The organism is Citrobacter sp. RHB21-C05, assembly GCF_013889015.1.
In the GTDB taxonomy this organism is placed as follows: Bacteria; Pseudomonadota; Gammaproteobacteria; order Enterobacterales; family Enterobacteriaceae; genus Citrobacter_A; species Citrobacter_A sedlakii.
Window position 1 is genome coordinate 1 of record NZ_CP057611.1, and the last position, 115,343, is coordinate 115,343.

Below are 115,343 nucleotides of genomic sequence, written 5' to 3' on the forward strand. Positions count from 1 at the left end.
GTGTCACTTTCGCTTTGGCAGCAGTGTCTTGCCCGATTGCAGGATGAGTTACCAGCCACAGAATTCAGTATGTGGATACGCCCGTTGCAGGCGGAACTGAGCGATAACACGCTGGCTTTGTATGCGCCAAACCGTTTTGTGCTCGATTGGGTAAGAGACAAGTATCTCAATAATATCAATGGGCTGCTGAATAATTTTTGCGGCGCTGACGCCCCGCAGCTACGCTTTGAGGTCGGCACGAAGCCGGTCACCCAGACGCTGAAGACGCCGGTCAATAACAATGTTGCCGCGCCCGCTCAGGTGGCTCAGGTACAACCACAACGTCAGGAACCCGCGGCGGCGCGTCCCGGCTGGGACAACGTACCGGCGCCCGCTGAGCCTACCTACCGTTCTAACGTTAACGTGAAACACACGTTTGATAACTTCGTCGAAGGTAAATCTAACCAGCTGGCGCGCGCGGCGGCGCGTCAGGTGGCGGACAACCCTGGCGGCGCCTATAACCCGTTATTTCTGTATGGCGGCACCGGTCTGGGGAAAACCCACCTGTTGCACGCGGTAGGAAACGGTATTATGGCGCGCAAGCCCAACGCGAAAGTCGTGTATATGCACTCCGAACGCTTTGTGCAGGACATGGTGAAGGCCCTGCAAAACAACGCGATCGAAGAGTTCAAACGCTACTACCGTTCCGTTGACGCGCTGCTGATCGATGACATTCAGTTCTTTGCCAATAAAGAACGATCCCAGGAAGAATTTTTCCACACCTTTAACGCCTTGCTCGAAGGTAATCAGCAGATCATTTTGACGTCGGATCGTTATCCTAAAGAGATCAACGGCGTCGAGGATCGTTTGAAATCCCGCTTTGGTTGGGGGTTGACGGTGGCGATCGAACCACCTGAACTGGAAACCCGCGTGGCGATCCTGATGAAAAAGGCTGATGAAAACGACATTCGTCTGCCTGGCGAAGTGGCGTTCTTTATCGCCAAGCGACTGCGCTCTAACGTGCGTGAGCTGGAAGGGGCGCTGAACCGCGTGATTGCTAACGCCAACTTTACCGGTCGGGCGATCACCATCGACTTCGTTCGCGAAGCGCTGCGCGATCTGCTGGCGTTGCAGGAAAAACTGGTCACTATCGACAATATTCAGAAGACAGTGGCGGAGTATTACAAAATCAAGATTGCGGATCTGCTGTCCAAGCGTCGTTCTCGCTCGGTAGCGCGTCCGCGTCAGATGGCGATGGCGCTGGCCAAAGAGCTTACCAACCACAGTCTGCCGGAAATTGGCGACGCGTTTGGCGGGCGTGACCACACCACCGTACTCCACGCCTGCCGCAAGATTGAGCAGTTGCGTGAAGAAAGCCATGATATTAAAGAAGATTTCTCCAATTTAATCAGAACATTATCTTCGTGACGCTATGAAATTTACCGTTGAACGTGAACATTTATTAAAACCGCTTCAGCAGGTCAGCGGCCCGCTGGGTGGTCGTCCTACGCTGCCGATTCTCGGTAACCTGTTGCTGCAGGTGGCTGACGGTACGCTTTCGCTGACCGGTACCGATCTTGAAATGGAAATGGTGGCGCGCGTTGCGTTGATTCAGCCGCATGAGCCTGGCGCGACCACAGTCCCGGCACGCAAATTCTTTGATATTTGCCGTGGCCTGCCGGAAGGCGCTGAAATCGCCGTTCAACTGGAAGGCGATCGCATGCTGGTGCGCTCTGGTCGCAGCCGATTTTCGCTTTCCACCCTGCCTGCCGCCGACTTCCCGAATCTGGACGACTGGCAAAGCGAGGTCGAATTCACGTTGCCGCAGGCGACGATGAAACGTCTGATTGAGGCCACGCAATTCTCCATGGCGCATCAGGATGTGCGTTACTATTTAAACGGTATGCTGTTCGAAACGGAAGGTGAAGAGCTGCGTACGGTGGCGACCGATGGTCACCGTCTGGCGGTCTGCTCCATGCCGATCGGCCAGTCGCTGCCGAGTCATTCAGTGATCGTGCCGCGTAAAGGCGTGATTGAACTGATGCGTATGCTCGACGGCGGCGAAAACCCGCTGCATGTGCAGATCGGCAGCAACAACATCCGCGCTCATGTGGGCGACTTTATCTTTACGTCCAAGCTGGTGGATGGCCGCTTCCCTGACTACCGTCGCGTGTTGCCGAAAAATCCGGATAAACATCTGGAAGCCGGCTGCGATATTCTTAAGCAGGCGTTTGCCCGTGCGGCGATCCTCTCGAACGAAAAGTTCCGCGGCGTGCGCCTGTACGTGAGTGAAAACCAGCTCAAAATTACCGCCAATAACCCGGAACAGGAAGAAGCAGAAGAAATTCTGGATGTGACTTATCCGGGAACGGAAATGGAGATCGGCTTTAACGTCAGCTACGTGCTGGATGTGCTGAATGCGCTGAAGTGTGAAACCGTGCGCATTATGCTGACCGACTCCGTCTCCAGCGTACAGATTGAAGATGCCGCATCACAAAGCGCGGCATACGTCGTCATGCCTATGAGACTTTAGTGAAAAATATCGGGCTATCTTGCTTGCCATTATCAACCTGGGCTGTGCTCGCCCCTGTCACGTACTTCGTGTACGCTTCAGGGTTTGTGCGCAGTCCGCGTTGAAACTGGCTGCGCCGATTACGCCCTGGCCCGAAGAAACCCTGATATGTCACTGACGCGCCTTTTAATCAAAGACTTCCGCAATATCGAAAGCGCGGATCTCGCTTTATCCCCCGGCTTTAACTTCCTGGTTGGCGCCAACGGCAGCGGCAAAACCAGCGTGCTCGAAGCCATCTATACGCTCGGCCATGGCCGGGCGTTTCGCAGTTTGCAGCCAGGCCGCGTGATTCGCCATGAACAGGACGCGTTTGTTCTGCATGGACGTTTGCAGGGCGCAGAGCGGGAAACCGCCATCGGCCTGACCAAAGACAAACAGGGCGACAGCAAAGTGCGCATCGATGGCACCGACGGTCACAAGGTCGCGGAGCTGGCGCACCTGATGCCAATGCAACTGATTACCCCCGAGGGGTTTACTTTGCTCAATGGCGGCCCCAAATACAGAAGAGCGTTCCTCGATTGGGGATGCTTTCACAACGAAACCGGATTCTTTACCGCCTGGAGCAACCTGAAGCGGCTGCTGAAACAGCGTAACGCCGCGCTGCGCCAGGTGAGTCGTTACGAACAACTGCGTCCGTGGGATAAAGAACTCATTCCGCTGGCGGAACAAATCAGCACCTGGCGCGCTGCGTACAGCGCCGGTATCGCGCAGGATATGGCGGACACCTGCCAGCAGTTCCTTCCTGAATTCACGCTCTCGTTCTCTTTCCAGCGCGGCTGGGAGAAAGAGACGGAGTATGCCGAGGTGCTGGAGCGCGGTTTCGAACGCGACCGCATGTTGACTTACACCGCGCACGGTCCGCACAAAGCGGATTTTCGCATTCGCGCCGATGGCGCGCCGGTGGAAGATACCTTGTCGCGTGGGCAGCTTAAGCTGCTAATGTGCGCCTTACGTCTGGCGCAAGGCGAATACCTCACCCGCGAGAGCGGGCGGCGGTGTTTGTACCTGATAGATGATTTTGCCTCTGAACTTGATGATGCGCGTCGCGGGCTGCTGGCCAGCCGCTTAAAAGCGACGCAATCGCAGGTCTTCGTCAGCGCAATCAGCGCTGAACACGTTCTGGACATGTCGGATGAAAATTCGAAGATGTTTACCGTGGAAAAGGGTAAAATAACGGATTAACCCAAGATTAAATGAGCGAGAAACGTTGATGTCGAATTCTTATGACTCCTCCAGTATCAAAGTCCTGAAAGGACTCGATGCGGTGCGTAAGCGCCCGGGTATGTATATCGGCGACACGGATGACGGCACCGGTCTGCACCACATGGTATTTGAGGTGGTAGATAACGCTATCGACGAAGCGCTCGCGGGTCACTGTAAAGACATTATCGTCACGATCCATGCTGACAACTCCGTTTCCGTACAGGATGACGGGCGTGGCATCCCGACCGGTATCCATCCGGAAGAGGGCGTCTCGGCGGCGGAAGTGATCATGACCGTCCTGCACGCAGGCGGTAAATTCGATGATAACTCCTATAAAGTGTCCGGCGGTCTGCACGGCGTTGGTGTTTCCGTGGTAAACGCCCTGTCCCAGAAACTGGAACTGGTTATCCAGCGCGATAACAAAATCCACCGTCAGATTTATGAGCACGGCGTACCGCAGGCTCCGCTGGCGGTGACCGGCGATACCGATAAAACCGGTACGATGGTCCGTTTCTGGCCAAGCCTGGAAACCTTCACCAACGTCACTGAGTTCGAATACGAGATCCTGGCGAAACGTCTGCGTGAGCTGTCCTTCCTCAACTCTGGCGTCTCTATTCGCTTGAAAGACAAGCGCGACGGTAAAGAAGACCACTTCCACTATGAAGGCGGCATCAAGGCGTTCGTTGAGTATCTGAACAAAAACAAAACGCCGATTCACCCGAATATCTTCTATTTTTCTACAGAAAAAGACGGTATCGGCGTGGAAGTGGCATTGCAGTGGAACGACGGTTTCCAGGAAAACATTTACTGCTTTACCAATAACATTCCACAGCGTGACGGCGGTACACACCTTGCGGGCTTCCGGGCGGCGATGACCCGTACCCTGAACGCCTACATGGACAAAGAAGGTTACAGCAAAAAAGCCAAAGTCAGCGCCACCGGCGACGACGCCCGTGAAGGCCTGATTGCCGTGGTGTCCGTGAAGGTGCCGGATCCGAAGTTCTCCTCCCAGACCAAAGACAAGCTGGTGTCGTCTGAGGTGAAATCGGCGGTGGAACAGCAGATGAACGAACTGCTGAGCGAATACCTGCTGGAAAATCCGTCTGACGCGAAAATCGTTGTCGGTAAGATTATCGACGCGGCGCGCGCCCGTGAAGCGGCGCGCCGCGCCCGTGAAATGACTCGCCGTAAAGGCGCGCTGGACTTAGCCGGTCTGCCGGGCAAGCTGGCGGACTGTCAGGAACGCGACCCGGCGCTGTCCGAACTGTACCTCGTGGAAGGGGACTCCGCGGGCGGCTCTGCGAAGCAGGGGCGTAACCGCAAGAACCAGGCGATTCTGCCGCTGAAGGGGAAAATCCTTAACGTCGAGAAAGCGCGCTTCGACAAGATGCTCTCTTCTCAGGAAGTGGCCACGCTTATCACCGCGCTGGGCTGCGGCATTGGTCGCGACGAGTACAACCCGGACAAACTGCGCTATCACAGCATCATCATCATGACCGATGCGGACGTCGACGGCTCGCACATCCGTACGCTGCTGTTGACCTTCTTCTACCGTCAGATGCCGGAAATCGTCGAGCGCGGGCACGTCTACATTGCTCAGCCGCCGCTGTACAAAGTGAAGAAAGGCAAGCAGGAACAGTACATTAAAGACGATGAGGCGATGGATCAGTACCAGATCTCCATCGCGCTGGACGGTGCGACGCTGCATGCCAACGCCAGCGCGCCGGCGCTGTCCGGTGAAGCGTTAGAAAAACTGGTGTCTGAGTACAATGCGACGCAAAAAATGATTGGTCGTATGGAGCGTCGTTTCCCGAAAGCACTGCTGAAAGAGCTGGTTTATCAGCCGACGCTGGTGGAAGCCGATCTTTCTGACGAGCAGAAAGTGACTCGTTGGGTGAACGCGCTGATCACCGAGCTGAACGAGAAAGAGCAGCACGGCAGCATGTGGAAGTTCGACATTCAGCACAATGCGGAACAGAACCTCTACGAGCCGATCGTCCGGGTACGTACTCACGGCGTGGATACCGACTATCCGCTGGATCACGAGTTTGTGACCGGTGCGGAATACCGTCGCATCTGCACGCTTGGCGAGAAACTGCGTGGCCTGATCGAAGACGACGCATTTATCGAACGTGGCGAACGTCGTCAGCCGGTCGCCAGCTTCGAGCAGGCGCTGGACTGGTTGGTGAAAGAGTCTCGTCGTGGCCTCGCTATTCAGCGTTATAAAGGTCTGGGCGAGATGAACCCGGAACAGCTGTGGGAAACTACCATGGACCCGGAAAGCCGTCGTATGCTGCGCGTTACCGTGAAAGATGCGATTGCCGCCGACCAGCTGTTTACCACGCTGATGGGCGATGCCGTCGAACCGCGTCGCGCCTTTATCGAAGAAAACGCCCTGAAAGCGGCGAACATCGATATTTAATCGGACCACAAAAGGGGAAATCCGTTTCCCCTTTCAATCCTCCTTTTGATAGCTGTTTTTTGAGCGGAATCGCGTTAGCATGAGTCAGGACTCATTTAATGCGGGGAATTCATGTCTATCAAACTCATTGCTATCGATATGGATGGCACCCTTCTGCTGCCCGATCACACCATTTCGCCTGCGGTAAAAAACGCGATTGCCGCTGCCCGGGAAAAGGGGGTCAACGTAGTGTTAACCACCGGTCGTCCCTATGCTGGTGTGCACAGCTACCTGAAAGAACTCCATATGGAACAGCCTGGCGACTACTGCATCACGTATAATGGCGCGCTGGTGCAGAAAGCAGGCGATGGCAGTACCGTTGCGCAAACAGCGCTAAGCTACGACGATTACCGTTACCTGGAAAAACTCTCCCGCGAAGTGGGTTCACACTTTCACGCCCTGGATCGCAACACGTTATATACCGCCAACCGTGACATAAGTTATTACACCGTGCATGAGTCCTACGTTGCGACCATTCCGCTGGTGTTCTGTGAAGCGGAAAAAATGGACCCGGCAACCCAGTTCCTGAAAGTGATGATGATTGACGAGCCCGCGATCCTCGATAAAGCCATTTCCCGCATTCCGGCAGAGGTGAAAGAGAAGTACACGGTACTGAAAAGTGCGCCGTACTTCCTCGAAATCCTGGATAAACGCGTCAATAAAGGCACCGGCGTGAAGTCGCTGGCCGATGCGCTGGAGATCAAGCCGGAAGAGATTATGGCGATTGGCGATCAGGAAAATGATATCGCCATGATTGAATACGCTGGTATGGGCGTGGCGATGGACAACGCTATACCGTCGGTGAAAGAGATCGCCAACTTTGTCACCAAATCTAATCTGGAAGACGGCGTGGCATACGCAATTGAAAAGTTTGTGCTGAATTAATGCCTGATCGTTAACACGCGAGCCGTTATTCGGCAAACAACCCCACCCGCATTTATTGCGGGTTTTTTTATGTCTTTCGTTTCTCTCTCATAACATTTTTATTACCGATTGTCGTTTTTGTGATCTAAATTGTAGTACAACACAATGGTGTTGTACTACATTGCGCGCATGGCAATGACGAATGACGTCACGTTAGTACTACAAAATTGAGGCGAATTTCAGCGGTAACGGTAAAGTAGAGCGGTACATTCAGAGCAGAAGGACTTTTCATGACTCTCAATAAAACCGATCGCATCGTTATCACGCTGGGCAAACAGATTGTTAGCGGTAAGTACGTACCTGGTTCAGCGCTTCCGGCAGAAGCGGAGCTGTGTGAGGAATTTGAAACCTCACGCAACATCATCCGCGAAGTGTTCCGTTCGCTGATGGCGAAACGCCTTATTGAAATGAAGCGTTATCGCGGGGCGTTTGTTACGCCACGTAATCAGTGGAATTACCTTGATACTGACGTCCTGCAATGGGTACTGGAAAACGACTACGACCCGCGCCTGATTAGCGCAATGAGTGAAGTGCGTAACCTGGTCGAACCGGCTATAGCACGCTGGGCAGCGGAACGCGCGACCTCAAGCGATCTGGCGGAAATCGAGTCGGCGCTCAATGACATGATCGCCAACAACCAGGATCGGGATGCCTTCAATGAAGCGGATATTCGCTACCACGAGGCGGTGTTGCAGTCGGTACATAACCCGGTTTTACAGCAGCTTAGCGTGGCGATTAGCTCGCTACAGCGGGCAGTTTTTGAACGGACCTGGATGGGCGATGAGGCCAACATGCCAAAAACGCTCCAGGAACATAAGGCGCTATTCGATGCAATACGGCATCAGGATAGCGATGCGGCAGAGCAGGCGGCCTTAACCATGATCGCCAGCTCGACACGAAGGCTCAAGGAAATCACATGACAGCACGCTACATCGCAATTGACTGGGGATCGACCAATCTGCGCGCCTGGCTATATCAGGGCGAGCAGTGCCTGGAGAGCAGGCAATCCGAAGCGGGCGTAACGCGTCTGAACGGTAAATCCCCGGAGGCGGTGTTAGCAGAAGTGACCGATGCCTGGCGCGACGGCGCTACGCCGATAGTGATGGCGGGAATGATCGGCAGTAACGTGGGCTGGAAAATCGCCCCTTATTTACCGGTTCCCGCCAGTTTCTCGGCCATTGGCGAGCATGTAACGTCTGTTGGCGACAATATCTGGATTATTCCCGGGCTTAGCGTTTCGCGCGAGGATAATCATAACGTGATGCGTGGCGAAGAAACCCAACTGCTGGGCGCCCGTACGCTCTCCCCTTCCGCTGTCTATGTCATGCCCGGAACCCACTGCAAATGGGTGCTGACCGATGCTGAGCAAATCCACGATTTTCGCACTGTGATGACAGGAGAACTGCATCACCTGCTGCTGCGTCATTCGCTGGTGGGCGCTGGTTTGCCTGATCAGGTTCCGTCTCCGGAGGCGTTCGCCGCCGGTCTGGAGCGCGGTCTCACCTCGCCTGACGTTCTGCCAAAACTCTTTGAAGTTCGCGCTTCCTACGTGCTGGGAAGCCTGCCGCGAGAGCAGGTCAGCGAATTTTTATCCGGCCTGCTGATTGGCGCGGAAGTCGCCAGTATGGGCGATTTTATCCCAGGCGAGCAGGCCATCACCCTTGTTGCTGGCTCATCGCTGACCGCGCGCTATCAGCAGGCATTTCACGCTGTCGGGCGCGAGGTGGCGACGGTAGCCGGCGATACGGCATTTCAGGCAGGCATAAGGAGCATCGCACATGCAGTGGCAAACTGACCTTCCGCTAATCGCAATTCTGCGCGGCATTACGCCCGACGAAGCGCTGGCACACGTCGGCGCGGTCATCGACGCCGGTTTCGATGCGGTTGAAATTCCGCTTAACTCTCCGCAATGGGAAAAAAGCATTCCGACAGTCGTCGATGCGTTTGGTAACAGGGCGCTGATCGGGGCCGGAACGGTACTTAAACCCGAACAGGTAGACCAGCTCGCACAGTTGGGATGCAGGCTGATTGTTACGCCAAATATCAATCCAGACGTGATTCGCCGCGCGGTGGGTTACGGCATGACCGTCTGCCCGGGATGCGCTACGGCCACAGAAGCCTTTACCGCTCTCGATGCGGGCGCGCAGTCTCTCAAAATTTTCCCGTCGTCGGCCTTTGGCCCGGATTACATCAAAGCGCTGAAAGCGGTCTTACCTCCCAGCGTGCCGGTCTTTGCCGTGGGCGGCGTAACGCCGGAAAACCTGACGCAGTGGATAAACGCAGGCTGTGTGGGGGCGGGGCTGGGCAGCGATCTCTATCGTGCGGGTCAGTCAGTGGAACGAACCGCGCAGCAGGCGGCAGCATTTGTTAAAGCGTATCGAGAGGCAGTGAAATGAAGATAACGAAAATCACCACGTACCGTTTACCTCCGCGGTGGATGTTCCTGAAAATCGAAACCGATGAAGGCGTAGTTGGCTGGGGCGAACCGGTCATTGAAGGACGCGCGCGCACGGTGGAAGCGGCAGTCCATGAATTTGGCGATTACCTGATTGGTCAGGATCCAGCGCGTATCAACGATTTGTGGCAGGTCATGTACCGGGCCGGGTTTTACCGCGGCGGCCCGATCATGATGAGCGCCATCGCCGGTATTGACCAGGCGTTATGGGATATCAAAGGGAAAGTGCTGAACGCGCCGGTATGGCAACTGATGGGCGGTCTGGTGCGGGATAAAATCAAAGCCTACAGCTGGGTCGGCGGTGACCGTCCTGCAGAGGTGATTGATGGCATCAATAAGCTGCGTGGGATTGGTTTTGACACCTTCAAACTCAATGGCTGCGAAGAGCTGGGCGTTATCGACAATTCTCGGGCGATAGACCGCGCCGTCAATACCGTGGCGCAAATCCGTGAAGCCTTTGGCAGCGAAATTGAGTTTGGCCTGGACTTCCACGGTCGCGTCAGCGCGCCGATGGCAAAAGTGCTAATTAAAGAGCTGGAGCCGTATCGCCCGCTGTTTATTGAGGAGCCGGTACTGGCCGAGCAGGCGGAATACTATCCGAAACTGGCAGAACAGACGCACATTCCGATCGCGGCGGGTGAACGTATGTTCTCGCGCTTTGAGTTCAAACGCGTGCTGGAAGCCGGCGGCATTGCGATATTACAGCCCGATCTCTCCCACGCGGGCGGCATCACTGAATGCTACAAGATTGCCGGGATGGCGGAAGCGTACGATGTGGCCCTGGCGCCGCACTGCCCGCTTGGACCCATCGCACTGGCGGCCTGTCTGCATGTGGATTTTGTCTCCCGCAACGCGGTATTCCAGGAGCAAAGCATGGGTATTCACTACAACCAGGGCGCGGAGCTGCTCGACTTTGTGAAGAATAAAGAAGACTTCAACATGGAAGGCGGTTTCTTCAGGCCATTAATGAAACCGGGTCTGGGCGTAGAAATTGATGAAGCGAAGGTCATCGAGCTGAGCAAAAATGCGCCGGACTGGCGTAATCCTTTATGGCGTCATGAAGACGGCAGCGTAGCGGAGTGGTAATACGCGCCATACTTCGCGCATTCCGGTTACGTTTTTAATTAAAAAAATTAAACACACCCTCTGTAAATTACAGGGCATGGTGAGCGGCTTCGCTATGCCCAAAATCTGGAGACAGATTGCGATGGATATTCCAGTTACTGCTGCAAAAACCGGGCGTCGTCGTTATGTGACGCTGATTATGATCTTTATTACCGTGGTGATTTGCTATGTTGACCGCGCCAACCTTGCCGTGGCTTCAGCGCATATCCAGGAGGAGTTTGGCATCAGCAAAGCGGAAATGGGCTATGTTTTCTCGGCGTTTGCCTGGCTGTATACGCTGTGCCAAATCCCCGGCGGCTGGTTCCTTGACCGCGTGGGGTCGCGCCTGACTTACTTTATTGCCATTCTCGGCTGGTCGGTGGCGACCCTGTTCCAGGGATTCGCGACCGGGTTGCTGTCGCTGATTAGCCTGCGTGCGATTACCGGGATTTTCGAAGCGCCCGCTTTCCCTACCAACAACCGGATGGTGACCAGTTGGTTCCCGGAGCATGAACGCGCTTCCGCTGTGGGTTTTTACACCTCAGGGCAGTTTGTCGGCCTGGCATTCCTCACTCCACTACTTATCTGGATCCAGGAGCTGCTGAGCTGGCACTGGGTGTTTATCGTCACTGGCGGGATTGGCATTATCTGGTCGCTGATCTGGTTTAAGGTCTACCAGCCGCCGCGCCTGACCAAAAGTATCAGCAAAGCGGAACTGGACTATATTCGTGACGGCGGCGGCCTGGTGGACGGCGACGCGCCGGTGAAAAAAGAGGCGCGCCAGCCGCTGAGCAAAGCCGACTGGAAATTGGTGTTTCACCGCAAGCTGGTGGGCGTCTATCTGGGGCAGTTTGCGGTAACCTCGACGCTGTGGTTCTTTTTGACCTGGTTTCCGAACTACCTGACGCAGGAAAAAGGCATCACTGCCCTGAAAGCCGGTTTTATGACGACGGTGCCTTTCCTCGCCGCGTTCTTCGGTGTCCTGCTTTCCGGATGGCTGGCAGACAAACTGGTGAAAAAAGGCTTCTCCCTCGGCGTGGCGCGTAAAACGCCGATTATCTGCGGCCTGTTAATCTCAACCTGTATTATGGGGGCGAACTACACCAACGATCCGGTCTGGATTATGACTCTGATGGCGCTGGCCTTCTTTGGCAATGGGTTTGCCTCTATCACCTGGTCGCTGGTTTCATCGCTTGCCCCGATGCGACTGATCGGCCTGACCGGCGGCGTGTTTAACTTTGTCGGTGGGCTCGGCGGGATCACCGTACCGCTGGTTATTGGTTACCTGGCGCAGGATTACGGCTTTGGCCCGGCGCTGGTCTATATTTCAGCCGTTGCCCTGGTGGGCGCCCTTTCTTATATCCTGCTGGTGGGGGATGTAAAACGCGTCGGTTAAGGCGTGTTTACCAGCCTGCCAGCGTTAACGGTGGGCTGGTCATCCTGCGTTACGGGAATATGCGCCATGCCGCTTTGCATGATCCACCTACGGGTCATCGCCGAGGTTAATACCCGACTCTTCAGGATTTTGCCATACAGCTTAAGGCGTAATTTGCGGGTCGCTTTTTGGTAAGCGTTATTTTTGTCCGCTGTTTCCTGCCCGAAAATACCGTGAAGGATCTCCGCGCTGTCCAGCGCATAGCTGATGCCTTCCAGCGAGCTGGCGCTGATAAATCCTGCCGCTTCGCCAATCAGAAAGGCATTCTCTTTACCGCAGACGAAGTCCGCCCAGCGCGACGGGAACAGAACCGTGCATTTCTCGCTTTTTACCGGTTTGCCGAAGCGGAACTGAAATGCCTCCATCCTGGCTTTTAATGCTTCAAATCGGGCTTGTCCGTCCTTCATCGGATACGCCCCGCCAAAGATAAAATAGCCATCCTTACTGATGCTCCAGGAATAACAGTCCGTGGCGGCGTTATCGAAAATACAGGAATAAAACGGCACCGGATGGCTTTCCGCAAACCACTGCTGGATAGCGACGTATTTGCGAATCCGATGTTGTGGATAAAGAGCACGGCGTACCAGTGAGTTTGCGCCATCGGCACCGACCAGATAGCGGGCGCTAATCTGCTGCTCCCAGCCGTCGGCGCGAAAAATAACGTGCCATTTGCCCTCTTCCCGCCAGACTTTACGGCACAGGCTGTCATGGTAAACCTGCACATCGTCAGGGATCAGCGACTTCATCCATAAATCAAAGGCATGGCGATTAATGTTGATGTAACTGCGCGGGTAGTTACGCGTGAGGGCTGCGTCAACGTCTACCGTCTTAACGCTGAATATTTGCGGATTAGCGATCACGTCCACAGGGAGCGTCATTCCGTCGCGAATAAATGAACGTTGTGCATCTGGCGCCAGCAGGCCGCCGCAAGGTTTAGTAAAGCCTTCGTTTCCGCACTGACGCTTTTTATCCAGCGCGATGACCCGCATCTTACCGCTTAACTTACGCGCCAGGGCTGCGCCCGCCGGGCCAAGGCCAATAATCGCAACGTCGAAATGTTCCATCTTTCTGTCCGCAAAAATAAAGATGACGCTACGCTAAAGCCTGAAAGTGAAGTCCTTGTGAAGTATGATGAGCAAAATCGTTTTGCAACGGGCTAACTCATGAAGCAAGTCACCTTTACGCCGCGTCATCATCAGCTGACCAATATCAATACCTGGACGCCGGACAGCAGCTGGCTGGTTTTTGATGTTCGCCCGTCCGGCGCGTCGTTTACGGGAGATACCATTGAGCGGGTCAATATACATACCGCTGAGCGGGAGGTGATTTACCGTGCCGATCGGGGGGCGCACGTTGGCGTCGTGACCGTTCATCCGCAGGTTGAAAAATATGTGTTCATTCACGGACCGGAGCATCCGGATGCGCACTGGCAGTACGATTTTCATCACCGTCGCGGAGTCATCGCTGAAGCGGGAAGCGTGTCGACTCTTGATGCGATGGACATCACCGCGCCCTGGACGCCTGGCGCGTTGCGTGGCGGCAGTCATGTCCATGTGTTTAGCCCGAACGGGAAATTTGTCAGCTTTACCTATAACGATCATGTGCTTCATGAGCGCGACCTGGCGCTGGATTTACGCAACGTTGGCGTCGCGACGCCGTATGGTCCGGTTACTGTTTCCGCAGAGCATCCCCGTGAGTACAGCGGCAGCCACTGGTGTGTACTGGTCAGTCAGACCACGCCTTCGCCACAGCCGGGTAGCGATGAAATCAACCGCGCCTACGAAGAAGGCTGGGTGGGTAACGCTGCGTTGGCGTTTATTGGCGACACGCTTTCCGTGACGGGCGAAAAGGTGCCGGAACTGTTTCTGGTCGATCTCCCTCAGGATGAGGCGGGCTGGAAAACCCCCGGCGACGCGCCGCTGGAAGGTACGGCGTCAACCTTGCCCGCGCCGCCGCGCGGCGTGAATCAGCGTCGCCTGACGTTCACCCACTCGCGTCGTTTCCCGGGGCTGGTCAACGTGCCGCGCCACTGGGTACGTAGCAATCCACAGGGAAGCGATATTGCCTTTTTGATGCGCGATGATAAAGGGATTGTGCAGCTCTGGCTTATTCCGGCGCAGGGTGGTGAACCGCGGCAGTTGACGCGCCATGCTACGGGCATACAGTCTGCGTTTAACTGGCATCCGTCGGGAAAATGGCTGGGATTTGTGCTGGATAACCGCATCGCCTGCTGCGATGCGCAAAACGGGGTGACGACGTTTCTGACCCAGCAACACGGGAATCCGCCGTCTGCGGATGCCGTCGTGTTCTCACCGGATGGCAAGTGGGTGGCATGGATGGAAGACGTTGACGGTTTCCGGCAGCTTTGGGTGACAGAAACCAGTCTGTAATTATTGTACGGGCATTCTGGCTGGCGGGATCACGGCATTGGTGGCCTGAGTGCTCTCCTCGCTTTTTTCAACGCGCGACCTGACCGAGCTGTCTTTGCGGAACAAATCCCACGGCAAAAGAATCGTGTCCATTACCGCGGTAAAAGGCATATCCAGAACCGCCAGCGATTTGGTGCCCCAGTTGGTTTCATCGTCGCCAATCATCGCGGCGCTGGCGCGCGTGCCTGGGTAAGTTCCCTCTTTACCGCCAGTATGTGACATTACGCTGGAGCAACCGCTCAGTATAACCATCCCACTGCACATCATCAGCGTTAACAACACATTTCTTATCATGATTTATTCATCTATTGATTATGGGTGTTTGCATGATGAGTTATAGCTGTCCCTTGCCAGAAAAACATCCTCATCATGTCGCTCTGTGGCGGTTATCGCACTTTACCATTACGTGCCTTACCCACCCAGTCTATGCAATAGACACCAAACTGCAAAAAAAAGTCCGCCGGACGCGCTTGAAAAGTTCGCAATCAGACCCATTTTGATGTTGTAGACGAATGAAGGACACGCCTGATGGGTGTTCTGACTACCAGACCTGTCCATGATGGAAGGTCATATATTCTCGCTGATTTCAGGAGCTATTGATTATGCGTAACTTTGATTTATCCCCGCTGTACCGTTCTGCAATTGGTTTTGACCGCCTGTTTAACCTGCTAGAGAACAACCAGAGCCAGAGCAATGGCGGCTACCCTCCGTATAACGTTGAGCTGGTAGACGAAAACCACTACCGCATTGCGATTGCCGTTGCCGGTTTCGCAGAAAGCGAACTGGAAATTACCGCGCAGGATAACCTGCTGGTGGTGAAAGGCGCCCATGCGGATGAGCAAAAAGAACGTACTTACCTTTACCAGGGCATTGCGGAACGCAACTTTGAGCGCAAGTTCCAGTTAGCCGAGAACATTCATGTTCGTGGCGCGAATCTGGTAAACGGACTGCTGTATATCGAGCTTGAGCGCGTGATTCCGGAAGCGAACAAACCGCGCCGTATCGAGATCAACTAATTCCGCGGGCCGCGCTGCGCGGCCTGTTAAACAGTGCTTGCCGTCAGGGAGCACAGGCGAATCTGCGGATTCGCAAGCTTAACTCGCTTCTTAGAAGGAGAAACAACGATGCGTAACTACGATTTATCCCCTCTGCTGCGTCAATGGATCGGTTTCGACAAACTGGCCAGCGCGTTGCAAAATGCCGGTGAAAGCCAGAGCTTCCCGCCCTATAACATTGAAAAAAGCGACGATAACCACTACCGCATTACCCTTGCGCTGGCCGGTTTTCGTCAGGAAGATCTGGACATTCAACTGGAAGGCACACGGTTAACGGTAAAAGGCACCCCCGTACAGCCTGAAAAAGAGACCAAATGGTTACATCAGGGGCTGGTCAGCCAGGCGTTCAGCCTGAGCTTCACCCTGGCTGAAAATATGGAAGTCTCCGGCGCCACTTTCGTTAACGGGTTGCTGCATATCGATTTAACCCGCAATGTGCCGGAAACCCTTGCTCCGCAACGTATCGCCATTAGCGAACGTCCCGCGTTAAACAGCTAATAAAATAGCTCCTTGCCATTGCCCCGCCAGAAATGACGGGGCTTTTTTGTGTGAAGCGTACAACACGCCCGTCTTAAGCGCCTTTCCGGTTTTTTGTAACATCATAATGTGCGCCAGTCTGCATATATGCCTGAACGATTCAGTCATAATCCTTATAAATTCAAATGTTATTCACAGGGAATAAAAATGAGTGATATAGCATTGACGGTCAGCGTTCTGGCGTTGGTGGCAGTTGTCGGATTATGGATCGGCAATATCAAGGTGCGGGGTGTCGGCTTCGGCATTGGGGGCGTGCTGTTCGGCGGGATTATCGTCGGCCACTTTGTCGACCAGGCAGGCGTGACGCTGAGCGGCGATATGCTGCACTTCATCCAGGAGTTTGGCCTGATCCTCTTTGTCTACACCATTGGCATTCAGGTGGGGCCAGGCTTCTTCGCCTCGCTGCGCGTTTCAGGCTTACGCCTCAACCTGTTTGCGATTCTGATAGTCATCATGGGCGGCCTGGTCACCGCAATCCTGCATAAAATCTTCGCCATCCCGCTGCCGGTGGTGCTGGGGATATTTTCTGGCGCGGTGACCAATACCCCGGCGCTGGGGGCAGGGCAGCAAATTCTGCGCGATCTGGGTACGCCCATGGAGGTGGTGGATCAGATGGGGATGAGCTACGCGATGGCTTATCCGTTTGGCATTTGCGGCATTTTGCTGACCATGTGGCTGATGCGGCTGATTTTCCGCGTCAATGTCGATGCGGAAGCGCGACAGCATGAATCGACGCTCACTAATGGTCATTCACTGATACAGACCATCAATATCCGCGTTGAAAACCCTAACCTCAACAATATGGCGATCCAGGATGTGCCCATCCTGAACAGTGACAAAATTATCTGCTCGCGTCTGAAGCGTGAGGAGACGCTAATGGTGCCGTCGCCGACCACCGTCATTCAGATTGGCGATCTGTTGCACCTGGTTGGGCAGCCCGGCGATCTGCATAACGCCCAGCTGGTTATCGGTCAGGAAGTGGATACCTCGCTTTCAACGCGGGGCACCGATCTGCGCGTTGAGCGGGTGGTGGTGACTAACGAAAAAGTGCTCGGCAAGCGCATCCGCGATCTGCATTTTAAGGAACGTTACGATGTGGTGATCTCCCGACTCAACCGCGCAGGCGTTGAGCTGGTCGCCAGTAGCGATGCCAGCTTGCAGTTTGGCGACATTCTCAATCTGGTGGGCCGTCCAGCCTCGATTGATGCCGTGGCCAATGTCGTTGGAAACGCCCAGCAGAAGCTGCAGCAGGTACAGATGTTGCCGGTATTTATTGGTATCGGTTTGGGGGTATTGCTGGGCTCCATTCCGCTGTTCATTCCTGGCTTCCCGGTGGCCTTAAAACTGGGGCTGGCGGGTGGGCCGCTGATTATGGCGTTGATCCTCGGTCGTATCGGCAGCGTCGGTAAGCTGTACTGGTTTATGCCGCCGAGCGCCAACCTGGCGTTGCGGGAACTGGGTATTGTGCTTTTCCTGGCGGTTGTCGGCCTGAAATCAGGCGGTGACTTTATCGATACCCTGACCCAGGGCGAAGGCTTAAGCTGGATTGGCTACGGCATATTTATCACCGCGATCCCGCTGATTACCGTTGGTCTGCTGGCGCGAATTTTCGCCAAAATGAACTACCTGACGCTGTGCGGAATGCTGGCCGGTTCAATGACCGATCCGCCCGCGCTGGCGTTTGCGAATAACCTGCATGCCACCAGCGGCGCGGCGGCGCTCTCTTATGCCACGGTGTATCCGCTGGTGATGTTCCTGCGAATTATCACGCCGCAACTGCTGGCGGTGATTTTTTGGGGGTTAGGATAACGTTGGCTGCCGGATAGCGCTGTGAATTGCGCTTATCCGGCATACTCATTTTTACGTTTCAGCACTGCCGATGGCGCATAGCCAAATTTCTGTTTAAACGCCTTGCTGAAGTGAAACGAATCAAAAAAGTTGAGCCTGTCCGCCACCTGCCCGACGGTATTTCCCTCTTGCTTTAACAGCGACAACGCCAGTTCCAGCCGGGCATCCAGTACATATTCCTTCGGCGTCTTGCCGGTATAGCGTAAAAAGAGCCGACGTAGCCAGGCTTCGCTACAGGGAAGCGTTGCCGCCATATCAGCGACGCTCCAGCGCTGTTGCAAACTGGCATGGAGAGTGGCAATAAGTTTTTCAATTTGCAGACGTTGCGGATCTTTTTTACCTTCTGCGTCAATAAGACAAATCCACTGATAAATTATTTTGGTGAGAAACGCGACGGCAAGGTTATTTTTGATCGGCTCTGGCGACGTGATTAATTGTGAGACATATTCCAGTTCATTATTATAATCCTCACCCTGATAAATAACGCTTTGTTGACGAACAGGAATATCCATAACGCTGGTGGGCGTAAACTCCATCCAGTATTGTTCCCACAGCAATCCGTCACAATGATAAGACTGAATATCCGTCGGTTTTAAAAAAATGATGCAATTGCCATTAAGTGTAATTTGTTCGCCGTCTTTTAAGCGTATTTTCCCGCACCCCTGAACGGTATACACAGCGACCCAGGCGTTGGCGATTAGCGGTTTTTTCTTATCGCGTGGCCAAATAACCCGATACTGTTCATCGGCGAAGGTGTGCCACAGCGATATCAATGAAATGCCGCTGGAGATCACATTTTCATTAATCAACAGCGGAATATTGTACGTCGTTTCGTTTTTTACATGCGAACTTTGCAAATTTCCATTCATTTTAATTTCTCGCCGGAGAATTATGCTCACAACCTGAACATAACAGAAAAGGATCCGTTCAGGGATATGACGTATGTACTTTAAGAAATCTGACTGCCTGAACCGGCCTGTTATTGCTCCTCCCTACACCGAGCGCGCCGGGACATAAACACTAAAAGGGCTAAGAGATGAATACGCTACAAATTATGAGCTTTGTCGGCTTTACGCTGTTGGTGGCGGCGATCACCTGGTGGAAAGTACGCAAAACGGATACCGGTTCGCAACAGGGATATTTTCTGGCGGGGCGTTCACTGAAAGCGCCGGTTATCGCCGCGTCGTTAATGCTGACCAACCTGTCCACCGAACAGTTGGTGGGCCTTTCTGGCCAGGCGTACAAGAGCGGGATGTCGGTCATGGGATGGGAAGTGACGTCCGCTGTTACCTTAATTTTCCTCGCGCTGATCTTCCTGCCGCGTTATCTCCAGCGTGGAATTGCTACCATTCCTGATTTTCTTGAAGAGCGCTATGACAAAACGACGCGCATTATTATTGACTTCTGCTTTCTGATTGCGACTGGCGTCTGTTTTCTGCCGATCGTGTTGTATTCCGGCGCGCTGGCGTTAAACAGCCTGTTTCATATCAGCGAATCGCTGCAAATATCCCACGGCGCGGCGATCTGGCTGTTGGTTATTTTACTCGGGCTGGCGGGGATTATTTACGCGGTTATCGGCGGTCTGCGGGCAATGGCGGTGGCCGACTCTATCAACGGTATCGGTCTGGTGATTGGCGGTCTGTTAGTGCCCATATTTGGCTTAATGGCCATGGGGAAAGGCAGTTTTTTACAGGGTATTGAACAGCTCACTACCGTGCATGCGGAAAAATTAAACTCCATTGGCGGGGCGAACGATCCGTTGCCCATTGGCGCGGCGTTTACCGGCCTGATTCTGGTAAACACTTTTTACTGGTGCACAAATCAGGGCATTGTGCAGCGCACGCTGGCGTCGAAAAGCCTGGCGGAAGGGCAAAAAGGGGCGCTATTAACCGCCGTACTGAAAATGCTCGACCCGCTGGTGCTGGTATTGCCGGGATTGATTGCGTTTCACCTGTATCAGGATTTACCTAAAGCGGATATGGCGTACCCGACGCTGGTGAATAATGTGCTGCCGGTTCCGCTGGTGGGCTTTTTTGGCGCGGTATTATTTGGTGCGGTGATCAGCACCTTCAACGGTTTTCTTAATAGCGCCAGCACGTTATTCAGCATGGGCATTTATCGCCGCATCATCAACCCGCAGGCGCAACCAGACCAGCTTGTGCGCGTCGGACGTAAATTCGGCTTCTTCATCGCCATTATTTCCGTTCTGGTGGCGCCGTGGATCGCCAACGCGCCGGAAGGGCTTTACAGCTGGATGAAACAGCTTAACGGCATCTATAACGTACCGCTGGTGACGATTATTATCATGGGCTTTTTCTTCCCGCGGATTCCTGCCCTGGCGGCAAAAGTGGCGATGGCGCTGGGAATTGTCAGTTATATCACCATCAACTATCTGGTGAAGTTTGATTTTCACTTCCTCTATGTCCTGGCCTGTACCTTCTGCATCAATGTTTTCGTCATGCTCATCATCGGCGCGATCAAACCGCGCGCCACGCCGTTCAGGTTTCAGGACGCGTTTGCGGTGGACATGCAGCCGTGGAAAAACGCGAAGATCGCCTCCGTTGGCATCCTGTCCGCCATGATTGGCGTCTATTCCGGCCTCGCGCAGTTTGGTGGTTATTCTACCCGCTGGCTGACCATTCTCAGTTACGGCATAACAGCGCTGGTCATTTTTTATTTGATCTACAGCAGTTGGCAGACCCGCCGTTCTGCCGCTGCGACCTGTGTCCCTGACGCTAAGGAAAACGCATGACCCGGCCTAACTTTCTGTTCATCATGACCGACACTCAGGCAACCAATATGGTTGGGTGTTACAGCGGTAAGCCGCTGAACACGCATCATATTGACCAGTTGGCCGCCGAAGGCATCCGCTTCAATTCCGCCTTTACCTGTTCGCCGGTGTGCACGCCCGCCCGCGCGGGACTGTTTACCGGCATCTACGCCAATCAGTCCGGACCGTGGACGAACAATGTCGCGCCGGGGAAAAATATCTCCACGATGGGGCGTTATTTTAAAGATGCGGGCTACCACACCTGTTATATCGGGAAATGGCATCTTGACGGGCACGACTATTTTGGGACTGGCGAATGCCCGCCTGAATGGGACGCTGACTACTGGTACGACGGGGCGAATTACCTGGCGGAACTGAGTGAGAAAGAGATCGCCTTGTGGCGTAACGGCCTGAACAGCATAGACGATTTACAGGCCAACAACATTGATGAGACGTTTACCTGGGCGTATCGCATCAGCAACCGGGCGGTGGATTTTCTTCACCAGCCCGCCCGCGCTGACGAGCCATTTTTGATGGTTGTCTCCTACGACGAACCGCACCATCCGTTTACCTGCCCGGTTGCGTATTTGCAGAAATATCAGGATTTTTATTACGAACTGGGGGCGAAAGCGCGCGATACGCTGGCAAACAAGCCTGAACATCATCGCTTGTGGTCCCAGGCGATGCCCTCGCCGGTGGGCGAAGACGGGCGCTATTACCACCCGCTCTACTTCGCCTGCAATGATTTTGTTGACGATCAGATCGGACGGGTCATTAATGCTTTAACGCCGGAGCAACGGGAAAATACCTGGGTGATCTACACGTCCGATCATGGCGAAATGATGGGCGCGCATCGGCTGATCAGTAAAGGGGCGGCGATGTACGATGACATCACGCGCATACCGCTGATCATCCGTTCGCCACAGGGCGAGCGCCGCCAGGTGGATACGCCGGTCAGCCATATCGATCTGCTGCCGACCCTGATGGCGCTGGCGGGTATGGATAAGCCGGATATTCTGCCGGGTGAAAATATTCTGGCCGCGCATTCGCCGCGCGGCGTGATGGTGGAGTTCAACCGCTACGAGATTGAACACGACAGCTTTGGCGGATTTATTCCGGTGCGCTGCTGGGTGACGGAGGAATACAAGCTGGTGCTTAACCTGTTCACTACTGATGAACTCTATGACCGGAAAAACGATGCGGATGAGTTAAATAACCTGATCGATGACCCCGGTTTCACCGAGGTTCGCAACGCGATGCACGATGCGCTACTGGATTATATGGACAAAATCCGCGATCCGTTTCGAACGTACCAGTGGAGTCTGCGCCCGTGGCGCAAAGACGCGCAGCCGCGCTGGATGGGCGCTTTCCGCCCGCGTCCTGAAGACGGTTATTCGCCGGTTGTGCGTGATTACGATACCGGTTTGCCCACTCAGGGCGTGAAAGTGGAGGAGAAAAAACAGAAGTTCTGACTACAATGTTTGCTTGCCCGGCCTGCGTTTACGCATAACCGTAGGCCGAATAAGGCGTCAGCCGCCCCGGCGCCAGGCAATATTGATGAAAAGGAGTCCTGATGAAGATTTCCCGCCTTGGAGAAGCGCCGGACTACCGCTTCTCGCTGGCAAACGAGCGTACATTTCTGGCGTGGATCCGCACCGCGCTGGGTTTTCTGGCGGCAGGCGTCGGTCTCGACCAGCTCGCGCCGGATTTCGCCACGCCGGTGATTCGTGAACTGTTGGCGCTACTGCTGTGCCTGTTTTCGGGCGGTCTGGCGATTTACGGCTATCTTCGCTGGCTGCGTAACGAAAAGGCGATGCGCCTGAAAGAAGATTTACCCTACACGCATAGCTTGCTGATTATCAGCCTGATTTTGATGGTTGTGGCGGCGATCGTCATCGCGCTGGTGCTGTATGCCGGATAGCCGGAAAGCGCGGCGGATTGCCGACCCCGGGTTACAGCCTGAACGCACATCGCTGGCCTGGTTTCGCACACTGCTGGGCTATGGCGCGTTGATGGCGCTGGCGGTCAAACACAACTGGCATCAGGCCGGATTTCTGTTCTGGGTCTCCATCGCGGTGCTGGCGGTGGTCGCGATTATCCTCTGGCGCTATACCCTGAATCGTAACCTGATGGACGTGACGCACCCGGATTTTTCGCAATCCAGAGCAGTGCGTGACAAATTTATGATCTCCCTCGCGGTGTTATCCCTCGCAATACTGTTTGCTGTTACGCACATTCGCCAACTTATTGCCTTTATCGGGAATTTCGCATGACAGGATGTCAGGTCATGGCCAAGCCGGCCAGTTCACGTTGTAACCTTGATTGTCGTTACTGTTTTTATATCGATAAACCCACCCAGCCAGTGATGGATGACGCCACGCTCACGGCGTTTATCCAGCAACATATTGCTGCGCAGCCAGGGCCGGAGGTGCTGTTTGCCTGGCAGGGCGGCGAACCGACCCTTTGTGGCCTGGATTTTTTCCACCGCGTCGTTGCCTTACAAAAACAGTACGGCGAGGGGAAACAGATCCGCAACGCCTTCCAGACAAATGGCATAGTACTTAATGACGACTGGTGTCGTTTTCTGCATGACAACGGCTGGCTGGTTGGACTGTCGCTGGATGGTCCGGCGGCGCTGCACGACGCGTATCGCGTGAGCCGAAGCGGGCGTCCAACCCATCATAACGTCATCAACGCACTGGAGAAGCTTGTCGCGCATCGCGTCGCGTTCAACCTGTTGGTGGTGATCAATCGGCTGAACAGCCAGCAGCCGGAGGAAATGTATCGCTATCTTCGTCAGCTCGGCACGCCGTTTTTGCAGTTTATTCCGTTGGTGGAATATGACGAAACCGGCGCGTTGAGCGCAGAGTCCGTCGAGCCGCGGGCGTGGGGGGATTTTTTGAGCTGCGTGTTTGACCTCTGGGTGTGGGAAGATATTGGCCGCGTCTATATCCAGCTTTTCGATTCGACGCTGGGCGTATGGTGCGGCTACCCGTCTCAGATGTGTGCGTTAAGTAAAACCTGCGGTCATGCGTTTGCGCTGGAGGCGAATGGCGATCTGTATCAGTGCGACCATTACGTTTATCCGCAGTATCTGTTAGGTAATATTCATCACACGTTATTGAAAGTCATCAATGAGATGCCGCAGGTGGAGGCATTTGGTCGCAGTAAAAACACCACCCTGACCGCAACCTGTCAGCGCTGCGTCTGGCTAAAATTCTGCCATGGCGACTGCCCTAAACATCGGGATGCCTCAGGAAAAAGCCCGCTGTGCGCGGGCTACAGAGCCTTTTTTTCCCATACTGCGCCATATATGCGGGTGATGCGCGACCTCATTAAAATGCATCGCTCACCGATGGAACTGATGGCGATGCTGCGCTAAGTGGCGGCAGACCGGTTACGCACTGCGCCATCCTGCCTGTTTCAACAGGAAACTAACGCCCTTTCGCAAGGTATTGCGCCATTTCCGCTTCCGGCACCATGCCGCCGCCGGTTGCCCAGACCACATGCGTCGCGCTGGCGAGCTGAGACGGCGTAAAACGGTGCATTCGCAAGTAGTCTGCCGAGGCGCAAACGCGCTGCGGCCCGGCCATACCCGCCAGTGCTGACGGTTCCAGACGGATATTTTCTTCCTGCGCCAGCCAGCCCAGCATGTCGTACATGGTCTGATCGTCGAGGGTATATAGCCCGTCCAGCAGGCGCTCCATGGCCCGGCCAACAAATCCTGAGGCGCGTCCCACGGCCAGCCCGTCAGCGGCGGTCACGTTATCAATCCCAATGTCCTGCACCGAGAGCGCGTCATGCAGGCCGGTATACACGCCGAGCAGCATACACGGCGAATGGGTTGGTTCGGCGAAAAAGCAGTGAACATGGTCGCCGAAGGCCAGTTTAAGACCAAACGCCACCCCGCCAGGACCGCCGCCCACGCCGCACGGCAGATAGACAAACAGCGGATGCGCGGCGTCCACCACCCGCCCCTGTTTTTCAAACTGCGCCTTCAGACGCTGCCCGGCCACCGCATAGCCTAAAAACAGCGTGCGCGAGTTTTCATCGTCGATAAAGAAGCAGTTCGGGTCGGCCTCCGCCGCCTTGCGCCCCTGCTCCACCGCCACGCCGTAATCCTCTTCATACTCAACCACGGTAACGCCGTGGCTGCGCAGTTTAGCCTTTTTCCACGCGCGGGCGTCAGCGGACATATGCACGGTGACCTTAAAGCCGATGCGGGCGCTCATAATACCGATCGACAGCCCGAGATTGCCTGTTGAACCTACCGCAATACTGTACTGGCTGAAAAAGGCTTTGAACTCCGGACGGAGAAGCGCGCTGTAATCATCTTCGGTGGTCAACAGACCGGCTTCCAGCGCCAGTTTCTCTGCGTGAGCCAGCACTTCATAAATGCCGCCACGGGCTTTAATGGAGCCGGAGATTGGCAGATGACTGTCTTTTTTGAGCAGGATTTCGCCGCTGATGGCCTGTCCATACTCTTTTTCCAGCCGTTGTTGCATTGCCGGAATCGCCACCACGTCAGATTCAATAATCCCGCCGCTAACAGCGGTTTCCGGAAAGGCTTTAGCGAGATACGGCGCAAAGCGGGCCAGCCGGGCGTGCGCACCTTTAACGTCGGCTTCCGTTAACCCCACGTAGGGTAAACCTTCTGCAAGAGAGGTCGTGGCAGGGTTAAACCAGGTGGTTTCTTTCAGCGCCACCAGATCCTCTACCAGGGGATAACGGGTCATGAGTTGTTGAATGTTTTCCATAGTACGTCTCTTTGCATTCAGATGATAAAGGAAAGCAGGAATGTGCAGGCCAGCGCAATGACCGAGGCGATAAATGTCGCAGTCGTATAGTATTTGAACGTTTCATTCAGCGTTGCGCCACAATACTGCTTCACCAGCCAGAAGAGGGAATCGGTCACGATCGTGCAGCCAATGGCGCCGGAACCGATGGCAATGGCGATGATCTCAGGACTTACGTTGGGATAGAGCGGCAGCATCGGGGCGACAATCGCCGTTGCCCCCATCATCGCGACAGTGGCGGAACCGACCGCGGCATGAAGAATCAACGCCACCAGCCAGGCCAGCAGGATCGGATGCATATCCATGTTCGAGAGGATCACCGCCAGCGTATCCGCCAGTCCGCTACTTTTAAGGATCGCGTTAAACGCGCCGCCAGCACCGATAATCAGCAGGATATTGGCAATCGAACCGAAGCCGTTTTCGGTGTGGGTCAACATCGTGCCCATGTTCATCTGCTGGCGCAGGCCAAGAATGTAATAAGCCACAAAGACGGCGATGAACATGGCGGTAATTGGGTTGCCGATAAACTCCAGCAGCGTATACAACGTGCTGCCTTTGGCCATGTTTAACTCTGCGACGGTTTTCAGCAGCATCAGGCCAATGGGCAGCAGCACGGTAAACAGCGTTGCGCCTAAAGACGGCAGCGTACTTTCTTCGCGCACCTTAAGATCGGAAAACTCGGCCGGTACTGCCTTAAACGGCAGGCGGTTGCCGAGAAACTTCAGGAACAGCGGCCCGCCAACCAGCGACGCCATCAACCCTACCAGCAGGCCGTAAACGATCACCGAACCGATATCCGCGCCCAGTTTATTCGCCACAAACAGGGCAGCCGGGTGCGGCGGCACCACGCAGTGGACGGCCATCAGCGCGGTACAAAGAGGAATGGCGAGCTTAAGCAGCGAGGTATTGGTTTTCTTCGCAATAGAGAACGCCAGCGGAATGAGCAGCACCACGCCCACTTCCACAAACAGGGTGATCCCGCAGATCAGCCCCACCAGCACCATAATGACGTCGGCGGAGAGCCAGCGGCAACGCTGGAGCGTCAACCCGATGCGTTCCGCCGCGCCGGAAACTTCCATCATTTTGCCAAGAATGGTGCCAAGCCCGATAACTGCGGCGAGGAAGCCCAGCGTACCGCCGATCCCGCTTTCAACGGCATTGACCATGTCCAGCGGTCCCATGCCCATCATGGTTCCCACGAAGAAGCTGGCGAGCAACAGCGCCAGAAACGGGTGGAATTTGAATTTCACGATGGTCAATACAATTAACACGATGCTTACCAGCAGCGTGCTCACAACCCAGATTTGAGAGTGCATATCTCACCTTGCCCTGTGATTTACCTGCTTCCATTGGACGAAAAAACAGCACGCGCTGACAAACGATATAAATACGCTTTCACATGAACCAGATTGAACCAAACAGGTGATATATGTCGAAAAAAGAGGCGTAATTGCGATCTGATTCACTGTAGTTCATCTTAGTGCTGAATTTTTGCGCGCGATTTTTTACACTTTGTCAGGGATTGTTTTTACTGAGGCATCGATGGAACCTGTTCGCGACGTACGCAACCAGCTACTGAACGGCTGGCAGCTCTCTAAACTCTACACTTTCGAAGTGGCGGCCCGGCATCAATCGTTTGCCCTGGCGGCCGACGAACTCTCGCTCACGCCGAGCGCCATCAGCCATCGCATTAACCAACTGGAAGAGGAACTGGGGATTCAGCTGTTCGTGCGGTCGCACCGTAAGGTTGAGCTGACCCATGAAGGCAAGCGGGTATTCTGGGCGCTGAAGTCATCACTGGATACGCTGAACCAGGAAATACTCGATATTAAGAATCAGGAACTGTCCGGGACCCTTACCGTCTATTCGCGACCATCCATTGCGCAATGCTGGCTGGTACCTGCGCTGGGCGACTTTACCCGACGTTATCCCTCCATTTCCCTGACAATCCTGACCGGAAACGACAACGTCAATTTACAGCGGGCCGGGGTTGACCTGGCGATCTACTTCGACGACGCACCGTCTGCACAGTTGGCGCACCATTTTTTAATGGATGAGGCCATTCTGCCGGTCTGCAGCCCGGACTATGCGCGCCGTTTCGCGTTGGAGGGACGGCTGGCAAATCTGCGTCACTGTACGCTGCTGCACGATCGTCAGGCGTGGAGCAACGATTCGGGAACCGACGAGTGGTACAGCTGGGCGCAGCATTTTGAGGTGAATTTGCCGCAATCGTCAGGGATTGGCTTCGATCGTTCGGATTTAGCGGTGATTGCCGCAATGAATCATATTGGCGTGGCGATGGGGCGTAAGCGGTTGGTGCAGAAACGTCTGGAGAGTGGTGAGCTGGTCGCCCCATTCGGTGAAATGGCCTTAACCTGTCATCAACATTATTACATGACAACGCTGCCCGGCAGGCAGTGGCCGAAAATCGAGGCGTTTATCGGCTGGTTACACGAACAGGCCGGACGCTAAACCCGGCCTGCCAGGGTTAAATGGCCTGTCCCTGATGCGACAGGCGGGACGCCAGCGGCAACCAGCAAAGTAAAATCAGCAGTCCCATCAAAGACATTAACAGACCGAGACTGCCCTGGCCGGTTTGCGGCAGCATCGCCGAAAGCCAGGCCAGCACGCCGGAGCCGATATTTTGCAGGCCGCCGACCAGTGCGCCCGCCGTCCCGGCGAGAAACGGAAACGGCTCCATTGCGCCGCTGGTCGCCAGCGGGAACAGCATTCCTGCGCCAAAGAAAAACAGCGCAGCGGGGATCAACAGCGTCCAGACATTCATCACGCCGAACCAGCCGGGGACCCACATCATCAGTCCCGCCATCAGACAGCTAATCACTGACTGCCACATCAGTGTGGAAAAGCGCTTATTCGGCCGACCGGCAAACCACGCGCCGAAAAACGCCGCCGGAATCGGCAGGATAAACAGAATGCTGACCACCATGCTGTTCAGGCCGAGTACGGCGCCCATCAGCACGCCGGAACAGGCTTCAAATACCGCAATCCCGGCCAGACCGCCAATCAGCATCAGCAGATAACAGTTAAATGCGCCGTTGCCGAACAGGGTTTTATAGCTGACGATAAGTCGCGTGCGTGGCGCACCCACCGGGCGCGTTTCCGGCATCCAGCGCGCCATGCTGAAGGTGACGCCCGCGCAAAGCACCAGCAGGAAAACGTAACAGGCGCGCCAGTTCCACATTGTATCCAGCAGGCCGCCGAGCAGGGGAGCCAGCAGCGGGCTGACCAGAATCCCCATATTCAGCAGACTGTTGGCGTGGCGCAGTTGCGTGCCTTCGTACAGGTCACGCGGCAGGGTACGCGCCATCACGCCGCCGACGCCGGTACCCATCCCCTGTAGCGCGCTGGCGGCAATGAGTACCGTCAGGCTATGGGTGGTAATGGCAACAAGGGTGGCGAGCATAAAAATGGACATCCCGACGAGGATCACCGGGCGACGGCCCACACGGTCAGACAGGGGACCATAGATCAGTTGCGACACGCCGTAAGTCAGAAGATAGGCCGCCATTACGCTCTGAACGGCCCCTTCCCGGACGTTCAGATCTCGCGCCATATCGGCGATGGCGGGGATATAAATGGTTTGCGCCATCTGACCTACCGCCACAAGTAGTACCAACATCAACAACAAATTGACGCTTCTCTGCCTTTTCATTTCGCTGATTACTTTTCAAAAAGAGAAAAAATAAGAATAAGGTGCTGTGCATTCCCATAAATGCGAGTGAAATCTACCACACAAAACGCAGAAGGCCAGTGAGCAGGCAGTAATGAAAAACAGCTGAACGGCAGGAAATGTAAACAAATAGCGGCAATAAATGTTGCCGGAATGAATCAGGTTACATCGCTGTCGGATAAGGCGTAAGCGCCGCCACGCGACTGTCACGCCTCACGACAGACGCAGTAAAATCGCCCCGGCGGCAATGCCTCCGGCGGCTACCAGCCGCAGTCCGGCGACTCGCTCTTTCAGCAGAAGCCAGGCGATCAGCGCGCCAAACAGAATGGAGGTTTCCCGCAGCGCGGCGACCACCGCCAGCGGCGCCAGGGTCATTGCCCACAGCGCCAGGCCATAGGAGCCCATGGTGCCGATACCGCCAAAAATCCCTTTTTTCCAGTGCTGTGCCAGATAGCGCGACGCTTCGCGACGCCGGGCAAGCATTGCCCAGCCGAGCAGACACGAACCGTTGAGGAAAAAGGTCCACAGCGTATAGCCCAGCGCGGTTTCCGACAGCCTGACGCCGGTACCGTCTACCAGCGTGTATCCGGCAATGAAACAGGCGTTAATCAGTGCGAGCACAATGCCCTGCTGCGAGCTGGCGCGACCGTTAAAAGCCATGCCGAGGATTGCCAGGCAGATCACCGCAATACCCGTCCACGCCAGTGACGACAGACTGTCCCCCAGAAACAACACGCTGATAACCGCGACCAGTAACGGCGCAGTGCCGCGCATCAGCGGGTAGGTTTGGCTCATGTCCGAAACCTGATACGTCCGCGCGACCAGCACGGTGTAAATGACCTGCAGGGCGGTTGAGGCGGCTAAAAACGGGATGCTGGCGCTTGAGGGCTGCGGCGAGAAAGGCAGGAAGATTAACGCCATGATGGCGGCCGATCCGCTGACGCTGATAGCGGCATACAGCTTATCGTTTCCGGCTTTCACGATGGCGTTCCAGCTGGCATGCAGCAGTGCGGCGAACAGCAAAATACAGAAAACGGAAAGGGTCATGGCTCAGGCATCGTCAGGGAGTGTCATAAAAACGTAACATAACCAGCGGACGCACGCATCCGGGGAAAGCGCCATGTGAAAGGGGAGCGGTTGCCCGCTCCCCTTTGGTGCGACTTGAATCTGAATTACTTGTAATATTTCAGAACAGCATCAAGCAGTTGCATAACTGCAACAATGAGTTTCAGGATAAGAATGGTGATATCCACGAGGCTCATACGCGTCTCCTTATGGTAAAAGGAGCACGGTGCTGACGTGCCTTTCCGCCGCCTGTTGCCAGCACCTTCGTTGACATAACACAGTGTGCTCTCTGGGGGGGTTAAGGCGCTGACGGCACCACCCGTTTCAGCCAGGACTTCATTGCGCCGGTTAACGATGCGGCCCCACCTGACACACTGTGTACTGAGTTATTATAGATAAATACTGTATGGATGAACAGTAATTTATGGACAGATTTAATCTTCTGATCCATACTCAAAAACGTCAAAATTCGCGCCGAAATTGCGTGTTCCTCACAGAACGCGTATACTTTTGCTGTTGACATAACACAGTGTGCTTTGCGGTCACCAACCGCATTACGCTGAAAAAACCTCGCTCCGGCGGGGTTTTTTGTTTTTAGCGTTTTTTTCCTGAAACGTGATCGTTGACGCATTTTCAAGTAGATGAAATTTTTTCCATTGTCTCGCTTAAAAAGCTGTGCTTGTATAAATCCAGTTAATGAATAAACAGACAAGGCCCCTAATGACCCCTTTCATGCTGACTGCGACCCTACTAAACACTGCGCCATCTCGCGCAGCGGTCGTCGTGCGTGTGGTGGTGGTCGTCGGCAATGCGCCGTAGGGTCCGGAACAACACACGATTCCAAAACCCCGCCGGCGCAAACCGGGCGGGGTTTTTCGTTTAGAGACCTGCCCGGCGCCCCGGCCAAGAAAAAAGGACTGGAGCATGGCAAGTTCGGGCACAACAGCAACATCCACGCGTAAGCGCTTTACCGGCGCGGAATTTATCGTTCATTTTCTGGAGCGACAGGGTATTCAGATTGTCACCGGTATTCCAGGCGGGTCGATACTCCCCGTCTACGACGCCTTAAGCCAGAGCACGCAAATTCGTCATATTCTGGCGCGTCATGAGCAGGGAGCCGGTTTTATCGCCCAGGGCATGGCGCGCACCGACGGCAAACCCGCCGTTTGTATGGCCTGTAGCGGGCCTGGCGCAACCAACCTGGTGACCGCTATCGCCGATGCGCGTCTGGACTCTATCCCGCTGGTTTGCATCACCGGCCAGGTTCCGGCGTCGATGATTGGCACCGACGCCTTCCAGGAAGTCGACACCTACGGCATTTCTATCCCCATCACTAAACACAACTATCTGGTCAGGCATATCGATGAATTACCGCAGGTGATGAGCGACGCCTTTCGCCTTGCTCAGTCAGGTCGTCCTGGCCCGGTGTGGATAGACATACCTAAGGACGTCCAGACCGCAGTTTTTGAGATCGACGCGATGCCGGTTCCGGCGGAGAAAATGGCGGCGCCAGCCTTTAGCGAGCAGAGCGTGCGCGACGCGGCGGCAATGATTAACGCGGCGAAGCGTCCGGTGCTGTATCTCGGCGGCGGCGTGATTAACGCCCCTGAGCGGGTACGCCAACTGGCGGAAAAAGCGCAGTTGCCGACCACCATGACGCTGATGGCGCTGGGCATGTTGCCGAAGGCGCATCCGTTGTCGCTGGGTATGCTGGGGATGCACGGCGCGCGCAGTACCAACTACATCCTGCAGGAGGCCGATCTGCTGGTGGTGCTGGGCGCGCGTTTTGATGACCGGGCGATTGGCAAAACCGAACAGTTCTGCCCGAACGCCAGAATTATTCACGTGGATATCGACCGCGCCGAGCTGGGCAAAATCAAGCAGCCGCACGTGGCTATTCAGGCGGACGTGGACGAAGTGCTGACACAGTTAATTCCGCAGATTGAGGCGCAGCCGCGCACGGAGTGGCATCAGTTGGTGCGCGATCTGCAGCGCGAGTTCCCGTGTACCATTCCGCAGGAAAGCGATCCGCTCAGCCACTACGGGTTGATTAACGCCGTAGCCGCCTGCGTGGATGACAACGCGATTATTACCACCGATGTGGGGCAGCACCAGATGTGGGCGGCGCAGGCGTATCCGCTGAACCGTCCGCGCCAGTGGCTGACCTCCGGCGGTCTGGGCACCATGGGCTTTGGCCTGCCCGCGGCGATTGGCGCGGCGCTGGCGAACCCGGACAAAAAAGTGCTGTGCTTCTCCGGCGACGGTAGCCTGATGATGAACATTCAGGAGATGGCGACCGCCAGCGAAAACCAACTGGATGTGAAAATCATCCTGATGAATAACGAAGCGCTGGGGCTGGTGCATCAGCAGCAGAGCCTGTTTTACAAGCAGGGTGTGTTTGCCGCCACTTATCCGGGAATGATTAACTTTATGCAAATTGCCGCCGGGTTTGGTCTGGAAACCTGCGATTTAAATAACGAAGCCGACCCGCAGGCGGCGCTGCAGGCAATCATCAGCCGTCCGGGTCCGGCGCTGATCCACGTGCGTATTGATGCAGAAGAAAAAGTGTATCCGATGGTACCGCCGGGCGCGGCCAATACTGAGATGGTGGGGGAATAAGCCATGCAGAAACAATCACATGAAAACGTTATTCTGGAACTCACCGTCCGTAACCATCCCGGCGTCATGACGCACGTCTGTGGGTTGTTCGCCCGTCGCGCGTTTAACGTGGAAGGGATCCTCTGCCTGCCGATTCAGGGCAGCGACCAAAGCCGCATCTGGCTACTGGTGAACGATGATCAACGTCTTGAGCAGATGATCGCCCAGATCGACAAGCTAGAAGATGTGGCGAAAGTGGTGCGCAACCAGTCCGATCCCACCATGTTTAACAAAATTGCGGTATTCTTCGAATAAATCGCTCATTGCTTGAACACCCGCGCGCTTATCGTTAAGGTAAGCGCGTTTTTTTATCCGCCCGCCAGGAACGCGCTATGACCACCATCGCCCTTATCGACGACCATCTTATCGTCCGCTCTGGATTCGCCCAGCTTCTGAACCTTGAGCCTGATTTTCAGGTGGTGGCTGAGTTTGGTTCCGGGCGTGAGGCGCTTGCTGGCCTGCCGGGGCGCGGCGTGCAGGTGTGTATCTGCGACATCTCAATGCCCGACGTTTCCGGGCTGGCGTTGCTGAGTCAACTGCCAAAAGGCATGGCGACCATCATGCTTTCGGTACATGACAGCCCGGCGTTGGTGGAGCAGGCGCTAAACGCCGGCGCACGGGGATTTCTTTCCAAACGTTGCAGCCCGGACGAGCTGATTGCCGCTGTGCATACGGTTGCGACCGGCGGCTGCTATCTGACCCCGGATATCGCCATCAAGCTGGCAGCGGGCAGGCAGGATCCGCTGACAAAACGCGAGCGTCAGGTGGCGGAAAAACTGGCGCAAGGGATGGCGGTCAAAGAGATTGCCGCCGAGCTGGGCCTCTCGCCTAAAACGGTGCACGTGCATCGCGCGAATCTGATGGAAAAACTGGGCGTCAACAATGACGTTGAGCTGGCGCGCAGAATGTTTGACGGCTGGCAATGAACACGCTTCTTTCCCGATTTATCACCGTAATTGCCTGCTTTTTTATCTTCTCCGCCGCCTGGTTTTGCCTGTGGAGCATCAGCCTGCATCTGGTGGAGCGCCCTGAGCTGGCGGTGCTGCTGTTCCCCTTCGGCCTGCGCCTGGGGTTGATGTTGCAATGCCCGCGCGGCTACTGGCCGGTGCTGCTTGGCGCGGAGTGGCTGCTGGTTCTCTGGCTGGCGCAGGAAGTGGCGCTGGCGCACCCGATATTATTGATAATCGGCAGTGCGCTAACGCTGATACCGGTGGCGCTGATCTCCCGTTACCGTCACCAGCGCGACTGGCGCACATTGTTGCTACAGGGGGCCGCTCTCACCGCAGCGGCGCTGTTGCAGTCCTTGCCCTGGCTTGGGCAGGGAGAGCAGGCGTGGAACGCCCTGCTGCTGACGCTCACCGGCGGCTTAACGCTGGCCCCCATCTGTCTGGTGTTCTGGCATTATCTCACCAGCGCCATCTGGCTGCCGCTTGGTCCGGCGCTGGTTTCGCAGCCGGTAAACTGGCGCGCCCGGCATCTCATCTGGTATCTGCTGCTGTTTGTGGTCAGCCTGTGGCTACAGCTTGGTCTGCCCGCTGAATTATCGCGCTTCACGCCGTTTTGTCTGGCGCTGCCGATCATCGCGCTCGCCTGGCACTACGGCTGGCAGGGAGCATTGATTGCGACGCTGATGAACGCCATCGCGCTGATCGCCAGCCAGACCTGGCACGATCATCCGGTGGATTTACTGCTTTCACTGCTGGCGCAAAGCCTCACCGGACTGCTGCTTGGCGCAGGGATCCAACGCTTGCGCGAGCTGAACCAGTCGCTGCAAAACGAACTGGCGCGCAACCACCGACTGGCGGAACGGCTGCTGGAAACTGAAGAGAGCGTACGCCGGGAGGTGGCGCGCGAGCTGCATGATGACATCGGTCAGACCGTTACCGCCATCCGCACCCAGGCCGGTATCGTTCAGCGACTGGCGGGAGATAACGGCGGCGCGAAGCAGAGCGGGCAGTTGATCGAACAGCTGTCGCTCGGCGTGTACGATTCGGTACGTTGTCTGCTGGGGCGCCTGCGCCCACGTCAGTTGGACGATCTTACGCTTGAACAGGCCATACGTTCTTTGATGCGTGAAATGGAGCTGGAAAGCCGCGGCATCATCAGCCATCTCGACTGGCGGATAGACGAGTCTGCGCTCAGCGAAAGCCAGCGGGTGACGCTGTTCCGCGTCTGTCAGGAAGGGCTGAACAATATCGTCAAACATGCCAGCGCCAGCGCGGTCACGATACAGGGCTGGCAGCAGGACGAGCGCCTGATGCTGGTGATTGAAGATGACGGCTGCGGCCTGCCGCCGGGCTCCGGTCAGCAGGGATTTGGCCTGACTGGTATGCGGGAACGCGTGACGGCGCTCGGCGGTTCGCTCTCTATTTCCTGTACTCACGGCACGCGCGTCAGCGTTTCGTTGCCGCAGCGTTATGCCTAAGGAGCGGCGATGTTTCAGTTTTTAAAGGCCCCGGCCAGCGCGCCGTTGATGACCGATAAACAGGAAATTGATGCCCACTACCGCTACTGGCGACGGCATATTCTGTTAACCATCTGGCTTGGCTATGCGCTGTTTTATTTTACCCGTAAGAGCTTCAATGCCGCCGTGCCGGAGATCCTCGCCAGCGGCGTGCTGACCCGCAGCGATATCGGTCTGCTGGCGACGCTGTTTTATATCACCTACGGTCTGTCGAAGTTTGTGTCGGGTGTCGTCAGCGACCACTCGAACGCGAGATACTTTATGGGGGCAGGACTTATCGCCACTGGCATGGTGAATATTCTTTTCGGCTTTTCCTCCTCGCTGTGGGCGTTTGCGCTACTGTGGGCGCTGAACGCCTTTTTCCAGGGATGGGGCGCGCCGGTGTGCGCGCGTTTGCTCACCGCCTGGTACTCGCGCAACGAGCGCGGCGGCTGGTGGGCTATCTGGAATACTGCACACAACGTCGGCGGCGCGCTGATCCCCATCGTGATGGCCGCCACCGCGCTGCACTACGGTTGGCGGGCGGGGATGATGATTGCCGGAACGTTGGCGATTGCCGTCGGCATTGTGCTGTGCTGGCGGCTGCGCGACCGCCCCCAGGCCGTGGGTCTACCGCCCGTGGGCGACTGGCGGCACGATGCGCTGGAGATTGCCCAGCAACAGGAGGGCGCAGGCCTTAACCGTAAAGCGATCCTCACCAAATACGTGCTGCTTAACCCGTACATCTGGCTGCTGTCGCTCTGTTATGTGCTGGTGTACGTGGTGCGCGCGGCCATCAACGACTGGGGCAACCTGTATATGTCCGAGACGCTGGATGTGGATCTGGTGACCGCCAACTCGGCGGTGACCATGTTCGAGCTGGGCGGATTTATCGGCGCGCTGGTGGCGGGCTGGGGCTCGGACAAACTGTTCAACGGCAACCGCGGCCCGATGAACCTCATTTTTGCCGCCGGGATCCTGCTTTCCGTCGGCTCGCTGTGGCTGATGCCGTTCGCCAGCTACGTCATGCAGGCGGCGTGCTTCTTCACCACAGGCTTCTTCGTGTTCGGCCCGCAGATGCTGATCGGCATGGCGGCGGCGGAGTGTTCGCACAAAGAGGCGGCGGGCGCGGCCACCGGCTTTGTCGGGCTGTTTGCCTATCTTGGCGCCTCGCTCTCCGGCTGGCCGCTGGCGCAGGTGCTGGAGATCTGGCACTGGACGGGATTCTTTGTGGTGATTAGCGTGGCATCGGGCATTTCTGCACTCTTGCTGCTGCCATTTTTAAACGCACAGGCGCCGCGCATGGTCAGCGAAGCGTGATGTACCTCACCTTTTCGCCGCAAACGGGACAAAACTAAGACATTTTCCCGGTTTTACCTGGACGCTGTCTCAGGCATCTCTCCCGGCTGATTTTTACAATGCCTGCCATTCGCAGGTAAAAAATTAGCTCGGGAGAGATCTATGCTGGCCTTTCTGAATCAGGTGCGCAAGCCGACCCTGGATCTGCCGCTCGATGTGCGGCGTAAGATGTGGTTCAAACCGTTCATGCAGTCTTATCTGGTGGTCTTTATCGGCTACCTGACCATGTACCTGATCCGCAAAAACTTTAACATCGCCCAGAACGACATGATCTCGACCTACGGGCTGAGCATGACGCAACTGGGGATGATTGGCCTTGGCTTCTCCATCACCTATGGGGTGGGGAAAACGCTGGTTTCTTATTATGCTGACGGTAAGAATACCAAGCAGTTCCTGCCGTTTATGCTGATCCTCTCGGCGATCTGTATGCTCGGCTTCAGCGCCAGCATGGGCAGTGGCTCTGTCAGCCTGTTCCTGATGATCGCCTTCTACGCCCTGAGCGGTTTCTTCCAGAGTACCGGCGGGTCGTGCAGCTACTCCACCATCACCAAATGGACCCCGCGGCGCAAGCGCGGCACCTTCCTTGGCTTCTGGAACATCTCTCATAACCTCGGCGGCGCGGGCGCGGCTGGCGTGGCGCTGTTCGGCGCGAACGTCCTGTTCGACGGCCACGTGATCGGTATGTTTATCTTTCCGTCGGTTATCGCCCTGATTGTCGGCTTTATCGGCCTGCGCTTCGGCAGCGATTCCCCGGAATCTTACGGTCTCGGCAAAGCCGAAGAGTTGTTCGGTGAGGAGATCAGCGAAGAGGACAAAGAGACCGAAGAGAACGAGATGTCCAAATGGCAGATCTTTGTTGAATACGTGCTGAAAAACAAAGTGATCTGGCTGCTGTGCTTCTCGAATATCTTCCTGTACGTCGTGCGCATCGGCATCGACCAGTGGTCAACCGTGTATGCTTTCCAGGAGCTGAAGCTCTCGAAAGAGGTGGCGATTCAGGGCTTTACCCTGTTCGAAGTGGGCGCGCTGGTCGGCACGCTGCTGTGGGGCTGGCTCTCGGATCTCGCCAACGGCCGTCGCGCGCTGGTGGCGTGTATCGCGCTGGCGCTGATTATCGCCACGCTCGGCGTATACCAGCACGCCAGCAACCAGTATGTCTACCTGGCGTCCCTGTTTGCGCTCGGCTTCCTCGTCTTTGGCCCGCAGCTGCTGATCGGCGTGGCGGCGGTCGGCTTCGTGCCGAAAAAAGCGATCGGCGCCGCCGATGGGATCAAAGGCACCTTCGCCTACCTGATCGGCGACAGCTTCGCCAAGCTGGGCCTGGGGATGATCGCCGACGGCACGCCGATTTTCGGCCTCACCGGCTGGGCGGGCACCTTCGCGGCGCTGGATGCGGCAGCGATTGGCTGTATCGTCCTGATGGCGATGGTGGCGGTGCTGGAAGAACGTAAGATCCGCCGTGAAAATCGTGCCCAGAAATTAAAAGTAGCCTGAGTGTGCAGGTAACTTCTTTGCCCGGTGTGTGATGCCGGGCTTTTTTGTTCTGAACTCCACTTTTTACCCCGCTTTACACACCCGCTCCGTCTGATGCTCTACAGTGTTATTTTGCTGCCGCCTTTCGCGCAGCCTTTGACCTTTATTTCCTGGAGAGCTTGCATGATGTCCCGACGATTATCCTGTCTGGCGCTGTTGATGGCGCTGGCAACCCCCGCAATGGCTGCGGATGCCCCCACATACGGCGAGAAGCTGGAAGGTTTCGACTACGGCTGGCCGGTTCAGCACTTTACCTTTACCTCGCAGCAACAATCTCTGGATATGGCTTATCTGGACGTGAAGCCGGAAAAACCCAATGGCCGCACCGTGGTGCTGATGCACGGCAAAAACTTCTGTGCCGGAACGTGGGATGGCACGATCCGCGCGCTTTCAGCCAGCGGGTATCGCGTGGTGGCACCTGACCAGGTTGGCTTCTGTAAATCCACCAAGCCGGAGAGCTATCAGTTCACCTTCCAGCAGCTGGCGGATAATACCCATGCGCTACTGGAGAAGCTGGGCGTTGAACGGGCGACGGTGATCGGGCATTCCACCGGCGGCATGCTGGCGACCCGCTACGCGCTGATGTGGCCGCAGCAGGTGGAGCAGCTGGTGATGGTCAACCCGATTGGCCTGGAGGACTGGAAAGCGCGCGGCGTGCCGCACATTACGGTCGACCAGTGGTATCAGCGCGAGCTGAAGGTCAGCGCCGACGGCATTCGTCAGTACGAGAAAAATACCTACTACGCCGGAGAGTGGAAGCCGGAGTACGAGCGTTGGGTCACCATGCTCGCCGGGCTGAACAACGGGCCGGGAAAAGAACGTGTGGCCTGGAACTCGGCGCTGCTCTACGACATGATCTACACCCAGCCGGTGATCTACGAATTTAGCGAACTCAACATGCCGGTATTATTGATGATCGGAACGAAGGACAATACCGCCATCGGGAAAGATCTCGCCCCGCCGGAGATCCGCAAGACGCTCGGCAACTATGCGGTGCTGGGAAAGGAGACGGCGAAGCGCATCCCGCACGCGACGCTGGTGGAATTTAACGACATGGGCCATGCGCCGCAGATGCAGGACCCCGCGCGCTTCCACGAGGCGCTGCTTAAGGGGCTTCAGGCTCGCTGACTGGTTTGCAGTAACAGCCCGCGCAGCCACGCCTGCGCGGGATTGCGGTGCGTTCTGCCGTGCCAGGCCATGCTTTTGGTAAAGCCAGGCACGGGAACTGGCGTCTCGCAGACGAACATCCCCGTCTGATTTTCCGCGATGCGTGACGGCACGACGGCAATCATATCGCTGAGGGCCAGCACGTCCGGCAGGACTAAAAAGTGGCTCACCGAGAGTCCTACGTGCCGCGTCCGGCCAATTTTCTCCAGCGCGCTATCGGTTACCCCGCGAAAGCCGTCTCCCTCGTAAGAGACCAGCACATGCTCCAGGGCGCAAAATCGGTCTACCGTCATTGGTTCTCCGGCGTTTGGATGATCGGCGCGCATCATGCATACGTACCGTTCATCATAAAGCGCACGGCTGTGAAGCTCCTCGGGCGTGGTATGGGGGGTGATCAACGCCACGTCAATATCGCCCTGCTCAAGCTGGCTGACAAGGCTGCCGGGGGTAACGGGCACCACGCGCACGCGGATGCCAGGCGCCTGTGCCTTAAGGGCGGCGATAAACGGCACAACAACCGCTCGAAGTGCATAATCCGTAGCGGCAAGAGTGAAGGTGAGGCGAGCGGTATTAGGGTCAAAGGCAACGGGCTGAAGCAGCACGTCAATATCCGCGAGAATACGCTTCACCGGAGCGGCCAGCGCTTCCGCACGCGTGGTTGGCACCATGCCGTGCGGGGCGCGGATAAAGAGCGGATCGTCGAAGTAGTCCCGCAGGCGGTTGAGCATGCCGCTGACCGCAGGTTGGGTCAGAGCAAGACGCGCCGCCGCGCGGGTGACGCTGCGCTCGTCCAGCAGAGCGTCGAGCGTTTTCAGCAGGTTAAGATCCAGCGTGCGCAGATCCGCTTTCATGACGATTTTCCACCTCTTTTCCGTTCACTATTATGGCGCTGCCCGCTGTCGACGCATTGCGTTTCCCGCTATGATGGGCGGCTAGTCTAAGGAGAACGCATGGTCTGGATAATGCTGGCAACGCTTGCCGTGGTGTTTGTGGTTGGGTTTCGCGTCCTGACTTCCGATTCCCGCCGCGCCATCAAACGTTTAAGCGAGCGTCTGGGAGTCACCCCGATGCCGGTCGAGTCGATGATTGACCAGTTCGGCAAAACGCCGGGCAATGAGTTTATTCGCTACCTCGAGCGCCCCGACGAGGCGCACCTGCAAAATGCCGCCCAGGTGCTGCTGATCTGGCAGGTCTGCGTTGTCGACGGGAGCGAAGAGAATCTGCATACCTGGCACCGCATGCTGCGTAAAGCCCGTCTGGCCGCGCCAATCACCGATGCGCAAATCCGCCTCGCGCTCGGCTTCATGCGCGAGATAGAACCCGATCCGCAGGAGCTTAACGCCTTCCAGCTGCGCTATAACCAGCTTTTCCTCCCCGAAGAGGGCGTGTTTTATCTTCACTGATATCACGAAACGTGATGAAGAGTATAAAGCATCGTCATTAGATTTATATCTGCCACAGGCGCACCATCACCTCATCCACTCGCTGATGAGGTGAACCATGAAACAATCCGCCATTATCTGGCCGAACGACTACCTGCCAGGCACCACCGATAACTTTGCATCCAACGAAATCATCGTCGCCGGGCTGAGCGCAAAAGAGATTTGGGCGCAGCTTAACGACACAACCCTGTGGCCGAACTACTACAGCAACGCCGAAGATATCCGTTTTCACGACGGCAGCGGTCCGGAACTGAGCGCCAACGCTCGCTTTCGCTTCACGACCTTTGGCTTCCCGGTTGAGGCGCAGGTCACGGAGTATGTTCCACCCGTGGACGGTGAAGCCGCACGGATCGCATGGCACGGCTGGGTGGAAGGGGATGAGATGGCGCGTCTGGATGTGATCCACGCCTGGCTGTTTGAAGACTTGCCGGGAAACCGCGTCCGTATTCTGACTCAGGAGTCGCAAAAAGGCGTTCCTGCCCAGGAACTTGCTCGCACCGTGCCGAATCCGATGATTAACGGGCACCAGGAATGGATCGTCGGGCTGGCGAATGCGGCGATGCAAGAAAAGTTGTCGAAACGTTAAATCCGTCACACTTTTGATGATAAACTGCGCGACTTTTCCGCACGTTTTTATCTCAGGTGATGCCATGACAGAACATATCCAGCCCACAATTCCACCGCAGGCCAAAGCGGTTTCGCGCCCAAACTGGTCGGCGGTCTTTGCCGTGGCGTTTTGTGTAGCCTGCCTGATTACCGTTGAGTTTCTGCCGGTTAGCCTGCTGACGCCGATGGCGCAGGATTTGGGCATCACCGAAGGCGTAGCCGGGCAGTCGGTGACGGTGACGGCGTTTGTCGCGATGTTCGCCAGCCTGTTTATCACCCAGATCATTCAGGCCACCGATCGCCGTTACGTGGTGATCCTGTTTTCCGTGCTGTTGACGCTCTCCTGCCTGCTGGTCTCTTTTGCGCATTCCTTTACGCTGCTGCTGGTGGGGCGTGCCTGCCTTGGGCTGGCGCTCGGTGGATTCTGGGCGATGTCGGCGTCTCTGACGATGCGGTTGGTGCCGCCGAGAACGGTGCCGAAGGCGTTGTCGGTAATTTTTGGCGCGGTCTCCATCGCGCTGGTGATCGCCGCTCCGTTGGGCAGCTTTTTGGGTGGGATTATCGGTTGGCGCAACGTCTTTAACGCCGCGGCGGTGATGGGCCTGCTGTGCATCGTCTGGATTGTAAAATCGCTGCCGTCGCTGCCCGGCGAGCCGTCACATCAAAAGCAGAACATGTTCAGCTTGCTCAATCGCCCAGGGGTGACGGCCGGGATGATCGCCATTTTTATGTCCTTTGCCGGACAGTTCGCGTTCTTCACCTATATTCGCCCGGTGTATATGAATCTGGCGGGATTTGATGTCGATGGCCTGACGCTGGTCTTGCTGAGCTTCGGGATTGCCAGCTTTGTCGGCACTTCGCTCTCGTCCGTTATCCTTAAACGCTCGGTGAAACTGGCGCTGGCCGGTGCGCCGCTGGTACTGGCGGTGAGCGCGCTGGTGCTGACACTGTGGGGGGACGATAAGACGGTGGCGGCAGTCATTGCGGTTATCTGGGGACTGGCGTTTGCGCTGGTGCCGGTGGGCTGGTCGACATGGATCACCCGTTCGCTTGCCGATCAGGCAGAAAAGGCTGGATCCGTTCAGGTCGCCGTGATCCAGCTTGCCAATACCTGCGGGGCTGCGGTGGGAGGCTATGCACTCGATAACCTCGGCCTGCTGTCGCCCCTGATGCTTTCCGGCAGCCTGATGCTGCTGACGGCGCTTCTGGTGGCAGCGAAAGTGCGCATAAAGGATATGCAATGATCGCCTGAGCCGTTTTCTGAAAAGAGCTGGCCTACCTGCAGGTAGGCCAGCTACATCCACATACTGCCGTCAGAACCACGCTTCCCACATCGCGCCAATGTTGAAATCATCCAGGGTTTCGTCATCCGTACCGTTCACTCGCGCGGTGCGGTCGTTTTCCACCTTGCCGCCCGTCACATAGAAGCGCAGCATCGGACGGAACTCCGGCCCCATCGCGATCGACATGTTCTGTGACAGAGTCAGCTTCCAGCCTGAGTTATCGCCGCCGGTGTCATAATCGACACGCTGATAACCCGCCTCCAGCCAGGTAGAGTGGACGTCGTTCCAGAAGTACATTGGACGCACGATCGCGCCATAGTTCTTACGGTTTTCACTCTGATCGGAACTGTTGTCGTAGTCATGGAACGCCAGCAGATACTCCACCTGCGCCTGCCGCGTGAATTTGTGGCTACCTTCGAAGCTGGCGTAAACGGTGGTCAGATCGTCGGTTTTGTTGTAAACGCTGTTATCTGAGTTGTCGGAATAGCGGGCGATCACTTTGTTCACACCGCTGTCGTTAGTATGGCTGACCACAAACGCGCCTTGCCAGGCTTTCAGGCGCTCTTCGCTGTCGACGGCTTTCGAGTCAAAGCCGTAGTTGGCGTAGATTTCCAGATCCAGCGGGCCGAGCTTCATACCGTGAATTTTCGAGGTCACTGCATAATTGCCCTTATCGCCAGTGCCGGAGCCGCCGGTACAGGTAATGCGCGACGGGTTCGCTTCGTCTTCCATGACTTCCGGGCTGCACGACTCCACCGCGGCCACGGTCGCCACGTCAAACTGGACGCCGCCAATGTCGACGTTTTTCACCCCGGCGCCCTGACCGTCGTGGTTCATCCAGAAATAGTCGTTGATACCCTGTTGAGGACGCTGGTGGAAGTCGCGGCCCGCCCAAATGTAAGCGTTCGGGTTAGAGGCCAGCACGTTCGTCACGCCCGCGTAGGCTTTTTTGAGGTTTACCTCATCGCCCCAATGGTCGATCATTACGTTAATATCCCAGATGGCGCCGTTATCGCTTTTGAAGGCTTTCGACAGTTGGAATTCCCCGCCGTTGCTTTCATTACCCAGACGACCAATCGCCGACGCGCCGTTATAGGAACCGTCGACGCCGACATATTTCTGATCGCCGCTCTGGAAGTGCGCCCCGTAGCGCGCGTAGCCGCTAAATTTCACGCCAAAGGGGATGGCCATATCCGGAGACTGGGCGGCGCTTTGCGGTTCGTTAATGACATCGGCTTTCTGCGCTATCGCGGCGTCCATTTTCGCCTGCCGCTCCGCCAGCGCTTTATCCACGGCTTTAGCGACGATAGCGTCGATCTGTTCCTGAGTAAATTCCTGTGCGAGCGCAGACATGGGACACAGCGCGGCAATGACCGCCAGCGTTACTGGAAGTTTTTTTATCATGTTCATGGTTATCTCATCGGCACTTTATCCTTCAGGCTGCTTTCGCATTCTGAACAGATGTGACCATTAATTTATTTTAAGATAATAACCATCCCGTCTCGGTTTAATTGCTATCACCAAAACAAGTTGATCTGTTTTTTATATAAAGGGTACAGAAAACGTTTATTTAATCGTGGTGTCGTCTCCGTGTATTATTTAAATGAATTTAGCGTTGATAGAGATGAATAATTTCCTCTGATAGCTCGCGGGCTAGCAGCGACGTCATTAAATGATCCTGCGCATGCACCATAATTAATGTCATCGGATGCCGGGCTTCCCCGGCATCCTGTTCGATCAATTTGGTTTGCATGTGGTGAGCCTGACGCGCATAGCCATCAGCCTCACGAAGCAGGCTTTTCGCTTCGTCAATGTTGCCAGCACGCGCGGCGTGCAACGCCTCAAAGCAGAGGCTGCGTGACTGTCCGGCATTGACGATGATTTCCATTACCGCTTCTTCTAATGCAATCATGATGTTCTCGTATTAATCGAATCCATTACTGGCGGCAGTTTTCGCAAACCACTCGCCGCTCTTTTTCACCGTACGCTGTTGCGTGTCTAAATCTAACTGCACAAAGCCGTAGCGGTTTTTATAACCATTGAGCCATGACCAGTTATCAATAAAGGTCCACATATGGTAGCCAAGGCAATTGCAGCCTTCGCTTATTCCTTTATGCAGCCATTTAAGATGTTCTGTGACAAACTCAATACGGTAGCTGTCGTTAATTTTCCCGTCCTGAATAAAGCGCTGTTCGTTTTCCACACCCATGCCGTTTTCGGAAATAAAACAGCGCGGATTGCCGTAATTATCCCGCAGGTTGGTAATAATATCGTAAATACCCGGCTCATAAATTTCCCAGCCGCGATACGGATTCATTTTACGCCCCGGCATTTCGTAATAATCAAATAACCACTCCGGCATAAACGGCGCGTCCGGATTGACGGCGCTGTCCCGGCACTTCACCCGGCGAGGCTGGTAGTAGTTGATCCCCAGCAGATCGATTTTGCCGTCGGCGATCAGCTGCGCGTCGCCGGGCTGGCAGGCCGGAAGCTGGTCGTACTCTTTCAGCAGCGTCACCAGGTCCGCCGGATATTCCCCTTTCAGCACCGGGTCGAGGAAGCTACGGTTAAACAGCAGGTCCGCATGGTGCGCGGCCTTCACATCCGCCGGGTTTTGCGAGCGCGGATAGGAGGGCGTCAGGTTGAGGACGACGCCGATCTCACCGTCATAATTTCCGGCGCGATACGCGCGCACCGCAACCGCATGAGCCAGGACGGTGTGATACGCCACGGTAGCTGCGCGTCTGAAATCCACCACGTTCGGGTAATGGAAGTCATACAGATAGCCGCCTTCAACCGGTACAATCGGCTCGTTGAAGGTGAACCAGTGCTTCACCCGGTTGCCGAACAGGTCGAAACACGTTTGCGCGTAGCGGCCAAACGCGTCCACCACATCGCGGTTTTCCCAGCCGCCTTTTTCCTGCATCACCATCGGCATATCGAAGTGGAACAGGGTAATAAACGGCGTGATGCCCTGCGCCAGCAGCGCGTCGATAACATTGTTATAGAAGGCCACCGCCTCGGGATTCACCTCGCCGGTGCCGTCCGGGATAAGACGTGTCCAGCTGATCGAAGTGCGAAAGCTGTTATGGTTTAACTGCTTAAGCAGTGCGATATCCTCTTTCCAGCGCTGATAAAAGGTCGAGGTGTTCGTCGGGCCAACCCCCTGATGGAAACGGCCAGGCTGGCGATCGAACCACACATCCCATGTGGTCTGGCTTTTGCCGCCGTTCAGGCTATCCCCTTCGGTTTGCAGCGCTGAGCAGGCGCTGCCCCACCAGAAGTTTTCAGGAAAAAGGTATCTCATTGTTCTGACTCCTTGATTCATTATGAGTTGCTACGGGCTGCATTCGCCACGGAGACGGCATCCTGCGCTTTTTGTTCTTCTGTTTTCATCAGCGAACGTTCGTAGGCGCGCAGGAACGGCAGGTATATCAGCGCCGACATCACCATACAGATGAGACACATTACCACCGGGCTAAAGGCCCAGTTCGCCGCCCAGGAGGCGCCGATCGGCGCGGGCGTGGTCCACGGCGTCAAAGAAACCACCTGTTCCAGCCAGCCCAGACGGGTCGCGGTGTAAGCCAGTACGGCGTTGATCATCGGTACAAAAACAAACGGAATAAACAGCATCGGGTTCATGATGATCGGCGCGCCGAACAGAATAGGCTCATTGATGTTGAAGAAACTAGGCACAATTCCCATTTTGCCGATAGTTCGCAGGTGCGTGACGCGGCTGCGCAGGAGCAGGAAGGCCAGCGGTAAGGTAGACCCTACGCCGCCAATCAGCAGGTAATGGTCCCAGAACCCTTGCAAATAAACGTGCGGCAGCGCGGCGCCAGCCGCCAATGCGGCCTGATTGGCAGAGAGGTTAGCCATCCAGAACGGGTTCATGATGCCAGTGACAATCAGCGCGCCGTGGATCCCGGCGAACCAGAAAATCTGACACAGCAGGACAGAAAGTAAAATCGCGGGCAGCGAATCCGATGCCGACACCAGCGGCTCCAGCAAATGCATAATCGCCTGCGGAATAATCATCCCGGTCTGCGCTTCAATAAACAGATTCAGCGGATGCAGGGTGGCGATCACTACCAGAACCGGAATCAGGATTTCAAACGAACGGGCGACACCGGTCGGCACTTCTTTTGGCAGGCGGATCGTCACGTTGTGCTGCTTTAGCCAGGCGTAGACGCGGGTAGAATAAATGGCGGTGATTAACGCGGTGAAGATCCCCTGACCGGAAAGGTACTGAGTGGAAATGTTACCGTCGGCATACGGGGCGGCGACCAGCAAAAACGCCATAAACGCCAGCAGGCCGGACATGATCGGATCGAGGTTAAACTGACGGCCCAGGCTTGCGCCGATGCCGACGGAGATAAAGAACGTCATAACGCCCATGCTGAGGTTAAACGGCAGCATCAACTGTTCACGATACGTGGCGGAGAAATCAAGCCAGCCACGGGCAAAGCTGTTGGTGGTTTCGGCAGAAAACGGCGGGAAGATAAACACCAGCATAAACGAGCCGATGATCATAAACGGCAGCGCCGCGGTAAAACCGTCACGAATCGCAATCACATACTTTTGCTGGCCCAGTTTCCCGGCAAGAGGAGTGATGGATTGTTCTATGACAGCAACCATTGACTGATATAACGAACTCATAATGACACCTTCTAGTGTGTCGCTTCAATCAGCGACAGAGCATAGTCCAGCACCTTGTCACCGCGTTGCATTCCGTAATCCAGCATATCGATTGCTTGTACGGGTATACCCTGGGTGGCAGCCTTCTCAGAGAGCGTGTTAAGCATGTACTTTACCTGGGGGCCAAGCAGCACCACCTGGTAATTTGGAAACTGAATGTCAAATTCGGAAACGCCGTAGGCGTCAATTTGTACCGGTAGTTTCCGTTCTTCCGCTGCTTCGACCATTTTACGAACCAGCAGACTGGTAGACATCCCTGCGGAACAACACAACATAATCCTGAACATTGTTAACCATCCTCAAAATGTAAAAACTTATTGCGAGTCTGATTTGATATCATACGGAAACCGGTTTCCATTTGAAGCAAACAGAACTGTGACACTCATCAAGAACTTATTCTTATAAGGCTAATTATTTGGATTCAGCTCACGATTTTGGCTGCAAAAATGTCTTTTTGAGTGAAAATGGAAAATCGGTTTCCATGAAAAACGGAAACAGCTATACTGCCTTTGGCGATAAAGTGAGCCAATGTTAACTTCAGGATTTGAGGAGCCAGGCGGGCTCTGTCAGGGGAGAATGATGTCTACTATCAACGATGTATCGCGTTTGGCTGGCGTGTCGAAAGCCACGGTGTCGCGCGTGTTGAGCGGATCGCGTGGGGTAAAGGAAGCCAGCCGTCTTGCCGTACTGAAAGCGGTGGATGAGCTAAATTACCGCCCGAATGTGATTGCCCAGTCGCTGCTAAGCCAGACCACGGGCTGTATCGGCGTGATATGCGCCCAGGACAACATCAACCAGACGACGGGCTATCTTTATGCGCTGGAAAAGCATCTGAGCCAGCACCAGAAACATCTGCTGCTTCGCTTCGCCAATACCAAAGCGGAAGTGCTGAGCGCACTCGACGAGCTGAGCTGCGGTTTGTGTGACGATGTGCTGATCATTGGCGCGCGTTTTCCACTGAACATTAACCAGGAGAACGTCATTCTGGTGGACTGTCTGGAAGTGGGGGACGACGTTAACAGCATCCAGTTCGATCACGCTTTCGCGACCGAAACCGCCTGTAACTATCTCATCAGCCAGAATCGCCGACAGATTGCGCTGATTCATCCTCACGGGATGGGTTTTTCCGATCAGGTTTTACTGGGCTATAAACTTGCACTGGAGAAAAACTTCCTGCCGTTTAACCGTAACCTGGTCTTTATGGACGCGACGTCGTCTTCCGTGGCCCTGCAGGAGCTGCTGAATAACGCCTCGACGCTCAACTTTAACGCGCTGTTGGTGGCGGACGAACAGCAGGCGCAGCGGGTTATTCCGCAACTGCAGGCGTTCAATAAGTCCGTTCCGGAAGACATTATGGTTTTCAGCCTGGCGGGATCTCTGCATCTGCCGGGTATTCCCACCATTCCGGCAATTGAATATTCTATGGACGCCATGGCGGCGCGTATTGTCGGTTGGCTCAATGAAAAAACGCAGAATATGCTGGGATCGTATACCCTGCGCGGCGACCTCATTATTCCGGACGTGCGTCAGCGATAATTATGATGACCGGGCGTGGGGCTGCGGCTTCACGCTTACATATCCGGGCATTCAACCTTACCTAACGCTTCCCAATAGTTGTTCTGGTTATTTCTCTCCATCGCCACAATCGCTTCGCGAATATGCAACTGATTCCCTTCTGTAGACATAATGGTTTTTTCCCATGCGTCGTCAGAAGGCGATCCCTTCGGCGAGCAGAGCTTTCGTAGATCCTTCAGAATGGTATTTTTCTCGTGTACTGTCTGGAGCGCGCCATAAGGCGAGTCGGCCCGGGCGAATCCCGATAGGGTAAAAAGTACGGCAACCATCGTCATAACGGCGAGTTTCATGGTAATAATCCTTTTGTCGATGCGCATCTCGTTAAGAATAAGTGTAGACGGTAGGCGGCTCACTCGGCATTCCGTGTGAATGCTGAAAATAAAGTAAGCCAGAAGCGGTATGTTTCAGGAGGATAATATGCAGATACAGGTTACAGAGACGGTTACCGAAGACGATCAGAACGCACTGCTCACCGGGTTACGCGCTTATAATCTTCAGTTCCTGAAAACGACCTATTTTGGCAATCTGGCGGTGTACTGGCGCAATGATCGCGAGATTATCAAAGGGGGGCTGATTGGCGAAATCAAAGGCGAGTGGCTGTGTATAAAATACCTGTGGATGGATGAATCGTTGCGCAGGGGCGGCTACGGCAGACAGCTGATGCAGGCAGCGGAACAGGCAGCGCAGGAGCGAGGCTGCCGTCACGCGCTGGTGGATACCATGAGTTTTCAGGCGCTGCCGTTTTATCAGAAGAACGGATATCAGCTAAAAATGACTCTCGATAATTTCCCGGAAGAAGGCGCGTCGAGACATTATTTAACGAAGTCATTTTGATGACCGGTGAGTGAGCCTCTGGAACGTCTTTCACTTTCTTACGCAGCAGAATCGTGTATGTTCTGAACAATCAGTTAATGCTTAAGCGGTAGAGAGATGAGAAGGATTGAGATCGTTCTGGGTGAGCTTGAAAGGTTGACGCGTGGGCTGGAAACGGCGGATTTGGCGCAGGAAACGGCGTTTACCGCAGAAGCGATCGGCTTTAACCTCGGGCTGGCGCGCAATTCGGTCAGTAAAGATCTCAATCAATTGTGGAACGATGGCCTGGTCATCAAAAGTCGGGGAAGACCGGTATTTTTCCTGCATTGCCAGGCGCTGGAAACGCTTTTAGGTCGTAAGTTGACGGATGCCGAGCGTGAAGTACGCTCGGTTGCCGAACTGCTGCCGCAGCAGGAAATGGCATCCGTCGACGATCCGTTTACCGGCCTGATTGGCTACGATCGCAGCCTGCGCGATGCGGTGGAAAAGGGTCGCGCCGCAGTGCTTTATCCCCATGGTCTGCACGTACTGCTGACCGGTCCTTCTGGCGTCGGTAAGACGTTCTTTGCCGAGCTGATGCATCGCTTTGCCTGTGAACATACCGCAGGTTCCCCGCCGCCCCTGGTCTATTTTAACTGTGCGGAGTATGCCCATAACCCGGAGCTGCTTTCGTCGCATCTTTTTGGTCATCGGCAGGGAGCGTTTACCGGTGCGAACGAAAACAAGCCCGGCCTGGTCGAACAGGCTGACGGCGGCTATTTGCTGCTCGACGAGGTCCATCGTCTGCCCTACGAAGGGCAGGAAAAATTATTTTCCCTTCTCGATAAAGGCGAATATCGCCCGTTAGGTTCCAGCGCCGCGGCAAGGCCGATTTCGGTACGGCTGATTTGCGCCACCACGGAAGCGGTCAACTCTTCACTGCTGCGGACTTTCCAGCGACGTATCCAGGTGACAATCGACCTGCCCGGTATTCGCCAACGTTCTGTTGAGGAACAGGTGGAGCTGATAGTCGGGTTCTTGCAGCGCGAAAGCCGTAAAATCGAGCGTACGGTGAGCATCGACAAATCGCTGCTGCTGTGGCTGTTGAACAAGCCGCTGGAAGGAAATATCGGCCAGCTTAAAAGCGATATTCAGTTTCTCTGCGCGCAGGCGTGGGCGGCAGGCATGACGGAACACAACGAGACGCTACAGCTCGACAAACGGCTGGCGGAGATGCCGTTTCAGGCTTCGGTGGAGCAACGTTTGCTGGTCGATGCGTTGTTCAACGGTCAGGAGCGCCTGAGCATTGATGCCCGCACGCTGCCAGCGCTGAAAACTTCGCTTGCTACGGGGGCGGAGATTGAAGAGAGCGATCTGTTTTACAGCTTTTTGACTCGCGAATACGTCAATTTGCGCAACAGTAACGTGCCGCCAGCGGAAACGCTGGCGATACTGAAAAATAAACTCAGTTCTATTTTTGAGTACGGCCTTTACAGCCGCGACAGTATTGCGCACCCCCCGCGCTATGGTAGCCAGATTGAAGAACGCGTCACGCTGCTGATTGCTTGCGTGGAGCAGGTACTGGGCTTTTCCCTGCCGCAAAATCTGGTAAATCCTCTGCGAAAACACTTTCTGGCGCTGATTGGCTATGTGCAACGGGGCCTGATTCCGCAGCTTTACTCCTCCAGCCTGATCCTCGATCGCTGTAAAGATGAATATGACAACGCCACGCTGTTATGCCGAAAAATCAACGAATTGTTGCATATTCAGTGCCCGGCGACGGAAGTGGTCTGGCTGTGCCTGTTTCTCAAAGAGTGTCGTCACTACCGCCAGCGCATAGACGCCAGTCCGGAGTGCGGGGTGATTCTGGTCGCCCACGGCGCGACGACGGCGACCAGCCAGGCACAGTATGTGAATCGCGTGCTGGAGCGGGAATTGTTCTGCGCTATCGATATGCCGTTTGAACAGTCGGTACATGACACGCTGGAAACCCTTATCCAGATGATTCAGGCGCATCGCTGGCAACGGCTGATCCTGATGGTGGATATTGGTTCACTGGTCCATTTTGGCAGCACCATCAGTAAGTTATTTCAGATCGACGTGTTGTTGGTACCCAATATTACCCTCACCAGTCTGCTGGAAGTGGGGCTGGATTTAAGTTATGAAACCAGCGACTTGCCGCAGCTGGCGGCGTTAATACAGAGCAAAAGCATACCCTGCCAGCTCTGTACGCCTCAGCAGGAAAACAGCGGGAAAGTCCTGGTTATCTCCTGCATTACCGGCATGGGCACGGCAGAAAAAATTAAAAAGGTGCTGGAGGAGAGTTTTGGCGAACTGATGTCGCAGGATACGCGAATGGTCATCCTGGATTACAACGAAGTGCGCAGCCTTGAGCGCGTCCAGCAGGCGCTAAACGCCAGCGAACGCCTGGCGGGGATTGTCGGTACCTTCCAGCCGGGGCTGCCGGATATTCCGTTTATCTCGCTGGAAGAACTGTTTTCTGAACAGGGTCCGGAACTGGTACTGAGCCTGCTGACGCCAGATCTATCCAGTGCGGAACGCCGCCTGGAAATGGAGCGCAGTGCGATGCGTTTTATCAGCGCCCTGACGATGGAAAGCATTATTAATCATATTTCAGTGCTTAACCCGCAGCGCATTTTGAAAGAGATGGAAGGCGTGCTCAACCATCTAACCAGCGCGCTTTCGCTGAAGCCAAGCCGCCAGGTGACACTACGCTTTCTGATCCACTGCTGCTGCATGGTTGAGCGTATCGTGATTAACCGCAAACCGTTACAGATGGCGCTGGAAAACAAGCCGGAATTCGATGTCCGCGCGTTTAGTGTCATCAAATCCGCTTTTTTGCCCATCGAAGAAGCCTATGCGATTCGGTTGTCGGACGCGGAATATTTTTATATTTACGAACTTCTCTATAGCTGATCCCTTAACTGGCGCGGCCCGCCGCTTCGCCAGTTCACCTGTCTTCCCTGCGTGACACAAACTCTGGCACAGCTCTTGCTCTTATTACTGACGTAAACGTAATGAAGCCAGGAGGCCATTTTGACTACCACTCAACCGTTGCCCCACATCTTGCTGCTGACCCATGGCGGCTGGGGACAACAGCTTTGCAACAGCCTGCGCATGGTAATGGGCGAAATTAACGGCGTAACGGAAATTGCGCTGATGCCTGTCGATACGCTGGGTGAGTTTTATCAGCGCGTCGAAGCCGTTGTCCAAACCCTGCCGGAAGGCTCGCTCATCCTGACCGACTTTATTGGCGGCACGACGTCCAACGTGGCGGCGCGGTTGAGCGCTGACTATCCGGTGGCGGTGATTTCCGGCTTAAACGCATCGCTGCTGCTGGAGGCGCTGGACCGACGTGAACATGGCGCGCTCACCGCCTGCGTGACCGATCTGGTTGAAGCCGGGCGCAGCAGTTGCCTGGACGTTGTCGCTCACGTTCGTCAATTACAACACGCAAAAGAGGGATAAAACGATGGCAAAGGTCGTGTTATGTCGTATCGACAGTCGTCTGATTCACGGGCAGGTCGTCACCAAGTGGATCGGACAATCGCAGGCTAACCGTATCGTCGTCGTCAGCGACGAACTGGACGCCGATCCGTTTATGAAAAATATCTACCTGATGGCCGCGCCGCCGAACATCAAAGTGGACTGCTACGGCAACCAGAGCTTTGCCGCCGCGTGGAAGGAGAATCAGCTTGGCGACGGCAGCGTACTGGTGCTGTTTCCGTCCCTTGCCGCCGTGCAGGACGCCGTTCAACTGGGCTTTGACGTCAGCACCCTTCAGGTGGGCGGTTTAGGCGGTGGGCCCAACCGTAAGGCGGTTTTTCAGAACATCACGCTGGATGAAAAAGACGTTGGCATTCTTAACGACCTGAAAAATCGCGGTATTCAGGTGTACTTCCAGACTATCCCGGAAGATAAGCCACAGTCTCTGGACGATATCCTGAAAAAATTCTAACCCTCTGATAATGGGATAACACTATGGATACCTTACTTTTTGCAAGCCTGATGGGGTTGTATTACTGGTTTGCCCGTTTACGCCTTGGCTACACCTTCTCGGCCATGCTGTTACAGCCTGTGGTCATCGCGGTCTTTGTCGGTCTGCTGCTCGGCAATATGCAGACGGCGATGATCATTGGCGCCGGTATGCAGTTGGTTTATCTCGGCGTGACCTCTACCCCTGGCGGCAATGTGCCGTCCGATCCGGCGCTGGCGGCCTGTATTTCCATTCCGATTGCGGTTAAGGCCGGGATGGACCCGAACCTGGCCATCGCGCTGGCGATACCGTTTGGCGTTATCGGCGTGTTCCTCGACCAGTTGCGCCGTACGCTGAATGCCGCCTGGGTACATATGGCTGACAAACACGCGGAAACGGCGAACATGGCCGGCATAATGCGCTGCGCCTTCCTCTACCCGGCGTTACTCGGGCTGGTACTGCGTTTTCCGGTGGTATTCGCCGCCAACTACTTTGGTCAGAACGTGGTGGAAAGTTTCCTCAAGCTGATGCCGCACTGGTTGACCCACTCCTTTGAAATCATGGGCGGGATCCTGCCGGCGCTGGGCTTCGCCATCACCATTATGGTGATCGGTAAAAAGAGCCTGCTGCCGTGGTTTATCGGAGGATTCTTCGCGGTGCTGTATCTCAAGGTCGACATCATGGCGATGGCCATCTTCGGCACCTGTGTGGCCTTCCTGATTAAAGGCCTGGCGAAAAATGAAGGAGCAGCATGATGAGCAGCGACGTAATGCAACATGAACTGGTTGAGCGTGCGCGGGAAAGCGGGGCGCTGACCAAAGCGGATATCACCAAAGCGTGGTTTATCTACTGGCTGGGCGCGGAAGTGTCTAACTCGTATGAACGTTTACAAAGCCTGATTTTCTGCGCCTCAATGACGCCGATCATCAAAAAACTCTACCCGCAAAAAGAGGAGCAGGTGGAAGCGCTCAAGCGACACCTGAACTTTTTTAACTCGGAGCAGACGTTTGGCGCGGTTATCCAGGGGATCTCTATCGCCATGGAGGAACAGAAAACGCGCGGCGAACCGATCAGCGACGCATCAATTACTGGCATCAAAACCGGTCTGATGGGGCCGCTGGCCGGGATGGGGGACTCTATCGTCTGGGCGGCGGTGATGCCGCTGTTGATTGCGATTTTTATCCCATTCGCGGCAAATGGCAGCGCATTCGGCGGTATTGCGCCGCTGATCCTCTATCCGGCGATCACCCTGGCGATAAGCTATGGACTGATCCACAAGGGTTACACGCTCGGTCGCGACTCCATCGTAGGGCTGTTACAAGGGGGGCGAATCAAGGAACTGATCTACGGCGCCAACGTGCTGGGGCTGATCATGATGGGGGCGCTGTCGGCGAGCTACGTCAAAATTACCACGCCGTTGAAGATCAGTGCGCTGAAAGGGTCTGAAGTGGTGGTTCAGCAGATCCTTGACTCCATTGCGCCGGGCCTGCTGCCGCTGGCGGCGGTATTTGCCATCTATATCTTCCTGGTGAAAAAAGGGCCGCGTTACACCACCATTTTGCTGTCCATTGTCGCGCTTAGCGTGGTGTGTTCGCTTCTGGGAGTGTTGTAAGCCATGACGCAAAATATCTATCAACAGCTCGGGCTTAAGCAGGTGATTAACGCCTGCGGCAAGATGACCATTCTTGGCGTCTCCAGCGTCGCGCCGGAGGTGATGCAGGCCACGGCGCGGGCGGCCTCATCTTTTGTAGAGATTGACCGGCTGGTGGACAGTACCGGCGAGCGGGTTTCGCGCTATACCGGCGCGGAAGACAGTTACATCACTTCCTGCGCGTCGGCAGGGATTGCGATTGCCGTCGCTGCCGCCATTACGCGCGGCGACCCGCATCGCGTGGCGTTGATGCCAGACAGTACGGGAATGGCGAATGAAGTGGTGATGTTGCGCGGGCACAACGTTGATTATGGCGCGCCAATCGGTACTGCGATCCGTCTGGGCGGCGGACGCGTGGTGGAAGTGGGAGCGAGTAACCTCGCCGCCCGCTGGCAGTTGGAGAGCGCGATTACCGACGCCACAGCGGCGCTGCTGTACGTGAAGTCTCACCATTGCGTACAGAAGGGCATGCTGGAGATTGAAGATTTCGTGCAGGTGGCAAGCATTCATAACCTGCCGCTGATTGTGGATGCCGCGGCCGAAGAAGATCTCCGCTCCTGGGTGGCGAGTGGCGCAGATATGGTGATCTACAGCGGCGCGAAAGCGTTCAATGCGCCAACGTCAGGGTTTATTACCGGCAAACAGCGGTGGATTAGCGCCTGTAAGGCGCAGCATCACGGGATCGCGCGGGCGATGAAGATTGGCAAGGAGAACATGGTCGGCCTGGTAACCGCTCTGGCGCATTATCACCAGGGGCAAGCCGTGGTTAGCGCAGAACAGCTGCAACCGGTGGCAGAGGCGATTTCAGCGATCCGCGGATTTCATGCCGATATCGAACAGGACGAGGCTGGACGTGCGATCTGGCGCATTCGCGTCAGGGTCAATACCGGGGAACTGGGGTTGAGCGCCCGTGAAGTTGAGGCGCAACTGCGCGGCGGCGAGATAGCTATTTATGCCCGCCGCTACAACCTCCATCAGGGCGTTTTTAGCCTCGACCCACGTACGGTCGCCGAGGGGGAGATGGCGCTGATTGTCGCGCGGCTTAAGGAGATTGCAGAACATGCAGCAGATTAATTTTTATCGTCAGCGTGTGGCGATTAACGTGCTGGCGAAAGACATCGCCAATGCCCGGGAAATCTACGACGCCGCAGAGGGACACGCGGTGATTGGCATTCTCTCCGCGCAGTTTTCGTCGGTAGACGAAGGCGTACAGGAGGTGAAACGCTGGATGGACGAAGTACCGTCCATCTCGGTTGGGTTGGGGGCGGGCGATCCGGCGCAGTATTACAAGGCGGCGATGATTGCCGCCAAGGTGCGTCCGGCGCACGTCAATCAGACCTTTACCGGCAGCGGTTTTGCGGCGGGGGCGCTGGCGGCGACGGGGGGTGAGCTGACGCATATCAATGCGCTGGTCAGCCCGACGGGGGCGCCTGGCGAAGTGCTGATCTCCACTGGCGTCAGCAGCAGCCAGGGAACACCGGCGCGTGTTTCCTGCGATACCGCCGTGCGAATGATGCAGGATATGGGCGCGCACGCGGCGAAGTTTTTCCCAATGGGCGGCGAGACGTCGCTGCCGGAGCTATATGTGCTGGCGACCACCGCGGCACGTAACGGCATGACGCTGATCGAACCGACTGGCGGTATCGATCTGGCTAATTTCGGCGTGATTCTGCAAACCTGCATGGAAGCGGGCATGCCTCGCGTGATGCCGCATGTGTACAGTTCAATTATCGACCCGCAAACCGGCAATACACGTCCTGAAGATATCGTCAGGTTAATGGAAATTGTCAAAGCATTGGTCTGAACCGGAGGGTGTTGCGTGCGAGTCGCGCAGCGCCATTTGCTTTAACATTGAATTCCGCTTTATGCCTTTTTCTTCTTATTGATACCGATAATCCGCGTCATTTGCAGATTATGGAACTAGAAGGCGCGCAGTTACCGCGCGTGCTCGACGACCCGAAAGTCGATGTGGCGATCATCAGCACCACATATATCCAGCAAACCGGGCTTTCACCGGTGCATGACAGCGTTTTTATCGAAGATAAAAATTCGCCTTACGTGAATATCCTGGTGGCGCGGGAAGATAACAAAGACGCGGAAAACGTGAAGGTATTTTTGCAGTCTTATCAGTCGCCGGAAGTGGCAAAGGCGGCAGAAAAAATCTTTAACGGTGGCGCGGTGCCGGGCTGGTGACAAAGACCAACGTCGCGCCGGAAGTATTACGCCGCCCTGGCGCGGCGGCGGGAGTCCATTGAAATCAAAACGACTGACGAGAGGATCAGTAGCGTGCCAAGCCAGTCCGGCAAGGTAAACGTAATGCCTAACAGCAGTAGCGACAGCAGCGCGCTGCTCAGTGGTTCCGCGCAGCTTAAAATGCTCGCTTTCGGCCCGCCTATCATCTGCGCGCCTTTCAGGTACAGGCTAAAGGTTAATGACGTACCCACCACCACCAGATAGAAAAACGCCAGAATCAGGCTGCCATTCACCACAAAATTGGTCCCTTCTCCGGCATAAAACGGCAGCAGACACAGACCTCCAATTAACATACTCCAGCCAACGATCGGTAATGTGCCGTAACGGGCAATCAGCGTGGAAGGGTAGGTAGTGTAAAACGCCGCAGCAAACGCTGAGGCAATTCCCCAGAACAGCGCGGCGGGAGAAATCGACAGTGACGTTGGATTACCGTGGGTCACCAACAAAAAGGTGCCCACCAGAGACGTCAGGATCGCGGTTAATACCAGTACGCCGGGACGCGCCTTACGCACCAGCGCAAACCACGCGACGATGATGGTGGGGGACAGAAACTGCAATACCGTGGCGGTCGCGGCGTTTGATTTTTCAATGGTCAGCAGGAAGGTAAGCTGTACGGTAAGCGCGCCTAGAATGGAAAACAGCAGCAGACTCAGGGCATCCTGACGATTTTTGAAGGCCGAAAAGATTTTGTCGCCATGAACGAATGACAGCATCAGCAAAATCATCCCGGCGAAGATCAAACGCGTCATGGTCAGAAACGGCGAAGACATCTGGCTCTGCTCCATAATGTACTGCGCGCAGACGCCGGAACTTCCCCACAATACGGCGGCAACCAGGACGTTGAACATCCCTTTTCTGGTGGAACCCATATTTTCCTCAGTATTGATTTTTGGCGTGGTTTTACCGTCATGATAGCAGATTAGGCAGGCGGTTTATCATCCACAGAACAGGGGGATTTCCTCTCGACGTAACAATAAAAAACCAGGAATGAGGGAGATTGCACCTTTTTTCGCCGCGTTCTATTGTGATGATGTATCAACACCTGGAAGGAACACATCATGGGTAAGCGTCGTGGTTTAACGGCTGTGCTGGCCACTCTGGTTTCTCTCTCCCTGTTTGCTGCCCCTGTTATGGCAAACCCGGGAAATGGGAACGGCAATGGCGGCGGCCATGGTAATAGCAGTGGTAATCATGGAAATAAAGGCAACCAGGGAAATCAGGGGAATAAAGACCACAAAGGAAATTCCGGCGATAAAAAGAACGTCTCATCCGACAAACGTAAAAATTACGGTAAGCCCGATCATGTTGACTCCGACATCAGTTTTGCGACAGCGCGTCATCTGGCCGTGAACTATGGTCTGACGGGTTACGACGCCTTACCGCCGGGGATCGCGAAGAACCTGGCGCGCGGTAAACCGCTTCCTCCAGGCATCGCCAAAAAAGCCGTACCGGCCTCAATGCTCGGCGAACTGCCTTACTATCCGGGATATGAATGGCGAATCGTTGGCGACGACCTGGTGCTGATTGCGCTTAGCACCGCGGTAGTTACGGCGATTATTAACGGGGTGTTTGATTAAGCCTCTATACAACGTAACAAGAAGCCGGGAGATTCCCGGCTTTTTTATATCCGGAATTCGCCGTTTTCATTCTAATGAATAAACTCTTTTCCGTAGCACGGACAATGGGGACGGGGCAGCATAATGATTTAATGCACGAGAATTAATAAGCAATAACGAAGGATATTTTGGCGGAGATCTCGATCGTCGTTCAGTGCCTGTTCCACGTATGGAAGCAGCATGGCAGAGTCCGTATTGTTCCCGGCGTTATCGAAGATGATGTTTGTACCACAGTCAGTATTATCCCGTAACCCGTCGATCAGAATTTGCAGGGCGTCTTCGGTGGTTAATGTCATGATGTTGTTTGTCCTGTTGACCGTTGCGCCGATTCAGGACATTGGACACGGTACTGACGGAAACCCCGGCATGCTGCGCGATATCACGGATGTTCACCCTCTCTCCTTATTGGTGAATGATGAATGGCAACGAGACGACATTTAACACGTCCTGTTTATGAAAAATGAGTCACTAAAACGGATTAGTGTGATGTTACAGGTCAGGCTGTCAATAGCGTATCGGCGGGTAAAAAGGGGGGCGCGCAAACCGGCAGCATCCGCAAAAAATTGCCAGCGGCGTTGATAAGGTCTGTGACTTATTTAAATAATGAAAAATTACTGCATGAAAATATATTTTCTTTAACTATTCCGTTTTTTCAGCTACGCAGAAAGAGGTAGGTGAGGCGCAATTAGTACGGAATAAGAGTATTCTTAGTGTGAACAATCTGAATTTATTTTTGGTAATTATCCTGGATTTTTTCTGCGGAAATAGAAGAATGACGTTAATAATGTGAATATTATGTGATTTGTGGCGATTCAGATGAAAATCATATTAGTCCCTTTTTTTAGGATTTTTCTCTGTCTGTAGTAGGTTGATTTTTAGTGGTAAGTGCCATGATTTTTTGTTTTTGTGGTTTTTTATGTTGAATGCAGCGTGGTGTTATTATTTTGTGAAGACATGACGTTTTTATCAATAATCTCATCCCTGAGAGGCAATTTTCGATTGTTGTGTCAATGTTTATTTCTGCTTATGATGACTGTTATCTCAGTAGCATGAGAATGTTTTCTTTGCGGTATTATTTTGTATTTATAAAAACAGCGCCAGATTCGCGCGTCGTGTTGTTAGTATTAGCTATTAACAAGGATTGTCATATATGAATATCTCTTTTAAACCGAATAAGGTAGCCCTGTTTGTTAGCGCTATTCTTTCCTCTGCCGTTTATTCCGCTGCCGCAGCTCCCGTCAGTACCGTTATTGATGCATCTACGGCCAGCGATAAGCGTACCGTAACCCTTCCAGACGGCAATGACGTCTCATTTGTCGATGTGCGCGTTGCGGATGGTAGGGTAATCCTGGCAGATAATAGCGTTATCACCAGTGCCGGTAATTACCCGGACGATTCGTTGACTTTTAATCCTGGTTATATTGTAAAAGCAACGGCCGGTACGGTGGATTTAGGTAATAATGCCACGCTTAATTATACATTTGATTATCAGACCAACGGTAATAAGCGAGGAACAGCCATTTATATCTATGGTACCGGAGTCCTGAAAGCCGAGAACCTGACCATTAATGCAGAAAATACCCGGGTGAATGATTACGATCTGGTCAACGCAATATTGCTTAATGGCAGTTCACAGGCTGATTTAAAAGGTACCACCAACATCGTCCTGGGTAATATCGAGACGGCTCAGGACAGCATTTTAAATGCGGAGAATGTCAATATTAATTATCACGATGCCAATCCCCTTTCAACGCGCGGCCACCATGCGGCGCTGGATCTGGCGGGTAAAACATCGACCTTTACTGGCGATGTGCATATCGCCATGTCTGAGGCAAGTACGGGGTCGCTTGAAGGTATTAATATTGGCGGTAATAGCGCTCGGTTCGACGGAAAAACGGTGATGGACCTGGCGAGCGCCAAAGGGAGCGTTAGCGGGCTGAAGCTGACAGATTCTTACTATCGTATTAACGTCATCACGGGGGCCAAAACGCCGGTGGTTCTGAGCAATGCCGTTACGTTTGAGGATTTGACTATCGCAGGCGTCAGCCACGGCAGCGCGTCGGACAACGGCAGGGTCGTGGGTCTTCACAGCGCCAGCGTGGAGGGTGACACCCAGTTGTCCATTAAAAAGCTTACTGTCGACGTCGCCGGGAATAAGGCGGTTTACGGTGTCCGCCTGAGTGACAATGGGACACTGGGGTCGACAGAATACCGTATTGATGATGCCAGCATCCACCTGCAAGGGGGAGATGAGGCGGCCTTAACCGGTTATCTCAGCGAACGCGATTCCGGCGCGCTGAATTATGACACGGTGATTCATCATCTTAATGTTCAGTCTGAAGGCGGTAAGGATGTGTATTTACTGCACCAGTCAGGGACAAACGATCGCTTTACGGGCGATATTACGCTCGGTAGTCAGCGTGCTTATGATTCCGCCGCAGGAACGCTGTATGCGATTTATGGCTACGGGAGTCATGCTGACAGTTCCACCAATATTGCGGATAACAATACGCTGAAGGCGTGGGGGAAAATACGCGCCGCCGGCAGCCATAGCATTAATATCGTTACGGGCGATAGCTCCTATATGTATGGCGACACGGAGATCCAGGATACGGCAAGCATTAACCTTGCCTTAAACGGCAGTAACAGTCGCTGGGATATGGTTGCCGACTCTACCCTGACCACGCTGGCCCTGAATAGCGCCACGCTGAACTTTATGCCCGCCAGCGCCACAACCCGTACGCAGGCCCGTAATGCGGCGACGTTTAAAACCCTGACGGTCAGCGGCGATTATATTGGCAATAATGGCAACATCATCATGAACACCCAACTGGGTGACGATACATCGCTGACCGACCGGCTGATCGTTAATGGCAACACCAGCGGTAACACGTATGTGACCGTACTGAACGCAGGTGGCGCAGGCGGCCTGACCACCAACGGTATCGAACTGATCAGCGTGGCGGGAAATTCCGACGGCGTGTTCACTCAGAAAGGACGTATCGTCGCAGGGGCGTATGATTACACGCTGCAACGCGGCGCGGGCCAGAACGACAAGAACTGGTATCTGACCAGCGCATTATCCCCTGATCCACAACCAGAACCGCTTGATCCTGTTGATCCTGTTGTGCCGATTGATCCGACTGACCCGCAGACGCCATCACCGACCCCGCGCGAAAATGCGGTGCGTCCGGAAGCTGGTTTGTACGGCATGAACCTGCAGGCGGCGAACACGATGTTTAACACCCGTCTGCACGACCGCCTGGGCGAAACCCACTACGTCGACGCCCTGACCGGCGAGAAAGCGGTGACCAGCCTGTGGCTGCGCAACGTCGGTGGCCACACCCGCCAGCAGGACAGCAGCGGCCAGCTGGAGATGCAGGCCAACCGCTATGTGATGCAGCTTGGCGGCGACATCGCCCAGTGGTCTTCCGACAACACTGACCGTTTCCACCTTGGTCTGATGGCGGGCTACGCCAACCAGAAGGCTCGGGCGGAAAACCAGCGTAACGGCAACCGCGCCGACAGCCGCATCAGCGGTTACAGCGTCGGTCTGTACGGTACCTGGCTGCAGGACAACGCCACCCACGAAGGCGCGTATGTCGATACCTGGGCGCAGTACAGCTGGTTTGACAACACCGTTTCCGGTCGCGGCGTCGAATCCGAAGAGTACGACTCAAAAGGCTTCACCGCGTCGGTGGAATCCGGCTACACCTGGAAGCTGGCGGACATCAGCGAGCGTAACGCGCTGTACATCCAGCCGAAAGCGCAGGTCACCTGGATGGGCGTGAAGGCGGACGAACACCGCGAAGCCAACGGCACCCGCGTGGAAGGCCACGGCGACGGCAACGTGCAGACCCGCGTCGGCGTGCGTCTGTTCGGCAAGGGCCACAACAAACTGGATGACGGTAAAGACCGCACCTTCCAGCCGTTCGTCGAAGCGAACTGGATCCACAACAGCAAAGACTTTGGCGTGTCGATGAACGGTGACAACGTGGATCTGGACGGCACCCGCAATATCGGCGAGCTGAAGGCCGGTGTGGAAGGCCAGCTGACGAAGAACGTCTCCCTGTGGGGCAACGTCGGCCAGCAGATTGGTGATAAAGGCTACAGCGACACCTCGGCGATGCTCGGCATTAAAGCGTCGTTTTAACGGAACGGCCCGGTGGCGTTGCGCGACCGGGCTTACGGAGATAGTTGTAGGCCGGATAAGCGTAGCGCCATCCGGCAAGGGTCGAAAAGCTTTCGTGTTGGAAGGGATATTGAATAAGCCCGTGGCTACACGGGCTTTTATGAAGCGTTTTATCAGAAGCTGTAACGGATACCGAGTTGACCACTGTAAGGCGTCTCGATATGTTCACCTTTTTCGTAGTTCACTTCTCCCCAGGCAGACCATCGATCGTTTAGCTTCGCTGTCATCCCAAGACCGTATTTGCCGCTGGTGCCGGACATATCGTTACTAAACCGCTCTGTATGGTTGATAATGACGTCGTTGTTCTTCATAAACTCATGCCGCACGGCTAATCGCGCGTAGGGCTGAAGCAATGTCCCGTCCGCCAGCGTCATGTTTTTACCAAAGGTCAGGCCGGTTTCCCCTTTTAACGAGCGGGCCGCATCTGCTTTAACCGACATCCCGCTGTCGAGTTTATAATGCGTCTTATCGCCCATAAACCACGAAACCTGCGCATAAGGCTCAACAAACCAGTCCTCAAGCGTGATATGTTTCCCGGCTTCAACAGAAAGACCACCGCCCACGGTATTATCTTTGGCATGAGTACGCCCGCCATTGAAGTAAGGATTATTCTCGGTACGGAAATAGTTGGCTTTTAATACGCCATCCACGTAATAGCCGCTGTTATGTAACCAGGTAGCATACAGACCGACGCCATAGCTATCCGCTTTACCCTGCGTACTGGATGAGTCCAAATCGGAACGCGTATAAGAGACCATACTGCCCATAATCAGGGCGCTGCTTTCCAGACTGAAACGCTTATCGCCGCCTAACATCACGCCATTCATATCCTGACGATAACCTACATGCTCTGTTGAAACACGGTAACGGCTGCTGATGTATTTACCCCAGGCGCCGTCATCGTGATCGCCCATCTGGCGTATTTCACCGAGACGGGTACGTAGCGTTGACAACTCGGCGTCCCAGAGGGTTGGCGTCACGTTAGCCATCGCAATAACGGCTTTGGCGCTTTCCGACAAATCCGGTTTTGTGCCTGGCGTTGGGCCTGGTTCGGGCGCAGGGTGAGGGTCCGGTTCGGGGGCAGGATTCGGATCCGGATTGGGCGCCGGTTCCGGATCGGGGCCAGGCTCAGGCGTTGGTTCCGGGTCCGGATCTGGACCCGGTTCCGGCGTTACCGCCACAGGCGATAAATACCAGTTGTCCTTATCGCTATCCGCACCATGCACAAGATAGTATTTATAAGCCCCCAGATCGACGCTACCGTTTGTCATCGAGAAGGTATCTGTCGCGCTGCCGTTGGCATAAATCAGATGATAAGGCGAAACGCTGCGGCTACGTAGCTCGCTGCCTGAATCCCGCACGGTGACATGAAATTGCCCGGTAACAGCGTCAGAAACGTTCAGGAAATCGCCCACTCCGCCGGAAACGTTGGTATTCATGATGAAGGTGCCGCTACCGTCCAGCGTGGTAAGTTCAAGGCGATTAAACTGGCCGGCAGTGTGCCCGTCAGGGCCGCTAAAATTGACCACGCCGTTATTGGTTAACGCTTTAATCGTCGCGACGGATTCAACGTCATCAGCATTATGTTTGAGATATAAAAGCGAAGAGGGGTTTTGTAAGTCCACTGCTGCCGCCCATGCGCCTTTGCCCAGGTTGCCCGTCCAGTCATGGACGCTTCCCCCTTCCATCGTCAGAGAGCCATCTTCTACCGTCAGGGCGTCTGATGAATAGCCGCCATAGGCGATCAGGCTGCTCCCACCGTTGCGAACGGTGGTATTCGAGATATGCCCCAACGCGAGCACTTCCTGGCGTCCGCCATCAATAAGCGTATCGCTGGCTTCACCGTACCAGGCGAGTTGCTGGAGTCCTCCGGCATGCACCGTCGAATTGGTCGCGTTGGCGCGAATACCGCCAGTCCAGCCATCCTGCTCAACCCATTGTCCGCCAGACCAACCGCCTTTCTGACCGTTAACAAGCTGGGTGCCATATACCTGCGTCCCGTCTGCATTGCCGGTCTGAATACGTTGCAGGCCGCCGGCATAAATCGTTGCATCCTTCGCCTGTTGACCGTTTATGCGCACTTTGGAATCGCTGTCGGAAGCCCAGTCGCCGTCAAGCCATTCGCCGCCGACGCCAGTAATCACCTGGGTGCCATAAACCCGGGCGTTTTCAGATACGCCTGTGGTCACCGTCTGGCGCGCCCCGGCGTAGACGGTGGTATCGCGATCCGCGACGTTATCTCCCCCTTGTCCGGCATAGACCTGCTGAAATGCGCCGTTATACAGGAACGTGTTCAGAGCCAGGCCGCTGGTGAGTTGATAACTGCCTGCGCCGATGTGCGAGTTTTTCGCCGTGCCGGCATAAATGATCTGCTGGCCGCCATTTTGCACAATGGTGTCCTCCACCACCGCAGTGCTGGTGACGGACAGCACCTGAAGCCCGCCATCAATAAGGTTTGCCTGAGCATAGGCACTGCCGCCAACGGTTTGCCTTCCGCCTGTTTTCACAACGGTGTCGTAGGCTTCAGACCTGCCGTTTAGCGTCAGGGCGCCGTAGTTTTCCACGATCGTATGATAAGCTTTACCGCCGTTATTCAGTTGTAAAACCCCGGTTTCGATGTTGCCCCTGCCATTGAGGTATTCCCCTTTTACCGTGGTGTTTACCGCTTCAGAACCTGCCGCCTCATACAGTCCGTCACCGATACTAAGCTGAACAGAGTTGAGCGTATTATTATAACTGTAAGACTCGTTTAATAAGACGACGTTCTGCTTATAAAAATCGGGATTAATCAGAACAATTTCCTGATTTGCAATATATTTTTTATCTTTAATCGTAAGTGCAGGATATTTTTCTCCCCATTTTTGTTCCACCCAGGCCCAGTGGTTAGCGTAAGCCGGATTGTTCAGCAGATCTCCGGGCATAGCGGTGGATTGGGTGGGCAGAAAAGGAGAAGGGAGCATTTCCGCAGCCGTCAGCGGATATGCTGTTAAGCATAATGCTGGAAATACAGAATGGTAAAAAATGCGTTTCATGTCTAAATCCATGGTTAATAAATTCCATATTTAACAAATGTTACTATCAGCCCCGTAAGATATTGCTGGGGGAAGATTTTGGGGGAAGCGATTGTGGCGAAGCGAGTTTATTCAGTGCAGAACAAGTAGGTGCTCAATTTTTTTACTTTAAATTTACGGGCGACGGAAGCTTTCCAACCCTGTAGGGTGGAATAGGCGCGATTATGCTTTTCCTGTAAATAGTCCATGCTTCCGCCTTCCAGATAATGTCTCAGAAGTAAAACATCTCTTGAAGAGAGTAAACGCGCAGGTCCCGGATGCGGCCACGCAATCTGACGTCCACTCGCCACGGTATCCATACCTCGAATGAAGTCATTTAGTGAGCATCGCGATTCAAAGATAGCGCTGACGGTTTTGTATTTTAAAAACCAGAAAAAGGCCAATGGCAGAAGGCGATGGCTCGAAATTATTATCAGTTGATAGCCACTTTTACTTAATTGCGAAAATGAGCGAAAAAAAGAAGCCAGTGTATAATTATCGAGGTTGATGAACAGATAGTCCACGCCGGGTTCAAGCTTGATAAAAAAACGGGTCAGCACCGAAATGCCTTTGGAAAAATAAATGTCATCCTCAGGCCAGCTGGCAATAGCCTGCTTCTTCACAAATTCCTTTGTCATACAGCCTGTACTCCCTGTCTCATAGCAACCCCGTCAATTCTTTTTCCGGGGAGATCGTATTAGCCGGTGAGTTGATTCTTTCAAATATTGCCCGGCAGGCTCATTTAGCTGTTGTTAATATATATGAGTTAAATCTGAATATTACATAAGCAAAATTGATTGTCAAACCTGATGGGTGGGCCTTAATTGATAGTTTAAGACTATTATTAATGGGGAAATGAATGCTTCTGTCGATCTTTTTTTCGGATTTCTTCTGATGAGGTGCAGAGAAAACAAACACATACAAAAAATTTATGTTTTTGGTAAAAATCCTATTTTTCAGATATCTACGATAATGCGCAAAAAAATAAAGAAACATTTTGTTACAGAAAAATGCGAATACTCTGTATCGTGTGAGAATACTTCTCAATACATGATTTAATGACGATAAATTCGCGCTGAGATGAGTATCGGACATCACGAGGTTATCTGCCCCGTTATCAGTATATGTGTATTTACTGCAATATGTTGTGCTCTTTTTTATTTATTTTAAAATTCAATTTTAACTCGCTTGCTGTCATTTTCATTAAACGATAAATGCAACCATAATCTGCCATCAGGAAATAACTAAAATTAGTAAAGGAATTATTATTTCAAAAATTTAGTAAAAGAATTTAACGGCATTGAGCCGGAAACGTGGCTACGTCACGTCATCAGCGTAATCAGCGTCACCGGCGAAGCGGTACTTCATTTGCCAGTATTTGGAACCATTTGCGTTAATCAGCAGATACATACCGCTGCCATCAGCCAGTTTATAGGGCTTTTCTTTTGGCTTCGCGGTTTTCACTTTAACATCGGTTAGCGCCATGACATTCTCTGGCTTTTGATGAATTCCTCCTCCAGCGGGAATTTCCGCCTGTAACTAATCTGACACTCCAATGAATCTCTTGTATAACAAAGATATCGTTAAAAGCCATTGTTATAACTCACATTTTTACCATTATGGAGTGCTTGTCTTTTAAAGGAGGAGTGGTACCCCCCGAATGCACCCCCAAAAACAATTTGATGCAGGTTGACGTCGATTGACCTCGGGATACAAGGAAAGCTTGATATAAAAGTGTTTGGAAGGGGTTTTGTTGACGTCGGCAGAGTTCAATAGAGGCAAATTGGCGGAAGATCACAGGAGTCGAACCTGCCCGGGACCGCTGGCGGCCCCAACTGGATTTGAAGTCCAGCCGCCTCACCGGAGACGACGATCTTCCGCGCCTGCATTGCTACATGGAGGCGGGCGCATTATAGCCACTTTCGCAAGGTTTCCACATCCCCCCGCGTCATTTTTTAATTTACTTTTCGCCTTACCATGATCGGTTTCATATAAAACCTCTTAAATTCCGTTAGTTACAATTATTCACATCTTCTGGCGCAACCGCGATCACAGAAAAGAAGAATCGTAATTTGATAACAAAATATCGGAATACCCGCCCCCAGGAGGATGGTTTACAAAAACTGTAACCGGTATCAGCGCGTCAGGGGATGCAAAATGAAGAATCCTGTGTTGTCCGTTAAAGAGAAGATTGGCTATGGGATGGGTGATGCCGCCAGCCATATTATTTTCGATAACGTTATGTTGTACATGATGTTTTTTTATACCGATATTTTTGGTATCCCCGCAGGGTTCGTCGGTACGATGTTTTTACTGGCGCGGGCGCTAGATGCTATTTCAGACCCATGTATGGGGCTATTAGCTGACCGCACGCGTTCTCGCTGGGGGAAATTTCGCCCATGGGTGCTGTTTGGCGCGCTGCCGTTTGGTTTGGTGTGCGTACTGGCATACAGTACGCCGGAGCTCAGCCTCAATGGCAAAATGATCTATGCCGCGGTGACTTATACCCTGCTGACCCTGCTTTATACCGTGGTAAATATCCCCTACTGCGCGCTGGGCGGTGTGATAACTAACGACCCGGCGCAGCGTATTTCTTTGCAATCCTGGCGTTTTGTGTTGGCGACGGCAGGCGGCATGCTCTCCACCGTGTTAATGATGCCGCTGGTGGACTTTATCGGCGGTGGCGATAAAGCGCTCGGTTTTCAGGGCGGGATCGCGGTGCTGTCCGTCGTGGCGTTCCTGATGCTGGCGTTCTGCTTTTTCACCACCAAAGAGCGCGTGGAAGCGCCGCCTAACAGCACTTCAATGCGTGAGGATCTGCGCGATATCTGGCAAAACGACCAGTGGCGGATTGTTGGCCTGCTTACCATTCTTAACATTCTCGCCGTCTGCGTCCGCGGCGGCGCCATGATGTATTACGTCACCTGGATTATGGGGACGCCGGGCGTGTTTGTCGCCTTCCTCACCACCTACTGCGTCGGCAACCTCATTGGCTCTGCGCTGGCGAAACCGCTCACCGACTGGAAATGCAAGGTCAGCGTATTCTGGTGGACCAATGCCGCGCTGGCGGCGCTTAGTCTGGCGATGTTCTTCGTGCCGATGCACGCCAGCATCACTATGTTTGGTTTTATCTTCGTGATTGGCGTACTGCACCAGCTGGTGACGCCAATCCAGTGGGTGATGATGTCGGATACCGTCGATTATGGCGAATGGCGCAACGGTAAACGCCTTACCGGTATTAGCTTCGCGGGCACGCTGTTCGTGCTGAAACTCGGCCTTGCACTGGGCGGAGCACTCATTGGCTGGATGCTGGCGGGCGGGGGCTACGATGCCGCAGCGAAGGCCCAAAACGGCGCGACAATCAGCATCATCATTGCCCTGTTCACTCTCGTCCCGGCTATCTGCTACCTGCTGAGCGCCGTGATTGCCAAACGCTATTACACCCTGAAAACGCCGTATCTGAGAACAATCCTCGACCAGTTGGCACAGGGCGCGCGCCGCAATCAGCACGAATTTACGCATAAAGAATTTCAGAACTTAAGGAACTGAGCATGAAAATTAGCGACGGTAACTGGCTGATCCAGCCTGGTCTTAACCTGATTCATCCCATCCAGGTCTTTGACGTCGAACAGCATGGCAATGAACTGGTGGTCTATGTCGCGCCGCGTGACGTTCGCGAACGTACATGGCAACTGGATACCCCCCTGTTTACCCTGCGCTTTTTCTCGCCGCAGCAAGGCATTGTGGGGGTGCGCATGGTGCATTTTCAGGGCGCGCTGGATAATGGCCCACATTACCCCCTGAACGTGCTGGATGACGTGAAGGTTGAGATTGAAAATAACGATGAATACGCCGAGCTGAAAAGCGGCGATCTGAGCGTTCGCGTAACCAAAGGCGAATTCTGGTCGCTGGATTTCTTGCGCAACGGCGTGCGCATTACGGGCAGCCAGCTGAAAAATAACGGCTACGTGCAGGATACCCATACCCAGCGTAACTACATGTTCGAGCGTCTCGATCTCGGCGTGGGCGAGACGGTATACGGGCTGGGCGAGCGCTTTACTGCGTTGGTGCGCAACGGCCAGACGGTTGATACCTGGAACCGTGACGGCGGCACCAGTACCGAGCAGTCCTATAAAAACATTCCTTTTTACCTGACGAATCGCGGTTATGGCGTGCTGGTAAACCATCCGCAGAACGTGTCGTTTGAAATCGGCTCAGAGAAAGTGTCGAAAGTGCAGTTCAGCGTGGAAAGCGAGTATCTGGAATACTTCGTCATCGACGGGCCGACCCCGAAAGCGGTGCTGGACCGCTATACCCGGTTTACCGGGCGTCCGGCGCTGCCGCCAGCGTGGTCCTTCGGGCTGTGGCTGACCACCTCGTTCACCACCAACTACGATGAAGCCACGGTAAACAGCTTTATTGACGGCATGGCGGCGCGCAACCTGCCGCTGCACGTCTTCCATTTTGACTGCTTCTGGATGAAAGCCTTTCAGTGGTGCGATTTCGAATGGGATCCGGTAACGTTCCCGGACCCGGAAGGAATGATTCGTCGCCTGAAAGAGAAAGGGCTAAAAGTCTGCGTCTGGATCAACCCGTACATCGGGCAAAAATCGCCAATATTTAACGAGTTGAAAGAGAAAGGCTATTTGTTGAAGCGCCCGGATGGTTCCTTGTGGCAGTGGGATAAATGGCAGCCCGGGCTGGCGATTTATGACTTCACCAACCCGGAAACATGCCAGTGGTATGCCGACAAATTGAAGGGGCTGGTGGATATCGGCGTTGACTGTTTCAAAACTGACTTCGGCGAGCGCATTCCGACGGATGTTCAGTGGCTTGACGGCGCCGATCCGCAGAAAATGCACAACCATTACGCCTATCTCTACAACAAATTGGTGTGGAACGTGCTGAAAGAGACCGTGGGTGAAGAAGAGGCGGTGCTGTTTGCCCGTTCAGCCTCCGTCGGTGCGCAACAGTTTCCGGTGCACTGGGGCGGAGACTGCTACGCCAACTACGAATCGATGGCGGAGAGCCTGCGTGGCGGCTTGTCCATCGGTCTGTCCGGCTTTGGCTTCTGGAGCCACGATATTGGCGGCTTCGAAAACACCGCCCCGGCGCACGTTTACAAACGCTGGTGCGCGTTCGGGCTGCTTTCGAGCCACAGTCGCCTGCATGGCAGTAAATCTTACCGGGTGCCGTGGGCCTATGACGATGAGTCCTGCGATGTAGTCCGTTTCTTTACCGAACAGAAATGCCGCCTGATGCCGTATCTGTATCGTGAGGCAGCGCGGGCGAACGAACGCGGGACGCCGATGATGCGCGCAATGATGCTGGAATTCCCGGACGATCCGGCGTGTGATTATCTCGATCGCCAGTACATGCTCGGCGATTCGGTGCTGGTGGCGCCCGTGTTCAGCGAGGCGGGGGATGTTCAGTTTTATCTGCCGGAAGGCCGCTGGACGCATCTGTGGCGTAACGACGAAATTCAGGGGAACCGCTGGCATAAACAGCAGCACGATTTTCTCAGCCTGCCGGTTTATGTGCGCGACAACACACTGTTAGCGCTGGGCAACAACAGTCAGAAGCCGGACTACCCATGGCATGAGGGCACAGCGTTCCAGTTATTCCACCTTGAGGATGGGCGTGAAGCGGCTTGCGAAGTGCCTGCGGCGGACGGTGCTGTGATGTTTACGCTTAAGGCGTCACGTCAGGGCAATGTTCTGACCATGACGGGCACAGGCAAAGCGCGGAACTGGTCCGTCTGCTTGCGCAACGTGCAGACGCTGAGCGGCGTGAAGGGCGGCTCACATGAGGGTAGCGAGTGGGGCGTAGTGGTGAAAGCAGAAGGGGACGAGATTGTCATCTACCTTTGAGCCGTAAGAGAAAGAACCCGATGGCGCCAACGCCGCCATCGGGCTTGTTTACTGGGCAGTCGTCGACACGACTCCGCCAGTCATGGTCTGCGTCACCTGTTGTTGCTCGGCGTTTACTGCATGCAACTGTCCGTTGACCGTGGGTTTCAGCGGCACGTCCGCCTGTATGCTGCCGCTGGCGGTTAGCTGAATATTTCCGTCGCCAGCGAGGGGTAGCGCAGGCCATCCCCACTGCTGCAGCACGTTAACCGGTACGCCGCGTCCGGTCAGGCTGATTTGTGTCTGGCGCTGCGGAAGCTGCGATACGCTGGCAGTTGCCTCCAGCAGCCCTTTTTCTGTGAATGCGCTCAGTTCGCTGATATTCACCGTACTGGCGTTGGCTGTCAGCGACAATGACGGTCGGCGCACGTCTACCCGGTTGAAGGTTGCGGCCGCCGCATTCAGCGTTGCATTTCCGCTCCAGACACCCCATTTGCGATCCTGTACCAGACCGAGGTTCGCGCCGTAGCCATCCAGCGCGGTCAACTGCCAGGGAAAGGCTGAGTCGATATCGATCAGCAAATTGCGGCTGGCGCTCAATTTTTTCAGCGTCAGGCTGTTCAGCCAGGCGGGTAGCGGTTTCATCCACTGCTTTTTCCAGTTTTCCGGCAGGGTGTACTCCACCCCAGCCAGCGCGGCGTCATCCAGCACCAGCGCTTTGCCGTCGCGCAGCCAGTTGCCCGACGTTCTGATCATCCCACCTTCCCAGCGGGAGGTGAACTGGCGCAGCGCAATGCCCTGCGGTGAAAACTCCGCGTTCAGGATAGGATCAAACAGGTGTAGCGAACCGAAGATGAATTCGCTGGCGTTCATCGACAGCTTACCTTCCTGACTTTGCCAGTCGTCCTTGCTGAAGGTCAGATTGCGCAGACTGAGATCAAGGTCGGTTACCGCCCAGTCCGGTCCTTGCAGGCGGGCGTCGGTCACTTCGAGACGGCCAATCTGCAAGGAAGGAACGGTTGTCAGCGGGGCAAAAAAGTCGCTGAGCGACTTATCGCTTTGTAGCCGGATATCGTTCAGGCGCAGATTTTCCACCATCCAACTGCCGTCGGCATTGCGCCTCGCCACTCCGGTTAATGCGCCGCGGGCCACGTCTGCGCCAATGTTGCTTAAGTTCACCTGCTCGTTATCGATGCTGCCTTCAATCAGGACGTTGGTGGCAGGAACGTCGTTCAGGGTCAGTGAACCCGCGCTCAGTTGAATTTGCGCTTTTCTGCCAAGGACGTGACCGGCTTCCGGCAACCACGGGATCACGCCGCCATTTACCCGCTGGGCGCTCAGATCCCATTCGCTGCCCGGGCTGTTAAACGCCATCCCCTGTAACTGCAGGCGATCGGCCTGGAAGGGGAAGGGCGCCGTCTGGAGCGAAATGTTCAGCGTGCCGTCTTTTAGCAAGATGGTGTCGACATGAAAGGGATCGGTGAGCTGGCGGCTGCTCAGGCCAATATCGACAGTTTTCGCCACCAGCGTGGCCGGTTGGCCGTCGCGACCAAAGGTAACGTTTTCCAGCAGAACATGCGTAGGCGAGGAAAAGCGATGATCCATCGCATCAAAGGCCAGACGATACTGACTGTTCTCTGATACCCAGGCGCTGACGTGCTCTGCTCCCCAGCGGGTTTGCAGCAGAAAATAGAGGCCGAGAATCACCACCAGAAGGGCGATGAGCAGATAGAGAATCAGCTTTCCAATAAATTTCATGGTCTTCCATCCCGCGAATACACATAGCTGAGTTATGCACGATTTACGCGCGATCCTCAAGGCAGGAATCGTGAAAGAGTATTATAGCGACGGTGAATTGAACTCACCGTCGCATAAGGCTTACTGCTTTTCAGGCGGGAAAATCAGGTTCAGAACGATAGCGGTAATCCCTCCGGCGGCGATGCCGGAAGATAGCAGGTTTTTCACCCAGTCTGGCGCAAATTGCAGGATCAGCGGCTGCTGAGACACGCCAAGACCGACCGCCAGTGAGAGTGCGATGATCAGGATAGCGCGGCGGTTCAGCGGCTCGCGGGACACAATGCGCACACCAGAAGCGGCGATGGTGCCGAACATCACCAGCGTTGCGCCACCCAGCACCGGCTCCGGAATATGCTGTACAAAACCGCTTACCGCCGGAAACAGACCGAGCAGGATCAGCATCAGCGCCACTACGAAACCAACGTAGCGGCTGGCCACGCCGGTCAGTTGAATCACGCCGTTATTCTGGCCGAAGCAGGAATTCGGGAACGTGTTAAAGACGGCAGAGACGAAGGAGTTCAGGCCGTTTGCCAGTACGCCGCCCTTCAGGCGCTTCATATACAGCGGGCCAGAGACCGGTTGTTCAGAAACGTCGGATGTGGCGGTGATGTCGCCGATAGTTTCCAGTGACGTGATCATAAAGACCAGCATCAGCGGCAGCAGCAGGCTCCAGTCGATACCCAGGCCATAGTACAGCGGCGTTGGCACCATGATCAGTTCCTGGGAGGCGGTCGCGGTGTTTTCCGGCAGCATCCCCATAAACCACGCCAGCGCGTAACCCGCCGCCATCGCGATAACCAGTGAGGCGACGCGCAGGTACGGGTTGCGTTGACGGTTAAGCAGAATAATCAGCAGCAGCACCACGCCTGCCAGCAGCAGGTTTTTTGGCGCGCCGAACGTATTGTCGCTCATGGCGGCATAACCACCGCCAATAGACGTCAGACCGACCTGAATCAGCGACAGGCCGATAATCATCACCACGACGCCTGAAACCAGCGGCGTAATGATGCGGCGCGCGAGGTGCAACACACGGGAAATTACCATTTCGGTGCAGCTTGCCAGCATTAGCGTACCAAACAGCGCGGCCATCATGGTTGGGACATCTGCGCCGCCGGTTTTCAGCGCGGTGCCGCCCATGATCAGCGGCGCCACGAAGTTAAAACTGGTTCCCTGAATTGATAACAATCCCGAACCGACCGGCCCCCACGCTTTAATCTGAATAATCGAGGCCACGCCGGAGGCGAACAGCGACATGCTGATGATGTGTTGCGTATCCTGTGCCGGTAACCCGAGCGCCTGACAGATAAGCAGCGCCGGGGTAATGACCGCAACAAACATCGCCAACAGGTGCTGGCAGGCGGCGAAAAGGGTTTGCGGTAGCGGCGGGCGATCTTCCAGACGATAAATCAGTTCACTGTTTTGATTATGCGCAACCGGTTGCGCACTTTCTGATTCAAGGGTGTTAACAGACATCAGAGGCAATCCCGTGGTGGAAAAGCGGGCATTTTAGCTGACCAGAAGGTAAAAGCAAACGATTGCCACTCGCTAATCCTAATATTTAAAACAACTAACCTCACCTTTTTATATAACTTTTACTGCTTTTCTGCTTAAAATCCATGCCGATTACTCATGAAGAGCAGAAATTTCAGGAAACCGTGCATGTACGAACCATGCACACAACAGGAGCTAGTCTATGTTTCATCTCGATACGTTATCGACACTTGTTGCCGCAACGCTAACGCTTCTACTGGGGCGCAAGCTGGTCCAGTCAGTCTCCTTTCTGAAGAAATACACCATTCCGGAACCCGTTGCCGGTGGCTTACTGGTCGCGCTGGCTTTGCTGGTGCTGAAAAAGAGCATGGGCTGGGAAGTTGACTTTGACATGACCTTGCGTGACCCGTTAATGCTGGCCTTTTTTGCCACCATTGGTCTAAACGCGAACATCGCCAGCCTGCGCAAAGGGGGCCGCGTCGTTGGTATCTTTTTGATCGTGGTGGTTGGTCTGCTGCTGATGCAAAACGCTATCGGCATCGGAATGGCAAGCCTGCTGGGACTGGATCCGTTAATGGGGCTGATTGCCGGGTCAATTACGCTGTCCGGCGGGCACGGCACCGGCGCGGCGTGGAGTAAGTTGTTTATTGAGCGTTACGGTTTTGCGAACGCCACGGAAGTGGCAATGGCCTGCGCGACCTTTGGTCTGGTGCTTGGCGGGCTGATCGGGGGGCCGGTTGCCCGTTATCTGGTGAAGCATTCCACCACGCCGGATGGTATCCCTGACGATCAGGAAGTGCCGACAGCGTTTGAGAAACCGGACGTTGGACGCATGATCACCTCGCTGGTGCTGATCGAAACCATCGCCCTCATCGCCATCTGTCTGACCGTGGGGAAAATTGTTGCCCAGCTGCTGGCGGGTACGGTGTTTGAACTGCCTACCTTTGTCTGCGTACTGTTTGTCGGCGTGATCGTCAGCAATGGTCTGGCGCTGCTGGGCTTTTACCGCGTCTTTGAACGTGCCGTGTCCGTTATGGGCAACGTCAGTCTGTCGCTGTTCCTGGCGATGGCGCTGATGAGTCTGAAGTTGTGGGAGCTGGCTTCGCTGGCGCTGCCGATGCTGGCTATTCTGGTGGTGCAAACGATCGCCATGGCGCTGTACGCTGTGTTCGTGACCTGGCGCATGATGGGTAAAAACTACGACGCGGCGGTGCTGGCGGCAGGACACTGTGGATTTGGCCTGGGCGCCACGCCGACGGCAATTGCCAATATGCAGGCAATTACCGACCGGTTTGGTCCGTCGCATATGGCATTTCTGGTGGTTCCAATGGTTGGCGCGTTCTTCATTGATATCGTCAACGCGCTGGTGATCAAACTGTATCTGCTGCTGCCGATTTTCGCACAGTAAACCCGGGGGCGGCGTAACGCCGCCACGACATCGGAAACGGTCAGGCGTTGGAATAGCGCTCCGTTTCCGGCATCCAGCGTTCGATAAGCGCTTTTGCCTGCTGCGGATACCTTTCATGAATATGACGCGCAATGCGCTGAACTTCGGGAATAATGGCCTGATCGCGCAGTAAATCCGCTACTTTAAACTCGGCATTGCCCGTCTGGCGTGTGCCGAGCAGTTCGCCGGGACCGCGAATTTCTAAGTCTTTTTGCGCAATCACGAAGCCATCGTTACTGTCGCGCAGCACCTGCAGTCGTTTCTGAGCCGTCTTCGATAGAGGAGACTTGTAAAGCAGTACGCAGTGAGAAGCAACCGCGCCGCGACCAACGCGCCCACGAAGCTGATGCAACTGCGCCAGCCCCAGACGCTCCGGGTTTTCGATGATCATCAGGCTGGCATTAGGGACATCCACACCCACTTCAATGACTGTCGTCGCAACCAGCAGATGCAGTTCACCTTGCTTAAACGCCGCCATCACAGCCTGCTTCTCCGCTGGTTTCATCCGGCCATGCACCAGGCCGACGTTCAGCTCCGGTAGGGCCAGCTTCAGCTCTTCCCACGTCGCTTCTGCGGCCTGCGCTTCCAGCAGGTCCGACTCTTCAATCAGCGTGCACACCCAGTAAGCCTGACGCCCTTCCTGGGTACAGGCGTTGCGCACCCGGTCGATAATGTCACTGCGCCGGGTGTCCGGAATGGCGACGGTGGTGACGGGCGTACGTCCCGGCGGCAGTTCATCGATAACGGACGTGTCGAGATCCGCATAAGCGGTCATCGCGAGGGTGCGTGGGATCGGCGTGGCGGTCATGATTAGCTGGTGTGGATGGAAACCCTGCTGCTCGCCTTTTTCCCATAGCGCCAGACGCTGATGCACGCCAAAACGGTGCTGTTCGTCGATAATCACCAGGGCAAGACCGTTAAACTGCACCTGCTCCTGGAAAATAGCGTGTGTCCCCACCACCATTTGCACCTGTCCGCTGGCGATCGCCTCCTGCTGGGCCAGACGCGCCTTTCCTTTCTGCTTGCCGGCCAGCCAGCCCACTTCCACGCCAAGCGGCGCAAACCAGTTACGGAAGTTATTGGCATGTTGTTCTGCCAGCAGTTCGGTGGGCGCCATCAGCGCGACCTGCTTGCCGTGCGCAATCGCCCGCAGTGCGGCAAGCGCCGCCACCAGCGTTTTACCGGAGCCAACATCGCCCTGCACCAGACGCATCATCGGAACGTCCAGCGCCATATCTCGTTCGATTTCCGCGACAACGCGCGCCTGTGCGCCCGTGGGTTTAAACGGCAGCGACGCTAAAAGTTGGTTTTTGAGCGTGTCGTTGGCGCTCAGCGGTTGCGCATGGAAACGCTGCGCTCCGGCGCGAAGCGCCAGCATACTCAGATTATGCGCCAGTAATTCTTCAAGGATCAGTCGTCGCTGCGCCGGATGCTGACCGGTTTCCAGATCGCTCAGTAGTAGCGTCGGCGGCGGACGGTGGAGGGTACGCAATGCTTCCGGCAGGCTCATCATGCCCTGCGCGAGTTCCGGCGGCAGCAGTTCGGCAATGGCGCAGGTATCCAGCAGGTCTAACGCCTGGTCGGTCAGCTTGCGCAGCGTCGCCTGCTTGACGCCTTCAGTGGTCGGATAGACAGGGGTCAGGGTTTCCTGTAACTCAGGGGTGCTGAGATCGCCCTGGATACGGTATTCCGGATGAATCATCTCGGCACCGTATTTCCCGCGCTTCGCTTCGCCATAAGCCAGCACCCGACGTCCGCTGGCAAGGCTGTTTTTCATTGCTGCGCTGAAGTTGAAAAAGCGCAGGGTGAGAATGCCGGAGCCGTCGCTTATCTGGCATGTCATCATCCGGCGACCGCCAAAAGTGATGTTGCAGTTCAGCACTTCGCCTTCGACCGTGGCATAAATGCCCGGCAACAGTTCGCCGATGGGATAAAGATGGGTGCGATCTTCATAGCGCAGAGGGAGATGCAAAAGAAGATCCTGCACGGTGTGCAGGCCGATTTTTGCCAGTTTGCTGCTTTGCGCCGCGCCAACGCCCGTTAAGGAACTGAGCGGGACAGCGTCTAACAAGCGGCCCGACACGGGAATTACCCTGCGGCCTGCATGGTGGACCACCAGGAGGCATCCGCCTCGATCTCACCCTGCTGGTTCACCCGCGGGTAGGGCAAGCCTTTACGCCTGGCGACTTTCGCCAGCACCGGATAGCCGCCCTCAAACAGCAGACGCTGCTGTTCGTCCTCTGGCAGCATACTGTTTTCGCGCAGGTACATGCCCGCGTTCTGTCGTTGACGCTGGGCTTCGTAAAGAATCAGCGCGGAAGCGACGGAGACGTTCAGTGATTGCACCATGCCAATCATCGGAATAATAATATCCTGATCCGCAAGGGCTAATGCTTCCTGGGTAATACCGGTTTTTTCCTGCCCCATCAGGATGCAGGTGGGACGGGTATAATCAATGTCGCGAAAATCGACCGCTTTGTCAGACAGATGGGTCGCCAGAACCTGCATGCCCTGACCTTTCAGATGGTTGACCGCCTCGCCAATGGTGCGGTGCGTTTTTACCTGCACCCAACTGTTGCTACCCGCTGCCGCGGAGGCCATGGTGCGCATGCGGCTGCCCGGCCAGACGGCGTGGACTTCATGGACGCCGACAGCGTCTGCGGTACGAATGATCGCAGAAACGTTATGAGGTTTATGAACCTGCTCCATGCAGACGGTCAGATCAGGCTGCCGCCTGGCGAGCATTTCACGGATACGCGCATAACGTTGTTCATTCATAAAACTAGTTTCGGTTACGGGTGACTTTAATCACGTCCGGCATGACGCGGATTTTGCGCATGATATTCGCCAGATGCACGCGATCGCGCGCGGTAAGACGAATAAAGGCGCTGTAGACGCGACCATCTTTTTCTTCTGTATTCAGGCTTTGAATATTGGAGGTCGTGGTGTTAATTGCCGCCGTCAGGTTAGCCAGCGCGCCCTGATGGTTAAACATATCCACTTTGATCTCGGTGATAAATTCCTGCGCCGTCTCTTTGTCCCACTCAACGGCCATAAACTTCTCTGGCTCTTTCTGGTAGCCGCGGATGTTACGGCAGGACTCGTGGTGAATCACCAGGCCTTTACCGGGGCTGACGTGGGCGATGATCGGGTCGCCTGGGATCGGACGGCAGCATTTGGCGAAGGTAATCAGTACGCCGTCTGCGCCTTTGATCGGCAGATGTCCGTGGCCCGTTGCGGCAGGCTGCGCCGTCGTGGTAGACGCCTCACCCTGCTGCAGGTTTTTCGCCACCACCACGCTCATGGCGTTACCGAGGCCGATTTCCGCCAGCAGGTCGTCAAGCGTGGCCAGTTTCATACGTTCAAGCTCGCGCTGGATATTCTCCTGCGGAATTTCAGCCAGTTTACGGCTACCGCCCAGCGCATGGTTGAGCAGGCGGCGTCCGAGGCTAACGGAATCGTCACGTTTAAGGTTTTTCAACAGTTGACGAATCTTGGCGCGGGCTTTTGAACTGACAACGAAGTTAAGCCACGCGGCATTGGGACGAGCGCCCGGCGCGGTAATGATCTCCACCGTCTGACCGCTGGTAAGCGGCTGTGACAGCGGGTAAGGCTGTCTGTCGACGCGAGCGCCCACGCAGGCGTGACCGATGTCGGTGTGCACGGCGTATGCGAAGTCGACCGGGGTGGCGCCGGCTGGCAGTTCGACAATGCGGCCTTCCGGGGTGAAAACGTAAATCTCATCGGGGAAAAGATCGGATTTAACGCTTTCAATAAACTCAAAGGAGCTGCCTGCGCTTTGCTGTAGCTCAAGCAGACTCTGCATCCAGCGCTGAGCGCGGATTTGCGCGGTGGTGCTGGTCTCGCCATGCTCTTTATAAGCCCAGTGCGCCGCAACCCCCATCTCCGCCATCTGATCCATATCTTCAGTGCGGATTTGCACCTCAACAGGAACGCCGTGTGGGCCGATCATTGAGGTATGCAGCGACTGATAGCCGTTCGCTTTCGGAATGGCGATATAGTCCTTCACGCGGCCAGGACGCGGCTTGTAAAGGCTGTGCATCTGGCCGAGCACGCGGTAGCAAGTGTCGGCGTCATGAACGATGACGCGGAAGGCGTAAATGTCCATGATCGAATGAAAACGCTGCTCTTTAAGCACCATTTTGCAGTAGATGGAATAGAGATGCTTCTCGCGTCCACTGACGCGACAGGGAATCCCTGCTTCCTGTAGCCGTCCTTCAATTTCAGAGAGGATTTTCTGGATCATCTCTTTACGGTTGCCGCGAGCGGCTTTGACGACTTCTTTAATTACCCGATAGCGGTTGGGATACAGCGCCTCAAAACCCAGCTCTTCCAGCTCGGTTTTAATGTGATGGATACCTAAACGGTGTGCCAGCGGGCTGTAAATTTCAAGCGTTTCGCGGGCGATGCGGCGACGTTTATCCGGGCGCAAAGAACCCAGTGTGCGCATGTTATGGGTACGGTCAGCAAGTTTGATAAGAATGACGCGGATATCCTGCACCATCGCCATAATCATCTTGCGAAAGTTTTCGGCCTGCGCCTCTTTCTTGTCGCGGAACTTAAGCTTATCAAGCTTCGATACCCCTTCGACCAGTTCAGCAACGCTTTTACCAAATAGCTGCTCCATGTCCTGGTAGGTGGCGGGGGTATCTTCAATCACGTCATGCAACAGCGCGGCCATCAATGTTTCATAGTCGAGCTTCATCTCGGCCAGAATGCAGGCTACGGCAACAGGGTGCGTGATGTAAGGTTCACCGCTTGAACGTGTCTGGCCCTCGTGAGCGTCACGTGCAACGAGATACGCCTGCCGAAGACGTTTGATTTGGTCTTCAGGCAGGTAGGTTTGAATCAGCTGATTCAGGCTTTCAAACAGATACAAGGGCGACCCGCTTTGTGATTAACGACGACCTTCAGCAATCGCGGTAACGGCTTGTAATTCAGCGGCTTCCTGCTCTTGCTGTTCCTGGCGCTCACGTACATCGAGGATCTGGTTGTTGATCAGACCTTCTTCGATTTCGCGCAGTGCGATTACGGTAGTTTTATCGTTTTCTTCCGGTACGAGCGGATCCTTTCCGCCTACCTGCATCTGACGAGCGCGACGCGCGGCGACCAGTACCAGGTCAAAACGGTTACCAATTTTCTCTACAGCGTCCTGAACAGTTACGCGTGCCATACTTAAAATGCTCCACAGGTGAAGAAATGACTGGGCATAATACTGAAAGTGGGTTCAGTCTGCCAACAGTTTGCTGATTAAAGCGTCATGGCGCTGCTTTTGGCGGCTCATGCGCAGACGTTCGGCGCGAATGATGGTTTTCAGATCGCCCAGCGCGGTGTCGAAATCATCATTCACAATAAGATAATCATATTCGGCGTAATGGCTCATTTCTGCAACAGCCTGCGCCATCCGTTTTGCGATAACGTCTTCGCTATCCTGACCACGACCACGTAGACGGCGGTCCAGTTCGATTTTGGAGGGCGGCAAAATGAAGATACTCCGCGCATGCGGCATTTTCTGCCGAATTTGCTGAGCGCCCTGCCAGTCGATATCCAGAAAAACATCCACGCCCGTTGCGAGAACTTGCTCAATCGCCTCGCGCGAAGTGCCGTAGTAATTACCGAACACTTCGGCGTGCTCAAGGAAGGCATCCTGACCGATCATGGTTCTGAACTCATCGTGGTTGACGAAGAAATAGTGTTCGCCGTGAACCTCACCCGGGCGCGGCGCGCGCGTGGTGTGAGAAACAGAAACCTGGGTGTCGTACAACGGTTGGGTTTTCAATAAAGCCTGAATCAGACTGGATTTACCCGCGCCACTGGGGGCAGAAACAATATAAAGCGTGCCTTGAGCCATGAGTATCTTACGTATGTGATTATCAAATTGAACCTACATACGGGCTTATTATACACGTCACCGCAACGCGACGTAGCTTTTGTCACACTTTTTGCGCCAGATTGTTGCGTTTTGCGAGCCTGTTTCCTGATTTAACCGACATTCTCTGCAACAACCGCGAATGTCTGGAAGCCCGTGCGCAAAAGAATATATTGCCGCTCGGCTTTACCTATGTGACTCGCTATACCTGCTCGCCAACAGATACGGGAGGCGGTAATGAAAAGAGGGATAGCGATCATAGTAGGGCTGCTGTGGTGTTCGCAGGTCTGGGGGTTATGCCCGACGTGGTCGGCGGCCAGAGCTCAGGACGAGTTATCCCGTTTACAACAACAGATTTCACGTTGGGACGACGCCTACTGGAAGGAGGGGAAAAGCAACGTAGAGGACGGCGTTTACGATCAGTTGCGTGCCCGACTGGCTCAGTGGCAGCGCTGCGTTGGCGAAGACGTATTGCCCGGCGACTTGCCGCCCGCTATTGGCGGCGCTGCTTCCCATCCGGTTGCCCATACCGGCGTTAAAAAGCTGACGGATAAGCGCGCGGTGCGACAATGGATGCGTGAGCGCGGCGATCTGTGGGTGCAACCAAAAGTGGATGGCGTAGCGATTACCCTGGTGTATCGGGAGGGCGCGTTAACCCAGGCGATCAGCCGTGGCGATGGCCTGAAAGGCGAAGACTGGACCGCAAAAGCGCAGCGAATATCAGCCATTCCCCAGACCGTGACGGGGGCGCTGGCAAACAGCGTTCTGCAGGGGGAAATCTTTTTGCCCCGTGAGGGGCATATACAGCAAAAAATGGGGGGCATGAACGCACGTTCAAAGGTGGCTGGCCTGTTGATGCGTAAGGATAACGCCAGCGCATTACGTTCGCTGGGCGTTTTCATCTGGGCCTGGCCCGACGGACCTGATCGCATGGCTGTAAAACTCAGTCAACTGAGCGCTGCGGGCTTTACGTTGACGGAAAAGTATACTCTGTTAGTGAAAAGCGCTGAAGACGTTGAGCGTGCCCGTACGCGGTGGTGGACGTCAGGCTTGCCTTTTGTGACCGATGGTGTCGTTGTCCGGACTGGCGACGAGCCAGCGTCGCGCAACTGGTTGCCGGGGCAGGGAAACTGGCTGGCGGCCTGGAAATATCCGCCAGTGGCCCAGGTGGCGGAAGTCACGGCGATCCATTTCACGGTCGGTAAGAGCGGCAAAGTTGCAGTGGTGGCGATGCTCGCTCCCGTCATGCTGGATGATAAACGGGTGCAGCGGGTGAATCTCGGTTCGATCAGGCGCTGGCAAGAGTGGGATATCGCGCCGGGCGATCATATTCTTGTCAGCCTTGCCGGACAAGGGATCCCGCGCATTGATAAGGTGGTCTGGCGCGTTAGCGATCGGACAAAACCCGCGCCGCCGGAAAATCGCTATAACTCGTTGACCTGTTTCTATGCCACCGCTGAATGCCAGGAGCAGTTTCTCTCCCGGTTGGTCTGGATTGGCTCGCGTGGCGCGTTAGGGATAGAGGGGATAGGTGAGTCGGGTTGGCGAGCGCTTCATCAACATCATCATTTTGCGCATATCTTTTCGTGGCTTGCTCTGACGCCTGAGCAAATCAAGAACACGCCTGGGTTAGCGCAGGCCAAAGGCGAACAGCTTTGGCATCAGTTCAACCTCGTCCGCAAACAACCGTTTACCCGCTGGCTAATGGCGATGGGAATACCACTGACGCAGACCGCGTTAAATGCCAGTGGGGCGCGTTCATGGCAGCAGATGGTCTCGAACAGCGCACACTACTGGCAGCAACTTCCCGCAACAGGCGCACGCCGTGCTGCATGGGTTATCCAGTGGCTCGCTCACGCAGAAATAAAAGCGCTCAGCCAGTGGCTGGGGAGTCAGCGTATTGATGGCTTTAGCGCTCAGTGACCCTCATGACGATAATAAAATACTGGCAAACCCAGCTTAAGACGGAGCGCCAGTAAACGTGCGACAAAACCGAACATTAGCGTTGAGATCACAACAACGTCATGGCTGGAGACATAGTGCTGCAAGATAATGTAAAGCACGGCGGAGGCGAAGGAGACGCCAGCGTACAGTTCTTTCTGAAAGACAAGCGGAATGCGTTTGCAGAACATATCGCGTAATACGCCGCCGAAAACGCCCGTTGTCACGGCAGCAACGACGGCAATTATGGGGCCGTGCCCCATATCCAGCGCGACCTGGGCGCCAATTATTGAAAAGACGACCAGCCCTAAAGCGTCTAACACCAGAAAGAGTTTGCGCAGGTAAGGCATCACCGGTGCCACAATGGTGGTCAGAACAGCGGCGGTGGCGACGATGATGACGTATTCGGGATGTTTCACCCAACCGAGAGGATAGTGACCAAGCAGAATATCGCGAACGGAACCGCCACCGATGGCTGTCGCGGTAGCAATAATAATGACGCCAAAAGTATCCATACGGCGACGACCCGCGGCCAGCGCGCCCGTCATGGCCTCAGCGGTGATTCCTATCAGGTACAGAATATGTAACAGCATGGCTCTCCCTCATCTTTAGCGCGGTAGAGAGTAGCGATTTGTGCGGTATATCACGATTGAGATTTTCTAACGCAATGGCTTTTTAATAAATTTCGCTTATGCGACTATGCCACTCAACCCATCTTACATAGGGTATTCGATAAAAAGAGGTTGTTATAATGATGAGAAAATATAATGCCTGGGAGGCAGATAAGTTGATATTCAGGGAAACGTAACGCCGCCCGAACGCAGCGGGCGACGTTTGTTGGCATTTACTCGATATTCTGGATCTGCTCGCGCATTTGCTCGATCAACACTTTCAGTTCGATGGCGGAGTTAGTGACGTCGGCATTGATAGATTTTGACGCCAGCGTATTCGATTCACGGTTGAATTCCTGCATCATGAAGTCCAGACGGCGGCCCACCGCCTCTTTTTTCTTCAGGATGTTGTAGGTTTCTTTGACGTGAGCTTCCAGGCGATCCAGTTCTTCCGCCACATCAATACGCTGGGCCATCATCACCAGCTCCTGTTCCAGACGGTTATTTTCCAACTGCACCTGAGCGTCTTCCAGTTTGGCGACCAGACGTTCACGTTGCCATTGCAGGATTTCCGGCATATGGGCGCGAACTTTTACCACTTCGGCGCTGACGCCCTCCAGACGCTGTTCGATGAGCGCTTTCAGTGCTTGCCCTTCTGTTTCGCGGGCAATAATGAAGTCGTCCAGCGTGCCGTCCAGCGCGGTCAGGATTTCAGCGGCAATGGCATCGAGATCCTGCTCCTGAGCTGCCATAACGCCGGGCCAGCGCAGGATATCAACCGGATTGATTTCCCCTTCATCGCTCTGCATTTTGACCCAGTTGGCCGCGTTCACCAGCTGTTTGGCGAGTTTCTCATTGAGAATGAGTTCGCCCTGCGCGCTGGCGTCGGGCTCAAAACGTAGCGTGCATTCGATTTTCCCACGCGTCAGGCGCGTACGGATACGTTCGCGAACAACAGGCTCAAGGCTACGGAACTGCTCCGGCAGACGAAAGTAAGTTTCCAGATAACGCTGGTTTACCGAGCGCATTTCCCAGGTCGCGCTACCCCATTCACCCTTGATTTCACGCCGGGCGTAGGCGGTCATACTGCGGATCATAGACGTTCCTGTTTTTAAAGGAGAGATGGGACGATTATAGCCATCCCGGCCTTGTCAGGATAGGAATAAGAGCGGGAAGTCCGTATAATGCGCAGCCACATTCGTTTCAAGCCGGAGATTTCATTATGCGTCCAGCAGGCCGTAGCGCTAATCAGGTGCGTCCCGTAACCCTGACCCGTAACTATACAAAACATGCTGAAGGCTCGGTGCTGGTCGAATTTGGCGATACTAAAGTGCTGTGCACCGCCTCGATTGAAGAAGGCGTCCCGCGCTTTCTGAAAGGGCAGGGCCAGGGCTGGATCACGGCGGAATATGGCATGCTGCCGCGCGCGACCCATACCCGTAACGCACGTGAAGCGGCGAAAGGTAAGCAGGGGGGGCGCACGATGGAAATCCAGCGTCTTATCGCCCGCGCGCTGCGCGCTGCGGTGGATCTCAAAACGCTGGGCGAATTTACCATCACGCTGGACTGCGACGTGATCCAGGCCGACGGCGGTACGCGTACGGCATCCATTACTGGTGCCTGCGTTGCGCTGGCCGATGCGCTGAATAAGCTGGTGGCAAGCGGTAAGCTAAAAACCAATCCAATGAAAGGCATGGTGGCGGCTGTGTCCGTCGGGATCGTCAATGGTGAAGCGCTTTGCGATCTGGAGTACGTCGAAGACTCCGCAGCAGAAACAGACATGAATGTTGTGATGACCGAAGATGGGCGCATCATTGAAGTACAGGGCACGGCAGAAGGCGAGCCGTTTAGCCATGAAGAACTGCTCACCCTGTTGGCGTTGGCCCGGGGGGGAATCGAATCCATTGTCGCGACGCAGAAGGCGGCGTTGGCAAATTGATTTTAAGGCGACCAGTGAGTCGCCTTTTTTTTGTCTGCGGTTTTCGAAACAGATTTCGTAAATGATGAAAGTGAAAGAGGAGCGAATCCATGAAACCATATCAGCGCCAGTTTATTGAATTTGCGCTTAACAAACAGGTACTCAAGTTTGGCGAATTTACGCTGAAATCCGGGCGCAAAAGCCCCTATTTCTTCAACGCCGGGCTGTTTAATACCGGGCGCGATCTGGCACTGTTAGGCCGTTTTTATGCCGAGGCGTTAGTGGATTCCGGAATTGAATTCGATCTGCTCTTTGGTCCTGCTTACAAAGGCATCCCGATTGCGACAACCACCGCGGTCGCGCTGGCTGAGCACCATGACAAAGATCTGCCGTACTGTTTTAACCGCAAAGAAGCGAAAGATCACGGCGAGGGCGGTAGCCTGGTCGGTAGCCCGCTGCAGGGGCGCGTTATGCTGGTCGATGATGTGATCACTGCCGGTACCGCGATACGCGAGTCGATGGAGATTATCCAGGCCAACGGCGCGACGCTGGCAGGCGTGCTGATCTCTCTGGATCGTCAGGAACGGGGTCGCGGTGAAATCTCCGCCATTCAGGAGGTTGAGCGCGACTACGGCTGTCAGGTGATTTCTATCATCACCCTGCAAGACCTGATTGCCTATCTTGAAGAGAAGCCGGAAATGGCAGGCCATCTGGCGGCGGTGCGGGCGTATCGCGAAGCGTATGGTGTGTAATTTACGAACCCGGTAGCGCTGCGCTTACCGGAGCTGTGTTATTTCTTTGTAAGCCGGATAAGGCGAAACCGCCATCCGGCTTTTTGTTATTGCAACTGCGCAGCGAGCAACGGCCAGCGGGCGTCGAAATCGTCCGTAGGACGGTATTTGAATTCGCTACGCACAAAGCGTGAAAGCATGCCTTCGCAGAAGGCTAGTATCTGGCTTGCCAGCAGCGTTTCGTCCGTAACGTATCCTTCGCCTTCACGCATACGCTTTTCGCGCAGCACTTGACGCAGCTGCGCCTCTATACGCTCAAACAGTTGATTAATGCGACCCTGCAAACGGTCCTGTTCAAACATCAGCGCATGGCCGGTCAGGATACGCGTCAGCCCAGGGTTACGTTCACCGAATCCCAGAATCAGCAACACAATCAGGCGCAAACGGGTGCTGGTGTCTTTTTCATCTTTCAGTATCAGGTTGATACGCGTGATCAGGCTGTCTTCGATAAACTCTATCAGGCTATCGAACATGCGAGTCTTGCTGGGAAAGTGGCGATACAACGCCGCTTCGGACACGCCGACAGAAGCCGCCAGTTTTGCCGTGGTGATGCGTTGGCTTCCATCGCTGGATTCCAGCATCAGCGCCAGAGACTGAAGTATTTCTTCGCGACGGTTCCTTTTCGCAGTTTGTTTTTCTGCCATGTTACAAAATACCCCTGAAAATAAGCACTTGCCAGGCGAGCATCCACACTATGACCGCAAACCCGGCGTTTGCGGTGATGTTATGACGTTATTGGGATGCGTAATGCCTTACTTACGACCGGAATGGCCGAAACCGCCCTCACCACGATCGGTGGCGTCAAAATCTTCTACCAGATTAAATTCAGCCTGCACAACCGGCACGAAAACCATCTGCGCAATACGTTCGCCTGGCTCAATGGTGAAGCTGTCCTGCCCACGGTTCCAGACAGAAACCATCAACTGCCCCTGATAGTCGGAATCGATCAGGCCCACCAGGTTGCCCAATACGATACCATGCTTATGGCCCAGGCCAGAACGCGGCAGGATAACGGCAGCCAGAGACGGATCGGCGATATGAATAGCCAGACCGGTTGGCAGCAGAGTGGTTGCGCCCGGCGCCAGTTCTACGGCGTCATCGAGACAGGCTCGCAGGTCAAGTCCGGCAGAACCGGAGGTGGCATAGGTCGGCAGCGGGAATTGCTTGCCAACACGCGGGTCCAGAATCTTAACGTCGATTTTTTTCATCATAACGGGTCACGATCTCGTCGAGTAATAATTGGCCCAGGAGTGCTTTGCGCTCAAGCGGTAAGACTTTATCTCCATCCTGCCAGAAAAGGTGTAACGCATTGCTGTCGCTATTAAATCCTTGATTAGAAAGCGAAACGTCGTTAGCGCAGATCAGATCAAGGTTTTTACGGATACGCTTTTGCCGGGCGTATTCTTCCACATTATTTGTTTCCGCGGCAAACCCAACGACAAAGGGGCGAGAATCTTTCAGCGCGGCGACCCCGGCGATAATGTCAGGGTTTTTGACCATTTTTACTGTTAATTCATCACCCTGCGTGGCCTGTTTTTTTATTTTTTCACTGGCGACGGCGGCGGCCCGATAATCTGCCACCGCCGCACAGCCGATAAAAATATGCTGTTGCTTAACGGCGGACTGGACCGCAGCTTCCATCTCCAGTGCGGTCATGACGTCTACACGCTGTACAAAAGGCGGCGTGGGTAATGATACCGGACCGGAAACCAGCGTGACGTTTGCGCCACGGCGAGCGGCAGCGGCGGCGATAGCAAAGCCCATCTTACCGGAGCTGTGATTGGAAATATAACGCACCGGATCGAGCGGCTCGCGCGTCGGGCCCGCGGTAATCATGATGTTAAGATGTTGCAGGTCGTTGACAGGCGAAAAATGCGCCGCGGCCATATCAACGATAGTCAGGGGATCCAACATCCGCCCCGGGCCGACATCGCCGCACGCCTGGCTACCGCTATCCGGTCCCCAGATTATCAGGCCGCGAGAGGCGAGCACCGCCAGATTATGCTGTGTGGCGGCAGCGCGGTACATTTGCTGGTTCATCGCCGGTAACACGGCAACGGGCGCCGGTGTCGCCAGACAAATCGTGGAAACCAGATCGTTGGCCATCCCCGCGGCAACCCGTGCGATGAGATCCGCCGTGGCGGGGGCAAGAATCACTAAATCAGCCCATTTTCCCAGCTCAATATGACCCATTGCGGCTTCCGCTGCGGGATCAAGCAGGCTGTCCGAAACAGGATACCCGGAAACCGCCTGTAGGCTCAGTGGGGTGATAAAGGCTTTTGCCGCTTCGGTCATTGCCACACGGACATCAGCGCCGCGTTCGCGCAGGCGACGCACCAGTTCAGGGGTTTTGTAGGCGGCTATGCCGCCGCTGACGCCGAGAACGATCTTTTTACCGGCCAGGCTCATCATGATATTTCCTGTTGGGTGACACCAGAAGGCGGACATTTTATCACAATCCTTAAACTGCCGTGTGCTCGCTCATGAATCACTTTGCGAGGCGCTACGCAGGCGTGAAAACTCACCGTCGAATCCCCAAAAGCGCTATGCCAACATGCCCGCTGGCAGAGGGGAGAGAAAAATGGAAACCGTTGAGTGCAGATGGCCGAGGGAAAAATTGTTGGCGCAGGGGGTTGAGACGCTCACGGATGCCGAGCTGCTGGCGCTCTTTTTACGTACGGGAACGCAGGGGAAAGATGTTTTTACGTTGGCGAAAGAGATCCTCAACCATTTTGGGTCTTTGTACGGCTTGCTGACTGCCGACTACGCCCAGTTCGTTAAGGTCACAGGGATTGGCGTGGCAAAGTATGCGCAGTTGAAGGGAATTGCGGAGCTGGCGCGGCGCTTTTATGACGTTCGGCTTAAAGAAGAAAATCCGTTACTGAGTCCGGAAATGACGCGAGCGTTTCTGCGCAGCCAGTTCGCCGGCGAAGAACGTGAGGTGTTTATGGCGATTTTCCTTGACGCTCAGCATAAGGTTATTAAACATAGCCGCCTTTTCTCGGGGACGCTGAGCCATGTTGAGGTGCATCCACGTGAAATTGTTCGGCAGGCGATCAAAATTAACGCTTCAGCGGTGATCCTTGCCCATAATCACCCGTCGGGGTGTGCAGAGCCGAGCAAAGCGGATAAACTCATCACCGAGCGTGTGGTAAAATGCTGCCAGTTCATGGACATCCGTGTGCTTGATCATCTTGTTATGGGGCGCGGCGAGTACGTTTCTTTTGCGGAACGCGGTTGGATTTGACCGACTTTGCGCGATCCATCGGGATCTTTGTCTGTTCGGGACTTGAGCACATCGCTGACTCAGCGTATACTACGCCACCTTTGAGAATCTCGGGTTTGGCATTTGGGCCTGGCAATCGAGAGTTCAATAGAACTATGCGATGACCGGGCTGTAAAGCCTGACGAGGCGCCGATACCCCATACGAAGCTCGAGCTAATTTGATTTTTGGAGAATAGACATGTCCCGAGTCTGCCAAGTTACTGGCAAGCGTCCGGTGACCGGTAACAACCGTTCCCACGCACTGAACGCGACTAAACGCCGCTTCCTGCCTAACCTGCACTCTCACCGTTTTTGGGTTGAGAGCGAAAAGCGTTTTGTCACCCTGCGTGTATCTGCTAAAGGTATGCGTGTAATTGATAAGAAAGGCATCGAAACAGTTCTGTCCGAACTGCGTGCCCGTGGCGAAAAGTACTAAGTACTTAAAGAGGAAATAAATCATGGCTAAAGGTATTCGTGAGAAGATCAAGCTGGTTTCTTCTGCTGGTACTGGTCACTTCTATACCACTACGAAGAACAAACGTACTAAGCCGGAAAAACTGGAACTGAAAAAATTCGATCCAGTTGTTCGTCAGCACGTGATCTACAAAGAAGCGAAAATTAAATAATTCTCGCTTTGCTGTAACGAAAAACCTCGCTCAGGCGGGGTTTTTTGTTTTCTGGCTGTCCCCATATAAGTGAGAGCGGAAACACAACCGGAGACGCTATGCCTGAATTACCTGAAGTCGAAACCAGCCGCCGCGGTATTGAGCCGCATCTGGTCGGGGCCAAAATTCTGCATGCTCATGTGCGTAATGGCCGTCTGCGTTGGCCAGTCTCTGAAGAGATCTACCGTCTGAGCGACCAGCCGGTGCTCAGCGTTCAGCGCCGTGCCAAATATCTTCTGCTGGAGCTTCCTGACGGATGGATCATTATCCATCTGGGAATGTCGGGCAGCTTGCGTATCCTTCCTGAAGAGCTTCCTGCTGAAAAGCATGATCACGTCGACTTAGTGATGAGCAATGGTAAAGTTCTGCGCTACACCGATCCTCGTCGTTTTGGCGCCTGGCTGTGGACGAAGGTGCTGGAAGGGCATAACGTGCTGGCGCATCTGGGGCCTGAACCGCTCAGCGACGATTTCAACGGCGAGTATTTGCATCAGAAGTGCGTGAAAAAGAAAACGGCGATTAAACCCTGGTTGATGGACAACAAGCTGGTGGTGGGCGTCGGGAATATTTACGCCAGTGAGTCTCTGTTTGCCGCAGGCATTCATCCTGACCGCCTGGCATCGTCGTTGTCTGAAGCGGACTGTGAACTGTTGGTGCGGGTGATTAAGGCCGTTTTACTGCGATCCATCGAGCAGGGTGGGACGACGCTAAAAGATTTTCTGCAAAGTGATGGCAAGCCGGGCTATTTTGCTCAGGAACTGCAGGTGTATGGCCGTAAGGGCGAGCCGTGCAGAGTGTGCGGTACGCCGATTATCGCGACGAAACACGCCCAGCGCGCGACGTTTTACTGTCGCCGCTGTCAGAAGTAAAACGTAAAGAGATGGCCGGATGACATCCGGCATTAGCCGTTTAGTTAAGCTTATCCATTAACGCTTGATGGATATTGTCTGGCAGGAAGTGGGTGACATCGCCCGCATGGCGCGCGACCTCTTTAACCAGCGACGAAGAAATAAAAGACCACTCCTTCGACGGCATTAAAAACACGCTTTCCAGCTCTGGCATCAGATGACGGTTCATGTGCGCCAGCTGCATCTCATATTCAAAATCCGCCACGGCGCGGAGTCCGCGAATCAGGATAGTCGCCTGCTGTTCGCGGGCAAAATTCGCCATCAAATCACTGAACCCCCGCACCTCGACGTTGGGCAAGTGCGCAGTAGCCTGGCGCGCGAGGGCGACGCGCTCGTCCAGCGAAAACAGGGGTTTTTTACTGGGGCTGGCGGCAATCGCCAGAATGACGTGGTCAAACATCTGCGTGGCGCGCGTGATGATATCGATATGGCCGTTGGTCAGCGGATCAAACGTGCCCGGATAGATTGCCCGTTTTTGCATAACAGCCCTCAATGCGTTTTCGGTGGCAGATAAGGTTCCAGCAGTTGCAGTAAGCGCTGGAGCGCGCCCTGGTTTTGGTACAGCACTTCAACTGCGTGACGACCATAAAAATTACGATAATCGGCGTCGGTCAGTAAAGAGGAAACTTCTTTGGCGAGGCTGGTGGCGTCGGTGACGGTAATCAGACCGCTGGCTTGCTCCAGACGAGCGCAGATATCTTTAAAGTTAAAGGTGTGAGGGCCCATCAACACCGGGATCGCGTGCGCGGCAGCTTCCAGCGGGTTATGCCCACCTCGCTCAACCAGCGATCCTCCGACAAAGGCGAGATCCGCAATGCCGTAAAGCAGCATGAGTTCACCCATTGTATCGCCAACCACCACCTGGGTACTGGCCGAGGGCACCTCGCCAGAAGAGCGAGTGGTGTAACTGAGACCTGCCTCACGAACGAGATTAATCGCATCCGGGAAGCGCTCCGGATGACGGGGCACCAGGATCAGCAGCAGGTTGGGGAACTGGTGGAGCAATGCCTGATGCGCGGCGATGACAATACTCTCTTCGCCATCATGAGTGCTGGTGGCGATCCATACCGGGCGGTGGGGAGCCCACTGACGGCGCAGCGTAACCGCTTTTGCCGCAAGCTGCGGCGTAACGGAGATATCAAACTTCAGGCTGCCGGTTACGGTGACCTGATTATTCTTCGCGCCCAGCGTCACAAAGCGCTGACCATCTTCTTCATTTTGCGCCGCAATTAGCGTAATACGGCGAAGGATTCGGCGGATAAATTTCCCCAGCTTCGCGTAACCGTTGGCAGAACGGGCGGAAAGACGCGCATTGGCGATGACCAGCGGGATGTTGCGCTTATGCAGCGCGGCGATCAGGTTCGGCCACAGTTCGGTTTCCATAATCAATACCAGTTTGGGGTCGACCTTATTGAGGAAGCGGCCAAGCGCATCGGGTAAATCATAGGGAAGATAGACGTGCTGGACATCGCTGCCGAAAGCGGACTGAACCCGCTCAGAGCCGGTTGGCGTCATGGTGGTGACGGTAATCGGCAGATCAGGATAGCGATGCCGTAACGCGCGAACTAAAGGAATAGCCGCCAGCGTTTCGCCGACGGAGACAGAATGAAGCATGATCCCGCCCGGCTTAAGAGGGTGGCGGTAAAAGCCGTAGCGTTCACCCCAGCGTTTACGGTAGGCCGGGGCCTTACGTCCGCGCACCCACAGCCGTATCCAGATCAGCGGCTGAATCAGGTAAAGAAGGGCGGTGTAAAGCAATTCGAGCATAGTAAATAGCTGACTTATGGATGTGCTGGGGATTCTATGTATTTAGCCAGGGCTTTACCATTACTTTTCCTGTTTTTGACTTAAATAGCCTTAAGTCTGGCTAATAAAGTCTGTCAGACACAGAATTTTTGCATTTTTATGCGATTTATTGATTTTTGCGCCCTGAAGCGGGCATCGTGCGTTTGATAAGCCGTTAAGAAAGCCCAGATAAATTAATTATCAATTTGATTTAAAAAACAAAAAATCGCTAATTGCTTAAAGTTTATTCGTGTCGGATCGCAGCGAAAGAAGTGATACACTAGCGGATAAAAGTCAGTGCGGTATCAGTAATCAGGTAGCTGTTGAGCCTGGGGCGGTAGCGTGCTTTTTTCTGCTTAAATTACCGGATAGTCACAACAAAAGAGTCGCGTGTGGAAAAGCCTTTTCGAAAAATTCTGGTTATCAAGATGCGTTTCCACGGGGATATGCTTTTAACCACTCCCGTTATTAGTACGCTGAAAAAAAATTATCCTGACGCCAAAGTCGATGTGCTTCTTTACCAGGACACGATACCTATTTTGTCTGAAAACCCTGAGATAAATGCGCTTTATGGCATCAGTAATAAGGGGGCGGGAACGGCAGATAAAATCAAAAATGCGCTTTCGCTGATTAAGACTTTACGCAGCAATCAGTATGACCTGGTCATTAATCTTACCGACCAGTGGATCGTGGCGCTGATAGTCCGGTGCCTGAATGCCAGGGTAAAAATATCCCAGGACTTTGCCAACCGTCAGTCCGTCTTCTGGAAAAACAGTTTTACGCACCTCGTTCCCTACCGCGGCGAACATGTCGTCGAGCGGACATTGTCTGCGCTCTGCCCGCTTGGGCTGGAGCATGTGGTAACGGAAACGACGATGAGTTATCTGCCAGAGCACTGGGAAAACATGCGTCAGCAGCTGGCGAAACTCGGCGTGACGCGCCAGTATGTGGTGATTCAGCCAACTGCAAGGCAATTATTTAAGTGCTGGGATAACGAAAAATTTTCCCGCGTCATTGACGCCCTTGAACGTCGTGGTTATCAGGTTGTGCTGACGTCTGGCCCGTCCGCAGACGATTTAGCCTGCGTAGAAGAAATCGCCCAGGGGTGTGAAACCAAACCGGTTACTGGCCTTGCGGGAAAAACCCGCTTCCCTGAATTAGGCGCATTGATCGACCATGCCGCGCTCTTTATTGGCGTCGATTCTGCACCCGGACACATTGCCGCCGCGGTTAAAACACCGGTGATATGCCTTTTTGGCGCGACAGACCACGTTTTCTGGCGTCCCTGGACTGACAATATTATTCAGTTTTGGGCGGGAGATTATCAGACAATGCCTCAGCGACGTGAACTGGATCGAAATAAAAAATATATGTCCGTTATACCTGCAGAGGACGTGATTGCGGCGACGGAAAAAATGTTGCCACAAAATGCGCAAATTATTGGGATGGATGCGTCGGTATGATCGTTGCTTTTTGTCTGTATAAGTATTTTCCGTTTGGCGGATTACAACGTGACTTCCTGCGAATTGCGCAAACCGTCGCTGCGCGTGGACATCAGGTTCGCGTTTACACTCAGTCCTGGGAAGGGGAATATCCCGAAGGATTCGAACTGATTCACGTGCCGGTAAAATCACGGACCAACCACGGGCGTAATGCAGAGTATTACGCGTGGGTGCAGGCGCATCTGCGAGCGCATCCGGTGGATCGGGTCGTCGGTTTTAACAAAATGCCGGGTCTGGATGTCTATTTTGCCGCTGATGTCTGTTATGCCGAGAAGGTTGCGCAGGAGAAAGGTTTTTTCTATCGCCTGACATCCCGTTACCGCCACTATGCGGCGTTTGAACGGGCGACGTTCGAACAGGGTAAGCCCACGCAGCTGATGATGCTGACCGATAAACAGATTGCTGATTTCCAGAAGCATTATCAAACCGAAGCGGAACGTTTCCATATCCTCCCGCCGGGGATCTATCCGGACAGAAAATACAGTGCGCAAATCCCGGACGCTCGCGAGGTTTATCGTCAGAAGAACGGGATCGCCGGACAGCAAAATTTGTTGTTGCAGGTGGGGTCCGACTTTACGCGTAAAGGCGTGGATCGATCGATTGAAGCGCTGGCTTCCCTGCCGGAGGCGCTGCGCCACAATACGCTGCTGTATGTTGTTGGCCAGGACAAGCCCAGAAAATTTGAAGCGCTGGCGGAAAAACGCGGCGTACGGGGTAATGTGCATTTTTTCTCCGGGCGTAATGATGTGGCAGAGTTGATGGCCGCCGCTGATATACTGCTGCACCCTGCTTACCAGGAAGCGGCAGGTATCGTTTTGCTTGAGGCGATTGCCGCCGGGTTGCCGGTCCTCACGTCGGCGGTATGTGGTTTTGCCCACTATATTGAAGACGCTAACTGTGGTGTTGCCATCACTGAGCCCTGGAAACAAGAAGCACTAAACGACATTTTACGTAAAGCGCTGACGCAGCCATCATTGCGCAACGCATGGGCTGAAAACGCACGCCATTATGCGGATACGCAAGATTTGTACAGTCTGCCGGAAAGAGCGGCCGACATCATTACAGGTGGTCTGGATGGTTGAACTGAAGGAACCGTTAGCCACGTTATGGCGCGGTAAAGATGCTTTTGAGGAAGTTAAAACGCTGCAGGGAGACGTTTTCAGGGAACTGGAAACCCGCCGTACGCTGCGATTTGAACTGGCAGAGAAAAGCTATTTCCTTAAATGGCATCGGGGCACTTCGCTCAAAGAGATCGTCAAAAATTTACTTTCGCTACGCATGCCGGTTTTAGGGGCTGACAGAGAGTGGAACGCCATCCATCGTCTCCGGGATGTGGGGGTGGATACTATGCACGGAGTGGGTTTTGGTGAGAAAGGTTTAAATCCGCTGACCAAAACTTCGTTTATTATTACCGAAGATCTTACGCCCACTATCAGCCTGGAAGATTACTGCGCGGAATGGGCGTCAAACCCGCCTGACGTAAAGGTTAAGCGAATGCTTATTCACCGCGTCGCAACGATGGTTCGTAAAATGCACGCGGCCGGTATCAACCACCGCGACTGCTACATTTGCCACTTTCTCTTGCACCTGCCCTTTTCGGGGCATGAGAGCGAGCTTAAGGTGTCCGTCATCGATCTCCATCGTGCGCAAATTCGAAGTAAAGTGCCTCGCCGCTGGCGCGATAAAGATCTGATCGGCTTGTATTTCTCGTCCCTGAATATTGGCTTGACGCAGCGGGATATCTGGCGGTTTTTGCAGGTGTACTTTGAGGCGCCGTTAAGCGCGATTCTACGGGATGAAACCAAGTTATTAAGTGCAGCAAAAATTAAAGCAGAAAAAATAAAAGAAAGAACAATAAGAAAAAAATTATAACTACTTTAAATTTAATAGTAAATCAGGAACTAAAATTGACTGACACATGTAATTATATTGAACACAAGAAACAGTTGTTTTCAGCGGTTCAACATTTATCTGAGCCACTTCATATTGCATTCTGTTTTGATAATGGATTCTTAATGCCCGCAGGGGTTGCTGCCTTCTCTGTTATTGAAAATAATAAAGATATTAACTTACATTTCCATCTTCTGGTATCAAATGTTTCAGATAATGATCTTTCTTTATTCAGGGAACTAAAGAAACCTAACGTCGCGATAACCGTTTATCATATTGTTGATGATTTCAATATAAATCCGGAAACCTTGGTATTAGGTATCCCTTTATCAACGTGCCTTCGATTCTTAATACCCAAGGTTATTGATGAATCTATTAATCATGTCCTTTACCTCGACTGTGATGTAATATGTTATGGAAGCCTGGCGCATTTAGTGAACTATGATTTACAGAATTATATCGCCGGTGTCGTTTCTGATTCACCGGAAATGCAGGCCCGTGTAAATACGCTAGGGTATGGTATTAAATTCCATAACTATTTTAATGCTGGTGTTATTTTAATTAACAACATTGAATGGAGAAGGAATGGCATAACCGCGAAATCACTAGAAATGATCAATAGTGGTAAAGTGTTTCGATATGCCGATCAAGACGTTTTAAATATTCTGCTCAATGGGAGCTTAAAATACCTGGATGGAAAGTATAATAATAAAACAACGCTAAATGTTTATCGTGATGCAGAGGCAGAAAGTCGATCTGAGTCTATAATCATGCATTATGTAACTCCGAATAAACCGTGGTATAAGATATTTGAAGCAAATCTTTTTAACGATTATTACTCTCGCTCACCCTGGAAGAACACCAAGAGGTACTTATCTCCTTCGGCAAGTGAAATTAGACTGAAAGCAAAGAAAGTTTGGCGCGAAAAAAATTATAGTATGGCTGTGTTATATTATCTGCGTTACTTCTCAGAAAAGATATTCAAAATCAGATTTTAGGCAGAAAGGTTATCCTGCATGAAAGTAGCATTTATTGGTGAAGCTGTTTCAGGTTTTGGTGGCATGGAAACGGTTATCCGGGATGTCATTAACCACTTACAAGAAAAACCCTTCGGGCATACGTGCGACATGTTTTTCTTTTGTCGAAATGACAAAATGGATAAAGCATGGTTGAATAATATCAACTATTCATGCTCTTTCTCAAACACCCGACTCGGTTTTTTGCGTCGCGCAAAGCATATTAATGCATTTAGCCAGTGGCTAAAAGAAACACGGCCTGATGTTGTGATTTGTATTGACGTCTTATCTTGTCTTTTTGCCAGTAAAGCGCGAAAAAAATCGGGTGTGGATTTCACCCTTTTTTCCTGGCCACATTTTTCGCTTGATCATAAAAAACATGCTGAGTGTATCATCCATGCAGATTACCATCTGGCAATAAGCTCCGGGATTAAAGAGCAGATGATAGCGCGTGGTATAGAGCAAAGTCGAATCAGCGTTATTTTTAATCCGGTATCAAGAAAATCGACTATCGTTTATCCACCTGAGCCGGGTCAGCCTGCGGTATTCCTTTACGTTGGGCGTATGAAGTTTGAAGGGCAAAAAAGAATCAAGGACTTGCTCGATGGGCTGTCTCGAGCGGAAGGTGATTGGCGACTACATGTGATTGGCGATGGTTCTGATTTTGAGAAATGTCAAAAGTACGGGCAGGACCTGGGGATTGGCGAACGTATTACCTGGCATGGATGGCAGGGTTCACCGTGGGATGTGGTAAAGAAAGAGATAAAAAACGTGACGGCGTTATTACTGACGTCCTCTTTTGAGGGTTTTCCAATGACGTTACTGGAAGCAATGTCATATGGTATACCCTGCATCAGTTCTGACTGTATGTCGGGTCCGCGAGATATGATTCAACCGGGTATAAATGGTGAGCTATTCCCTCCTGGGGATATCAAGCAATTCGTTAACCTGCTAAATCATTCTATTGCAGGCAGTGTCATATATAATAATAATCTGATTCCAGCGTCCATCGATAACTTCTATAATGATATTTATTTTGAAAATTTAGAAAGTACAATTTCTGCTAAAAATAATAAGTGATCACTATGACGACAAAGTACTTTGATGAAAAAGTCATTCAGCAAACTTTAGATTATAATTATACAGAGCATAGTGATGTTGAATGTTTTAACATTGCCTATGGCATCGACAAGAACTTTCTGTTTGGCTGTGGCGTATCCATTGCTTCAATTCTGATCGCTAACCCAGAAGTGCCGCTGGCATTTCATGTCTTCACAGATTTTTTCAGCGATGACGATCGTGCGCGTTTTCATGCGCTGGCTGAACAATATTCTACTCGGATCGCTGTCCATTTAGTGGATTGCGAGCAACTCAAATCATTACCCAGCACAAAAAACTGGTCCTACGCGACATACTTTCGATTTATCATCGCCGATCGCTTTGCGGGTAAAACCGATAAGGTGCTGTACCTGGATGCGGATATTGCCTGTAAAGGAAGCATTCAGGAACTGATTGATCTGCATTTTACCGAGCACGAAATTGCAGCAGTTGTTGCCGAAGGAGAAACCGAATGGTGGACGAAACGTTCGGTCAGTCTGGCAACGCCGGGTCTGGTGTCCGGTTATTTCAATGCAGGCTTCTTACTTATCAATATTCCTCGCTGGGCGCAGGAAGATATCTCGCGTAAAGCCATTGAAATGTTGCGCGATCCGGATGTTGTTCAGCGCATAACGCACCTGGATCAGGATGTACTCAATATGCTGCTGGTGGACAAGGCGCGTTTTGTGGATAAAAAGTTCAATACCCAGTTCAGCATTAACTATGAATTAAAGGAAAGGGTGTTAAACCCTGTCAATGAAAGCACCGTGTTTATACATTATATCGGTCCGACAAAACCATGGCATCAGTGGGGAAATTATCCTGTTGCTCAAAGCTTTTTGAATGCGAAAAAGTTGTCACCCTGGTCTAGTGTTGACTTGCTAAAACCTAAAAATAGCCATCAGTTGCGCTATGCAGCAAAGCACATGTTTAACCAGAAAAAGTACATTGCTGGTGTGATGGATTATTTATATTACTTTAAAAGTAAGCTTGTTAAATAAATATAACTATAGGTGATGCAGTGAACTCATTTCCTGAAATAGAGATAACAGAGTTTAAAGTTTTTGATGAACGCTTAAATGACTCTGATGATACGTTACATATCTCTTATGGCATTGATGAGAATTATCTTGATGGCGTGGGTGTCTCCATTTCTTCTGTTCTCCTGCATAATAAAATAAATGTCGAATTTCATATAATCTGCGATCGTTATGTCCAGGGTTTCATTAAAAAAATAGCTTCACTTGCGAATCAGTATCACGTTAAAATTTCGCTTTACATCATTAACGTGAATTGCCTTGAGGTTTTACCAAGAACAAAGGTCTGGTCCAGGGCAATGTATTTTCGCCTGTTTGCATTTGATTATCTTCGTCAAAAAATGGATAGATTACTCTATCTTGATGCCGATGTTGTCTGCAAAGGATCGCTTGAAGCGCTTTTAGCGATAGATCTGACAGATAAAGTTGCTGCGGTTGTTAAAGATGTTGATTCTATCCAGGCTAAAGTTGATGAGCGCTTACCCGCTTATCATTTACAGGGGCGCTACTTTAACTCTGGCGTTGTGTTAGTCAATCTTCAGCAGTGGACGGCGCAGTGTTTAACAGAACACGCGCTTTCACTGTTAACCGGAGAAGAAGGTCAATCTCCATTTTTCAAATATCCCGATCAGGATGTGTTAAATATCCTGCTAATTGATAAAGTGGTCTTTTTACCACGCGAATACAATACTATTTATACCATTAAAAGTGAATTGAAAGATAAAACACACCTGAATTATTTAAACGTCATTACTAATAATACAAAATTGATTCATTATACCGGGGCAACTAAACCCTGGCATGCTTGGGCAAAGTATCCTTCTGTTATTTATTTCACCACTGCGCAGGTTAAATCACCATGGCAGACTGTCCCGGCTAAAAATGCAAGAACCATGGTGGAGTACAAAAAAAGATATAAACACCTTCTGGTTCAGAAGCATTATTTACAAGGAATAATTGCAGGCGCCGCCTATCTCTATCGAAAAATTTTAGCGAAATAAATTTCCCACAATTATGATTATTGAAACAAAAATAAAAAATTATACTGTCTTCGTTAAACAAGACGGGCAAAAATACATCGATATTTTCACTGATTTTCTTAACCACAACCTTAGCGTATTAAAAGTCTTTCGTAGTATTGAAGATACCAAGGTCGTATTGATCGATACCGAGCATGGTAAATATATTCTGAAGATTTTTCACCCTAAAGTAAAAAACACTGAGCGATTTTTCAAATCGCTGGTGAAAGGGGACTACTACGAAAAACTTTTCTACCAGACGGATCGTGTTCGCCAGGAAGGGTATGATGCGTTAAATGATTTTTATCTGTTGGCAGAAGTGAAAACGCTGCGTTATGTCCACACCTATATCATGATTATTGAGTACATCGAAGGTGTGGAACTGGCCGACATGTCTGACATCTCGTCTGACATAAAGAGTAAGATTAAGCATTCGATCGAGGGACTTCACCAACATGGTATGGTCTCAGGCGACCCGCATAAGGGTAACTTTATATTACAGGATGGTGAGATAAGGATCATTGACCTGTCCGGAAAAAGACCCTCTCGTCAACGGATGGCTAAAGACAGAATCGATTTAGAACGTCATTATGGCATTGAAAACACGAGCAAAGATCTGGGTTACCATCTTTTGGTCTACAAGAAAAAATGGCGTAATTTTTTGCGTCGTCTGAAAGGCAAAAGTGTGCGCTAAGTTTGACTGTGATATCCCGGATATTGCAATTGGCAGGTCTAAATGCAAAAATGGCGTTGTATATTTTATGAGCAGGTTCAGTACTCTATTTCGATTACCCTCGCTAAAGATAAGCTATGAACACTTACCTCAAAGATTCATCGTGATTTAAGTTGCATGATTAACATACAGGTTTTATATGAGTAATGTTAAGTTTTTAACTCGCGCCGGTGTTCAGCAGCTTACTGACAGCAGAACATCTGAAAACGTTATCATTTTCTTGTCGGGGCCTACGTCCCGAGGGACGCCACTGTCTCTTTTACGCAACAATGATGTCATCACCGTTAACGGCGCGGCGGAATACTTGCTCAGTAATGGTATTACCCCTTTCATTTATGTCCTAACAGACGCACGCTTTCTGCTGCAACGGCGTGAGGACTTTTATAAGTTCAGCCGCGGCAGTAAATTTACCTTCGTCAATATGGACGTTTATGAGGCCGCATCGGAAGAAGACAAGTGCTACATGCGCGCTCATTGCTTCATTTTGCGCGCGTTTTATAAACGTGAAAAAGGCGGACTTTTCAAGAAGTTGAAGTTGGAAACGCTGTCTCGATGGAACAAGAAACTGTTGATCAACGTCCCTGTCTCTAAGCGCGGAAGGCTGGTTGGCTTTAGTAAGGATATTAGCTTCGGCTATTGTTCATGCCATACCGTTGCGTATACCGCAATGCAAATAGCATATTCGCTGGGGTACGATAACACTATCTGTTCCGGGCTGGACATTACCGGCAGTTGCGCGCGTTTTTATGACGAAAGCAATAACCCGATGCCGTCAGAGCTCAGCAAGGATCTGGTCAAAATCTTGCCCTTCTTCAAATTCATGCGTGCACAAGTGCCAGACTTTCAGATTTACAACCTCTCTGACGACACGGCGATTGGCTACGACATCATTCCTTTTATCAGACCTGCTGATGTCGCTACCCTTGCGCCTAAGAAAAGCGTATTGAAAAAAACGCTTGGACTGCACGATCATGCGGATTCTTATGTAGGCTAATTTCAATCCTGTTTTTTATTGTAATGTGGTAATTAGCATGGGCTTAGGTGCTTTCCATAAGAAAAAAAGATATTTTTTTAATAAAATCAAAATTAACGCTTTATCTTTCTTCTTTCCCCAAAATACAACGCCAAAAATCAACGCGCCAGCAATCCGGTCATGTTTGCTTATTCATGACAACAACAAGTTAGGCGATTTAATTGTCCTGAGTTCGCTTTACCGGGAACTGACCACTCGTGGCGTTAAGCTCTCTATCTTAACGACCGCCGCAGGAAAAGACTTTCTCGCGGGTAATAACAAGATACAACGTTTTTTTATCAAAACCTCATCTAAAATCAGCGATGTACTGGCCCTACGTAAGCAGCTGAAGCAGGCGTCTTTCGATATCGTTCTCGATCCTTTTGAAACAATGCCTTCTTTTACCCATGCGTTACTCTTATCTGGCGTCAGGCGCTCGCATGTTCTTGGCTTTGATAAATGGTATAAGCGTTACTACACCGTGTATCATCCGCATGACGAAAAACTCGCTGCGCATATGTGTACGCGGGCGAGTGAAATACTGCGTTATTTTTATCCCGATACCGATAATTCGTTCGATGTCAGTTATGATCTGCCGCTCACCGCAGAAGTCGAAAACGCGGTCGTGAATTTCATCGGCGATACGAAGATTATTATAATTAATGCTCTGGGCGCGAAGAAAATCTGCCGTTTAACAGCGGAGCAGATTGCAACGATCTATTCCCGTATTCGTGAACGGCATCCTGAGTTTCGGGTGATTTTTACCGGCCTGCCGCAAGATGTGCGCTCTATTGCGATACCGGACATTGAAACGCTGCCGTTTAACGCGTTTATTTATACCGTTGCCCTGACAAAATTCAGCCAGTACGTTATTTCTGTGGACACCGCGCTGGTTCATATTGCTTCGGCTTATCAGATCCCTACGCTCGCGCTCTACCCCAACGCGCGACACGACGCTTATCCCTCGCACCTAATCTGGGCGCCGAATAATTGCAACGCATTGCAGGTAGTCTCTCCCACCTGTACGGTGAAAGATATCCGTTCCGATGTATTGATTGATTCAGTGGACGCGTTATTTGACCGCCATCCAAAGTGAGCGGATGCCCGCTTTGGATGGCGTGAAAGGAATCACTGCTGAACAAGTCTTTCTGGCGGGCGATTTTTCTTGATAAGCAGCATCAGTGCGACAGCCGTGATCAAAATGATCGGGATACTGCGTGACCAGAGAATCACATCGCTCATTCCCGTGCCAATAATCGCTAACGTCAGGGCAAACAGCCCTAAAGAGCGGTGATAGTACACCGTATAAAACAGCGCGGCGTAAAACAGCAAAGTCGATAGAATCCCGGCAATACCTTTCAGCGAGGCCGCTTCAACCAACTCATTGTGCAAGTGAACGTTGGAAAATTCTAAAGCCACGCGAAGATAAGGATGCGCATTCGCCAGCTCTTCCATACGCTGCGCCCGAACATCTGCCGAGCGTGCGGCAAGCGGTGATTCTTTGAAAATATCAAATCCAATCTCATACATCGCCAGGCGTGCGCCAAGCGAACTGACACTGTTGCCATTGTTATATCGCGCCAGGTCCGCAACCGCTTCATGGTAGCGGCTATAAATCGGCTTGCTGAAGACCGCAACAAGGACAACGAAGGCAACCAAAAAACTAATCACCGAAAAGAACAATTTTTTGGGGGTCTTAAGATAGCCCGCCACCAGTGCCAGCGCGCATATCACCGGAAAAATAAGCAGCGCTGAACGCGTCTGGGTGAGGGCAAGCGCAAAGAACACGGCAGCTGCGTTAAGCAGAAACAGCACCGGGTGCTTGCGCTGGGTATACAGTATTGATATCGCGCTGACGATGCCGACAAACATGATCGAATATGCTGCGCCTGTTGCCGTACCAATACCAAAATCCAGACGGGAGATACCGGTTGTGGTTTTTACATAGTAGCCATAACCGGCAATGAAAAACGACAGCAAATACAGAATATACAGCGGCCACTCTTTATTCATCTTTATTTTCGAGGTCAGCGCCAACAGTATGAGAAAGGCCCCAAAGATAAAGATTTTCGCCGTATTCAAATAACTATGGTACGTCGCCCGAAAGGGTGAATTATCTACTTTAAAGGCGGAATACCAGCTGACGTCGATGACGCCGATAAGCAGAACAGAAAGGGGTAACAGCCAGTATCGCGGCGAATAACTTTCCGGCTTGCCGCGTAAAATAAGCGCCAGCAGACCGAGAATCGCCGTAATATTATACAGCTTCATACTCAAATTATTATTGAACAGCGCGACGACAAGGGTGACGAAGCAAAGTAACCAGGTAGTCAACTCCAGCACTGTGGACATCTTCCTGGCACCGGTTTGCCAGGAATGTAAAGAGTTCAAGGCTAACATTCATGTACCTTTAGAATAATGATGATATTCCGTTCAGAACGGTGTGGGCATCAAGCTTGGCTAAATTATTTTCGGGTGAACGACACGCTATCTGGTTTTTCCCGTACCCCCCAATTAACCCCGGATCCGTTGGGCCATACAGCGTAATATTCGGTCGATCGAGCGCCGCCGTCAGGTGGCTAAGCCCCGTATCGACGGAAACCACATATTTTGCGCCTGCCAGTACGCGCGCAACTTCTTCCAGACTCATCCTCGGTAAGACCTCAACGTGAGCGAACCCTTCGGCAAGTCTTCTCGCCCGTGCTTCTTCATGAGGCGCGCCCCACGGCAATTTGATGCTGATATCGTTGTCAGCCAACAAACCAATTAGCGCTCGCCAGTTTGCTTCCGGCCAGTGTTTATCATCGCGTGTGGTTGCGTGCAAAAATACCGCGTAGGGTTGCGCAGTATCCTGTTCAGATGTCAGGAAATGCCGCGCGATAGCATAATCGCCTTGCGAGGATGGTTTGGAATAATTCAGGCTTTTTGCGAACAGTTCGCGGGTACGCTCTACGGCATGCTGCTGCCTGGCAATGTGATGGCGGCGATGATAAAACAGAGCGGCCAGCGGCTCGCGTGCGCTCTGCCAGTCCATACCATGCTTTACGCCATGTGCGAGGCGAGTCACCAGCGCAGCGCTTTTAACCAATCCCTGGGCGTCGATAACGGCATCATAGCGTTCTGCCTGTACCGCCTCGCGGAAAGCGTTACGCTCCGCTTTAACCGACGCGGAAAACCAGGCTTTACGCCAGCGACGAATCGCAACGGGAATGACGCGGTTTACCGCCGAATGCCACGAGGGGATCTGCGCGAATCCTTCTTCGACCACCCAGTCAAACTGAATACCCGGTATCGCCTGTTGTGCATCGGTGAGCGCCGGAAGGGTATGCAACACATCACCCATTGAGGATGTTTTGACGATCAGAACCCGCATTCGTCAGGCTTCCTCTTGTAATAACAGAGCGTTCAGGGCTTCCAGCACCTGCGCTGGAGTAATGTCGATCAGACTCTGATGGTACCCTTCTGCCGCATCGCCTTTGCGCACTTTGTGATAGCCGGTAATCAGGCGAATCACCCGCGCTTTATGTGAAAGCGGCGGCGTGAAGTCAGGGCTGCTGGGGCCGTAGAGGGCAACCAGCGGGCGGTTAAGGGCCGCGGCGACGTGCATCAGCCCGGAGTCATTGCTGACGACGGCTTTACAGGCGCCGATCAAAATGACGGCCTGCTCCAGTTGGGTGTCGCCTGCCAGATTGCGGCACCACGCCTGCTGCTCATCGTTTAAGGACGCTAAAATCTCGTTCCCGGCTTCGTGATCTTTCGCCGAACCGAACAGCACTACCTGATAGCCTTCGTCTATCAGCTGTTTCGCCAGTTCCGCGTAATGATAGTGTGGCCAGCGTTTGGCAGGTCCAAATTCCGCGCCAGGGCAAAAGCCGATCATGGGCCGCTCATCTGAAAGCGAAAATTCACAACAGGTCAGGGATTTTTCACCTTCGCTCACCTGCAACTGCGGCCACAGCAGCGGCTGCGGCAGATCTTTCGCGCTGTGCATTACGCCCTTGTCGTAAGCCAGCGCGACATAGCGTTCCACCATCAAGGGCCAGGCCGCTTTGTCCAGCACACGCGCGTCGTTTAGCAGACCGTAACGCATCTCGCCGCGCCAGCCTGTGCGCTGCGGTACGCCCGCAAAGAAGGGCACAAGGGCTGATTTGAAGGAGTTGGGCAGCACATATGCGCGGTCATAGCGTTTCTCGCGCAGGCTATGGCCGAGCCTGCGGCGTTCGCCGAGCGCCAGCGTCCCATGGCCGAGTGGCATTGGGATCGCTTCGTTCACTTCCGGCATTCGCGACAACAGCGGACGGCACCATGCGGGCGCCATCACGTCGATTATCGCCTGGGGATAGCGCGCTTTGAGCGTGCGATAGAGACTTTGCGACATCATCATGTCGCCCACCCAGGACGGGCCGATCACCAAAATTTTCATTCACTTCATCCTTCAAGCTGTCTCTGCGTTGGCTGCCTGCGTTCACTCCGGTCACTTACTTTAGTAAGTGACCGGAGACTCACTTAGTTGCCGCCTTGATACCGCTCGAATGATTTTGTGAATTTGTATCGCTGTCGCGGTTCAGCCAGGCCATATATTCCGTTACGCCTTCGGCTACGGTCTTAAACGGCTTGTCATAGCCCGCCGCGCGCAGGTTGGTCAGGTCCGCCTGCGTGAACGCCTGGTAGCGACCCTTCAGTTTTTCCGGGAACGGGATGTACTCAATCTCGCCTTTTTTATGGAAAGCCAGCGTCGCGTCAGCCACGGCCTGGAAGGATTCTGCACGACCGGTGCCGAGGTTATAGATACCGGACACGCCGTTTTCCCAGAACCACAGGTTCACATCCGCCACATCGCCCACGTAAACAAAGTCACGCTTGAAGCCGTCGCTGCCTTCAAACAGTTTCGGGCTTTCGCCATTATTCAGCTGGGTGTTCAGGTGGAACGCCACGCTCGCCATGCTGCCTTTGTGGCCTTCGCGCGGACCGTAAACGTTGAAGTAGCGGAAGCCAACAATCTGGGAGTTCGCTTCTGGCAGGATCTGACGCACGTACTCATCAAACAGGAACTTAGAATAGCCGTAAACGTTTAGCGGCTGCTCATATTCGCGGGATTCGATGAAATCAGAGGTGCGACCGCCGTAGGTGGCGGCGGAAGAGGCGTACAGGAACGGAATTTCACGCTCCAGGCAGTAGTGCAGCAGCTCTTTGGAGTACTGATAGTTATTGTCCATCATGTACTTGCCGTCCCACTCGGTCGTGGAGGAGCACGCGCCTTCGTGGAAAATGGCCTCTACCTCGCCAAACTCTTCGCCCGCCATAATCTGGATTAAGAAATCTTCTTTATCCATATAGTCGGCAATGTTCAGGTCCACCAGGTTCACAAACTTGGTGCCGTCTTTCAGGTTGTCCACCACCAGGATATCGGTGATGCCTTTATCATTCAGGGCTTTAACGATGTTGCTGCCGATAAAACCCGCGCCGCCGGTAACGATGATCATAACTGTAACCTATGAATTATGGAGTCAGAGACTATCTCAGACACGAATACTTCTATCATATCACTACCTGGCCCTGGCTTCAGCCATTCACCGATTACGCGTGTGGGTACGCGTGATTTATCCTGCATTTTAAAGAAGTGCTAATGCGTCATCTCGTATCAGCGTCCAGGGTTAGGTAAGATGTGCTGAAATTTGCCCAGTCTGGAGAATCGCAATGCGTGGGGATTTTTACAAACAGTTAACCAACGATCTGGAAACCGCCCGGGCGGAAGGATTGTTTAAAGAAGAGCGCATTATCACGTCTGCTCAGCAGGCAGATATCACTGTGGCGGATGGAAGCCACGTCATTAACTTCTGCGCCAACAACTATCTCGGGTTGGCTAACCACCCTGAACTGATTGCGGCGGCAAAAGCAGGAATGGATTCTCACGGGTTTGGTATGGCCTCGGTGCGCTTTATTTGCGGTACCCAGGACAGCCACAAGCACCTTGAGCAAAAGCTGGCAAACTTCCTGGGGATGGAAGATGCCATCCTCTACTCCTCCTGCTTCGACGCCAACGGCGGCCTGTTCGAAACGCTGCTGGGCGCAGAAGACGCGATTATCTCCGACGCCCTGAACCACGCCTCTATTATCGACGGCGTGCGTTTGTGTAAAGCGAAGCGCTTCCGCTATGCCAACAATGATATGGTCGAACTGGAAGCTCGCCTGAAAGAAGCGCGTGAAGCCGGGGCCCGTCATGTACTGATCGCTACCGACGGCGTGTTCTCGATGGATGGTGTGATCGCCAACCTGAAAGGCGTCTGCGACCTGGCGGATAAATACGACGCGCTTGTGATGGTTGATGACTCTCACGCGGTGGGCTTCGTGGGTGAAAACGGGCGTGGCTCCCATGAGTATTGCGACGTGATGGGACGCGTGGACATCATCACCGGGACGTTGGGCAAAGCGCTCGGCGGCGCGTCTGGCGGCTACACTGCGGCGCGTAAAGAGGTGGTGGAATGGTTACGTCAGCGCTCCCGTCCGTATCTGTTCTCCAACTCTCTGGCGCCGGCGATTGTCGCCGCCTCCATAAAAGTACTGGAGATGGTAGAATCCGGCGGCGAGCTGCGCGACCGCCTGTGGGCGAACGCGCGCCAGTTCCGCGAGCAGATGTCTGCGGCAGGTTTCACCCTTGCGGGCGCCGACCACGCCATCATTCCGGTGATGCTGGGCGATGCGGTGGTGGCGCAACAATTTGCCCGTGAGCTGCAAAAAGAGGGTATTTACGTAACAGGATTCTTCTATCCGGTGGTGCCGAAAGGCCAGGCGCGCATTCGTACCCAGATGTCCGCCGCCCATACGCCGGAGCAAATCACGCGCGCGGTTGAGGCGTTCACGCGCATAGGTAAACAACTGGGCGTTATTGCCTGAGGATCAAAGATGAAAGCGTTATCCAAACTGAAAGCGGAAGAGGGCATCTGGATGACCGACGTTCCTGAACCGGAAGTCGGACACAACGATCTGCTGATTAAAATCCGTAAAACAGCCATCTGCGGCACTGACGTTCACATCTACAACTGGGATGAGTGGTCGCAAAAAACCATCCCGGTACCTATGGTTGTCGGGCACGAATACGTCGGCGAAGTGGTCGGCATCGGTCAGGAAGTCAAAGGCTTTAAAATTGGCGATCGCGTCTCTGGCGAAGGACACATTACCTGTGGGCACTGCCGTAACTGCCGCGGTGGCCGTACGCACCTGTGCCGCAACACGACCGGCGTGGGCGTGAACCGCCCAGGCTGCTTCGCCGAATATCTGGTGATCCCGGCATTCAACGCCTTCAAAATCCCGGACAATATTTCTGACGATCTGGCGTCTATCTTTGACCCGTTCGGTAATGCGGTGCATACCGCGCTGTCGTTCGATCTGGTGGGCGAGGATGTGCTGGTTTCCGGCGCGGGTCCTATCGGGATTATGGCGGCAGCGGTGGCGAAACACGTCGGGGCACGCAACGTCGTCATCACCGACGTTAACGAATACCGTCTGGACCTGGCGCGTAAGATGGGTATTACCCGTGCGGTTAACGTGGCGCAGGAGAGTCTGACCGACGTGATGGAAGCGTTGGGGATGACCGAAGGCTTCGATGTGGGGCTGGAAATGTCTGGCGCGCCGCCGGCGTTCCGCACCATGCTTGATACCATGAACCACGGTGGTCGCATCGCGATGCTGGGGATCCCGCCCTCTGACATGTCAATCGACTGGACGAAAGTGATCTTTAAAGGGCTCTTCATCAAAGGCATTTATGGCCGTGAGATGTTTGAAACCTGGTACAAGATGGCGGCGCTGATCCAGTCGGGTCTGGATCTTTCTCCTGTCATCACCCATCGTTTCTCGATTGATGACTTCCAGAAGGGCTTTGACGCGATGCGTTCAGGTCAATCGGGGAAAGTCATCCTGAGCTGGGATTAATCGTAAAAAGGCCGGTGTTTTCCGGCCTTTTTATTCGGCAATATCTGAAATCCTGTAAAGTTTTGTCATTGTCATAAATATTACGTAATTACTCACTAGTCTGATTTTGCTGTTCATTCCAACGCTTTATTCTGCCGTTACCGTCAACGTTTAAAAATAGTATGCACCAGCCTTAATTGTTTCTTAACACTAAGGCTGTACAAAGGCGGGTAACTTCAGAGGTAATCGGTAATTTATGATGAATAGTACAAACAGACTCAGCGTCATTATCCCGCTTTATAATGCGGGTAATGATTTCAAAGCCTGCATGGAATCACTCATCGCGCAAACATGGACTGCCCTGGAAATAATTATTGTTAATGACGGCTCAACGGATAACTCTGTTGAAATAGCAACGCATTACGCCGAAAACTACCCACACGTTCGCCTGCTGCATCAGGCCAATGCCGGGGCGTCGGTCGCGCGTAACCGGGGAATGGCCGCCGCCACCGGGCAATATATCGCTTTCGTCGATGCGGATGATCTGGTTTATCCTCACATGTACGAAACGCTGATGACGATGGCGCTGGAAGATAATCTCGACGTCGCGCAATGTAACGCGGACTGGAGCGAACGTTCCTCCGGCGACACCTGGCAATCTATTCCCACCGATCGTATTCGCTCAACAGGTGTATTAACGGGTCCGGACTGGCTCCGTATGGCGCTGTCTTCTCGGCGCTGGACGCACGTGGTATGGATGGGGGTTTATCGCCGCGACGTGATTGAAAAAAATAACATCAGATTTATTCCGGGATTACATCATCAGGATATCGTGTGGACCACAGAGTTTATGTTTAATGCCCGTCGCGCACGCTATACCGAAGAGTCATTATATAAGTATTTCCTGCATGATAATTCCGTTAGTCGTTTAAAACGACAGGGCAATAAAAACCTTAATTATCAGCGCCATTATATTAAAATCACCCGCTTACTGGAAAAGCTGAATCGCGATTATGCCGACCGAATTACCCTTTATCCGGAGTTTCGTCAGCAAATAACGTATGAAGCATTACGCGTGTGTCATGCTGTACGCAAAGAGCCGGATATATTGACGCGTCAACGCATGATTGCCGAGATTTTCACCTCGGGCATGTATAAACGGATGATAATGAACGTGCGTAGCGCGAAGGTCGCGTATCAGGCGCTGCTGTGGTCTCTACGACTTTATCGCTGGCGCGACAAAACACGCTCGCACCATCGCACCGCCCGTCAAGCCCTTAACCTGGGTTAACGCCACCCTTGCTGGGGGCCTTCCCCCAGCCCTGCCACTGATGCTGGTACCAACTGACCAGCGTGCTCTGACGAATGCTCTCGCTTATGACGCTGAAGAATCGGTCGGTATAAACTGGTTCGGGTGCCTTCTTCGCGTTACACACCTTCACTCCGCGGAACGGATTACGCGGCGCGTCGTTGTTTTTCGGCGGGGTCAGGTTCGGCGTCGAAGTATCCACCTGCGGTTCGTGAAGCAGGGTGCTTGGACGCACCAGCGTGATATCGGCTGGCAGGTTATACACCATCTGTTGGAGCACACGCACCGTTGACGGATGCGGATGTCCGATCGCGATCGCAGACCCGTTTCGACGAGCCAGATCGATGGCGCGGTTAAACTGGCGGCGAATGTCCGCTTCGTTTTGCGTGTCGTCGAGAAACACTTTGCGCTTGATAACCTTCACACCCGTACCGGACGCTGCGCGCATGGCCTGGCTATTGCCGATGGTCATACTGTCGAGAAAATAGAGATCGTAGCGTTCCAGCGCCTGCATCACTTTCTGCATGCCAAACAGGCTGGAGGTCATCGCGCTGCCCATATGGTTATTCAGCCCGACAGCGTAGGGAACTTTGCTGACCGCCTCGCGCACAATACGTTCGATCTCATTGCTGCTCATCTCCGGGCGCAGCGTGTCTTTTTCCAGCGGCTGCTTACTGAGTGGGGCCATCGGCAGGTGAATCAACACCTCATGACCGCTGTTGTGCGCTTTGGTCGCCATTTCGCGGGCGTGAGGCGCATTAGGCAGTACCGCAACGGAGATTGCGTCTGGCATCGCCAGTACCTGATTTTCATAATGCGGACGGTAGCCGAAATCGTCGATCACGATGGCGAGTTTGCCAGCGAAAGCGGGGGAGGCGAAGGCCAGCAGGCTGGCGAATGAAAGAACAGTACGACGAAAGTGAGGCAAAACTTATCTTCCCAACCACGGCTGTGGATTGACGGCCTGACCCTGGCGACGGATTTCAAAATAGAGCGACGGTCTGCCCTGACCCCCGCTGCTGCCGACCAGCGCAATGGGCTGACCGGCGCGAACCTGTGTCCCCACGCTGACCAGCGCGCTCTGGTTATAGCCGTAAAGGCTCATGTCGCCCTTGCCGTGTTCGACGACGACGACCAGCCCGTAGCCCTGCAGCCAGTCCGCCAGAATCACCCGACCATCGGCAATGGCTTTGACTTCAGTGCCTTCAGACGCACCGATAACCATCCCTTTCCAACGTAGCTCACCTTGCAGCCGTTCGCCATATCGATGCAGCGTTGGCCCGCGAACCGGCCAATAAGCCTGACCGCGCGGCGAGCCTAAACCGCCGGTGCGCGACATCAGCGATTTCTCGCTTTCGGTCGGTTTATAGGTGGTGCCTTTACGGGTCGCCTCTTTCTGTCGATTACGTACTGCTTCCGCCTCGCGCGCTTCGCGTTCCGCCCGCGCTTTGGCGGCGGCCTCCGCTCGCGCAATGCTGTTACGCAGACGGGATTCGTTAGCGCGCAGTTCGCTCAGCTGCTGCTGGCCTTGCTGGATTGAGGACTCCAGTCCGGCGAGCGTTTTTTTCCGTTCGTTACGCGCCTGCTCCAGCTTCGCCTGCTGGGCGCGCTGTTCGTATAACAGCGTCTGTTGCTGGCTTTGCTTCTCTTCCAGCTCGGCGCGTTGTGCGGCGACCTGCTCGCGGGTTTGCTTCAGCTCGGTAATGGTTTCTTGCCGCGCCTGGTTCAGATAGCCGAAATAGGCCTGTAAACGCTGGCCGCGCTGGCTCTCTTCACCACTGAGGATAAGCTGAATGCCGGTATGCTCGCCCTGACGAAACGC

The 115,343-nt window shown here is 53.9% G+C and carries 105 protein-coding genes, 1 tRNA gene, 2 pseudogenes and 1 other annotated feature (1 of these 109 running past the window's edge); of the genes and pseudogenes, 66 read left to right on the top strand and 42 right to left on the bottom strand.

Translation table 11 applies throughout. The features are described from left to right. The 10 genes from dnaA (at position 1) to HVX72_RS00050 (ending at position 12,094) form a co-directional block, all read left to right on the top strand. Positions 1 to 1,407, top strand: coding sequence for a chromosomal replication initiator protein DnaA (gene dnaA, locus HVX72_RS00005; RefSeq protein WP_060569962.1), 1,407 nt, complete (start codon positions 1 to 3; stop codon positions 1,405 to 1,407). A gap of 4 nt (positions 1,408 to 1,411) precedes the next feature. Next, on the top strand, positions 1,412 to 2,512 hold the full coding sequence (gene dnaN, locus HVX72_RS00010; RefSeq protein WP_042287249.1) for a DNA polymerase III subunit beta: 1,101 nt from the start codon (positions 1,412 to 1,414) through the stop codon (positions 2,510 to 2,512). Positions 2,513 to 2,659: 147 nt separating this feature from the next. After that, the gene (recF, locus tag HVX72_RS00015) at positions 2,660 to 3,733 is read left to right on the top strand and encodes a DNA replication/repair protein RecF (protein WP_060569963.1); all 1,074 of its coding nucleotides are present in this window, start codon (positions 2,660 to 2,662) and stop codon (positions 3,731 to 3,733) included. A gap of 28 nt (positions 3,734 to 3,761) precedes the next feature. Beyond that, on the top strand, positions 3,762 to 6,176 hold the full coding sequence (gene gyrB / locus HVX72_RS00020; protein WP_042287244.1) for a DNA topoisomerase (ATP-hydrolyzing) subunit B: 2,415 nt from the start codon (positions 3,762 to 3,764) through the stop codon (positions 6,174 to 6,176). A 111-nt stretch (positions 6,177 to 6,287) separates the two neighbouring features. Beyond that, the gene (gene yidA, locus HVX72_RS00025; protein WP_181822287.1) at positions 6,288 to 7,100 is read left to right on the top strand and encodes a sugar-phosphatase; all 813 of its coding nucleotides are present in this window, start codon (positions 6,288 to 6,290) and stop codon (positions 7,098 to 7,100) included. 269 nt (positions 7,101 to 7,369) lie between these two features. Beyond that, the gene (gene dgoR / locus HVX72_RS00030; RefSeq protein ID WP_042287238.1) at positions 7,370 to 8,059 is read left to right on the top strand and encodes a D-galactonate utilization transcriptional regulator DgoR; all 690 of its coding nucleotides are present in this window, start codon (positions 7,370 to 7,372) and stop codon (positions 8,057 to 8,059) included. Next, positions 8,056 to 8,934 (top strand): 2-dehydro-3-deoxygalactonokinase, encoded by an 879-nt coding sequence (locus tag HVX72_RS00035; protein WP_181822288.1) that lies wholly within the window; start codon positions 8,056 to 8,058, stop codon positions 8,932 to 8,934. Before dgoR ends, HVX72_RS00035 begins: the two co-directional genes overlap by 4 nt. Further along, on the top strand, positions 8,918 to 9,535 hold the full coding sequence (locus HVX72_RS00040) for a 2-dehydro-3-deoxy-6-phosphogalactonate aldolase (protein ID WP_181822289.1): 618 nt from the start codon (positions 8,918 to 8,920) through the stop codon (positions 9,533 to 9,535). The genes HVX72_RS00035 and HVX72_RS00040 overlap by 17 nt, the downstream gene beginning before the upstream one ends. After that, positions 9,532 to 10,680, top strand: a complete 1,149-nt coding sequence (gene dgoD, locus HVX72_RS00045) for a galactonate dehydratase (protein WP_042287229.1) — start codon at positions 9,532 to 9,534, stop codon at positions 10,678 to 10,680. Before HVX72_RS00040 ends, dgoD begins: the two co-directional genes overlap by 4 nt. A gap of 76 nt (positions 10,681 to 10,756) precedes the next feature. Further along, the gene (locus tag HVX72_RS00050; RefSeq protein ID WP_181822290.1) at positions 10,757 to 12,094 is read left to right on the top strand and encodes an MFS transporter; all 1,338 of its coding nucleotides are present in this window, start codon (positions 10,757 to 10,759) and stop codon (positions 12,092 to 12,094) included. Here HVX72_RS00050 and cbrA read toward each other — a convergent pair. Next, a complete protein-coding gene (gene cbrA, locus HVX72_RS00055; RefSeq protein ID WP_181822291.1) occupies positions 12,091 to 13,197 on the bottom strand; it encodes a colicin M resistance lipid reductase CbrA in 1,107 nt (368 codons plus the stop codon). The two genes, HVX72_RS00050 and cbrA, sit on opposite strands and share 4 nt — an antisense overlap. Before the next feature lie 99 nt (positions 13,198 to 13,296). Here cbrA and HVX72_RS00060 point away from each other — a divergent pair, with 99 nt between their 5' ends. Next, complete coding sequence (locus HVX72_RS00060; protein ID WP_181822292.1) at positions 13,297 to 14,523, top strand: DUF3748 domain-containing protein; 1,227 nt, start codon at positions 13,297 to 13,299, stop codon at positions 14,521 to 14,523. Here HVX72_RS00060 and HVX72_RS00065 read toward each other — a convergent pair whose 3' ends face one another. After that, positions 14,524 to 14,856 carry a YceK/YidQ family lipoprotein gene (locus HVX72_RS00065; protein ID WP_042287219.1) on the bottom strand — a complete coding sequence of 111 codons (333 nt, stop codon included), beginning with the start codon at positions 14,854 to 14,856 and terminating at the stop codon, positions 14,524 to 14,526. It lies immediately after the preceding gene. Between the two features lie 242 nt (positions 14,857 to 15,098). Next, positions 15,099 to 15,171, top strand: a sequence feature (ROSE (Repression Of Heat Shock gene Expression) occurs in the 5'-region of heat shock genes and acts as an RNA thermometer to modulate expression.). Between HVX72_RS00065 and ibpA the strand changes: the two genes are divergently transcribed. The 3 genes from ibpA to HVX72_RS00080 all read left to right on the top strand — a co-directional run bounded on the left by ibpA (position 15,165) and on the right by HVX72_RS00080 (position 17,963). Further along, the gene (gene ibpA, locus HVX72_RS00070; RefSeq protein ID WP_001532742.1) at positions 15,165 to 15,578 is read left to right on the top strand and encodes a small heat shock chaperone IbpA; all 414 of its coding nucleotides are present in this window, start codon (positions 15,165 to 15,167) and stop codon (positions 15,576 to 15,578) included. Its footprint overlaps the feature before it by 7 nt. A gap of 108 nt (positions 15,579 to 15,686) precedes the next feature. Beyond that, positions 15,687 to 16,115, top strand: coding sequence for a small heat shock chaperone IbpB (gene ibpB, locus HVX72_RS00075; protein WP_042287214.1), 429 nt, complete (start codon positions 15,687 to 15,689; stop codon positions 16,113 to 16,115). Positions 16,116 to 16,301: 186 nt separating this feature from the next. After that, entirely contained in the window at positions 16,302 to 17,963 is a 1,662-nt protein-coding gene (locus tag HVX72_RS00080) for a putative transporter (protein WP_181822293.1), read from the top strand. Positions 17,964 to 17,995: 32 nt separating this feature from the next. Here the strand turns inward: HVX72_RS00080 and HVX72_RS00085 are convergent, their stop codons facing one another. Beyond that, a complete protein-coding gene (locus HVX72_RS00085) occupies positions 17,996 to 18,871 on the bottom strand; it encodes an AraC family transcriptional regulator (protein ID WP_060569971.1) in 876 nt (291 codons plus the stop codon). A gap of 167 nt (positions 18,872 to 19,038) precedes the next feature. On the opposite strand from HVX72_RS00085, the gene HVX72_RS00090 reads away from it, so the two are divergent. The 5 genes from HVX72_RS00090 (at position 19,039) to HVX72_RS00110 (ending at position 24,154) form a co-directional block, all read left to right on the top strand. Further along, positions 19,039 to 20,754: a solute:sodium symporter family transporter gene (locus tag HVX72_RS00090; RefSeq protein WP_181822294.1), complete on the top strand. Its 1,716-nt coding sequence runs from the start codon at positions 19,039 to 19,041 to the stop codon at positions 20,752 to 20,754. Beyond that, positions 20,751 to 22,244: a sulfatase-like hydrolase/transferase gene (locus tag HVX72_RS00095; protein ID WP_042287202.1), complete on the top strand. Its 1,494-nt coding sequence runs from the start codon at positions 20,751 to 20,753 to the stop codon at positions 22,242 to 22,244. The genes HVX72_RS00090 and HVX72_RS00095 overlap by 4 nt, the downstream gene beginning before the upstream one ends. 101 nt (positions 22,245 to 22,345) lie before the next feature. Further along, on the top strand, positions 22,346 to 22,693 hold the full coding sequence (locus tag HVX72_RS00100) for a YidH family protein (RefSeq protein WP_042287198.1): 348 nt from the start codon (positions 22,346 to 22,348) through the stop codon (positions 22,691 to 22,693). Next, positions 22,683 to 23,045 carry a DUF202 domain-containing protein gene (locus tag HVX72_RS00105; protein WP_060569974.1) on the top strand — a complete coding sequence of 121 codons (363 nt, stop codon included), beginning with the start codon at positions 22,683 to 22,685 and terminating at the stop codon, positions 23,043 to 23,045. The genes HVX72_RS00100 and HVX72_RS00105 overlap by 11 nt, the downstream gene beginning before the upstream one ends. Further along, positions 23,042 to 24,154, top strand: a complete 1,113-nt coding sequence (locus tag HVX72_RS00110; RefSeq protein WP_181822295.1) for an anaerobic sulfatase maturase — start codon at positions 23,042 to 23,044, stop codon at positions 24,152 to 24,154. The genes HVX72_RS00105 and HVX72_RS00110 overlap by 4 nt, the downstream gene beginning before the upstream one ends. A 52-nt stretch (positions 24,155 to 24,206) precedes the next feature. Here HVX72_RS00110 and dsdA read toward each other — a convergent pair whose 3' ends face one another. Both dsdA and dsdX read right to left on the bottom strand, forming a co-directional pair. Then, on the bottom strand, positions 24,207 to 25,529 hold the full coding sequence (gene dsdA / locus HVX72_RS00115; protein ID WP_181822296.1) for a D-serine ammonia-lyase: 1,323 nt from the start codon (positions 25,527 to 25,529) through the stop codon (positions 24,207 to 24,209). Positions 25,530 to 25,546: 17 nt separating this feature from the next. Beyond that, on the bottom strand, positions 25,547 to 26,884 hold the full coding sequence (gene dsdX, locus HVX72_RS00120; protein ID WP_181822297.1) for a D-serine transporter DsdX: 1,338 nt from the start codon (positions 26,882 to 26,884) through the stop codon (positions 25,547 to 25,549). 226 nt (positions 26,885 to 27,110) lie between these two features. Here dsdX and dsdC point away from each other — a divergent pair, with 226 nt between their 5' ends. Then, on the top strand, positions 27,111 to 28,040 hold the full coding sequence (gene dsdC / locus HVX72_RS00125; RefSeq protein ID WP_042287184.1) for a DNA-binding transcriptional regulator DsdC: 930 nt from the start codon (positions 27,111 to 27,113) through the stop codon (positions 28,038 to 28,040). A 16-nt stretch (positions 28,041 to 28,056) separates the two neighbouring features. On the opposite strand, the gene emrD is transcribed toward dsdC, so the two are convergent. The 3 genes from emrD to tisB form a co-directional block, all read right to left on the bottom strand. Next, entirely contained in the window at positions 28,057 to 29,241 is a 1,185-nt protein-coding gene (gene emrD / locus HVX72_RS00130; RefSeq protein ID WP_181822298.1) for a multidrug efflux MFS transporter EmrD, read from the bottom strand. A 231-nt stretch (positions 29,242 to 29,472) separates the two neighbouring features. Continuing rightward, positions 29,473 to 30,306, bottom strand: a complete 834-nt coding sequence (locus tag HVX72_RS00135; protein ID WP_181822299.1) for a DMT family transporter — start codon at positions 30,304 to 30,306, stop codon at positions 29,473 to 29,475. A gap of 125 nt (positions 30,307 to 30,431) precedes the next feature. After that, positions 30,432 to 30,521: a type I toxin-antitoxin system toxin TisB gene (gene tisB / locus HVX72_RS00140; protein WP_042287176.1), complete on the bottom strand. Its 90-nt coding sequence runs from the start codon at positions 30,519 to 30,521 to the stop codon at positions 30,432 to 30,434. Positions 30,522 to 31,044: 523 nt separating this feature from the next. Between tisB and ivbL the strand changes: the two genes are divergently transcribed. The 8 genes from ivbL to HVX72_RS00180 all read left to right on the top strand — a co-directional run bounded on the left by ivbL (position 31,045) and on the right by HVX72_RS00180 (position 39,445). Continuing rightward, complete coding sequence (ivbL, locus tag HVX72_RS00145) at positions 31,045 to 31,143, top strand: ilvB operon leader peptide IvbL (protein ID WP_042287173.1); 99 nt, start codon at positions 31,045 to 31,047, stop codon at positions 31,141 to 31,143. Between the two features lie 105 nt (positions 31,144 to 31,248). Continuing rightward, entirely contained in the window at positions 31,249 to 32,943 is a 1,695-nt protein-coding gene (gene ilvB / locus HVX72_RS00150; protein WP_060569980.1) for an acetolactate synthase large subunit, read from the top strand. A 3-nt stretch (positions 32,944 to 32,946) separates the two neighbouring features. Beyond that, positions 32,947 to 33,237, top strand: coding sequence for an acetolactate synthase small subunit (gene ilvN / locus HVX72_RS00155; RefSeq protein ID WP_012908032.1), 291 nt, complete (start codon positions 32,947 to 32,949; stop codon positions 33,235 to 33,237). Between the two features lie 77 nt (positions 33,238 to 33,314). Then, a complete protein-coding gene (gene uhpA, locus HVX72_RS00160; protein ID WP_042287167.1) occupies positions 33,315 to 33,908 on the top strand; it encodes a transcriptional regulator UhpA in 594 nt (197 codons plus the stop codon). Then, a complete protein-coding gene (gene uhpB / locus HVX72_RS00165; protein WP_181822300.1) occupies positions 33,905 to 35,407 on the top strand; it encodes a signal transduction histidine-protein kinase/phosphatase UhpB in 1,503 nt (500 codons plus the stop codon). Before uhpA ends, uhpB begins: the two co-directional genes overlap by 4 nt. Positions 35,408 to 35,416: 9 nt before the next feature. Then, on the top strand, positions 35,417 to 36,745 hold the full coding sequence (locus HVX72_RS00170) for an MFS transporter (protein ID WP_181822301.1): 1,329 nt from the start codon (positions 35,417 to 35,419) through the stop codon (positions 36,743 to 36,745). 141 nt (positions 36,746 to 36,886) lie between these two features. Further along, on the top strand, positions 36,887 to 38,278 hold the full coding sequence (gene uhpT / locus HVX72_RS00175; RefSeq protein ID WP_181822302.1) for a hexose-6-phosphate:phosphate antiporter: 1,392 nt from the start codon (positions 36,887 to 36,889) through the stop codon (positions 38,276 to 38,278). A gap of 162 nt (positions 38,279 to 38,440) precedes the next feature. Continuing rightward, positions 38,441 to 39,445 (top strand): alpha/beta hydrolase, encoded by a 1,005-nt coding sequence (locus HVX72_RS00180; protein ID WP_181822303.1) that lies wholly within the window; start codon positions 38,441 to 38,443, stop codon positions 39,443 to 39,445. Here the strand turns inward: HVX72_RS00180 and HVX72_RS00185 are convergent. Next, positions 39,433 to 40,335, bottom strand: a complete 903-nt coding sequence (locus HVX72_RS00185) for a LysR family transcriptional regulator (RefSeq protein WP_181822304.1) — start codon at positions 40,333 to 40,335, stop codon at positions 39,433 to 39,435. The two genes, HVX72_RS00180 and HVX72_RS00185, sit on opposite strands and share 13 nt — an antisense overlap. A gap of 99 nt (positions 40,336 to 40,434) precedes the next feature. Between HVX72_RS00185 and HVX72_RS00190 the strand changes: the two genes are divergently transcribed. The 3 genes from HVX72_RS00190 to nepI all read left to right on the top strand — a co-directional run bounded on the left by HVX72_RS00190 (position 40,435) and on the right by nepI (position 42,776). Next, complete coding sequence (locus HVX72_RS00190) at positions 40,435 to 40,887, top strand: DUF1198 domain-containing protein (RefSeq protein WP_181822305.1); 453 nt, start codon at positions 40,435 to 40,437, stop codon at positions 40,885 to 40,887. Between the two features lie 97 nt (positions 40,888 to 40,984). Then, on the top strand, positions 40,985 to 41,512 hold the full coding sequence (locus tag HVX72_RS00195; protein WP_181822306.1) for an SRPBCC domain-containing protein: 528 nt from the start codon (positions 40,985 to 40,987) through the stop codon (positions 41,510 to 41,512). A 64-nt stretch (positions 41,513 to 41,576) separates the two neighbouring features. Then, positions 41,577 to 42,776, top strand: coding sequence for a purine ribonucleoside efflux pump NepI (gene nepI / locus HVX72_RS00200; RefSeq protein ID WP_181822307.1), 1,200 nt, complete (start codon positions 41,577 to 41,579; stop codon positions 42,774 to 42,776). Between the two features lie 69 nt (positions 42,777 to 42,845). Here the strand turns inward: nepI and HVX72_RS00205 are convergent, their stop codons facing one another. The 5 genes from HVX72_RS00205 to HVX72_RS00225 form a co-directional block, all read right to left on the bottom strand. Next, entirely contained in the window at positions 42,846 to 44,225 is a 1,380-nt protein-coding gene (locus HVX72_RS00205) for a carbohydrate porin (RefSeq protein ID WP_181822308.1), read from the bottom strand. A gap of 199 nt (positions 44,226 to 44,424) precedes the next feature. After that, entirely contained in the window at positions 44,425 to 44,727 is a 303-nt protein-coding gene (locus tag HVX72_RS00210) for a PTS lactose/cellobiose transporter subunit IIA (RefSeq protein ID WP_181822309.1), read from the bottom strand. Positions 44,728 to 44,739: 12 nt separating this feature from the next. After that, positions 44,740 to 46,122, bottom strand: a complete 1,383-nt coding sequence (locus tag HVX72_RS00215; protein WP_181822310.1) for a glycoside hydrolase family 1 protein — start codon at positions 46,120 to 46,122, stop codon at positions 44,740 to 44,742. Between the two features lie 20 nt (positions 46,123 to 46,142). Then, a complete protein-coding gene (locus HVX72_RS00220; protein WP_060569989.1) occupies positions 46,143 to 47,474 on the bottom strand; it encodes a PTS sugar transporter subunit IIC in 1,332 nt (443 codons plus the stop codon). An 11-nt stretch (positions 47,475 to 47,485) separates the two neighbouring features. Beyond that, complete coding sequence (locus HVX72_RS00225) at positions 47,486 to 47,800, bottom strand: PTS sugar transporter subunit IIB (protein ID WP_042287136.1); 315 nt, start codon at positions 47,798 to 47,800, stop codon at positions 47,486 to 47,488. Between the two features lie 292 nt (positions 47,801 to 48,092). On the opposite strand from HVX72_RS00225, the gene HVX72_RS00230 reads away from it, so the two are divergent. Then, entirely contained in the window at positions 48,093 to 49,049 is a 957-nt protein-coding gene (locus tag HVX72_RS00230; protein WP_042287133.1) for a LacI family DNA-binding transcriptional regulator, read from the top strand. A gap of 35 nt (positions 49,050 to 49,084) precedes the next feature. On the opposite strand, the gene HVX72_RS00235 is transcribed toward HVX72_RS00230, so the two are convergent. Then, positions 49,085 to 49,378, bottom strand: coding sequence for a YicS family protein (locus HVX72_RS00235; protein ID WP_060569990.1), 294 nt, complete (start codon positions 49,376 to 49,378; stop codon positions 49,085 to 49,087). A gap of 127 nt (positions 49,379 to 49,505) precedes the next feature. On the opposite strand from HVX72_RS00235, the gene HVX72_RS00240 reads away from it, so the two are divergent. From HVX72_RS00240 to HVX72_RS00280, 9 genes and pseudogenes are all read left to right on the top strand, one after another. Beyond that, a complete protein-coding gene (locus HVX72_RS00240; RefSeq protein ID WP_181822311.1) occupies positions 49,506 to 49,922 on the top strand; it encodes a GNAT family N-acetyltransferase in 417 nt (138 codons plus the stop codon). A 96-nt stretch (positions 49,923 to 50,018) separates the two neighbouring features. Continuing rightward, the gene (gene dagR / locus HVX72_RS00245; RefSeq protein ID WP_181822312.1) at positions 50,019 to 52,817 is read left to right on the top strand and encodes a transcriptional regulator DagR; all 2,799 of its coding nucleotides are present in this window, start codon (positions 50,019 to 50,021) and stop codon (positions 52,815 to 52,817) included. 120 nt (positions 52,818 to 52,937) lie between these two features. Further along, positions 52,938 to 53,369 carry a PTS sugar transporter subunit IIA gene (locus HVX72_RS00250; RefSeq protein WP_042287124.1) on the top strand — a complete coding sequence of 144 codons (432 nt, stop codon included), beginning with the start codon at positions 52,938 to 52,940 and terminating at the stop codon, positions 53,367 to 53,369. A 4-nt stretch (positions 53,370 to 53,373) separates the two neighbouring features. Further along, entirely contained in the window at positions 53,374 to 53,859 is a 486-nt protein-coding gene (locus HVX72_RS00255; RefSeq protein WP_181822313.1) for a PTS system mannose/fructose/N-acetylgalactosamine-transporter subunit IIB, read from the top strand. Positions 53,860 to 53,882: 23 nt separating this feature from the next. After that, positions 53,883 to 54,632, top strand: a complete 750-nt coding sequence (locus HVX72_RS00260; protein WP_042287117.1) for a PTS sugar transporter subunit IIC — start codon at positions 53,883 to 53,885, stop codon at positions 54,630 to 54,632. Continuing rightward, the gene (locus HVX72_RS00265) at positions 54,629 to 55,489 is read left to right on the top strand and encodes a PTS system mannose/fructose/sorbose family transporter subunit IID (RefSeq protein ID WP_167333852.1); all 861 of its coding nucleotides are present in this window, start codon (positions 54,629 to 54,631) and stop codon (positions 55,487 to 55,489) included. The genes HVX72_RS00260 and HVX72_RS00265 overlap by 4 nt, the downstream gene beginning before the upstream one ends. Positions 55,490 to 55,492: 3 nt before the next feature. Then, complete coding sequence (dgaE, locus tag HVX72_RS00270) at positions 55,493 to 56,602, top strand: D-glucosaminate-6-phosphate ammonia lyase (RefSeq protein ID WP_181822314.1); 1,110 nt, start codon at positions 55,493 to 55,495, stop codon at positions 56,600 to 56,602. Continuing rightward, positions 56,589 to 57,332, top strand: a complete 744-nt coding sequence (locus tag HVX72_RS00275) for a 2-dehydro-3-deoxy-phosphogluconate aldolase (protein WP_181822315.1) — start codon at positions 56,589 to 56,591, stop codon at positions 57,330 to 57,332. Before dgaE ends, HVX72_RS00275 begins: the two co-directional genes overlap by 14 nt. 83 nt (positions 57,333 to 57,415) lie before the next feature. Beyond that, positions 57,416 to 57,721, top strand: a pseudogene (locus tag HVX72_RS00280) (MetQ/NlpA family ABC transporter substrate-binding protein); the annotation flags it as partial. Positions 57,722 to 57,747: 26 nt separating this feature from the next. Here HVX72_RS00280 and HVX72_RS00285 read toward each other — a convergent pair. After that, positions 57,748 to 58,650 (bottom strand): carboxylate/amino acid/amine transporter, encoded by a 903-nt coding sequence (locus HVX72_RS00285; protein WP_042287101.1) that lies wholly within the window; start codon positions 58,648 to 58,650, stop codon positions 57,748 to 57,750. Between the two features lie 189 nt (positions 58,651 to 58,839). Here HVX72_RS00285 and HVX72_RS00290 point away from each other — a divergent pair, with 189 nt between their 5' ends. After that, positions 58,840 to 59,358, top strand: a complete 519-nt coding sequence (locus HVX72_RS00290) for an anti-virulence regulator CigR family protein (RefSeq protein ID WP_060569994.1) — start codon at positions 58,840 to 58,842, stop codon at positions 59,356 to 59,358. 128 nt (positions 59,359 to 59,486) lie between these two features. On the opposite strand, the gene HVX72_RS22080 is transcribed toward HVX72_RS00290, so the two are convergent. Next, positions 59,487 to 59,693 (bottom strand): hypothetical protein, encoded by a 207-nt coding sequence (locus HVX72_RS22080; protein WP_181822316.1) that lies wholly within the window; start codon positions 59,691 to 59,693, stop codon positions 59,487 to 59,489. After that, positions 59,638 to 59,790 (bottom strand): LacI family DNA-binding transcriptional regulator, encoded by a 153-nt coding sequence (locus tag HVX72_RS22340; protein ID WP_346010439.1) that lies wholly within the window; start codon positions 59,788 to 59,790, stop codon positions 59,638 to 59,640. Before HVX72_RS22340 ends, HVX72_RS22080 begins: the two co-directional genes overlap by 56 nt. A gap of 757 nt (positions 59,791 to 60,547) precedes the next feature. Here HVX72_RS22340 and HVX72_RS00300 point away from each other — a divergent pair. Then, complete coding sequence (locus tag HVX72_RS00300) at positions 60,548 to 63,550, top strand: autotransporter outer membrane beta-barrel domain-containing protein (protein WP_181822317.1); 3,003 nt, start codon at positions 60,548 to 60,550, stop codon at positions 63,548 to 63,550. 152 nt (positions 63,551 to 63,702) lie between these two features. On the opposite strand, the gene HVX72_RS00305 is transcribed toward HVX72_RS00300, so the two are convergent. The 4 genes and pseudogenes from HVX72_RS00305 to HVX72_RS00320 form a co-directional block, all read right to left on the bottom strand. Then, positions 63,703 to 66,549 carry an autotransporter outer membrane beta-barrel domain-containing protein gene (locus HVX72_RS00305; protein WP_249418868.1) on the bottom strand — a complete coding sequence of 949 codons (2,847 nt, stop codon included), beginning with the start codon at positions 66,547 to 66,549 and terminating at the stop codon, positions 63,703 to 63,705. 179 nt (positions 66,550 to 66,728) lie between these two features. After that, positions 66,729 to 67,277, bottom strand: coding sequence for a hypothetical protein (locus HVX72_RS00310; protein ID WP_181822319.1), 549 nt, complete (start codon positions 67,275 to 67,277; stop codon positions 66,729 to 66,731). Between the two features lie 709 nt (positions 67,278 to 67,986). Continuing rightward, positions 67,987 to 68,124: pseudogene (locus HVX72_RS00315) on the bottom strand (Arm DNA-binding domain-containing protein); the annotation flags it as partial. Between the two features lie 299 nt (positions 68,125 to 68,423). Further along, positions 68,424 to 68,518: transfer RNA gene (locus HVX72_RS00320), tRNA-Sec, on the bottom strand. A 278-nt stretch (positions 68,519 to 68,796) separates the two neighbouring features. Between HVX72_RS00320 and HVX72_RS00325 the strand changes: the two genes are divergently transcribed. Both HVX72_RS00325 and yicI read left to right on the top strand, forming a co-directional pair. After that, a complete protein-coding gene (locus tag HVX72_RS00325) occupies positions 68,797 to 70,188 on the top strand; it encodes a glycoside-pentoside-hexuronide family transporter (RefSeq protein ID WP_181822320.1) in 1,392 nt (463 codons plus the stop codon). Between the two features lie 2 nt (positions 70,189 to 70,190). After that, positions 70,191 to 72,509, top strand: a complete 2,319-nt coding sequence (gene yicI / locus HVX72_RS00330; RefSeq protein ID WP_181822321.1) for an alpha-xylosidase — start codon at positions 70,191 to 70,193, stop codon at positions 72,507 to 72,509. A 48-nt stretch (positions 72,510 to 72,557) separates the two neighbouring features. Here yicI and HVX72_RS00335 read toward each other — a convergent pair whose 3' ends face one another. Together HVX72_RS00335 and xanP are read right to left on the bottom strand one after the other, a co-directional pair. Beyond that, positions 72,558 to 74,246 carry an AsmA family protein gene (locus HVX72_RS00335; protein WP_181822322.1) on the bottom strand — a complete coding sequence of 563 codons (1,689 nt, stop codon included), beginning with the start codon at positions 74,244 to 74,246 and terminating at the stop codon, positions 72,558 to 72,560. Between the two features lie 120 nt (positions 74,247 to 74,366). Beyond that, complete coding sequence (gene xanP, locus HVX72_RS00340; RefSeq protein WP_060570290.1) at positions 74,367 to 75,758, bottom strand: xanthine/proton symporter XanP; 1,392 nt, start codon at positions 75,756 to 75,758, stop codon at positions 74,367 to 74,369. Between the two features lie 220 nt (positions 75,759 to 75,978). Here xanP and gltS point away from each other — a divergent pair, with 220 nt between their 5' ends. Then, positions 75,979 to 77,184 (top strand): sodium/glutamate symporter, encoded by a 1,206-nt coding sequence (gene gltS, locus HVX72_RS00345; RefSeq protein WP_060570289.1) that lies wholly within the window; start codon positions 75,979 to 75,981, stop codon positions 77,182 to 77,184. 40 nt (positions 77,185 to 77,224) lie between these two features. Here the strand turns inward: gltS and recG are convergent, their stop codons facing one another. Genes recG through gmk form a run of 5 tightly spaced genes read right to left on the bottom strand, consistent with a single transcriptional unit; the run spans position 77,225 to position 83,095 of the window. Continuing rightward, a complete protein-coding gene (gene recG, locus HVX72_RS00350; protein ID WP_060570288.1) occupies positions 77,225 to 79,306 on the bottom strand; it encodes an ATP-dependent DNA helicase RecG in 2,082 nt (693 codons plus the stop codon). Positions 79,307 to 79,311: 5 nt separating this feature from the next. Continuing rightward, positions 79,312 to 80,001: a tRNA (guanosine(18)-2'-O)-methyltransferase TrmH gene (trmH, locus tag HVX72_RS00355; protein WP_181822323.1), complete on the bottom strand. Its 690-nt coding sequence runs from the start codon at positions 79,999 to 80,001 to the stop codon at positions 79,312 to 79,314. A 4-nt stretch (positions 80,002 to 80,005) separates the two neighbouring features. Then, the gene (spoT, locus tag HVX72_RS00360) at positions 80,006 to 82,123 is read right to left on the bottom strand and encodes a bifunctional GTP diphosphokinase/guanosine-3',5'-bis pyrophosphate 3'-pyrophosphohydrolase (protein WP_042287072.1); all 2,118 of its coding nucleotides are present in this window, start codon (positions 82,121 to 82,123) and stop codon (positions 80,006 to 80,008) included. Positions 82,124 to 82,141: 18 nt separating this feature from the next. Next, positions 82,142 to 82,417 carry a DNA-directed RNA polymerase subunit omega gene (rpoZ, locus tag HVX72_RS00365; protein ID WP_000135058.1) on the bottom strand — a complete coding sequence of 92 codons (276 nt, stop codon included), beginning with the start codon at positions 82,415 to 82,417 and terminating at the stop codon, positions 82,142 to 82,144. A 54-nt stretch (positions 82,418 to 82,471) separates the two neighbouring features. Further along, complete coding sequence (gene gmk / locus HVX72_RS00370) at positions 82,472 to 83,095, bottom strand: guanylate kinase (RefSeq protein ID WP_042287070.1); 624 nt, start codon at positions 83,093 to 83,095, stop codon at positions 82,472 to 82,474. A 255-nt stretch (positions 83,096 to 83,350) separates the two neighbouring features. Between gmk and ligB the strand changes: the two genes are divergently transcribed. Next, positions 83,351 to 85,036, top strand: coding sequence for an NAD-dependent DNA ligase LigB (ligB, locus tag HVX72_RS00375; RefSeq protein WP_181822324.1), 1,686 nt, complete (start codon positions 83,351 to 83,353; stop codon positions 85,034 to 85,036). Here ligB and HVX72_RS00380 read toward each other — a convergent pair. After that, positions 85,030 to 85,647 (bottom strand): trimeric intracellular cation channel family protein, encoded by a 618-nt coding sequence (locus HVX72_RS00380; protein ID WP_042287064.1) that lies wholly within the window; start codon positions 85,645 to 85,647, stop codon positions 85,030 to 85,032. The two genes, ligB and HVX72_RS00380, sit on opposite strands and share 7 nt — an antisense overlap. A gap of 251 nt (positions 85,648 to 85,898) precedes the next feature. After that, the gene (locus HVX72_RS00385; protein WP_060570271.1) at positions 85,899 to 86,762 is read right to left on the bottom strand and encodes a YicC/YloC family endoribonuclease; all 864 of its coding nucleotides are present in this window, start codon (positions 86,760 to 86,762) and stop codon (positions 85,899 to 85,901) included. A 125-nt stretch (positions 86,763 to 86,887) separates the two neighbouring features. Here HVX72_RS00385 and rph point away from each other — a divergent pair, with 125 nt between their 5' ends. Continuing rightward, on the top strand, positions 86,888 to 87,604 hold the full coding sequence (rph, locus tag HVX72_RS00390; protein WP_042287059.1) for a ribonuclease PH: 717 nt from the start codon (positions 86,888 to 86,890) through the stop codon (positions 87,602 to 87,604). An 89-nt stretch (positions 87,605 to 87,693) separates the two neighbouring features. Continuing rightward, positions 87,694 to 88,335, top strand: coding sequence for an orotate phosphoribosyltransferase (gene pyrE / locus HVX72_RS00395; protein ID WP_042287057.1), 642 nt, complete (start codon positions 87,694 to 87,696; stop codon positions 88,333 to 88,335). A gap of 86 nt (positions 88,336 to 88,421) precedes the next feature. On the opposite strand, the gene slmA is transcribed toward pyrE, so the two are convergent. The 3 genes from slmA to coaBC all read right to left on the bottom strand — a co-directional run bounded on the left by slmA (position 88,422) and on the right by coaBC (position 90,783). Next, a complete protein-coding gene (gene slmA / locus HVX72_RS00400) occupies positions 88,422 to 89,018 on the bottom strand; it encodes a nucleoid occlusion factor SlmA (protein ID WP_042287055.1) in 597 nt (198 codons plus the stop codon). 108 nt (positions 89,019 to 89,126) lie between these two features. Continuing rightward, positions 89,127 to 89,585, bottom strand: a complete 459-nt coding sequence (gene dut / locus HVX72_RS00405) for a dUTP diphosphatase (protein ID WP_060570270.1) — start codon at positions 89,583 to 89,585, stop codon at positions 89,127 to 89,129. Next, positions 89,563 to 90,783 (bottom strand): bifunctional phosphopantothenoylcysteine decarboxylase/phosphopantothenate--cysteine ligase CoaBC, encoded by a 1,221-nt coding sequence (gene coaBC, locus HVX72_RS00410; protein WP_181823223.1) that lies wholly within the window; start codon positions 90,781 to 90,783, stop codon positions 89,563 to 89,565. Before coaBC ends, dut begins: the two co-directional genes overlap by 23 nt. A gap of 172 nt (positions 90,784 to 90,955) precedes the next feature. Between coaBC and radC the strand changes: the two genes are divergently transcribed. From radC to mutM, 4 genes are all read left to right on the top strand, one after another. Further along, entirely contained in the window at positions 90,956 to 91,621 is a 666-nt protein-coding gene (gene radC / locus HVX72_RS00415; RefSeq protein WP_042287048.1) for a DNA repair protein RadC, read from the top strand. Positions 91,622 to 91,838: 217 nt separating this feature from the next. Further along, complete coding sequence (gene rpmB / locus HVX72_RS00420; RefSeq protein ID WP_003024071.1) at positions 91,839 to 92,075, top strand: 50S ribosomal protein L28; 237 nt, start codon at positions 91,839 to 91,841, stop codon at positions 92,073 to 92,075. A 22-nt stretch (positions 92,076 to 92,097) separates the two neighbouring features. Further along, positions 92,098 to 92,265, top strand: a complete 168-nt coding sequence (gene rpmG / locus HVX72_RS00425; RefSeq protein ID WP_001051798.1) for a 50S ribosomal protein L33 — start codon at positions 92,098 to 92,100, stop codon at positions 92,263 to 92,265. A 98-nt stretch (positions 92,266 to 92,363) separates the two neighbouring features. Continuing rightward, positions 92,364 to 93,173 (top strand): bifunctional DNA-formamidopyrimidine glycosylase/DNA-(apurinic or apyrimidinic site) lyase, encoded by an 810-nt coding sequence (gene mutM / locus HVX72_RS00430; RefSeq protein WP_042287044.1) that lies wholly within the window; start codon positions 92,364 to 92,366, stop codon positions 93,171 to 93,173. A gap of 40 nt (positions 93,174 to 93,213) precedes the next feature. Here mutM and coaD read toward each other — a convergent pair whose 3' ends face one another. Together coaD and waaA are read right to left on the bottom strand one after the other, a co-directional pair. Continuing rightward, a complete protein-coding gene (gene coaD, locus HVX72_RS00435; protein ID WP_042287041.1) occupies positions 93,214 to 93,693 on the bottom strand; it encodes a pantetheine-phosphate adenylyltransferase in 480 nt (159 codons plus the stop codon). Positions 93,694 to 93,701: 8 nt separating this feature from the next. Continuing rightward, positions 93,702 to 94,979, bottom strand: coding sequence for a lipid IV(A) 3-deoxy-D-manno-octulosonic acid transferase (gene waaA / locus HVX72_RS00440; RefSeq protein ID WP_181822325.1), 1,278 nt, complete (start codon positions 94,977 to 94,979; stop codon positions 93,702 to 93,704). 410 nt (positions 94,980 to 95,389) lie between these two features. On the opposite strand from waaA, the gene rfaQ reads away from it, so the two are divergent. The 10 genes from rfaQ to HVX72_RS00490 all read left to right on the top strand — a co-directional run bounded on the left by rfaQ (position 95,390) and on the right by HVX72_RS00490 (position 105,400). Continuing rightward, positions 95,390 to 96,460: a lipopolysaccharide core heptosyltransferase RfaQ gene (gene rfaQ, locus HVX72_RS00445; protein WP_181822326.1), complete on the top strand. Its 1,071-nt coding sequence runs from the start codon at positions 95,390 to 95,392 to the stop codon at positions 96,458 to 96,460. Further along, positions 96,457 to 97,581 carry a glycosyltransferase family 4 protein gene (locus HVX72_RS00450; protein ID WP_181822327.1) on the top strand — a complete coding sequence of 375 codons (1,125 nt, stop codon included), beginning with the start codon at positions 96,457 to 96,459 and terminating at the stop codon, positions 97,579 to 97,581. The genes rfaQ and HVX72_RS00450 overlap by 4 nt, the downstream gene beginning before the upstream one ends. Beyond that, positions 97,574 to 98,371 (top strand): lipopolysaccharide core heptose(I) kinase RfaP, encoded by a 798-nt coding sequence (gene rfaP, locus HVX72_RS00455; protein WP_181822328.1) that lies wholly within the window; start codon positions 97,574 to 97,576, stop codon positions 98,369 to 98,371. Before HVX72_RS00450 ends, rfaP begins: the two co-directional genes overlap by 8 nt. A 56-nt stretch (positions 98,372 to 98,427) precedes the next feature. Beyond that, positions 98,428 to 99,387 (top strand): glycosyltransferase, encoded by a 960-nt coding sequence (locus HVX72_RS00460; RefSeq protein ID WP_256436187.1) that lies wholly within the window; start codon positions 98,428 to 98,430, stop codon positions 99,385 to 99,387. A gap of 18 nt (positions 99,388 to 99,405) precedes the next feature. Next, positions 99,406 to 100,485 carry a lipopolysaccharide 1,6-galactosyltransferase gene (waaB, locus tag HVX72_RS00465; RefSeq protein WP_181822329.1) on the top strand — a complete coding sequence of 360 codons (1,080 nt, stop codon included), beginning with the start codon at positions 99,406 to 99,408 and terminating at the stop codon, positions 100,483 to 100,485. A 5-nt stretch (positions 100,486 to 100,490) separates the two neighbouring features. Continuing rightward, a complete protein-coding gene (waaO, locus tag HVX72_RS00470) occupies positions 100,491 to 101,504 on the top strand; it encodes a lipopolysaccharide 3-alpha-galactosyltransferase (RefSeq protein ID WP_181822330.1) in 1,014 nt (337 codons plus the stop codon). 20 nt (positions 101,505 to 101,524) lie between these two features. Continuing rightward, the gene (locus tag HVX72_RS00475; protein ID WP_181822331.1) at positions 101,525 to 102,541 is read left to right on the top strand and encodes a glycosyltransferase; all 1,017 of its coding nucleotides are present in this window, start codon (positions 101,525 to 101,527) and stop codon (positions 102,539 to 102,541) included. A 13-nt stretch (positions 102,542 to 102,554) separates the two neighbouring features. Then, positions 102,555 to 103,253: a lipopolysaccharide core heptose(II) kinase RfaY gene (gene rfaY, locus HVX72_RS00480; protein WP_181822332.1), complete on the top strand. Its 699-nt coding sequence runs from the start codon at positions 102,555 to 102,557 to the stop codon at positions 103,251 to 103,253. 178 nt (positions 103,254 to 103,431) lie between these two features. After that, on the top strand, positions 103,432 to 104,286 hold the full coding sequence (waaZ, locus tag HVX72_RS00485) for a 3-deoxy-D-manno-oct-2-ulosonate III transferase WaaZ (protein ID WP_060570261.1): 855 nt from the start codon (positions 103,432 to 103,434) through the stop codon (positions 104,284 to 104,286). A gap of 37 nt (positions 104,287 to 104,323) precedes the next feature. Continuing rightward, complete coding sequence (locus tag HVX72_RS00490) at positions 104,324 to 105,400, top strand: glycosyltransferase family 9 protein (protein ID WP_181822333.1); 1,077 nt, start codon at positions 104,324 to 104,326, stop codon at positions 105,398 to 105,400. Between the two features lie 32 nt (positions 105,401 to 105,432). On the opposite strand, the gene HVX72_RS00495 is transcribed toward HVX72_RS00490, so the two are convergent. The 4 genes from HVX72_RS00495 to rfaD all read right to left on the bottom strand — a co-directional run bounded on the left by HVX72_RS00495 (position 105,433) and on the right by rfaD (position 109,787). After that, positions 105,433 to 106,656: an O-antigen ligase family protein gene (locus HVX72_RS00495; protein ID WP_275943318.1), complete on the bottom strand. Its 1,224-nt coding sequence runs from the start codon at positions 106,654 to 106,656 to the stop codon at positions 105,433 to 105,435. Between the two features lie 58 nt (positions 106,657 to 106,714). After that, the gene (gene rfaC, locus HVX72_RS00500; protein WP_181822335.1) at positions 106,715 to 107,677 is read right to left on the bottom strand and encodes a lipopolysaccharide heptosyltransferase RfaC; all 963 of its coding nucleotides are present in this window, start codon (positions 107,675 to 107,677) and stop codon (positions 106,715 to 106,717) included. Between the two features lie 3 nt (positions 107,678 to 107,680). Beyond that, the gene (rfaF, locus tag HVX72_RS00505; RefSeq protein ID WP_042286999.1) at positions 107,681 to 108,727 is read right to left on the bottom strand and encodes an ADP-heptose--LPS heptosyltransferase RfaF; all 1,047 of its coding nucleotides are present in this window, start codon (positions 108,725 to 108,727) and stop codon (positions 107,681 to 107,683) included. Positions 108,728 to 108,806: 79 nt separating this feature from the next. After that, positions 108,807 to 109,787, bottom strand: coding sequence for an ADP-glyceromanno-heptose 6-epimerase (gene rfaD / locus HVX72_RS00510; protein ID WP_060570257.1), 981 nt, complete (start codon positions 109,785 to 109,787; stop codon positions 108,807 to 108,809). A 214-nt stretch (positions 109,788 to 110,001) separates the two neighbouring features. Between rfaD and kbl the strand changes: the two genes are divergently transcribed. The 3 genes from kbl to HVX72_RS00525 all read left to right on the top strand — a co-directional run bounded on the left by kbl (position 110,002) and on the right by HVX72_RS00525 (position 113,503). Continuing rightward, positions 110,002 to 111,198, top strand: a complete 1,197-nt coding sequence (kbl, locus tag HVX72_RS00515; RefSeq protein ID WP_060570256.1) for a glycine C-acetyltransferase — start codon at positions 110,002 to 110,004, stop codon at positions 111,196 to 111,198. A 9-nt stretch (positions 111,199 to 111,207) separates the two neighbouring features. Further along, the gene (gene tdh / locus HVX72_RS00520; RefSeq protein ID WP_042286991.1) at positions 111,208 to 112,233 is read left to right on the top strand and encodes an L-threonine 3-dehydrogenase; all 1,026 of its coding nucleotides are present in this window, start codon (positions 111,208 to 111,210) and stop codon (positions 112,231 to 112,233) included. 235 nt (positions 112,234 to 112,468) lie between these two features. Next, positions 112,469 to 113,503: a glycosyltransferase gene (locus HVX72_RS00525; protein ID WP_181822336.1), complete on the top strand. Its 1,035-nt coding sequence runs from the start codon at positions 112,469 to 112,471 to the stop codon at positions 113,501 to 113,503. Here the strand turns inward: HVX72_RS00525 and HVX72_RS00530 are convergent. Next, entirely contained in the window at positions 113,490 to 114,449 is a 960-nt protein-coding gene (locus HVX72_RS00530) for a divergent polysaccharide deacetylase family protein (protein ID WP_181822337.1), read from the bottom strand. The genes HVX72_RS00525 and HVX72_RS00530 overlap by 14 nt on opposite strands. Positions 114,450 to 114,452: 3 nt before the next feature. Next, positions 114,453 to 115,343, bottom strand: partial view of a murein hydrolase activator EnvC gene (gene envC, locus HVX72_RS00535; RefSeq protein ID WP_042286984.1) — the 3' portion only. 393 nt of this gene lie beyond the right edge of the window; only the last 891 of its 1,284 coding nucleotides appear in the window; its start codon lies off the right edge, out of view; the stop codon is at positions 114,453 to 114,455.

Bases quoted from the DNA above. Each gene is read 5' to 3' on its own strand.
- dnaN (WP_042287249.1), top strand. From the start codon at position 1,412: ATGAAATTTACCGTTGAACGTGAACATTTATTAAAACCGCTTCAGCAG.
- recF (WP_060569963.1), top strand. From the start codon at position 2,660: ATGTCACTGACGCGCCTTTTAATCAAAGACTTCCGCAATATCGAAAGC.
- gyrB (WP_042287244.1), top strand. From the start codon at position 3,762: ATGTCGAATTCTTATGACTCCTCCAGTATCAAAGTCCTGAAAGGACTC.
- yidA (WP_181822287.1), top strand. From the start codon at position 6,288: ATGTCTATCAAACTCATTGCTATCGATATGGATGGCACCCTTCTGCTG.
- dgoR (WP_042287238.1), top strand. From the start codon at position 7,370: ATGACTCTCAATAAAACCGATCGCATCGTTATCACGCTGGGCAAACAG.
- HVX72_RS00035 (WP_181822288.1), top strand. From the start codon at position 8,056: ATGACAGCACGCTACATCGCAATTGACTGGGGATCGACCAATCTGCGC.
- HVX72_RS00040 (WP_181822289.1), top strand. From the start codon at position 8,918: ATGCAGTGGCAAACTGACCTTCCGCTAATCGCAATTCTGCGCGGCATT.
- dgoD (WP_042287229.1), top strand. From the start codon at position 9,532: ATGAAGATAACGAAAATCACCACGTACCGTTTACCTCCGCGGTGGATG.
- HVX72_RS00050 (WP_181822290.1), top strand. From the start codon at position 10,757: ATGGTGAGCGGCTTCGCTATGCCCAAAATCTGGAGACAGATTGCGATG.
- cbrA (WP_181822291.1), bottom strand. From the start codon at position 13,197: ATGGAACATTTCGACGTTGCGATTATTGGCCTTGGCCCGGCGGGCGCA.
- HVX72_RS00060 (WP_181822292.1), top strand. From the start codon at position 13,297: ATGAAGCAAGTCACCTTTACGCCGCGTCATCATCAGCTGACCAATATC.
- HVX72_RS00065 (WP_042287219.1), bottom strand. From the start codon at position 14,856: ATGATAAGAAATGTGTTGTTAACGCTGATGATGTGCAGTGGGATGGTT.
- ibpA (WP_001532742.1), top strand. From the start codon at position 15,165: ATGCGTAACTTTGATTTATCCCCGCTGTACCGTTCTGCAATTGGTTTT.
- ibpB (WP_042287214.1), top strand. From the start codon at position 15,687: ATGCGTAACTACGATTTATCCCCTCTGCTGCGTCAATGGATCGGTTTC.
- HVX72_RS00080 (WP_181822293.1), top strand. From the start codon at position 16,302: ATGAGTGATATAGCATTGACGGTCAGCGTTCTGGCGTTGGTGGCAGTT.
- HVX72_RS00085 (WP_060569971.1), bottom strand. From the start codon at position 18,871: ATGAATGGAAATTTGCAAAGTTCGCATGTAAAAAACGAAACGACGTAC.
- HVX72_RS00090 (WP_181822294.1), top strand. From the start codon at position 19,039: ATGAATACGCTACAAATTATGAGCTTTGTCGGCTTTACGCTGTTGGTG.
- HVX72_RS00095 (WP_042287202.1), top strand. From the start codon at position 20,751: ATGACCCGGCCTAACTTTCTGTTCATCATGACCGACACTCAGGCAACC.
- HVX72_RS00100 (WP_042287198.1), top strand. From the start codon at position 22,346: ATGAAGATTTCCCGCCTTGGAGAAGCGCCGGACTACCGCTTCTCGCTG.
- HVX72_RS00105 (WP_060569974.1), top strand. From the start codon at position 22,683: ATGCCGGATAGCCGGAAAGCGCGGCGGATTGCCGACCCCGGGTTACAG.
- HVX72_RS00110 (WP_181822295.1), top strand. From the start codon at position 23,042: ATGACAGGATGTCAGGTCATGGCCAAGCCGGCCAGTTCACGTTGTAAC.
- dsdA (WP_181822296.1), bottom strand. From the start codon at position 25,529: ATGGAAAACATTCAACAACTCATGACCCGTTATCCCCTGGTAGAGGAT.
- dsdX (WP_181822297.1), bottom strand. From the start codon at position 26,884: ATGCACTCTCAAATCTGGGTTGTGAGCACGCTGCTGGTAAGCATCGTG.
- dsdC (WP_042287184.1), top strand. From the start codon at position 27,111: ATGGAACCTGTTCGCGACGTACGCAACCAGCTACTGAACGGCTGGCAG.
- emrD (WP_181822298.1), bottom strand. From the start codon at position 29,241: ATGAAAAGGCAGAGAAGCGTCAATTTGTTGTTGATGTTGGTACTACTT.
- HVX72_RS00135 (WP_181822299.1), bottom strand. From the start codon at position 30,306: ATGACCCTTTCCGTTTTCTGTATTTTGCTGTTCGCCGCACTGCTGCAT.
- tisB (WP_042287176.1), bottom strand. From the start codon at position 30,521: ATGAGCCTCGTGGATATCACCATTCTTATCCTGAAACTCATTGTTGCA.
- ivbL (WP_042287173.1), top strand. From the start codon at position 31,045: ATGACCCCTTTCATGCTGACTGCGACCCTACTAAACACTGCGCCATCT.
- ilvB (WP_060569980.1), top strand. From the start codon at position 31,249: ATGGCAAGTTCGGGCACAACAGCAACATCCACGCGTAAGCGCTTTACC.
- ilvN (WP_012908032.1), top strand. From the start codon at position 32,947: ATGCAGAAACAATCACATGAAAACGTTATTCTGGAACTCACCGTCCGT.
- uhpA (WP_042287167.1), top strand. From the start codon at position 33,315: ATGACCACCATCGCCCTTATCGACGACCATCTTATCGTCCGCTCTGGA.
- uhpB (WP_181822300.1), top strand. From the start codon at position 33,905: ATGAACACGCTTCTTTCCCGATTTATCACCGTAATTGCCTGCTTTTTT.
- HVX72_RS00170 (WP_181822301.1), top strand. From the start codon at position 35,417: ATGTTTCAGTTTTTAAAGGCCCCGGCCAGCGCGCCGTTGATGACCGAT.
- uhpT (WP_181822302.1), top strand. From the start codon at position 36,887: ATGCTGGCCTTTCTGAATCAGGTGCGCAAGCCGACCCTGGATCTGCCG.
- HVX72_RS00180 (WP_181822303.1), top strand. From the start codon at position 38,441: ATGATGTCCCGACGATTATCCTGTCTGGCGCTGTTGATGGCGCTGGCA.
- HVX72_RS00185 (WP_181822304.1), bottom strand. From the start codon at position 40,335: ATGAAAGCGGATCTGCGCACGCTGGATCTTAACCTGCTGAAAACGCTC.
- HVX72_RS00190 (WP_181822305.1), top strand. From the start codon at position 40,435: ATGGTCTGGATAATGCTGGCAACGCTTGCCGTGGTGTTTGTGGTTGGG.
- HVX72_RS00195 (WP_181822306.1), top strand. From the start codon at position 40,985: ATGAAACAATCCGCCATTATCTGGCCGAACGACTACCTGCCAGGCACC.
- nepI (WP_181822307.1), top strand. From the start codon at position 41,577: ATGACAGAACATATCCAGCCCACAATTCCACCGCAGGCCAAAGCGGTT.
- HVX72_RS00205 (WP_181822308.1), bottom strand. From the start codon at position 44,225: ATGAACATGATAAAAAAACTTCCAGTAACGCTGGCGGTCATTGCCGCG.
- HVX72_RS00210 (WP_181822309.1), bottom strand. From the start codon at position 44,727: ATGATTGCATTAGAAGAAGCGGTAATGGAAATCATCGTCAATGCCGGA.
- HVX72_RS00215 (WP_181822310.1), bottom strand. From the start codon at position 46,122: ATGAGATACCTTTTTCCTGAAAACTTCTGGTGGGGCAGCGCCTGCTCA.
- HVX72_RS00220 (WP_060569989.1), bottom strand. From the start codon at position 47,474: ATGAGTTCGTTATATCAGTCAATGGTTGCTGTCATAGAACAATCCATC.
- HVX72_RS00225 (WP_042287136.1), bottom strand. From the start codon at position 47,800: ATGTTCAGGATTATGTTGTGTTGTTCCGCAGGGATGTCTACCAGTCTG.
- HVX72_RS00230 (WP_042287133.1), top strand. From the start codon at position 48,093: ATGTCTACTATCAACGATGTATCGCGTTTGGCTGGCGTGTCGAAAGCC.
- HVX72_RS00235 (WP_060569990.1), bottom strand. From the start codon at position 49,378: ATGAAACTCGCCGTTATGACGATGGTTGCCGTACTTTTTACCCTATCG.
- HVX72_RS00240 (WP_181822311.1), top strand. From the start codon at position 49,506: ATGCAGATACAGGTTACAGAGACGGTTACCGAAGACGATCAGAACGCA.
- dagR (WP_181822312.1), top strand. From the start codon at position 50,019: ATGAGAAGGATTGAGATCGTTCTGGGTGAGCTTGAAAGGTTGACGCGT.
- HVX72_RS00255 (WP_181822313.1), top strand. From the start codon at position 53,374: ATGGCAAAGGTCGTGTTATGTCGTATCGACAGTCGTCTGATTCACGGG.
- HVX72_RS00260 (WP_042287117.1), top strand. From the start codon at position 53,883: ATGGATACCTTACTTTTTGCAAGCCTGATGGGGTTGTATTACTGGTTT.
- HVX72_RS00265 (WP_167333852.1), top strand. From the start codon at position 54,629: ATGATGAGCAGCGACGTAATGCAACATGAACTGGTTGAGCGTGCGCGG.
- dgaE (WP_181822314.1), top strand. From the start codon at position 55,493: ATGACGCAAAATATCTATCAACAGCTCGGGCTTAAGCAGGTGATTAAC.
- HVX72_RS00275 (WP_181822315.1), top strand. From the start codon at position 56,589: ATGCAGCAGATTAATTTTTATCGTCAGCGTGTGGCGATTAACGTGCTG.
- HVX72_RS00285 (WP_042287101.1), bottom strand. From the start codon at position 58,650: ATGGGTTCCACCAGAAAAGGGATGTTCAACGTCCTGGTTGCCGCCGTA.
- HVX72_RS00290 (WP_060569994.1), top strand. From the start codon at position 58,840: ATGGGTAAGCGTCGTGGTTTAACGGCTGTGCTGGCCACTCTGGTTTCT.
- HVX72_RS22080 (WP_181822316.1), bottom strand. From the start codon at position 59,693: ATGACATTAACCACCGAAGACGCCCTGCAAATTCTGATCGACGGGTTA.
- HVX72_RS00300 (WP_181822317.1), top strand. From the start codon at position 60,548: ATGAATATCTCTTTTAAACCGAATAAGGTAGCCCTGTTTGTTAGCGCT.
- HVX72_RS00305 (WP_249418868.1), bottom strand. From the start codon at position 66,549: ATGCTCCCTTCTCCTTTTCTGCCCACCCAATCCACCGCTATGCCCGGA.
- HVX72_RS00310 (WP_181822319.1), bottom strand. From the start codon at position 67,277: ATGACAAAGGAATTTGTGAAGAAGCAGGCTATTGCCAGCTGGCCTGAG.
- HVX72_RS00325 (WP_181822320.1), top strand. From the start codon at position 68,797: ATGAAGAATCCTGTGTTGTCCGTTAAAGAGAAGATTGGCTATGGGATG.
- yicI (WP_181822321.1), top strand. From the start codon at position 70,191: ATGAAAATTAGCGACGGTAACTGGCTGATCCAGCCTGGTCTTAACCTG.
- HVX72_RS00335 (WP_181822322.1), bottom strand. From the start codon at position 74,246: ATGAAATTTATTGGAAAGCTGATTCTCTATCTGCTCATCGCCCTTCTG.
- xanP (WP_060570290.1), bottom strand. From the start codon at position 75,758: ATGTCTGTTAACACCCTTGAATCAGAAAGTGCGCAACCGGTTGCGCAT.
- gltS (WP_060570289.1), top strand. From the start codon at position 75,979: ATGTTTCATCTCGATACGTTATCGACACTTGTTGCCGCAACGCTAACG.
- trmH (WP_181822323.1), bottom strand. From the start codon at position 80,001: ATGAATGAACAACGTTATGCGCGTATCCGTGAAATGCTCGCCAGGCGG.
- rpoZ (WP_000135058.1), bottom strand. From the start codon at position 82,417: ATGGCACGCGTAACTGTTCAGGACGCTGTAGAGAAAATTGGTAACCGT.
- gmk (WP_042287070.1), bottom strand. From the start codon at position 83,095: ATGGCTCAAGGCACGCTTTATATTGTTTCTGCCCCCAGTGGCGCGGGT.
- ligB (WP_181822324.1), top strand. From the start codon at position 83,351: ATGAAAAGAGGGATAGCGATCATAGTAGGGCTGCTGTGGTGTTCGCAG.
- HVX72_RS00380 (WP_042287064.1), bottom strand. From the start codon at position 85,647: ATGCTGTTACATATTCTGTACCTGATAGGAATCACCGCTGAGGCCATG.
- HVX72_RS00385 (WP_060570271.1), bottom strand. From the start codon at position 86,762: ATGATCCGCAGTATGACCGCCTACGCCCGGCGTGAAATCAAGGGTGAA.
- rph (WP_042287059.1), top strand. From the start codon at position 86,888: ATGCGTCCAGCAGGCCGTAGCGCTAATCAGGTGCGTCCCGTAACCCTG.
- pyrE (WP_042287057.1), top strand. From the start codon at position 87,694: ATGAAACCATATCAGCGCCAGTTTATTGAATTTGCGCTTAACAAACAG.
- slmA (WP_042287055.1), bottom strand. From the start codon at position 89,018: ATGGCAGAAAAACAAACTGCGAAAAGGAACCGTCGCGAAGAAATACTT.
- dut (WP_060570270.1), bottom strand. From the start codon at position 89,585: ATGATGAAAAAAATCGACGTTAAGATTCTGGACCCGCGTGTTGGCAAG.
- coaBC (WP_181823223.1), bottom strand. From the start codon at position 90,783: ATGAGCCTGGCCGGTAAAAAGATCGTTCTCGGCGTCAGCGGCGGCATA.
- radC (WP_042287048.1), top strand. From the start codon at position 90,956: ATGGAAACCGTTGAGTGCAGATGGCCGAGGGAAAAATTGTTGGCGCAG.
- rpmB (WP_003024071.1), top strand. From the start codon at position 91,839: ATGTCCCGAGTCTGCCAAGTTACTGGCAAGCGTCCGGTGACCGGTAAC.
- rpmG (WP_001051798.1), top strand. From the start codon at position 92,098: ATGGCTAAAGGTATTCGTGAGAAGATCAAGCTGGTTTCTTCTGCTGGT.
- mutM (WP_042287044.1), top strand. From the start codon at position 92,364: ATGCCTGAATTACCTGAAGTCGAAACCAGCCGCCGCGGTATTGAGCCG.
- coaD (WP_042287041.1), bottom strand. From the start codon at position 93,693: ATGCAAAAACGGGCAATCTATCCGGGCACGTTTGATCCGCTGACCAAC.
- waaA (WP_181822325.1), bottom strand. From the start codon at position 94,979: ATGCTCGAATTGCTTTACACCGCCCTTCTTTACCTGATTCAGCCGCTG.
- HVX72_RS00450 (WP_181822327.1), top strand. From the start codon at position 96,457: ATGATCGTTGCTTTTTGTCTGTATAAGTATTTTCCGTTTGGCGGATTA.
- rfaP (WP_181822328.1), top strand. From the start codon at position 97,574: ATGGTTGAACTGAAGGAACCGTTAGCCACGTTATGGCGCGGTAAAGAT.
- waaB (WP_181822329.1), top strand. From the start codon at position 99,406: ATGAAAGTAGCATTTATTGGTGAAGCTGTTTCAGGTTTTGGTGGCATG.
- waaO (WP_181822330.1), top strand. From the start codon at position 100,491: ATGACGACAAAGTACTTTGATGAAAAAGTCATTCAGCAAACTTTAGAT.
- rfaY (WP_181822332.1), top strand. From the start codon at position 102,555: ATGATTATTGAAACAAAAATAAAAAATTATACTGTCTTCGTTAAACAA.
- waaZ (WP_060570261.1), top strand. From the start codon at position 103,432: ATGAGTAATGTTAAGTTTTTAACTCGCGCCGGTGTTCAGCAGCTTACT.
- HVX72_RS00490 (WP_181822333.1), top strand. From the start codon at position 104,324: ATGGGCTTAGGTGCTTTCCATAAGAAAAAAAGATATTTTTTTAATAAA.
- HVX72_RS00495 (WP_275943318.1), bottom strand. From the start codon at position 106,656: ATGTCCACAGTGCTGGAGTTGACTACCTGGTTACTTTGCTTCGTCACC.
- rfaC (WP_181822335.1), bottom strand. From the start codon at position 107,677: ATGCGGGTTCTGATCGTCAAAACATCCTCAATGGGTGATGTGTTGCAT.
- rfaF (WP_042286999.1), bottom strand. From the start codon at position 108,727: ATGAAAATTTTGGTGATCGGCCCGTCCTGGGTGGGCGACATGATGATG.
- rfaD (WP_060570257.1), bottom strand. From the start codon at position 109,787: ATGATCATCGTTACCGGCGGCGCGGGTTTTATCGGCAGCAACATCGTT.
- kbl (WP_060570256.1), top strand. From the start codon at position 110,002: ATGCGTGGGGATTTTTACAAACAGTTAACCAACGATCTGGAAACCGCC.
- tdh (WP_042286991.1), top strand. From the start codon at position 111,208: ATGAAAGCGTTATCCAAACTGAAAGCGGAAGAGGGCATCTGGATGACC.
- HVX72_RS00525 (WP_181822336.1), top strand. From the start codon at position 112,469: ATGATGAATAGTACAAACAGACTCAGCGTCATTATCCCGCTTTATAAT.